Origin of the sequence: Pseudarthrobacter sp. 1G09 (assembly GCF_050038305.1) — a bacterium.
GTDB classification, from domain to species: Bacteria; Actinomycetota; Actinomycetes; order Actinomycetales; family Micrococcaceae; genus Arthrobacter; species Arthrobacter equi.
In genome coordinates this window covers 397,454-509,172 of record NZ_CP188306.1, presented here as the reverse complement: position 1 = coordinate 509,172, position 111,719 = coordinate 397,454, and the positions used below count along the sequence as shown (strand labels likewise).

General features: G+C 67.4%; 109 protein-coding genes (2 of these 109 running past the window's edge). 46 read left to right on the top strand and 63 right to left on the bottom strand.

Annotated features, from left to right (window positions below; translation table 11 throughout):
• Positions 1–807, top strand: the 3' portion of a protein-coding gene (gene disA / locus ACP3TD_RS02385) for a DNA integrity scanning diadenylate cyclase DisA (protein ID WP_015935570.1). The gene continues 270 nt to the left of window position 1, outside the view; 807 of the gene's 1,077 nt are visible here — the last part of the coding sequence; its start codon lies beyond the left edge, outside the window; its stop codon occupies positions 805–807.
• Positions 808–893: 86 nt separating this feature from the next.
• Here disA and ACP3TD_RS02380 read toward each other — a convergent pair whose 3' ends face one another.
• Complete coding sequence (locus ACP3TD_RS02380) at positions 894–1,583, bottom strand: hypothetical protein (protein ID WP_426765187.1); 690 nt, start codon at positions 1,581–1,583, stop codon at positions 894–896.
• A gap of 196 nt (positions 1,584–1,779) precedes the next feature.
• On the opposite strand from ACP3TD_RS02380, the gene ACP3TD_RS02375 reads away from it, so the two are divergent.
• The 3 genes from ACP3TD_RS02375 (at position 1,780) to ACP3TD_RS02365 (ending at position 3,782) form a co-directional block, all read left to right on the top strand.
• Positions 1,780–2,706: an A/G-specific adenine glycosylase gene (locus ACP3TD_RS02375; protein ID WP_426765186.1), complete on the top strand. Its 927-nt coding sequence runs from the start codon at positions 1,780–1,782 to the stop codon at positions 2,704–2,706.
• 50 nt (positions 2,707–2,756) lie between these two features.
• Positions 2,757–3,188: a DUF3592 domain-containing protein gene (locus ACP3TD_RS02370; RefSeq protein ID WP_426765185.1), complete on the top strand. Its 432-nt coding sequence runs from the start codon at positions 2,757–2,759 to the stop codon at positions 3,186–3,188.
• Positions 3,189–3,293: 105 nt separating this feature from the next.
• Positions 3,294–3,782: a hypothetical protein gene (locus ACP3TD_RS02365; RefSeq protein WP_426765184.1), complete on the top strand. Its 489-nt coding sequence runs from the start codon at positions 3,294–3,296 to the stop codon at positions 3,780–3,782.
• Between the two features lie 69 nt (positions 3,783–3,851).
• Here ACP3TD_RS02365 and ACP3TD_RS02360 read toward each other — a convergent pair whose 3' ends face one another.
• The 10 genes from ACP3TD_RS02360 to lysS all read right to left on the bottom strand — a co-directional run bounded on the left by ACP3TD_RS02360 (position 3,852) and on the right by lysS (position 14,970).
• Complete coding sequence (locus tag ACP3TD_RS02360) at positions 3,852–4,019, bottom strand: hypothetical protein (RefSeq protein WP_426765183.1); 168 nt, start codon at positions 4,017–4,019, stop codon at positions 3,852–3,854.
• Positions 4,020–4,149: 130 nt separating this feature from the next.
• Positions 4,150–4,842, bottom strand: coding sequence for a dihydroxyacetone kinase phosphoryl donor subunit DhaM (gene dhaM, locus ACP3TD_RS02355; protein ID WP_426765182.1), 693 nt, complete (start codon positions 4,840–4,842; stop codon positions 4,150–4,152).
• Complete coding sequence (gene dhaL, locus ACP3TD_RS02350; protein WP_426765181.1) at positions 4,839–5,471, bottom strand: dihydroxyacetone kinase subunit DhaL; 633 nt, start codon at positions 5,469–5,471, stop codon at positions 4,839–4,841. The genes dhaM and dhaL overlap by 4 nt, the downstream gene beginning before the upstream one ends.
• 2 nt (positions 5,472–5,473) lie before the next feature.
• Positions 5,474–6,475 carry a dihydroxyacetone kinase subunit DhaK gene (dhaK, locus tag ACP3TD_RS02345; RefSeq protein ID WP_426765180.1) on the bottom strand — a complete coding sequence of 334 codons (1,002 nt, stop codon included), beginning with the start codon at positions 6,473–6,475 and terminating at the stop codon, positions 5,474–5,476.
• 269 nt (positions 6,476–6,744) lie between these two features.
• The gene (locus ACP3TD_RS02340; protein WP_056082905.1) at positions 6,745–7,254 is read right to left on the bottom strand and encodes an amino-acid N-acetyltransferase; all 510 of its coding nucleotides are present in this window, start codon (positions 7,252–7,254) and stop codon (positions 6,745–6,747) included.
• Between the two features lie 160 nt (positions 7,255–7,414).
• Complete coding sequence (locus ACP3TD_RS02335; RefSeq protein ID WP_426765178.1) at positions 7,415–9,556, bottom strand: prolyl oligopeptidase family serine peptidase; 2,142 nt, start codon at positions 9,554–9,556, stop codon at positions 7,415–7,417.
• A 194-nt stretch (positions 9,557–9,750) separates the two neighbouring features.
• The gene (locus ACP3TD_RS02330) at positions 9,751–12,243 is read right to left on the bottom strand and encodes an ATP-dependent Clp protease ATP-binding subunit (RefSeq protein ID WP_426765177.1); all 2,493 of its coding nucleotides are present in this window, start codon (positions 12,241–12,243) and stop codon (positions 9,751–9,753) included.
• A 534-nt stretch (positions 12,244–12,777) separates the two neighbouring features.
• Positions 12,778–13,113: a histone-like nucleoid-structuring protein Lsr2 gene (locus tag ACP3TD_RS02325; protein ID WP_056082913.1), complete on the bottom strand. Its 336-nt coding sequence runs from the start codon at positions 13,111–13,113 to the stop codon at positions 12,778–12,780.
• A gap of 142 nt (positions 13,114–13,255) precedes the next feature.
• A complete protein-coding gene (locus ACP3TD_RS02320) occupies positions 13,256–13,429 on the bottom strand; it encodes a hypothetical protein (RefSeq protein WP_426765176.1) in 174 nt (57 codons plus the stop codon).
• A gap of 2 nt (positions 13,430–13,431) precedes the next feature.
• A complete protein-coding gene (lysS, locus tag ACP3TD_RS02315; protein ID WP_091717441.1) occupies positions 13,432–14,970 on the bottom strand; it encodes a lysine--tRNA ligase in 1,539 nt (512 codons plus the stop codon).
• A 68-nt stretch (positions 14,971–15,038) separates the two neighbouring features.
• Between lysS and ACP3TD_RS02310 the strand changes: the two genes are divergently transcribed.
• Entirely contained in the window at positions 15,039–15,893 is an 855-nt protein-coding gene (locus ACP3TD_RS02310) for an alpha/beta fold hydrolase (RefSeq protein WP_426765175.1), read from the top strand.
• A gap of 30 nt (positions 15,894–15,923) precedes the next feature.
• On the opposite strand, the gene atzF is transcribed toward ACP3TD_RS02310, so the two are convergent.
• The 5 genes from atzF to ACP3TD_RS02285 all read right to left on the bottom strand — a co-directional run bounded on the left by atzF (position 15,924) and on the right by ACP3TD_RS02285 (position 24,633).
• On the bottom strand, positions 15,924–17,771 hold the full coding sequence (gene atzF, locus ACP3TD_RS02305) for an allophanate hydrolase (protein WP_426765174.1): 1,848 nt from the start codon (positions 17,769–17,771) through the stop codon (positions 15,924–15,926).
• Positions 17,768–21,499, bottom strand: coding sequence for an urea carboxylase (gene uca, locus ACP3TD_RS02300; RefSeq protein ID WP_426767113.1), 3,732 nt, complete (start codon positions 21,497–21,499; stop codon positions 17,768–17,770). Before uca ends, atzF begins: the two co-directional genes overlap by 4 nt.
• 11 nt (positions 21,500–21,510) lie before the next feature.
• The gene (locus ACP3TD_RS02295) at positions 21,511–22,188 is read right to left on the bottom strand and encodes an urea amidolyase associated protein UAAP2 (RefSeq protein ID WP_426765173.1); all 678 of its coding nucleotides are present in this window, start codon (positions 22,186–22,188) and stop codon (positions 21,511–21,513) included.
• Entirely contained in the window at positions 22,185–23,060 is an 876-nt protein-coding gene (locus tag ACP3TD_RS02290; protein WP_426765172.1) for an urea amidolyase associated protein UAAP1, read from the bottom strand. Before ACP3TD_RS02290 ends, ACP3TD_RS02295 begins: the two co-directional genes overlap by 4 nt.
• A gap of 70 nt (positions 23,061–23,130) precedes the next feature.
• On the bottom strand, positions 23,131–24,633 hold the full coding sequence (locus ACP3TD_RS02285) for an amino acid permease (protein ID WP_142119115.1): 1,503 nt from the start codon (positions 24,631–24,633) through the stop codon (positions 23,131–23,133).
• Positions 24,634–24,862: 229 nt separating this feature from the next.
• Here ACP3TD_RS02285 and ACP3TD_RS02280 point away from each other — a divergent pair, with 229 nt between their 5' ends.
• On the top strand, positions 24,863–25,525 hold the full coding sequence (locus ACP3TD_RS02280; RefSeq protein ID WP_426765171.1) for a TetR/AcrR family transcriptional regulator: 663 nt from the start codon (positions 24,863–24,865) through the stop codon (positions 25,523–25,525).
• Positions 25,526–25,584: 59 nt separating this feature from the next.
• A complete protein-coding gene (locus tag ACP3TD_RS02275; RefSeq protein WP_426765170.1) occupies positions 25,585–26,421 on the top strand; it encodes an alpha/beta fold hydrolase in 837 nt (278 codons plus the stop codon).
• Positions 26,422–26,485: 64 nt separating this feature from the next.
• Here ACP3TD_RS02275 and ACP3TD_RS02270 read toward each other — a convergent pair whose 3' ends face one another.
• Entirely contained in the window at positions 26,486–27,964 is a 1,479-nt protein-coding gene (locus tag ACP3TD_RS02270) for a DHA2 family efflux MFS transporter permease subunit (protein WP_426765169.1), read from the bottom strand.
• A 126-nt stretch (positions 27,965–28,090) separates the two neighbouring features.
• Positions 28,091–28,657, bottom strand: a complete 567-nt coding sequence (locus ACP3TD_RS02265; RefSeq protein ID WP_426765168.1) for a type 1 glutamine amidotransferase domain-containing protein — start codon at positions 28,655–28,657, stop codon at positions 28,091–28,093.
• Positions 28,658–28,971: 314 nt separating this feature from the next.
• On the opposite strand from ACP3TD_RS02265, the gene ACP3TD_RS02260 reads away from it, so the two are divergent.
• Positions 28,972–30,717 carry a DUF222 domain-containing protein gene (locus ACP3TD_RS02260; RefSeq protein ID WP_426765167.1) on the top strand — a complete coding sequence of 582 codons (1,746 nt, stop codon included), beginning with the start codon at positions 28,972–28,974 and terminating at the stop codon, positions 30,715–30,717.
• A gap of 89 nt (positions 30,718–30,806) precedes the next feature.
• On the opposite strand, the gene ACP3TD_RS02255 is transcribed toward ACP3TD_RS02260, so the two are convergent.
• From ACP3TD_RS02255 to ACP3TD_RS02185, 15 genes are all read right to left on the bottom strand, one after another.
• Positions 30,807–31,736, bottom strand: coding sequence for a 4-phosphopantoate--beta-alanine ligase (locus ACP3TD_RS02255; protein ID WP_426765166.1), 930 nt, complete (start codon positions 31,734–31,736; stop codon positions 30,807–30,809).
• A gap of 2 nt (positions 31,737–31,738) precedes the next feature.
• On the bottom strand, positions 31,739–32,632 hold the full coding sequence (locus tag ACP3TD_RS02250) for a Rossmann-like and DUF2520 domain-containing protein (RefSeq protein ID WP_426765165.1): 894 nt from the start codon (positions 32,630–32,632) through the stop codon (positions 31,739–31,741).
• The gene (locus ACP3TD_RS02245) at positions 32,625–34,175 is read right to left on the bottom strand and encodes a PH domain-containing protein (RefSeq protein WP_426765164.1); all 1,551 of its coding nucleotides are present in this window, start codon (positions 34,173–34,175) and stop codon (positions 32,625–32,627) included. Before ACP3TD_RS02245 ends, ACP3TD_RS02250 begins: the two co-directional genes overlap by 8 nt.
• Before the next feature lie 137 nt (positions 34,176–34,312).
• Positions 34,313–34,825: a PH domain-containing protein gene (locus ACP3TD_RS02240; protein ID WP_426765163.1), complete on the bottom strand. Its 513-nt coding sequence runs from the start codon at positions 34,823–34,825 to the stop codon at positions 34,313–34,315.
• Entirely contained in the window at positions 34,806–35,354 is a 549-nt protein-coding gene (locus ACP3TD_RS02235; protein WP_426765162.1) for a DUF3180 domain-containing protein, read from the bottom strand. Before ACP3TD_RS02235 ends, ACP3TD_RS02240 begins: the two co-directional genes overlap by 20 nt.
• On the bottom strand, positions 35,351–35,896 hold the full coding sequence (gene folK / locus ACP3TD_RS02230; RefSeq protein ID WP_426765161.1) for a 2-amino-4-hydroxy-6-hydroxymethyldihydropteridine diphosphokinase: 546 nt from the start codon (positions 35,894–35,896) through the stop codon (positions 35,351–35,353). The genes ACP3TD_RS02235 and folK overlap by 4 nt, the downstream gene beginning before the upstream one ends.
• Positions 35,893–36,300: a dihydroneopterin aldolase gene (gene folB, locus ACP3TD_RS02225; protein ID WP_426765160.1), complete on the bottom strand. Its 408-nt coding sequence runs from the start codon at positions 36,298–36,300 to the stop codon at positions 35,893–35,895. Before folB ends, folK begins: the two co-directional genes overlap by 4 nt.
• Positions 36,301–36,314: 14 nt before the next feature.
• Positions 36,315–37,235: a dihydropteroate synthase gene (folP, locus tag ACP3TD_RS02220; RefSeq protein ID WP_426765159.1), complete on the bottom strand. Its 921-nt coding sequence runs from the start codon at positions 37,233–37,235 to the stop codon at positions 36,315–36,317.
• Positions 37,236–37,247: 12 nt separating this feature from the next.
• Complete coding sequence (folE, locus tag ACP3TD_RS02215) at positions 37,248–37,892, bottom strand: GTP cyclohydrolase I FolE (RefSeq protein WP_426765158.1); 645 nt, start codon at positions 37,890–37,892, stop codon at positions 37,248–37,250.
• Between the two features lie 9 nt (positions 37,893–37,901).
• The gene (ftsH, locus tag ACP3TD_RS02210; protein WP_426765157.1) at positions 37,902–39,965 is read right to left on the bottom strand and encodes an ATP-dependent zinc metalloprotease FtsH; all 2,064 of its coding nucleotides are present in this window, start codon (positions 39,963–39,965) and stop codon (positions 37,902–37,904) included.
• Between the two features lie 164 nt (positions 39,966–40,129).
• Positions 40,130–41,176 carry a LacI family DNA-binding transcriptional regulator gene (locus tag ACP3TD_RS02205; RefSeq protein WP_426765156.1) on the bottom strand — a complete coding sequence of 349 codons (1,047 nt, stop codon included), beginning with the start codon at positions 41,174–41,176 and terminating at the stop codon, positions 40,130–40,132.
• Between the two features lie 2 nt (positions 41,177–41,178).
• On the bottom strand, positions 41,179–41,550 hold the full coding sequence (locus tag ACP3TD_RS02200) for a VOC family protein (protein ID WP_426765155.1): 372 nt from the start codon (positions 41,548–41,550) through the stop codon (positions 41,179–41,181).
• A gap of 6 nt (positions 41,551–41,556) precedes the next feature.
• On the bottom strand, positions 41,557–42,108 hold the full coding sequence (hpt, locus tag ACP3TD_RS02195; RefSeq protein WP_015935538.1) for a hypoxanthine phosphoribosyltransferase: 552 nt from the start codon (positions 42,106–42,108) through the stop codon (positions 41,557–41,559).
• A gap of 30 nt (positions 42,109–42,138) precedes the next feature.
• Positions 42,139–43,194, bottom strand: a complete 1,056-nt coding sequence (gene tilS, locus ACP3TD_RS02190; protein ID WP_426767111.1) for a tRNA lysidine(34) synthetase TilS — start codon at positions 43,192–43,194, stop codon at positions 42,139–42,141.
• A 159-nt stretch (positions 43,195–43,353) separates the two neighbouring features.
• Positions 43,354–44,484, bottom strand: coding sequence for a zinc-dependent metalloprotease (locus ACP3TD_RS02185; RefSeq protein ID WP_426765154.1), 1,131 nt, complete (start codon positions 44,482–44,484; stop codon positions 43,354–43,356).
• Positions 44,485–44,714: 230 nt separating this feature from the next.
• Between ACP3TD_RS02185 and ACP3TD_RS02180 the strand changes: the two genes are divergently transcribed.
• On the top strand, positions 44,715–44,897 hold the full coding sequence (locus tag ACP3TD_RS02180) for a hypothetical protein (protein ID WP_426765153.1): 183 nt from the start codon (positions 44,715–44,717) through the stop codon (positions 44,895–44,897).
• A 1-nt stretch (position 44,898) separates the two neighbouring features.
• Here ACP3TD_RS02180 and dacB read toward each other — a convergent pair whose 3' ends face one another.
• A complete protein-coding gene (gene dacB / locus ACP3TD_RS02175) occupies positions 44,899–46,428 on the bottom strand; it encodes a D-alanyl-D-alanine carboxypeptidase/D-alanyl-D-alanine endopeptidase (RefSeq protein ID WP_426765152.1) in 1,530 nt (509 codons plus the stop codon).
• 155 nt (positions 46,429–46,583) lie between these two features.
• Between dacB and ACP3TD_RS02170 the strand changes: the two genes are divergently transcribed.
• From ACP3TD_RS02170 to ACP3TD_RS02160, 3 genes are all read left to right on the top strand, one after another.
• On the top strand, positions 46,584–47,072 hold the full coding sequence (locus ACP3TD_RS02170) for an inorganic diphosphatase (RefSeq protein ID WP_015935533.1): 489 nt from the start codon (positions 46,584–46,586) through the stop codon (positions 47,070–47,072).
• 114 nt (positions 47,073–47,186) lie between these two features.
• Positions 47,187–48,530 carry a carboxylesterase family protein gene (locus tag ACP3TD_RS02165; protein ID WP_426765150.1) on the top strand — a complete coding sequence of 448 codons (1,344 nt, stop codon included), beginning with the start codon at positions 47,187–47,189 and terminating at the stop codon, positions 48,528–48,530.
• A gap of 6 nt (positions 48,531–48,536) precedes the next feature.
• Entirely contained in the window at positions 48,537–49,304 is a 768-nt protein-coding gene (locus tag ACP3TD_RS02160) for a DUF429 domain-containing protein (protein ID WP_426765148.1), read from the top strand.
• A gap of 7 nt (positions 49,305–49,311) precedes the next feature.
• Here ACP3TD_RS02160 and ACP3TD_RS02155 read toward each other — a convergent pair whose 3' ends face one another.
• A complete protein-coding gene (locus tag ACP3TD_RS02155) occupies positions 49,312–51,786 on the bottom strand; it encodes a phosphoketolase family protein (protein WP_426765147.1) in 2,475 nt (824 codons plus the stop codon).
• Between the two features lie 177 nt (positions 51,787–51,963).
• Between ACP3TD_RS02155 and ACP3TD_RS02150 the strand changes: the two genes are divergently transcribed.
• Together ACP3TD_RS02150 and ACP3TD_RS02145 are read left to right on the top strand one after the other, a co-directional pair.
• On the top strand, positions 51,964–52,527 hold the full coding sequence (locus tag ACP3TD_RS02150) for an RDD family protein (RefSeq protein WP_426765145.1): 564 nt from the start codon (positions 51,964–51,966) through the stop codon (positions 52,525–52,527).
• A 56-nt stretch (positions 52,528–52,583) separates the two neighbouring features.
• Positions 52,584–53,183, top strand: a complete 600-nt coding sequence (locus ACP3TD_RS02145) for a hypothetical protein (RefSeq protein WP_426765144.1) — start codon at positions 52,584–52,586, stop codon at positions 53,181–53,183.
• Between the two features lie 5 nt (positions 53,184–53,188).
• Here ACP3TD_RS02145 and ACP3TD_RS02140 read toward each other — a convergent pair whose 3' ends face one another.
• The 3 genes from ACP3TD_RS02140 to ACP3TD_RS02130 all read right to left on the bottom strand — a co-directional run bounded on the left by ACP3TD_RS02140 (position 53,189) and on the right by ACP3TD_RS02130 (position 55,572).
• Positions 53,189–53,773 (bottom strand): histidine phosphatase family protein, encoded by a 585-nt coding sequence (locus tag ACP3TD_RS02140; RefSeq protein WP_426765143.1) that lies wholly within the window; start codon positions 53,771–53,773, stop codon positions 53,189–53,191.
• A gap of 152 nt (positions 53,774–53,925) precedes the next feature.
• Entirely contained in the window at positions 53,926–54,795 is an 870-nt protein-coding gene (locus ACP3TD_RS02135; RefSeq protein WP_426765142.1) for an HAD family hydrolase, read from the bottom strand.
• Positions 54,796–55,017: 222 nt separating this feature from the next.
• The gene (locus ACP3TD_RS02130) at positions 55,018–55,572 is read right to left on the bottom strand and encodes a hypothetical protein (protein ID WP_426765141.1); all 555 of its coding nucleotides are present in this window, start codon (positions 55,570–55,572) and stop codon (positions 55,018–55,020) included.
• An 875-nt stretch (positions 55,573–56,447) separates the two neighbouring features.
• Here ACP3TD_RS02130 and ACP3TD_RS02125 point away from each other — a divergent pair.
• Positions 56,448–56,984, top strand: coding sequence for a GNAT family N-acetyltransferase (locus ACP3TD_RS02125; protein ID WP_426765139.1), 537 nt, complete (start codon positions 56,448–56,450; stop codon positions 56,982–56,984).
• An 84-nt stretch (positions 56,985–57,068) separates the two neighbouring features.
• Here ACP3TD_RS02125 and ACP3TD_RS02120 read toward each other — a convergent pair whose 3' ends face one another.
• On the bottom strand, positions 57,069–58,124 hold the full coding sequence (locus ACP3TD_RS02120) for a hypothetical protein (protein ID WP_426765138.1): 1,056 nt from the start codon (positions 58,122–58,124) through the stop codon (positions 57,069–57,071).
• Positions 58,125–58,302: 178 nt separating this feature from the next.
• Positions 58,303–59,583 (bottom strand): serine--tRNA ligase, encoded by a 1,281-nt coding sequence (serS, locus tag ACP3TD_RS02115; RefSeq protein WP_426765137.1) that lies wholly within the window; start codon positions 59,581–59,583, stop codon positions 58,303–58,305.
• Positions 59,584–59,673: 90 nt separating this feature from the next.
• Between serS and ACP3TD_RS02110 the strand changes: the two genes are divergently transcribed.
• A complete protein-coding gene (locus ACP3TD_RS02110) occupies positions 59,674–60,753 on the top strand; it encodes a diacylglycerol/lipid kinase family protein (protein WP_426765136.1) in 1,080 nt (359 codons plus the stop codon).
• A gap of 28 nt (positions 60,754–60,781) precedes the next feature.
• Here the strand turns inward: ACP3TD_RS02110 and ACP3TD_RS02105 are convergent, their stop codons facing one another.
• The 3 genes from ACP3TD_RS02105 to ACP3TD_RS02095 all read right to left on the bottom strand — a co-directional run bounded on the left by ACP3TD_RS02105 (position 60,782) and on the right by ACP3TD_RS02095 (position 62,401).
• The gene (locus tag ACP3TD_RS02105; protein ID WP_426765135.1) at positions 60,782–61,000 is read right to left on the bottom strand and encodes a hypothetical protein; all 219 of its coding nucleotides are present in this window, start codon (positions 60,998–61,000) and stop codon (positions 60,782–60,784) included.
• Between the two features lie 94 nt (positions 61,001–61,094).
• Positions 61,095–62,075: a prephenate dehydratase gene (gene pheA, locus ACP3TD_RS02100; protein WP_426765134.1), complete on the bottom strand. Its 981-nt coding sequence runs from the start codon at positions 62,073–62,075 to the stop codon at positions 61,095–61,097.
• Complete coding sequence (locus tag ACP3TD_RS02095; RefSeq protein WP_426765133.1) at positions 62,075–62,401, bottom strand: rhodanese-like domain-containing protein; 327 nt, start codon at positions 62,399–62,401, stop codon at positions 62,075–62,077. Before ACP3TD_RS02095 ends, pheA begins: the two co-directional genes overlap by 1 nt.
• 111 nt (positions 62,402–62,512) lie before the next feature.
• On the opposite strand from ACP3TD_RS02095, the gene ACP3TD_RS02090 reads away from it, so the two are divergent.
• The 4 genes from ACP3TD_RS02090 to ACP3TD_RS02075 all read left to right on the top strand — a co-directional run bounded on the left by ACP3TD_RS02090 (position 62,513) and on the right by ACP3TD_RS02075 (position 65,436).
• Complete coding sequence (locus ACP3TD_RS02090; protein ID WP_426765132.1) at positions 62,513–63,922, top strand: amidase; 1,410 nt, start codon at positions 62,513–62,515, stop codon at positions 63,920–63,922.
• Between the two features lie 118 nt (positions 63,923–64,040).
• Positions 64,041–64,271 carry a hypothetical protein gene (locus ACP3TD_RS02085; protein ID WP_091717348.1) on the top strand — a complete coding sequence of 77 codons (231 nt, stop codon included), beginning with the start codon at positions 64,041–64,043 and terminating at the stop codon, positions 64,269–64,271.
• 111 nt (positions 64,272–64,382) lie between these two features.
• On the top strand, positions 64,383–64,586 hold the full coding sequence (locus tag ACP3TD_RS02080; protein ID WP_426765131.1) for a hypothetical protein: 204 nt from the start codon (positions 64,383–64,385) through the stop codon (positions 64,584–64,586).
• A gap of 409 nt (positions 64,587–64,995) precedes the next feature.
• The gene (locus tag ACP3TD_RS02075) at positions 64,996–65,436 is read left to right on the top strand and encodes a LapA family protein (protein WP_426765130.1); all 441 of its coding nucleotides are present in this window, start codon (positions 64,996–64,998) and stop codon (positions 65,434–65,436) included.
• A gap of 144 nt (positions 65,437–65,580) precedes the next feature.
• On the opposite strand, the gene ACP3TD_RS02070 is transcribed toward ACP3TD_RS02075, so the two are convergent.
• From ACP3TD_RS02070 to ACP3TD_RS02060, 3 genes are all read right to left on the bottom strand, one after another.
• Complete coding sequence (locus ACP3TD_RS02070; RefSeq protein WP_426765129.1) at positions 65,581–67,098, bottom strand: carboxyl transferase domain-containing protein; 1,518 nt, start codon at positions 67,096–67,098, stop codon at positions 65,581–65,583.
• 1 nt (position 67,099) lies between these two features.
• Positions 67,100–68,326, bottom strand: coding sequence for a CaiB/BaiF CoA transferase family protein (locus ACP3TD_RS02065; protein WP_426765128.1), 1,227 nt, complete (start codon positions 68,324–68,326; stop codon positions 67,100–67,102).
• 61 nt (positions 68,327–68,387) lie between these two features.
• A complete protein-coding gene (locus ACP3TD_RS02060) occupies positions 68,388–69,755 on the bottom strand; it encodes an SLC13 family permease (RefSeq protein WP_426765127.1) in 1,368 nt (455 codons plus the stop codon).
• Between the two features lie 136 nt (positions 69,756–69,891).
• On the opposite strand from ACP3TD_RS02060, the gene ACP3TD_RS02055 reads away from it, so the two are divergent.
• A complete protein-coding gene (locus ACP3TD_RS02055) occupies positions 69,892–70,590 on the top strand; it encodes a FadR/GntR family transcriptional regulator (RefSeq protein WP_426765126.1) in 699 nt (232 codons plus the stop codon).
• Positions 70,591–70,654: 64 nt separating this feature from the next.
• Here the strand turns inward: ACP3TD_RS02055 and ACP3TD_RS02050 are convergent, their stop codons facing one another.
• Both ACP3TD_RS02050 and ACP3TD_RS02045 read right to left on the bottom strand, forming a co-directional pair.
• A complete protein-coding gene (locus tag ACP3TD_RS02050) occupies positions 70,655–71,227 on the bottom strand; it encodes a DUF4190 domain-containing protein (protein WP_426765125.1) in 573 nt (190 codons plus the stop codon).
• 59 nt (positions 71,228–71,286) lie between these two features.
• A complete protein-coding gene (locus ACP3TD_RS02045; RefSeq protein WP_426767110.1) occupies positions 71,287–71,859 on the bottom strand; it encodes a LysE/ArgO family amino acid transporter in 573 nt (190 codons plus the stop codon).
• Between the two features lie 94 nt (positions 71,860–71,953).
• Here ACP3TD_RS02045 and ACP3TD_RS02040 point away from each other — a divergent pair, with 94 nt between their 5' ends.
• Positions 71,954–72,901 carry a LysR family transcriptional regulator ArgP gene (locus tag ACP3TD_RS02040; protein ID WP_426765124.1) on the top strand — a complete coding sequence of 316 codons (948 nt, stop codon included), beginning with the start codon at positions 71,954–71,956 and terminating at the stop codon, positions 72,899–72,901.
• Here the strand turns inward: ACP3TD_RS02040 and ACP3TD_RS02035 are convergent.
• Positions 72,861–73,805, bottom strand: coding sequence for a nuclease-related domain-containing protein (locus ACP3TD_RS02035; RefSeq protein WP_426765123.1), 945 nt, complete (start codon positions 73,803–73,805; stop codon positions 72,861–72,863). The two genes, ACP3TD_RS02040 and ACP3TD_RS02035, sit on opposite strands and share 41 nt — an antisense overlap.
• Before the next feature lie 274 nt (positions 73,806–74,079).
• On the opposite strand from ACP3TD_RS02035, the gene pgm reads away from it, so the two are divergent.
• Positions 74,080–75,741 (top strand): phosphoglucomutase (alpha-D-glucose-1,6-bisphosphate-dependent), encoded by a 1,662-nt coding sequence (gene pgm / locus ACP3TD_RS02030; protein ID WP_426765121.1) that lies wholly within the window; start codon positions 74,080–74,082, stop codon positions 75,739–75,741.
• A gap of 95 nt (positions 75,742–75,836) precedes the next feature.
• Here the strand turns inward: pgm and ACP3TD_RS02025 are convergent, their stop codons facing one another.
• Positions 75,837–76,442, bottom strand: a complete 606-nt coding sequence (locus tag ACP3TD_RS02025; RefSeq protein WP_426765120.1) for a malonic semialdehyde reductase — start codon at positions 76,440–76,442, stop codon at positions 75,837–75,839.
• 236 nt (positions 76,443–76,678) lie between these two features.
• Between ACP3TD_RS02025 and ACP3TD_RS02020 the strand changes: the two genes are divergently transcribed.
• Both ACP3TD_RS02020 and ACP3TD_RS02015 read left to right on the top strand, forming a co-directional pair.
• Positions 76,679–78,031, top strand: coding sequence for a uracil-xanthine permease family protein (locus ACP3TD_RS02020; RefSeq protein ID WP_426765119.1), 1,353 nt, complete (start codon positions 76,679–76,681; stop codon positions 78,029–78,031).
• 80 nt (positions 78,032–78,111) lie between these two features.
• Complete coding sequence (locus ACP3TD_RS02015; protein WP_426765118.1) at positions 78,112–78,588, top strand: hypothetical protein; 477 nt, start codon at positions 78,112–78,114, stop codon at positions 78,586–78,588.
• A 12-nt stretch (positions 78,589–78,600) separates the two neighbouring features.
• Here the strand turns inward: ACP3TD_RS02015 and ACP3TD_RS02010 are convergent, their stop codons facing one another.
• Positions 78,601–79,506 (bottom strand): SGNH/GDSL hydrolase family protein, encoded by a 906-nt coding sequence (locus tag ACP3TD_RS02010; protein WP_426765116.1) that lies wholly within the window; start codon positions 79,504–79,506, stop codon positions 78,601–78,603.
• Positions 79,503–80,390 carry a GAF domain-containing protein gene (locus ACP3TD_RS02005; protein WP_426765115.1) on the bottom strand — a complete coding sequence of 296 codons (888 nt, stop codon included), beginning with the start codon at positions 80,388–80,390 and terminating at the stop codon, positions 79,503–79,505. Before ACP3TD_RS02005 ends, ACP3TD_RS02010 begins: the two co-directional genes overlap by 4 nt.
• A 129-nt stretch (positions 80,391–80,519) precedes the next feature.
• On the opposite strand from ACP3TD_RS02005, the gene ACP3TD_RS02000 reads away from it, so the two are divergent.
• Positions 80,520–81,224, top strand: a complete 705-nt coding sequence (locus ACP3TD_RS02000; RefSeq protein WP_426765114.1) for a LysE family translocator — start codon at positions 80,520–80,522, stop codon at positions 81,222–81,224.
• 11 nt (positions 81,225–81,235) lie between these two features.
• Here the strand turns inward: ACP3TD_RS02000 and ACP3TD_RS01995 are convergent, their stop codons facing one another.
• A complete protein-coding gene (locus ACP3TD_RS01995; protein ID WP_426765113.1) occupies positions 81,236–83,746 on the bottom strand; it encodes a beta-glucosidase in 2,511 nt (836 codons plus the stop codon).
• Between the two features lie 90 nt (positions 83,747–83,836).
• Between ACP3TD_RS01995 and ACP3TD_RS01990 the strand changes: the two genes are divergently transcribed.
• Positions 83,837–84,424, top strand: coding sequence for a TetR/AcrR family transcriptional regulator (locus tag ACP3TD_RS01990; protein WP_426765112.1), 588 nt, complete (start codon positions 83,837–83,839; stop codon positions 84,422–84,424).
• A gap of 63 nt (positions 84,425–84,487) precedes the next feature.
• On the opposite strand, the gene ACP3TD_RS01985 is transcribed toward ACP3TD_RS01990, so the two are convergent.
• Entirely contained in the window at positions 84,488–85,708 is a 1,221-nt protein-coding gene (locus ACP3TD_RS01985; RefSeq protein WP_426765111.1) for an ROK family protein, read from the bottom strand.
• A gap of 193 nt (positions 85,709–85,901) precedes the next feature.
• Between ACP3TD_RS01985 and ACP3TD_RS01980 the strand changes: the two genes are divergently transcribed.
• The 11 genes from ACP3TD_RS01980 (at position 85,902) to ACP3TD_RS01930 (ending at position 97,204) form a co-directional block, all read left to right on the top strand.
• Positions 85,902–87,005: a Gfo/Idh/MocA family protein gene (locus ACP3TD_RS01980; protein ID WP_426765110.1), complete on the top strand. Its 1,104-nt coding sequence runs from the start codon at positions 85,902–85,904 to the stop codon at positions 87,003–87,005.
• Positions 87,002–87,829, top strand: a complete 828-nt coding sequence (locus ACP3TD_RS01975; RefSeq protein WP_426765109.1) for a hypothetical protein — start codon at positions 87,002–87,004, stop codon at positions 87,827–87,829. The genes ACP3TD_RS01980 and ACP3TD_RS01975 overlap by 4 nt, the downstream gene beginning before the upstream one ends.
• 109 nt (positions 87,830–87,938) lie before the next feature.
• Positions 87,939–89,264 carry an ABC transporter substrate-binding protein gene (locus ACP3TD_RS01970; RefSeq protein ID WP_426765108.1) on the top strand — a complete coding sequence of 442 codons (1,326 nt, stop codon included), beginning with the start codon at positions 87,939–87,941 and terminating at the stop codon, positions 89,262–89,264.
• 13 nt (positions 89,265–89,277) lie between these two features.
• Positions 89,278–90,240 (top strand): carbohydrate ABC transporter permease, encoded by a 963-nt coding sequence (locus tag ACP3TD_RS01965; protein WP_426765107.1) that lies wholly within the window; start codon positions 89,278–89,280, stop codon positions 90,238–90,240.
• Positions 90,240–91,130: a carbohydrate ABC transporter permease gene (locus ACP3TD_RS01960; protein ID WP_426765106.1), complete on the top strand. Its 891-nt coding sequence runs from the start codon at positions 90,240–90,242 to the stop codon at positions 91,128–91,130. Before ACP3TD_RS01965 ends, ACP3TD_RS01960 begins: the two co-directional genes overlap by 1 nt.
• 41 nt (positions 91,131–91,171) lie before the next feature.
• Positions 91,172–91,924, top strand: coding sequence for a sugar phosphate isomerase/epimerase family protein (locus ACP3TD_RS01955; RefSeq protein WP_426765105.1), 753 nt, complete (start codon positions 91,172–91,174; stop codon positions 91,922–91,924).
• The gene (locus ACP3TD_RS01950) at positions 91,921–93,042 is read left to right on the top strand and encodes a Gfo/Idh/MocA family protein (RefSeq protein WP_426765104.1); all 1,122 of its coding nucleotides are present in this window, start codon (positions 91,921–91,923) and stop codon (positions 93,040–93,042) included. The genes ACP3TD_RS01955 and ACP3TD_RS01950 overlap by 4 nt, the downstream gene beginning before the upstream one ends.
• A gap of 31 nt (positions 93,043–93,073) precedes the next feature.
• Positions 93,074–94,285 (top strand): Gfo/Idh/MocA family protein, encoded by a 1,212-nt coding sequence (locus tag ACP3TD_RS01945; RefSeq protein WP_426765103.1) that lies wholly within the window; start codon positions 93,074–93,076, stop codon positions 94,283–94,285.
• A gap of 2 nt (positions 94,286–94,287) precedes the next feature.
• The gene (locus tag ACP3TD_RS01940; protein ID WP_426765102.1) at positions 94,288–95,289 is read left to right on the top strand and encodes a sugar phosphate isomerase/epimerase family protein; all 1,002 of its coding nucleotides are present in this window, start codon (positions 94,288–94,290) and stop codon (positions 95,287–95,289) included.
• Between the two features lie 3 nt (positions 95,290–95,292).
• Positions 95,293–96,186 carry a TolB family protein gene (locus ACP3TD_RS01935; protein WP_426765101.1) on the top strand — a complete coding sequence of 298 codons (894 nt, stop codon included), beginning with the start codon at positions 95,293–95,295 and terminating at the stop codon, positions 96,184–96,186.
• A 4-nt stretch (positions 96,187–96,190) separates the two neighbouring features.
• Positions 96,191–97,204: a Gfo/Idh/MocA family protein gene (locus tag ACP3TD_RS01930; protein ID WP_426765100.1), complete on the top strand. Its 1,014-nt coding sequence runs from the start codon at positions 96,191–96,193 to the stop codon at positions 97,202–97,204.
• A gap of 13 nt (positions 97,205–97,217) precedes the next feature.
• On the opposite strand, the gene ACP3TD_RS01925 is transcribed toward ACP3TD_RS01930, so the two are convergent.
• The 3 genes from ACP3TD_RS01925 to ACP3TD_RS01915 form a co-directional block, all read right to left on the bottom strand.
• Positions 97,218–98,087 carry a glycosyltransferase family 2 protein gene (locus ACP3TD_RS01925; protein WP_426765099.1) on the bottom strand — a complete coding sequence of 290 codons (870 nt, stop codon included), beginning with the start codon at positions 98,085–98,087 and terminating at the stop codon, positions 97,218–97,220.
• A gap of 181 nt (positions 98,088–98,268) precedes the next feature.
• On the bottom strand, positions 98,269–98,625 hold the full coding sequence (locus ACP3TD_RS01920) for a hypothetical protein (protein ID WP_426765098.1): 357 nt from the start codon (positions 98,623–98,625) through the stop codon (positions 98,269–98,271).
• Between the two features lie 43 nt (positions 98,626–98,668).
• Positions 98,669–99,583 carry an SDR family oxidoreductase gene (locus ACP3TD_RS01915; protein ID WP_426765097.1) on the bottom strand — a complete coding sequence of 305 codons (915 nt, stop codon included), beginning with the start codon at positions 99,581–99,583 and terminating at the stop codon, positions 98,669–98,671.
• Positions 99,584–99,794: 211 nt separating this feature from the next.
• Here ACP3TD_RS01915 and ACP3TD_RS01910 point away from each other — a divergent pair, with 211 nt between their 5' ends.
• The 4 genes from ACP3TD_RS01910 to ACP3TD_RS01895 are packed head-to-tail and all read left to right on the top strand — an operon-like array spanning position 99,795 to position 102,128.
• A complete protein-coding gene (locus ACP3TD_RS01910; protein WP_426765095.1) occupies positions 99,795–100,307 on the top strand; it encodes a DUF6328 family protein in 513 nt (170 codons plus the stop codon).
• 32 nt (positions 100,308–100,339) lie between these two features.
• On the top strand, positions 100,340–101,002 hold the full coding sequence (locus tag ACP3TD_RS01905; RefSeq protein ID WP_426765094.1) for a DUF6766 family protein: 663 nt from the start codon (positions 100,340–100,342) through the stop codon (positions 101,000–101,002).
• Positions 101,003–101,043: 41 nt separating this feature from the next.
• Complete coding sequence (locus ACP3TD_RS01900) at positions 101,044–101,379, top strand: LuxR family transcriptional regulator (protein WP_426765093.1); 336 nt, start codon at positions 101,044–101,046, stop codon at positions 101,377–101,379.
• A 5-nt stretch (positions 101,380–101,384) separates the two neighbouring features.
• Positions 101,385–102,128 carry an MBL fold metallo-hydrolase gene (locus ACP3TD_RS01895; RefSeq protein ID WP_426765092.1) on the top strand — a complete coding sequence of 248 codons (744 nt, stop codon included), beginning with the start codon at positions 101,385–101,387 and terminating at the stop codon, positions 102,126–102,128.
• Between the two features lie 11 nt (positions 102,129–102,139).
• Here the strand turns inward: ACP3TD_RS01895 and ACP3TD_RS01890 are convergent, their stop codons facing one another.
• From ACP3TD_RS01890 to ACP3TD_RS01870, 5 genes are all read right to left on the bottom strand, one after another.
• Positions 102,140–103,264 (bottom strand): glycerate kinase, encoded by a 1,125-nt coding sequence (locus ACP3TD_RS01890; RefSeq protein WP_426765091.1) that lies wholly within the window; start codon positions 103,262–103,264, stop codon positions 102,140–102,142.
• An 84-nt stretch (positions 103,265–103,348) separates the two neighbouring features.
• Complete coding sequence (locus tag ACP3TD_RS01885; RefSeq protein WP_426765090.1) at positions 103,349–104,158, bottom strand: SDR family oxidoreductase; 810 nt, start codon at positions 104,156–104,158, stop codon at positions 103,349–103,351.
• A 54-nt stretch (positions 104,159–104,212) separates the two neighbouring features.
• Positions 104,213–104,665 (bottom strand): hypothetical protein, encoded by a 453-nt coding sequence (locus ACP3TD_RS01880; protein ID WP_426765089.1) that lies wholly within the window; start codon positions 104,663–104,665, stop codon positions 104,213–104,215.
• Positions 104,666–105,172: 507 nt separating this feature from the next.
• Positions 105,173–105,973 carry a class I SAM-dependent methyltransferase gene (locus ACP3TD_RS01875; RefSeq protein WP_426767109.1) on the bottom strand — a complete coding sequence of 267 codons (801 nt, stop codon included), beginning with the start codon at positions 105,971–105,973 and terminating at the stop codon, positions 105,173–105,175.
• Between the two features lie 147 nt (positions 105,974–106,120).
• Positions 106,121–106,495 carry an STAS/SEC14 domain-containing protein gene (locus ACP3TD_RS01870; RefSeq protein WP_426765088.1) on the bottom strand — a complete coding sequence of 125 codons (375 nt, stop codon included), beginning with the start codon at positions 106,493–106,495 and terminating at the stop codon, positions 106,121–106,123.
• 82 nt (positions 106,496–106,577) lie between these two features.
• On the opposite strand from ACP3TD_RS01870, the gene ACP3TD_RS01865 reads away from it, so the two are divergent.
• From ACP3TD_RS01865 to ACP3TD_RS01855, 3 genes are all read left to right on the top strand, one after another.
• Positions 106,578–108,263 carry an ATP-binding protein gene (locus tag ACP3TD_RS01865; RefSeq protein WP_426765087.1) on the top strand — a complete coding sequence of 562 codons (1,686 nt, stop codon included), beginning with the start codon at positions 106,578–106,580 and terminating at the stop codon, positions 108,261–108,263.
• Between the two features lie 20 nt (positions 108,264–108,283).
• Positions 108,284–109,825, top strand: coding sequence for a putative bifunctional diguanylate cyclase/phosphodiesterase (locus tag ACP3TD_RS01860; RefSeq protein ID WP_426765086.1), 1,542 nt, complete (start codon positions 108,284–108,286; stop codon positions 109,823–109,825).
• Positions 109,826–109,990: 165 nt separating this feature from the next.
• Positions 109,991–111,049 carry an EAL domain-containing protein gene (locus tag ACP3TD_RS01855; protein WP_426765085.1) on the top strand — a complete coding sequence of 353 codons (1,059 nt, stop codon included), beginning with the start codon at positions 109,991–109,993 and terminating at the stop codon, positions 111,047–111,049.
• Positions 111,050–111,057: 8 nt separating this feature from the next.
• Here the strand turns inward: ACP3TD_RS01855 and ACP3TD_RS01850 are convergent, their stop codons facing one another.
• On the bottom strand, positions 111,058–111,303 hold the full coding sequence (locus tag ACP3TD_RS01850) for a DUF6480 family protein (protein ID WP_426765084.1): 246 nt from the start codon (positions 111,301–111,303) through the stop codon (positions 111,058–111,060).
• 133 nt (positions 111,304–111,436) lie between these two features.
• Here ACP3TD_RS01850 and ACP3TD_RS01845 point away from each other — a divergent pair, with 133 nt between their 5' ends.
• Positions 111,437–111,719, top strand: partial view of a hypothetical protein gene (locus tag ACP3TD_RS01845; protein ID WP_426765083.1) — the 5' portion only. It continues 170 nt past the right edge of the window; the window shows 283 of its 453 coding nt (coding positions 1–283); the start codon lies at positions 111,437–111,439; the stop codon falls past the right edge of the window.

The following is a 111,719-nucleotide window of genomic DNA, read 5'->3' as shown; positions in this document are numbered from 1 at the left end:
CTGGTCCCCGACTCCAGTATCGAAACCCAGGAATCCGGAACCCGCCACCGCACCGCCGAGCGCGTGGCCATCCAGACCGGCGTTCCCGTGGTGTCCGTCAGCCAGTCCATGCAGATCATCGCCCTGTACGTCAACGGCCTGCGGCACGTTCTGGAGGGCTCCGAAAAGGTCCTGGCGCGCGCCAACCAGGCCCTGGCCACGCTGGAACGCTACCGTGCCCGGCTGGACCAGGTCACCAGCTCCCTGTCCGCCCTGGAGATCGAGGCGATGGTCACCGTCCGGGACGTGGCTGTGACGCTGCAGCGGCAGGAGATGGTCCGCCGGATCTCGGAGGAAATCTCGCAGTACGTGCTGGAACTGGGCGAAGACGGCCGCCTCCTCTCGCTCCAGCTTGATGAACTGACCGTGGGCCGCGGGCCGGGCAGCGACGTCATCATCCGCGACTACGCCGGCCCGGACGCCTCGCCCGAGGACATCGACAAGGCCGTTAGCGCCCTCCTGAACCTGGGCCCCACCGAGCTGATCGACCTCGGCAAGATTTCCGGGATTATCGGCTTCGCCGGCGGCGTGGATACGCTCGACGCCATCGTCCAGCCCCGCGGCTACCGCCTGCTTTCCGGGCTGAAGGCCGTCCCCAAGGCCGTAGCGGACCGGCTGGTGGACCACTTCGGCGGGCTGCAGTTCCTGATGGCCGCCACCATCGATGACCTGATGACCGTTGACGGCATCGGTGACCAGCGTGCACGGACTGTCCGCGAGGGCCTCAGCCGGATGGCCGAAGCCAGCCTGCTGGACCGCTTCCTCTAATTCACGCACCCCCGCCGGTACGGCCCCGAAGACCGGCCTCAAGCCGACCTGAGGGCAGGTCCGCTAAAGGCAGCTCCGCAGAGGGCCTAGTTCAGCTGGAATACAGCTTTCGGGCTGGCCTTGGAGCCGAGCTTCGCAGTGAAGATGTAGTACGCCCCGCCGGTTCCGGGCTTGGCCGCCACCGCCTGGCATCCCTCCACCGTCCGGTTCCGCTGCCACGTGAAGTTGGCTGTTTCGCTGGCACCGGGCGCCAGCGTCTTTTCCAGGTCCTCGCTGGCAGCCTGGCAGTCCTTGGACGAAAAGACCCGGTCAGCGCCACTGGTCACGAGGAACTCCATTTGCGAGGTTCCCAGGTTAACCTCGCATGCCACGGTACCGCCGTTGGTCACCTTCAGCGTGAGCCGCGGATTTTCGCCGTCGCCATAGGCCGCCTTGTCCGTGGACGCCGAGACGGTGACGAGGTTTTGGTTGCAGCCGGGGGTGGCGGACGGCGAGGGCGTCGCGGAAGTGGAGGGAGCGGCCGACGGCGGGGCCGAAGCTTCGGGGGAAGCGGCCGGCGCTGCGGTGGTGGGCATGGTGGACGAAGCCTGCTGGGAAGCTCCCCCGAGTACCCCGGAGACGGCAAAACCGGTGATCACGAAAGCGATGACCATCAGCAGCGCGCCACCAACGAACAGCCTGCGGCGCCGGTACACGGCAGCGCTGGCCTTCGGTGCACCGCCGGAGCCCGGTGCCGATGCCTTGCCGCGTGCTGGTGAACTGCCTTGCCTGACCATCCTCCTAGGCTAGGGAAAGTCCCCGGTTCTGCGGCACCACCACGCCGCCGGCAGGCCATCGCTCTGGTCACAACGCGGGCCAGGCCCGGTTTTCCGGCCCGCGAAGGGCATCCATTACAGTGTTGGCATCGATACTCAAGCCCCTCCCTTACCCGCTCCCGCCGGAACGCCGCCAACTCCCGGCGGCCCCAACCACGTGGAGTTCCTGCACCGCAGGATCACCGGCTGGTTTGCCGAAACCGCCCGCGCCCTGCCCTGGCGGGACCCCGACTGCGGCGCCTGGGGCGTGCTGGTCAGCGAGATCATGCTGCAGCAGACCCCCGTGGTGCGGGTGCTCCCTGTCTGGGAGGAATGGTTGAGACGCTGGCCCACCCCCGCAGGACTGGCGGGCGAACCAGCCGGCGCGGCTGTCCGGAACTGGGGCAGGCTGGGATACCCGCGGCGGGCCCTCCGGCTGCACGCCGCAGCAACGGCCATCGTTGAAAACCACAACGGCAGGGTCCCGGACACGTACACAGAACTGCTGGCACTGCCCGGCGTGGGCAGCTACACGGCAGCAGCTGTGGCCGCCTTCGCGTACGGACGGCGGGAAACCGTCGTCGACACCAACATCCGCCGGGTACACGCCCGGCTGGTGTCCGGCACCGCGCTTCCCGCGCCCGCGCTGACCGCTGCGGAGATGCGCCTCGCCGCCTCGCTGTTGCCGGACGACGACGCCGCCTCCGTGCGCTGGAACGCTGCGGTCATGGAGCTGGGCGCCTTGGTCTGCACTGCGCGTGCGCCGAAATGCGCCGACTGCCCGGTGATGGAATCCTGTGCGTGGCGCGCTGCCGGTGAGCCGCCGCCGTCGTACGTGCCCAAGGGCCAGGCCTGGCACGGCACCGACCGGCAGGTCCGCGGAGCCGTGATGGCCGTCCTGCGGCTGGCTGATGCGCCGGTACCCGCGGAGATGTTCCTGCAGCCGCCGGCGGACCTGGGCTTCGCCCCTGAGGGGATCGGTGTCCCGCTCGCGGCGCTGCACCGGCTCAATTCCGCGCCGGAGCAACTGGAGCGTGCCATGTCCGGGCTGCTCGCGGACGGCCTGGCGGAGATTCACGACGGCGGCTACCGGCTTCCCGCGTAAGGGCCGCCGCCGGGGTGGCATACTTTTGGGTGACTGGAACCGGGGGAACCTTGAGAATCATTCTTTACATCGTGTGGGCGCTGTTCGTTGTGGCTGCCGTCTTCGCCATGGTCCATGCCATCCGCAAGACAAGGCGCCAGGAGCAGCTGATGGCCAGCTGGCCGAAGGTGCAGGCTACCGTCACCGGCAGTGTGGCCGGCTGGACAAGCGGCGGAGGAGGCTCCAGCCGCAGCCGCCGGTTCTTTCCCACCTACCAGTTCACGGACCCGCGCGGCACCCTGTTCATGGGCAAGTCCGAGATCTCCACAGCGGCGGCGCCGGCCCCCGGGTCCCTGGTCGAGGTGGCCTACAATCCAGCCAATCCCAACGAATCACTCCAGGTTTCCTCCGCGCCCCGGACCACCCTGGGCTGCCTGGTGCCGTTCTTTGCCGTGTTCGCCATCGCCCTGTTCTGGTTCATCAGCGTCTTCCCGCTGGGCTGACCAAAGGTTTCCTTTCGGCTGTCAGAATGTGCCCGGCCATAACAATGCCGGCATCACTTCCCCGGTGGAGGCGCCTCACAGGCCCGCGGGTCCTACGCTGAAAACATGCGTAACCGGGGGCTGCTCTTGGCGCTGATGGCAGCGGCGGGACTCACCACGGGCTGCGGGCCCGGGCCAGTTGCCTGCCCGGCCATCGCCCAGGCCACGGCCGTGTCCGTGACCGTCGCGGCAGACTACGCGCCCCTCATCGGCACGCTCCACCTGAAGGCTTGCCAAAACGGCACCTGCAAGGAGGGGCCCGTTGAGCTGGCCCCCGGAAGTGCCAGCATTGACCAGGGCTGCACGCCGGACGGCGTCTGCTCCGCAACGGCCTCGCCGGACGGAACCAAGGTGGGGATGCTGATGCTGGACACGCTCACCGAATCTGCCATGACCGTCACAGCTTCCGGGACCGGCGTGGACGGCTCCGCCCTGCCGGTCCGCACGCTCGAATTCCGGCCCCGGGCGGACTATCCGTTTGGCGAACAGTGCGGCAAGTTCATCTCCGCGTCGGTGACCCTCGATGCGGCCGGCCTCAGCGATGCACTGGCCTAATAGGCCGTTTGGAATGCCTCGGGCCAGAACGGTGCAAGTTCGACCGGGCAGGCCGGAAAACAGCGCGGGCTAGAACAGTGCGGGCTGGCTGAACTGCCCGTCTGCCGGCTGGCCAAGGTCGCCCACATACTGGGGCCGCCATTCGAACCCGAGGTCCGCCAGCAGCTCTTCCACCGTGCTCTGCCCGTCCAGCACTTCGATTGCCGGGGAGTTGTCTTCGGGGTGGAGCTGTTCCATGGCATCGAGCATATTGGCAGGATCAGGCGGGGAGTTGCGGACACACCGGGCTGCCCCGATTGTGGCCAGCTGCACGCCGGTTGACGGCTCAGGGCTCAGGGCTCAGGGCTCAGGGCTCAGGGCTCAGGGCTCAGGGCTCACCGAAACCAGCCTGGACCAGGCCACCAACGTAGTTCACGGCCCGTTCCGCGTCGGCGCCCCAGGCCTCCACGTGCAGCACGGATCCCTTCCCGGCGGCCAGCGTCATCAGCGCCGTCATTGAGGCGCCGTCCACCCCGTTGACCGTGACGTCCGCTGCCAACGAGGACAGGCCGCCGGCGATTTTCGCGGCGGGCCGGGCATGCATGCCTGCCTGGTTGATCAGCTCAAAGTCACCCGTGAAATCGGGGCCCCGGCCCGTGACGGAGCCTTCCTCCACCCTCTGCCGCCCGGTGTCGTTGCCGTGGGCAGGTCCGCGTACCGCCTCGGCGGCACGCTTGACGCCCTCCACGTCTGCGCCGCCCTGGGCAGCGACGGACGCCGCCACCAGTCCTTCCACCAACGGGGCGTCGGCCAGCAGGAACTTCTCCGGGTCGTCGACGAACTCCAGCGCGGACTCCGCGGTCATCACCGCGGAACCGAGATCTGCGAGGATCACCGCGCCGTCACCGCCGGCGGCTTTGTCCAGGGCAGCCATGACCTTCTCCAGGCTGGTGCCGATCCTGCCGTCCCCGGTGCCGCCGGCTGCCAGGATCACCACGTTGGGTGCCATTTGCGCGGCAAGTTCCACGGCGCCGTCGGCAATCTTTTCGCTATGGGACACCACCACAATGCTGACTGTCATCCGGCAGCCCCAACAGCGGCCCGCAGGATCAGCGCGCTGGATACCGCGCCGGGGTCGCGGTGCCCGGCGCTGCGTTCGCCGAGGTAGCTCGCCCGGCCTTTACGTGCCACGAGCGGATCGGTGGCCACCGCCCCGGCCTCGGCAGCCTCTGCGGCGGCCATCAGGACCGCCAGGATATCGGCACTGCCGCCATCGGCAGCGGCCCGGGCAGCGTCAACTGCCGGGGTCCATGCATCAACCATGGTCTTGTCCCCGGGTTCGGCCTTGCCGCGGGCCACGATGCCGTCGCGTGCGGCAGCGAGCGCTTCTGCCCAAGCCCCGGAATCGACCTCGGCGGAGTCGCCGAGGGAGGTGGCCGCCCGGAGGAAGGCCGTGCCATAAAGGGGGCCAGCGGCGCCGCCCACCTTGGACATCAGCGTCATGGCCGTGAGCTTCATGGCTGCTCCGGGCGTCTCCGGCGTCCCCTCGCCCAGCTTGGCCACCACCGCCTGGAATCCGCGGTCCATGTTCTCGCCGTGATCAGAGTCCCCGATCGCCCGGTCCAGTTCGATCAGCTCCACGCGGTGTTCAGCCATGGCCTCGGCGCACAGGTTCAGCCACTTCACCGCCCATGCGGCATCCAGCACCATGGTCAGGCGCCCCAGCGGAGGGCGGCAGTATGCACGGGCGCATCCCACAGTTCGGTCAGCTCGTCGTCAAGCCGGAGCACGGAAATGGAGCAGCCCTGCATCTCGAGTGCAGTGATGTAGTTACCCACCAGGGACCGCTCAACGGAAGCGCCCTTGTCTTTCAGGACCTGGACGGCGCGGCGGTACACGATGTAGAGCTCGCTTTGCGGTGTCCCGCCCATGCCGTTGACGAACAAGAGCACCTTATCCCCCGAGCCGATGTTCAGGTCCGCCAGGACGGGCTCCAGCAGCCGGTCCGTGATGCCGTCCGCGTTTTCGAGCGGGATACGGTGCCTGCCCGGCTCGCCGTGGATGCCGATGCCGATTTCGATTTCGTCATCTGCGAGGTCGAAGCTGGGCTGGCCCGCGTGCGGAACGGTGCAGGCGGACAGTGCCACGCCCATGGTCCGGACGTTGGCGTTGACCCGTTCACCGATGGAGGCCACGCCGTCGAGGTCGTCACCGCGCTCCGCAGCCGCACCGGCGATCTTCTCCACCAGCACGGTGCCGCCCACACCCCTCCGGCCCGCCGTGTACAGGGAGTCCTCCACGGCAACGTCGTCGTTGACCAGGACAGTGCGGATGCTGACGCCTTCGGCTTCTGCCAGCTCGGCCGCGGTCTCGAAGTTGAGGACGTCACCGGTGTAGTTCTTGACGATATGAACCACGCCGGCGCCTGAGTTGACGGCGAGGGTGGCCGGAAGGATCTGGTCCGGCGTAGGGGAGGTGAACACCGCCCCCGGCACAGCGGCGTCGAGCATTCCCTTGCCCACGTAACCGGCGTGCAGCGGTTCATGCCCGCTGCCCCCGCCCGAAACCAGGCCTACCTTGCCGTTCACGGGCGCGTCCTTGCGCGTAATGTACATGGGATCTTCGGTGATGGTGACGAGGTCTGCGTGGGCAAGGCCGAAGCCCTGCACGGATTCCGCGACGACGGACTTGGGATCGTTGATGAGTTTCTTCATGGCGGTGCTCCTGGCTGTGCTGTGCTCCTGGAGGATGACAATCCCGACCCTACTACCGGCCGGAGGGGGTGCGGTAGGGCTCCATCCTCTGCAGACGCAGAAAAGGGACAGCCCCCAATGACTGTCCCTTTTCGTGGGCCCCCAAACCCGCCCGCCACTAGTTTATCCATCAATTCGAGTAAAAGGAAGTGCACGTCAGAATGAAATGCAATGTTTTTGGGTGGGCCTGTTTTCGGGCCGGGGAGAACCGGCGGAACCCGGCGGCCCTGTTAGAGGAACCGGATCATCCGGGTGTTGCCCAGCGTGTTCGGCTTCACCCGGGCCAGGTCGAGGAACTCCGCCACGCCTTCGTCATGGGAGCGCAGGAGCTCCGAGTAGACCACCGGATCCACGGCCGACTGGTCAGCCATGACCTCGAACCCGTGGCGCTTGAAGAAGTCCACCTCGAACGTGAGGCAGAAAACCCGGGCCACCCCAAGCGCGCGGGCCTCCTCCAGCAGCCGTTCCACCAGGACGTGCCCCACTCCCTTGCCGCGCCAGTCCCCCGACGCCGCGAGCGTGCGGACTTCGGCCAAGTCTTCCCACATGACGTGGAGCGCCCCGCAGCCGATGACCTCGCCGTCGTCGGACTCGGCGATCTTGAATTCCTGGAGGCTTTCGTAATACGCCACCGTCTCCTTCGCCATCAGGATGCGCTCCTCGGCCAGCGGCGCCACCAGTTTCTTGATGGCGGAAACGTCGCTGGTGCGGGCAGGGCGGATGTGGAAGGAGTCAGTCACAGGTTCAATCCTACGAGGCGAAGGGCTTTCGGCTCGGTGACTGCGGCATTTACCGCGTGCTCGCTCGTTCCTCGCTTAGACGCACGCTACGTAAATGCCCCAGCCCCCTTCGCATCGTTTTCATCCCCTCGGGCGATGCCCTGTGCCTGTAATGCTGAAGTTAGAGCCCGAGTTCCTCCGGCAGGTCCAGGTCCTGGCCCAGGACGTTTCTCGCGAGGAACCACTGGACTACGCGGTGCCAGACCTTGGCATGCTGCGGCTGCAGGATCCAGTGGTTCTCGTCCGGGAAGTACAGGAAGCGGTGGACGGTCTGGCCGTCCTGGTCCGCCGCGAGCTTTGACTTGGACAGGAGCTCGTACCAGAGCCGCAGGCCCTCGCCGATGGGCACCCGGTAATCCTTGTCCCCATGGATCACCAGCATGGGCGAACTGATCTTCTCGACATGCAGGTGCGGCGAGTTTTCCAGCGCCATTTCCTCGGTCATTTCCTTCAGCCAATACTGCGAGGCATCCGTGGTAGGACCGAACTGGTCCAGAGCCCACAGGCTGGCGTGGGTGACCACCGCTTTGAACCGGTCCGTGTTTCCTGCGACCCAGTTGGCCATGTAGCCGCCGAACGACCCGCCCATGGCTGCCGTCCGCGTCCCGTCAATGTCCGGCCTGTCCACTGCGGCGTCCGTGACAGCCATCAGGTCCGTGAAAGGCGCCTTGCCCCACGCGCCCCAGCCACGCTGGATGTATGCCTGGCCGTAGCCAGTGGACAGTGCCGGGTCCGGCAGCAGCACCGCGTAACCCTTGGCCGTCAGGAGCCAGGGGTTCCACCGCCACGTCCAGGCGTTCCACGAGCCCAGGGGCCCTCCGTGGATCCACAGCAGCAGCGGCGCCGGGTTGTCGGCCGATGCACCCTCCGGCAGTGCCAGGTAAGCGGGGACCCGCGACCCATCCGGCGCAGTGGCGGCGATCCGCTCCAACCTGCCCGCGTATGACGGCCGTTCAGCCGGCGCCGGCAGCCGCGTGGTTTCCCCCGTTGCCAAGTCGATCCGCACGGCTTCGGCGGGAAATTCGTAGGAGCTCCGCAGGGCGTAGGCGTACCGGCCTTCGGGAGACACAACGACGTCGGAGTAGGCGGCGGCGTCCTGGGTCACCCGGGCCACGCCCACTTCAGCCGCAGCAGCCGGAACGCTGATCCGGAAAACCGGCGACGCGCCGTCGTCGTCCGCCGTGGCCAGGATCGCGGAACCGTCCGGCAGCCAGGCGGCGGGCTTGGGCCAGCGGTCCCAATCGTGGGCGAGCGCCTGCAGGCCTGCCCCGTCCGCAGAGGCTTCGGCAGCATTTTCCGCACTGCCCGAAACGTCGAGCAGGTGCAGCTTGATTTCAGGGGCCCGCTGCGGGGTGGAATCGCTCTCGCTGACCACCACCAGGGTCTTGCCGTCCGGGCTGACCGGTCCCGGGAAGTAGCTCATGCCTTCGGTGTCGAGCAGCACTTTCAGGCTGCCGGAGGCGACATCCACTGCCACCAGCACCGAGCGGCTGTCCGCCTTGGCCAGCGGCTTGGTGTAACTGGTGTAGACCATCCGGCCGTCGGGGCTGACCACCGCGTCAGCCTCCCGGAGGCGCGGTCCGGCCTCCGGAGTGAGGTTGCGGAGCGCCAGCGGGGCCGTGGCGTCCACGGTTCCGGGCCTGCCCCCGGCTTGGTCCTCCCCCGGTTCGACGGCGAAGATCCGTGGCTGGCCGGGACCCAGATCGGCATCCCAGTAGCGCACCGGGTACTCGCTGTGCAGGATGGCTGACACCTTCTTGTCCTTGCGGGACTTGCGGCGTGCAGCGTCGTCTTCCTCATCGGCGGAGCCTGCCAGGACCTCGGCGGCCACGAAGGTTGCGTCCGCATTCCGGGCCGTCATAACCCGGCTGACGCCGCCCGGCCTGCTGAGCACCACGCGGGCCTCACCGCCATCGGCCGGAAGGAGCCACAGCGCGTTGACAGGGTCTTCCTCGGGGCTGTCCGGGTCGGGACGTGCGGACGTGAAATAGACATCGCCGTTGGCCGCGAAGGCCGCTCCCGCCTCACCCTTTGCGCTGCGGGTGATGCGTCGGGCATGCTTCTGGCCTTTCGGGTCCAGTTCCCACAGCGCCGTGGCGAACTCGGTGCCCTTGCCGTTCAGGGTGCTGACCGTGGTCACCAGACGGGTTCCGTCGGGGCTCAGGGCCAGGCCGCCCACGCGCGGGATGGACAGGAAGTGGTCAAGGTCGTGGAAGGGGGTCAGTGGTTGCTCGTCCGGGATCACCGGATTCTGATTAGCCATGCTTCCGATTCAACACGGTTTGTGCCGCCGATCACAGCCGCCACACGGCGCCGGCAGCATGCCCGGCCGCCTCCCCGCGGTTGCTTTCGGTTCCAATGGTCGGGTCCGCTCCGGCCGAGGAACACAGGGCAAAGCGAAAGCCCCGCCGCTCCTTTGCGGAGTGGCGGGGCTTTCGCTGGCGTACTTCTGACCGGTTAGACGCTCGGGGCGATTTCCGGGATGCGCGGCTTGGCGTTGCCGGCGAAGGTGAACTTCGCGTCGTCGCCTTCGCCTTCGACGTCCACTACGACGATGTCGCCGGGGTGGATCTCGCCGAACAGGATCTTCTCGGACAGCTGGTCCTCGATCTCGCGCTGGATGGTGCGGCGCAGCGGCCGGGCACCCATGGCGGGATCGTAACCGCGGGTGGCCAGGAGTACCTTGGCGGCCGTGGTCAGCTCGATGCCCATGTCCTTGTCCTTGAGCCGCTTCTCGAGGCGGGTCACGAACAGGTCCACGATTTCGATGATCTCGTCCTGCGTCAGCTGCGGGAACACCACGACGTCGTCAACACGGTTCAGGAACTCGGGGCGGAAGTGCTGCTTGAGTTCCTCCGTGACGCGGGCACGCATGCGGTTGTAGCCGGTCTGCGTGTCGGTGCCGGACTGGAAGCCGGTAGCGACGCTCTTGGAGATGTCCCGGGTACCCAGGTTGGTGGTCATGATGATCACGGTGTTCTTGAAGTCCACCACGCGGCCCTGGGAGTCGGTCAGGCGGCCGTCTTCCAGGATCTGCAGCAGCGAGTTGAAGAGGTCCGCGTGGGCCTTTTCCACTTCGTCGAACAGCACCACGGAGAACGGACGGCGCCGTACCTTCTCGGTCAGCTGGCCACCCTCTTCGTAGCCCACGTAGCCCGGAGGGGCACCAAAGAGCCGTGAAACGGTGTGCTTCTCTGAGTATTCGGACATGTCCAGGGTGATGAGGGCGTCCTCTTCCCCGAACAGGAACTCCGCGAGTGCCTTGGCCAGTTCGGTCTTGCCGACGCCGGTGGGGCCGGCGAAGATGAACGAGCCACCGGGACGCTTGGGGTCCTTGAGCCCTGCACGGGTGCGGCGGATGGCCTGGGACAGTGCCTTGATGGCCTCGTCCTGGCCCACGACGCGCTTGTGCAGTTCGTCTTCCATCTTGAGCAGGCGCGAGGACTCTTCCTCGGTCAGTTTGAAGACGGGGATGCCGGTGGAGTTCGCCAGCACCTCGGCGATGAGATCCTCATCCACCTCCGAGATGTCGTCCATGCCGCCGGACTTCCAGTGGCGTTCCTTCTCTGCGCGCTCGGAAATCATCTTCTGCTCCTTGTCGCGGAGCGAAGCGGCGCCTTCGAAGTCCTGCGCGTCGATGGCGGATTCCTTCTCCATCTTCAGCTTGGCGATGCGCTCGTCCATGGCCTTGAGCTCCGGCGGAGCGGTCATGCGGCGGATGCGCAGCCGGGCACCGGCTTCGTCGATCAGGTCGATCGCCTTGTCCGGAAGGAAGCGGTCCGAGATGTAGCGCTCGGCCAGGCTTGCAGCGGAGGCCAGGGCGCCGTCGGTGATGGTGACGCGGTGGTGTGCCTCGTAGCGGTCACGCAGGCCCTTGAGGATCTCAATGGCGTGCGCCACGGAGGGTTCCTTGACCTGGATCGGCTGGAAGCGGCGCTCCAGGGCGGCGTCCTTCTCGATGTGCTTGCGGTACTCATCCAGCGTGGTGGCACCGATGGTCTGCAGCTCGCCGCGGGCCAGCATGGGCTTCAGGATCGAGGCTGCATCGATGGCGCCTTCGGCGGCACCGGCACCCACCAGGGTGTGGATCTCATCGATGAACAGGATGATGTCGCCACGGGTGCGGATCTCCTTGAGGACCTTCTTCAGGCGCTCTTCGAAGTCACCGCGGTAGCGGGAGCCTGCCACCAGCGAACCGAGGTCCAGGGTGTAGAGCTGCTTGTCCTTGATGGTCTCCGGGACGTCGCCGCGGACGATCGCCTGGGCGAGGCCCTCGACGACGGCCGTTTTACCGACGCCGGGTTCGCCGATGAGCACCGGGTTGTTCTTGGTACGGCGGGAGAGGACCTGCATGACGCGTTCCATCTCCTGCTCGCGCCCGATGACGGGGTCCAGCTTGTTCTCGCGCGCAGCCTGGGTGAGGTTGCGGCCGAACTGGTCGAGGACCACGGAACCTGCAGGGGCGCCTTCGGGCTGGCCGCCGCCGACGCCTGCGCCGGTGGTTTCCTTGCCCTGGTAGCCGGAGAGGAGCTGGATGACCTGCTGGCGGACACGGTTGAGATCGGCGCCCAGCTTCACCAGGACCTGGGCGGCTACGCCCTCACCCTCGCGGATCAGGCCGAGCAGGATGTGCTCGGTGCCGATGTAGTTGTGGCCCAACTGGAGGGCCTCGCGCAGCGAGAGCTCCAGTACCTTCTTGGCGCGGGGGGTGAAGGGGATGTGACCGGACGGAGCCTGCTGGCCCTGGCCGATGATCTCCTGCACCTGCTCGCGAACGCCGTCGAGCGAAATGCTCAAAGACTCAAGAGCTTTGGCGGCAACGCCTTCACCTTCATGGATTAGACCCAGAAGGATGTGTTCGGTACCGATGTAATTGTGGTTCAGCATGCGTGCCTCTTCTTGGGCAAGCACAACTACGCGACGGGCACGGTCCGTAAATCGCTCAAACATTTCGCCACACTCCTAGCTACGACGTACTTTGATGCTACGTGGCCGACCCAATCTTGTGGAGCGTGTTCGCCACAGGGGAAACCCACACCCTTTTCAGGGGTTGACCCAAGGTTGGATGCGCAGCATTGACGGGTGGCCGTTCCGCGGACGTTCCGGGCTTTGCATTACGTGTTCGGCTGCGGCCCGGATAACGGCCACGTCCACTCACTGGATTATTGAACGATCATCAGTGCCGGCTGACTATAAACGGGATAAGTCCCGGCGTAGGCCCAGTTCCATGTTTGGCCCGGGTTTCGGTGTTTGCCTGGCGCCGCGAAAATCCATTCCTGGCAGCAGGGCTTCCGGACACTATTCCGCGACCGCGGTGCTGCGGATGGCCAACGCCTTTGATGGTGCAAACCAGATGAGGCTAAAAGGGAAGGGCGGCCGCCCTGAATGACAGGTGGACCATCCCAGCCGGGGCGTCGTCGCCAATAAACAAAGCCCTGCTCCCCGGCAACGGGGAACAGGGCTTAAACCAGGGTCCTGCGGCAGCTAGGAATTGGCCTTTTGGTAGGCTTCCTGGATTTCCGCCTGAATTCGGCCGCGGCTGTTAACGGTGTAGCCGTTATCCCGGGCCCACTGGCGGATTTGTGCCGAGTCGTGGCTGCGGCCACTCCCTGAAGGAGCCTTGGCCTTGGCAGCCGTGCGGCCGCCGGAGGACTTGCGTGCAGCGCCCACATAGCGCTCAAGCGAAGACCGGAGTTCGGTGGCGTTGGCCGCCGAAAGATCAATCTCGTAGTTGACCCCGTCGAGGCCAAACTTAACATTCTCGTCTGCGGATCCCCCATCCAGATCATCAACGAGGATGATGTTTACTTTCTGTGCCATTTAGAGTCTTCCTTTTGCTGGAAAGTTTCGGTGTTCAGAAAAGCAGGATGTTTCCCAATGAAAATTATCGCTCTTTTTATGCCGACGCGTCAAAGCGAAAAATGGCTACTGAGGATAACAGGGGGCAGATTGAGGGTTTTATCTATTTTCGGCCGGTATCCGGGCGGTCACCGAGGCCCGCTTGCGCATCGGCTTCGGCCTGCGCCCGGGCTTCAGCCTGGCGCTCTGATTTATCGGCATTAAATACAGCCTTCATGGCAAACCAGAACAACAGGCCTACAACAAGGGACGGAAGCAGGACTGCAACGTACTCCATGATCAGTGTCCTTCAGGCTTGAGGAGGGGGAAAAGAATGGTTTCCCGGATTCCGGCGCCGGTGAACAGCATCACCAGGCGGTCGATGCCCAGGCCGATGCCGCCCATGGGCGGGGCACCGTATTCGAGCGCGCGGAGGAAATCCTCGTCCAGCTGCATGGCTTCGTCGTCACCGGCAGCGGCGTGGCGGGACTGCTCGGTGAGCCGCTCGCGCTGGATCACGGGGTCGATCAGCTCCGAGAACGCGGTACCGCGTTCCATGCCGCCGATGATGAGGTCCCAGGCTTCGATGAGGCGTCCGTCCTCGCGGTGCGGGCGGGCCAGCGGCTGGGCGGAGGGCGGGTAGTCGTAGACGAAGGTGGGGTTCAGCAGCGTGGGCTCGACGATCTCGCCGAACAGTTCCACCACCGTCTTCTCAGCGTCCCACTTGGGGTCCACCTTCACCTCATGCTTGGCGGCAATATCGCGAAGCACCTCAAGCGAAGTGTCCGGCGTGATTTCCTGGCCAACGGCGTCGGACAACCCCGGGTAGACGGCCAGCCAGGCCCAGTCGCCGTCGAGGTTGATCTCCCCCGCCTCGGTCTGGACGGTGCGGCCGGCACCCACGGCGTCGGCTGCGTCGAGGATGATCTCCTTGATGCGCTCCGCCATGACGAACTGGTCAGCCCAGGCCTCGTAGCACTCGAGGGTGGTGAACTCGGGGCTGTGCGTGGAGTCAACGCCCTCGTTGCGGAAGACGCGGCCCATGTCGTAGACACGGTCGATGCCGCCCACCACGGCGCGCTTGAGGTAGAGCTCGGTGGCGATCCGCAGGGTCATCTTCTGGTCGAAGGCGTTCATATGCGTCTCGAAAGGCCGCGCCAGCGCGCCGCCGTGGACCAGCTGGAGGATGGGCGTCTCCACCTCGACGTACTGGTGGCGGAACAGCGTTTCGCGGATGGAACGGGTGATCGCGGCACGCGTGTACACCATTTCGCGGGCTTCGTCGCGGACCATCAGGTCCACGTAGCGCTGGCGGACGCGGGTTTCCTCGTTCAGCTCCGCGTGCAGCACGGGCAGCGGGCGGAGGGCCTTGGAGGCCATGCCCCACGATTCGGCCATGACGGAGAGCTCGCCGCGCCGGGAGGAGATGACCTCACCCTTGATGAACACGTGGTCGCCGAGGTCAACGAGGGCCTTCCAGTCGGCCAGCGCCTCCTCACCCACGTTGGCGAGGCTCAGCATGGCCTGCAGACGGGTTCCCTTGCCGTCAGTGCCGCCTTCCTGGAGGGTGGCGAAGCAGAGCTTGCCGGTGTTGCGGACGAACACCACGCGCCCGGTGACGCCCACGACGTCCCCGGTGGTTTCGTCGGCTTCCAGGTGCGCGTACTTCTCGCGGATCTCCGCCAGGGAGTGCGTGCGCTCCACACCCACGGGGTATGCTTCAGCGCCGCGCTCGAGGAGTTTGGCGCGCTTTTCCATGCGGATGCGCATCTGCTCGCTGGCGTCGAGCGGCTCGGGGGCGTTCTTGGGAGCGGGGGTGTTTTGGGAAGTCACAATCATCAAGTTTACCGGGCATTGCGAAACCGGGCTTTCAGCTGCCCCGCAGGCACGCGCCCTACGATGGGCTGGTGAAAGAACAGGTCCTTCCCACGCACGACGGCGGCCACTTGGCCTTATACAGCTACGGCACCGAGGACGCGCCCGGGGAGAAGAGGGTGGTGCTGATCGGCGGGGCCTTCCTTACCGCCCTGATCTACCGTCCGTTCTCGATCGCGCTGGCCAAGGGCCTGGGTGAGGGCTGGGCAGTTGACGTCTACGACCGCAGGGGCCGCGGCAGTTCATCACCGCAGCCACCCGGCTATTCGATGGCCACGGAGATCGAGGATGTCCGCACCGTGATGGATGCCACCGGGGCACGCAACATCCTGGGCCACAGCCTGGGCGGTTCGGTGGCACTTAACGCTGTCCAGGAATTCACCGGAACCGGATACGTCCCCGACAAGCTGGCCGTCTACGACGCCGCGGTGAACATCGACGGCAGCATCGACATCAAGTGGCTGGACGGGTTCGAGAAGGCCGTCAATGACGGCAAGGTGGGGCACGCCCTGGCCCACATGAAGAAGGCCACCAGCCCGGGATCGGCTATGGCGAGGATCCCGGAGCCGGTGCTGGCCGGGCTGATGGCTGTTCTGTCGCGGACCAAGGTCAACAGAGTCTTCCGCCAGGTCATGCCCAGCGGCGTGGGCGAACTGCGGGCCGCGTACAACGAAAAGGACCATGCCAGGGACTTCAGCGTCCTGCCCGCCGGGACGCACTTCATGGCCGGAGGGAAGAGCCCGGGCTATTACAAGGTGACGGCGCAGCGCCTGCACGCAGCGGTCCCCGGCAGCACCTTCGAGGTTTCGCCCAAATGCTTCCACGGCTCAATCCCGGCCGCCGTCAAGGAACTGGTGGCGGACATCTCGGAGTACTTCACGGCCTGAGGCAGGCCGGATGTTTCCGCAGGACCCGAGTCAGGCGCGCTCTCCCCTGCTGAACCCCGACAACGCGGCATCGCCAAGATCCTGCCAGATACTGCGCCCCTTGGGCGGGACAGACCTGTCGGAGAGCCAATCACCCCAGGCGGTAATGTCCTTGCCTTCAGCGGCCGCCACGGCATCACAGGCGAAGCCGACGGCGGAGCTACCGTCCGCGAGCTGCAGGGAGCCAAGCAGCATCGGTTCCGGCAGTGCGGAGAGGAACTTGCCCATTCCCGCCGGCGACAGCAGCCACCGTTCCCCCACCAGCTCCGCGCCGTCGTCGGACCGGTACACACCTGGCTTCGGCGGCACGGTGGTCAAGGCGACCATGCGGTACCGGGCAGCGGTCCGGACGGGACCGTCCCAGGCGGCGCCGAGATCCTCCAGCTGGGATGCCAGCGGCTGGCCCTTGCGGTGGGCGCCGACCACCACCAACGGTACGGCGGAAGCGCCCGCGGCCACAGGCCAGGGAACGGACGACGACGGCTGGCCAGCCTGCATTTCTGTCTTGGCTGCGGCGCCCTCGGCGAACAGCGCCGGCGGAGCCGGGGTCACCTCGAGGCGCCGGGCTATGTCTGCGGCAATAGCGTCGTCGAAAGTCCGGCCCACCACCGTCAGCCCGAACTGCGCCCCGTCCACTTCGCCCGCGGGCACAGCGACGGCGCAGAGATCGAAGAGGTTGCAGAAGTTCGTATACGTGCCCATGAGGGAGTTCACGCCCACCGGGTCCGCGGCCACTTCCGCCAGGGTTGGATGGAACGGAGCCGTAGGGATGAGTAGCGCGTCGAAGCCTTCCAACCCCGCCATCGCCTGCTGCTTCAACGCCTGGAGCTTTGCGGTGTCGGCCACATACTTGTGCGCGGGCACCCTGCCGGCCGCCCGGACGATGCCCTGAACTGTGGGATCGATGCCTGCGTCCCCAGCGGTGCCGCCGTGGAACGTTTCCAGGAATTCGCCCACCGCAGCGAACCTCTCGGCCACCAGCCCGCCGTCGTAGAGCAACCGGGCTGCGTCGAGGAAGGCGCTGAAGTCGATCGGCTCGGCGTCTGCTCCGGACGCCTTAAGCCGGTCAATGTGCCGCTGGAACTCGGCTGCCCACGCCCCCGGCAGGGCGGGCAGTTGTGCGGGGTAGGCAATCCGGGGCTTCTCCGGGGCTGCCAGCCGGGTGTCGGCCGGCCAGCTCCGGGATTTGCCGGCCATGACGCCCATGGCGAGCTCGGCGGTGGACAGGTGCCGGGCGAAGATGGTGACGGCGTCCCAGGATCTGCAGGCGGGAACCACACCAGCCGTTGAAACGACGTTCAGAGTTGGCTTGATGCCCACGACGCCCTGCAGTCCTGCCGGTACCCGGCCCGATCCTGCAGTATCCGTTCCGATGGCGATGTCTGCCAGGCCCAGCGCCACTGCCACCGCGGAACCGGAACTGGAACCGCCGGAAATGAACTCCGGCCGCCGGGAGTCCCGGACGGCACCGTGGGGGCTGCGGGTTCCCACCAAGCCGGTGGCGAACTGGTCCAGGTTGGTGGCGCCCAGGACCAGGGCTCCGGCGGCGCGGAGGCGGGCCACGGCTTCGGCGTCCTTTTCCGGTGTGTACGCGAACCCGGGGCAGGCCGCCGTGGTGGGGATGCCTGCGACGTCGACGTTGTTCTTGACGGCGAGCAGGAGCCCGGCCAGCGGCAGGTCCGCCCCACCGGCGACGGCTGCATCGATGGTTGCGGCTTCGGCCAGGAGATCCTCTGAACTGCGGAGGGTGATCCAGATTTCGGGCCGGTCCGCCGCTTCCAGTGCCGCGAGCGCTGCCTTTACGCGCCCGGTTGCCTTGGCGGTGCTTGCCGTGCTCATACTGCTGCCTCTTCCAGTTCCAGCTCTTCCAGCCCTGCAGGTTCGGATGTGCCAAGCACCACCACTGCCTCGCCGGCCACTACCTGGCCCCCGGCCGCCGGCAGGACGCGGAGCACCACACCGTCGCAGGGAGCCTCCAGGACCGTTTCCATCTTCATTGCCTCCAGCGATACCAGCGGCTGGCCTTTCACCACCCGGTCCCCGGCCGCCACGTCCACCTTCCAGACGCTCGCGGCGAAGGGCGCCGAGACGAGCGATCCGTCCTCCGGGACCTCCACGTCGTCCACCACGGGAGTGACGACGGCGGCGAGCGCGTCCGCGCGGTCGAACTCGCCGGCGTCGGCCCATGCTTGCCGCTCGACGGCGAAGGCGGCTCCCTGCTTTTCCCGGAACGCCTCGATGGACGCGGTGTTCTCCGCCAGGAACTTCTCGTGCTCGGCGAGCGAGAAGGTCCCGTCCTCGATCTCGACGCCCCGGCCGCGGCCGGCGGCCATGTCGGCGCGCAGGTCCAGGAGCTCTTCCGGGCTGACCGGGTACCAGGAAATCCGGTCGAAGAAGCGCAGCAGCCACGGCGACCCTGGTTCGAACGGAGCGGAATCGGCGTACCTGGACCACACCTGGGTGGTGCGGCCCACGAACTGGTAGCCGCCAGGGCCTTCCATGCCGTAAATGCACATGTACGCGCCGCCGATGCCTACCGCGTTCTCCGGAGTCCAGGTGCGGGCCGGGTTGTACTTGGTGGTAACCAGGCGGTGGCGCGGGTCCAGTGGTGTGGCCACGGGCGCGCCGAGGTACACGTCACCGAGGCCCAGGACCAGGTACTCGGCGTTGAAGACGGTGTCGAAAACCTCGTTGACGGAGTCCAGCCCGTTGATCCGGCGGATGAACTCGATGTTCCAGGGGCACCACGGGGCGTCGTCGCGGACGCCGGCCATGTAGCGTTCGATGGCCTCGCGGGTGGCGGGGTCGTCCCAGGACAGGGGAAGCCGGACTGTGCGGCTGGGAACCACCAGCTCGGAGCTGGCGGGCAAGGCCGAGTCGATCTCCTGGACCATGCCCAGCAGGCGGCCGGTGGGCAGCACTGACGGGTCAACCTTGATCTGGAGTGACCGGATGCCCGGGGTGAGGTCTACGATGCCCGGAATCCGAAGCTGCTCGAGGTGCTGGTGCAGGGCATGCACCCGCGCGCGGAGGCCAAGGTCCAGCACCATCTCGCCGTACTCGACCAGCAGGTTGTCGTCGCCGGACCGGCGGTAGGTGACAGCGGGCCGGCCGGAGCTTTCCGGCATCCGGCCCAGCACGCCGTCGTCGCCGTCTCCGCGGAACACGCGGCTGCCCGCCTGGAGAGGCAGGTGCGCCCCGGGGAGTGCCGGAAGATCACCTGACCAGCCGGCGTCACCCGGCAGCACGAGCTGACGGCCGGGTCCCAGGTCCGCGGCCGACGGCGCCTGGCTGGCCTGGACGGGAACGAACCGGACCTTGTCCCCGGGCCGGAGCTGGCCGAGCTTCCAGCGGTCGGCGGTCACCACGGTAACGGGGCAGACGAAGCCGCCAAGGCTGGGCCCGTCCGGACCGAGCAGGATGGGTGTGTCGCCCGTGAAGTCGAGCGCGCCGACGGAGTAGGCGGTGTCGTGGATGTTGGACGGATGCAGGCCCGCTTCGCCGCCGTCGGTGCGTGCCCAGCGCGGTTTTGGCCCGACGAGCCGGACACCGGTCCGGGCGGAGTTGAAGTGGACCTCGTACTGGGCGGCGTAGAGCTCTTCGATGTCTTCGCGCTGGAAAAACTCGGGGGCGCCGTGTGGCCCTTCGGTAACCGAGAGTTCCCACGTGGAGGTCAGGGCGGGACGGCTGTCCAGTGGCACTGCGGCCGTTGCCGGTTCTTCGACGTCGGACTTCACCGCGCGGAGCACGTCCCCGGCGCGGAGGACACGGCCGGCGTGTCCGCCGAACTGCCCCAGCGTGAAGGTGGAAGCGCTGCCCAGGTACTCGGGTACGTCCAGGCCTCCCTGGAAAAGGATGTAGCCGCGCAGCCCCTTGCCGGCGGCCGTGCCGGCGTCGAGTGTTGCACCGGCCGGGACCGTGACGGGAGTCCAGGCCGGCACCTCCGTGCCGTCCACGGTGACGGTAACTTCCGCGCCGGTGACGCAGACGGTGGTGGCGTGCGTGAAGACGAGGCTGGGGCCGGTCATGGTGAACTCCAGGCCGGGAGCGCCTTCCGGGTTGCCGAGGGCGGTGTTGCCCAGCCGGAACGACAGGTCGTCCATGGGGCCGCTCGGCGGGACACCGATCTGCCACAGCCCGGTCCGGCCCGGCCAGTCCTGAACGGTGCTCTGGAGGCCGGGGCGGCCTACGGTGATACGCGGCTCCGGGTCCCCCACGCTGTCCAGGGTGCTGGTGGAGTGGCCAACGCTGCGGACCGCATCCAGGCCGGTGACGGCGCGGAGCATCCCGAGGTTGGTTTCGATGCCGTCGATCCGTGTCCCTGCGAGTGCAGCGGCCAGCCGGTCAAATGCTTCGCCGCGGGTTGCCCCGGAGGTGATGACCTTACCCAGGAGGGGATCGTAGTTGGTGGACACCTCGGTGCCGGTTTCCACCCAGGCGTCCACGCGGGCTTCTGCTGCCGTGGAGTAGGCGGCGTTGGTGACGGTTCCGGCGCTGGGCTGGAAACCCCTGGCCGGGTCCTCGGCGTAAACGCGGGCTTCCACGGCGTGCCCGGCCACCGGCAATGCGTCCGGAACGCCGGCCAGGACTGCCCCGGCTTCGCTGCCGCCCTGGGCAAGGCGGAGCATCCATTCCACCAGGTCCACGCCGGTCACGGCCTCGGTGACCGGGTGTTCCACCTGGAGCCGGGCGTTGACTTCCAGGAAGGAGGCTTCCTGGCGGGCGGAATCGTAGACGAACTCGACGGTGCCGGCGGAGCGGTAGTTAAGGGAGGCGCAGAGGGCGCGGGAGCTGCGGTGCAGTTCCTCGCGGAGCTCGTCCGGCAGGTCCGGGGCGGGTGCCTCCTCGAGGACTTTCTGGTGGCGGCGCTGCAGGGAGCAGTCACGGTCGCCCAGGCTGACCACCCGGCCTTCACCGTCGCCGAAGATTTGTACCTCGACGTGCCGGGCGTTCTCCACGTAACGCTCGGCGAAAACCCCTGCGGTGCCGAAGCTGGCACTGGCCAGGCGGGCCACGCGGGGGAAGCTTTCCACGAGTTCAGCCACGGAACGGCAGACCGTCATGCCGATGCCGCCGCCCCCGCCGGTGGCCTTGAGCATCAGCGGGAAGCCGATCGTGGCGGAGGCCGCGACGGCGGCGTCCACGTCCTCAAGCAGCCCGGAACCGGCGATCATCGGCACCCCGGCCGCCCGGGCGGCGTCGCGCGCTGTGTGCTTGGTGCCGAAGATGCGCAACTGCTCGGCAGTGGGGCCCACGAACACCAGGCCGGCTGCCTCCACGGCCTCGGCGAAGGCTGCGTCCTCGGAGAGGAAACCGTAGCCGGGGTGGATGGCGCCCGCGCCGGTTTCCTTGGCGGCGGCAAGGATTGCGTCCACGCGGAGGTAGGAGTCCTTGGCAGGGGCGGGGCCCAGGAGCACGGCTTCGTCGGCGAGCCGGACGTGCTTGGCGCCGCGGTCCGCCTCCGAGAAGACGGCGACGGTCCGGAGCCCCAGCTTGCGGGCGGATTCAATGATGCGGCAGGCGATCTCACCGCGGTTGGCGATCAGGAGGGTGTCGAAGGTGTTCACGGTTTTGCTGTTCACAGTGCAGCCTCCGGCCGGGTGACGATCATGCGGACGGGCGTGGGGTTGAAGCCGTTGCACGGGTTGTTGATCTGCGGGCAGTTGGAGACGAGCACCAGCGTGCCCACCTCGGCCTTCAGCGCCACGCGTTTTCCGGGGGCGGACAGGCCGTCCACGATGCCCAGGGCGCCGTCCGGGTCCACGGGGACGTTCATGAACCAGTTGATGTTGGACACCAGGTCCCGCTTGCCCAGGCCCCAGCGGGAACCTTCGATCAGGAAGTTCTCCACGCAGGCGTGCTGTTCACGCGTGTGCTGGCCGTAGCGGAGGGTGTTGGATTCCTGGGAGCAGGCGCCGCCGATGGTGTCGTGCACGCCCACCTCGTCTGCCACGACGGTCATCAGCGGGGCGCCGGTGTCTGCGCGGAGGACGGATCCGGTGGTGAGGACGATTGACTGCTGCGCGGCGATGGTGGCCGCCGCCGAGTACCGGACGGTGGTGTCGGCCGCGGCGTAGAGCAGGCAATCCACGGCCTGGTTGCCGTCCAGGTCCACGATGGTCAGGACATCGCCGGCTGCCACCACTGCGGACCAGGGGCCGCGGGCTTCCACGAATTCATCCAGGACCACGGCGCCTGGGGCGAGCGCGGTTTCCGCGGCGTCAGGGGTGGGTTTGGCGTCGATTGCAGTGTTCATCGGGCGTTCCTAGCGGTGAAGTCGTGTTCGGTGTTGCGGAGGGCCTGCAGGTGTTCCGGGGCCAATGGTCCGGCCAGGCTGCCCGCTTCCAGTGCGGCGAGGTCCTGCGGCGCGTGCCAGGCGAGGATGTCGACGGCCGCCCCGGTGAAGTCCGCGCGCGGGTCCAGCGGGTGGGCGGTGTTGGCCAGGACCAGCACCGCGTCCATCTGGAGCAGGAGTTCGACGGCGGCACCCGGCCCGGCGCTGCCGGTGAAGGTGATGCTTCCGGCCTGGTTCACGGTGATGCCCTTGAAAAAGGAGAGCGACGGCGCCACGTCCCGGGTGTCCAGGCCGTTCTTGAGGGCGCCGAGAGTGAGCAGTTCGCGTGCCGCCGGTGATGCGCTGTGGGCGGTTCCGGCACCGTACTTGGCGGTGTTGCCGGCGAGGGTGGTGGCGCCGGTGAGGACGTCGTGCCGGGACGAAGAGTCCGCCACGATGGTTGCCATCAGCCGCCCGGCGTCGGACAGCAGCGGGTGGCCCGCGCCGGGGTATGCCTGCCAGGGGACCTTGACGGTGTCAGCCACGTTGAGGCGTTCGTGACTGGCGCCGGCGCGGTACAGGAGGGTGTGCACGCAGGCGTCACCGGCGGTGTCCGTGAGCCGGATCCGGGTGCCGCGGCCCAGGGACATGGTGGTGTAGCGGCCAAAGGCGAGGGACTCTGCCCATGCGGGGGACGCGCCGTCGGGCATTCCGGCCAGAAGGTGCGCCGGTGCGGAAGCTGCCGGCACGTGGCGCATGGTTTCGACGGTCCTGCCGTGCTGTTCCCTGGCGTGGGCGCGGGCGCCCGCTGTGGTGGCGGTGCCCGTGATTGGCGTTTCGATGGTCTGTGTCATGTCAGTCCTGTAGGTCTTTGGGGTTCTTCTGGAAGCTGTTGGGTCTGCTATTGAGTAAGGACGGCGCGTATCAGGCCTTGGCGGCCAGGTTCCGGCTCCTGACCCAGAGGCCCAGGAGCAGCACGGCGGTGACCATCAGGGGCGCTGACCACAGCAGGAGGCCGTTCTCGCCGGAGGGGTCGTACACCTCGGGCCGGGGCCATGCCAGGTTGACCACCATCACACCGCCGTAAAGGACGGCCAGGACGTTGACCGGAAGGCCCCAGCGGCCCAGGGAGAAGAGGCCTGCCGGCATGGTCTGCCCCACCCTGTCCCAGTCGCCGCGGAGCCGGTTGAGCAACTGCGGGACGGTGACCAGGAGGTAGGCGAGATAGACCATCACGATGCAGACGCTGCACAGGGTGGTGAACAGGGCGGCGTTGCCTACGTTGATGGCCAGCACTCCAACTGCAAGGGCCCCGATCACGATGGAGGGCCACATGGGCGTGCCGCGGGTGGGGTGCACGGAAGAAAGCAGGGCCGACGCCGGGAGCTTGCCGTCGCGGGCCATGGAGAAGACCAGGCGGGAACCGGCAGTCTGGATCGCCAGGGTGCAGACGAAGATGGCGATGGCCACGTCCACCAACAGGACCTTGCCCCAGAAGGTGCCCAGGACCGCTGTGAGGACGTACGGCAGGCCCTCGGTGGCGAGGCGGCCGTCGTCGAGGCTCGGGGCCGCCATCAGGGCGGTGATGATCATCAGCGCACCGCCGACGCCGGAGATGAGCAGGGCGGAGAGGATGGTCCGGGGTGCGGTGCGGCGCGGGTCCTTGGTTTCCTCGGACAGCTCGCCGGCGGAGTTGAAGCCCACCATGACGTACGCGGCCATCAGCCCGGAGACCAGGAAGGCTCCCACGGCGCCCAGGTCCGATCCCTGCAGCACGGTGGTGTCGGCAACCACGTCCGGCCCGCGCTGGGCGGCGCTGATGAGGGCCAGGATCACGGCCGCGACGCCCACGATCTCGCAGGTGACGCCCACGGAGTTGACGTGCGCCATCAGCTTCACGCCCAGGGAGTTGATGATGGTGGTGGCCACCAGGAGGACGGCGCCCAGGACCACTGCGTTGGAAGCACCGGTCACCGTGTTGAGGGCGGGGTCGCCGCCCACCACCTGGAACCCGTCCCAGAGCTGGGGCAGGACCACCTGCAGGGCGATGGCGGCTGCGGCTGCGGTGACCACCTGCGCGATTGCCATGAACCAGCCGGCGAACCAGCCCACGCCTTCCCCGCCAACGCGCCGCGCCCACTGGTACACGGCACCGGACAGGGGGTAGCGGGCTGCGAGTTCGGCGAAGTTCAGGGCCACCAGCAGCTGGCCCACTAAGACCACCGGCCAGGTCCAGAAGAACGCCGGCCCGGCGAACGAGTAGCCGAACGCGAAGAGCTGGAAGATGGTGGTGAGGATGGAAACGAACGAGAAGCCCGCGGCAAAGGAAGCGTAGCGGCCGAGCTTTCGGTGGAGGGTGGGCTGGTAGCCAAGGGACGTCAAGTCTGCATCGTCCTGGTGGACGGTGGGGAGAACGGTGGATGTCATCGGGAATCTCCGGAACTGGAAAGGGATCTTGGGGGCGAAGCCTCCCGGTACTGCAGCGCTCGGCCGAAGGCTGCTGATTACCGGTCACTTGATAGTTTTCCAGCGGGATGTCCCCAAACAGTTTCACCTCTGTAAAAGGCGGATAGACATCTTGTTTCGGGCAGATTTCCGTCCTCTCACAGTGCCCCGCGGTGATTTTCGGCGCACCCGGCAGTGCAAGAATGGGGCCGTGACTTCCGCCGGACCGGGCCGCCCCCGCCACCAGCAGCCCTCGCGGCCGGGCGCCACCGCCCGCGATGAAATCCTCGACGCCGCGGCGGAGCTGTTCACCACCCAGGGCTTCGCCAGCACCTCCACGCGGTCCATCGCGGACGCGGTGGGCATCCGGCAGTCGTCCCTGTACCACCACTTCAAGACCAAGGACGATATCCTCGAGGACCTGCTCGAGGGGACGGTGTCCGGCGGGCTGACGTTCGCACGTGCCGTGGCCGCGCTGCCCACTGATGCCCCGGAAACCGAAAGTCCGGCTGGAAGCCGCCTTCACGCCGTCGCGCTTTATGACGGCACCCAGCTGTGCAGCGCGCGGTGGAACCTTGGCGTGCTGTACCACCTGCCCGAGGTCAGGAGCGACCGCTTTGCCCGGTTCCACAACCACCGCCAGGAGCTCAGACGGTTGTACGGGGCACTGGGCGCGGGGCTGTCAGCCGGACCGGACGGCGGCGACTTCACCTTCCGGCTGGTGGAATCCCTGATCTACCTCCGCGCGGACGGCGCCGCCGGTACCGACTCCGCCATGCAGGCCGCCGACGCCGGGCTGATCCTGTGCGGGCTCGGGGACCGGCTGCCAGCCATCCGCGCGGCGAGCCAGGCCCTCATCAACCGCCTGGCCTGACCCTGCATGCCGCCGGCCGCCGGGATGCCCCACCCGGCTTGCTCGGCTAGGCTCAGATCATGACGCGTGAGAACATCAGGACCCCCGACGGCGGCACTCTGGAGCTCTTTACCACCGGCGCTGACCTTGCTTCCGGCGGCTCAGGAGTAGTGATTGTCCCGCCCTCCATGGTGACGGCCGCTGACTACACCAAGTTCGCGCAGAAACTCAGTGCGGCTCTGGGCCGGCCGGTGCACACGTTCAACCGCCGCGGCCGGGGTTCGTCCTCGCCGCAGCCGGAGGATTACACCCTGGACGTGGACATCCGCGACCTCGACGTGGTCATGAAGCACACCTCCAGCACCGACGTTTTCGGCCACAGCTTCGGCGGAGCAGTTGCCCTGCACGCGGCCCGGACGCTGCCGGTGGAACGCCTGGCCGTTTACGATCCCGCAGTATCCGTCAACCAGTCCGTCAAGGCTGATTGGATCGGCGAGTACGAGACCGCCATCGCTGCCGGCGACGACGACCGCGCCCTTGCTGTCATCCAGCGCGGGTTGGAGGCGCCGGGACCATTGTCGTCCCGCATGCCACTGTCCATGATGACTCTCGCCAACAAGCTGACCGCCGGTACGTCAGAGGGCAAGCAACAGCGGGAACTGATGCGCACCGGCGTCCGCGAAATCAAGGCCATCATCGCCGCGGACATGCCTGCCGAGCCCTTCCTGGAACTGCCTCTTGAAACGCTGATTGTTGTGGGCGAGAAGAGCCCCGCCTACTTTGGCGTGGCCTGCGGCCAGATCCACGACGTCCTGTCCGGCTCCAGCTACACCATCCTCCCCGGCTTCGGGCACGACGGCGTCATCAAGGCCCCGGACAAGCTGATCAAGGAACTCAGCGACTTCTACGCCGGCTGACCGACACAAAAAATGCCGTTGCTCCCAGTGGAAGCAACGGCTTTTTTGTTGGGCCTGCAGCTGGCTAGTGCGCCGGACCGTGGCCCGGGCCCGCGCCTTCGGTCTTGCGCATCATCGCGGAAAGTACGACGGCGGCGAGGGCTATGACGGTTGCCGTCATGAAGGCGGCGCTCATCCCGGCGACGAGTCCCGACGTCGCGCTGACCACGGAGAAGATGGACACCAGCAATGCCGTGCCGGCAGCACCGGCAACCTGCTGCGTGGTGCTCATGATCGCCGAGCCGTGCGAGTACAGGTGCGGCGGCAGCGGGTTCAGGCCCGTGGTAAACGCAGGCGTGAACAGCAGCGCCAGCCCGAAACTCAACCCCACGTGCAAGGTGACGATCCACGCAACCGCCGTGCCGGCGTCGAGCATGGAGAACTGCCACAGCGTCACCACCATCAGGATGGACCCGGTGACGGTCAGCGGCAGCGGCCCCACCTTGTCGAACAGGCGGCCAATGACGGGGCCGAGGAGGCCCATGGCCAGGCCGCCAGGGAGCAGCGCCAAGCCGGTTTCAAGGGAGCCCAGGCCGCGGACTTCCTGCAGGTACAGCGGCAGCAGGATCACGCCGCCGAACAACGCCATCATGGCCACCACCATCAGCAGGACCGAGACCGTGAACATGCGGAAGTTGAACGCGCCGAGGTCCAGCAGCGGCGCCGAGGCCTTCTGCAGGCGGACCTGGCGCATCACGAAGACCGCCAGCGCCGCGACGCCGATGACCAACGCGGCGATGGCACCTGCGCTGGGACCGGCCTGGCCGCCGTGGCCGCCGCCAATCTGGCTGAGGCCGTAAACCAGCCCACCGAAGGCCGGAACGGTCAGGAAGACGGACAGGAGATCGAGCTTGGTCTTCTCGGTTTCGCCGATATTCGTCAGGTACTTCGCACCGATCGCCAGTGCGGCCAGCGCCACCGGAAGGACGAACACGAACATGAAGCGCCAAGTAAAGTGCTCAAGGATCAGCCCGGACACGGTGGGGCCCATGGCAGGAGCGACGGAGATCGCGATACTCACGTTGCCCATCACCGCACCGCGCTTGGCCAGCGGAACCAGGGTGAGGATGGTGGTCATCAGCAGCGGCAGCATGATCGCCGTGCCGCCGGCCTGGACGATGCGTGCCAGCAGCAGGATCTCAAATCCGGGCGCGACGGCCGCCAGCGCAGTACCGCCGGCAAACAGTCCCATGGCCAGCATGAACACGGCGCGGGTGGACAGGCTCTGCAGGATGAACCCGGTGGTGGGGATCACCACGGCCATGGTGAGCATGAAGCCGGTGGACAGCCACTGCACAGTGGGGGCGTCCACCTGGAGGTCCACCATGAGGCGCTGCAGCGCCACGTTCATGATGGTTTCGTTGAGGATCACCACGAAGGTGGCCACCAGCAGGGTGCTGATGATCGTCACCGATTCGCGGGACATTTTCTCCGGCGCGGCGGGCTTGGTTCCTGCCGCCTGGGCCGGCTGGCCGTTGGCGTTCGGAGATACTTCGGTAGACATGAGTGTTCCCTCAGGGAGAGTGGTGAGTGGTGCGCGAACCTGGCCGCTGCAGATGCCAACACTCTACCGGCTGGAGTAATTCCTCCGCACGGAGTCTTTTCCCAAACCCTGAGGGAACATCAGGTGTCAGGCGGTCTGGCCTGCGTGCTGCCCTTCGGCGATTTCTTCAACCAGTTTGCTGTTGAAAGCGGGCAGGTCATCTGGGTTGCGGCTGGTCACCAGGCCCTGGTCCACCACTACTTCCTCGTCCGTCCAGTTGGCTCCGGCGTTCTTGAGGTCGGTTTCCAACGTGAAGTAGGACGTGACGTTCCGGCCGCGGATCACGCCGGCGTCAATGAGCACCCACGGCCCGTGGCAGATGGACGCCACCGGCTTGTGCTGCTCGAAGAAGCTGCGCGTGAAGATCTGCGCGTCCTTGTCCGCCCTCAGGTGGTCTGCGTTGACGACGCCACCGGGAATGACCAGCGCGTCAAAGTCCGAGGCGTTGGCTTCGGCCACGGTGAGGTCCACGTCGAATGTGTCGCCCTTGTCCGTGCCGTTGAAGCCCTGCAGCTTGCCGCTGCTGGGGGCTACGAGGGTGGGCTCGCCACCGGCGTCCTTCACTGCCTGCCACGGGCTGGTCAGCTCTACCTGCTCCACGCCGTCCGTGAGCAGGAATGCAACCTTCTTGCCTGCGATGTTGTGTTCTGACATTGTTCCTCCTCGCTTGAAGCCGGCCGCTGCGCTCCCTTGTGAGGGCACAGCGCACCGCTTCGAGAGTTGCTTGCCTGACAGATTCCAGCCTAGGAAAACCTAAAGTAATAAGCAAGCTGATGATCTTTTAGTTGTGTTGGGTGGGTGCGGCCCGTTCGGCGGCACCACTTGTAACCATGTCCGTCTTTATGGGGCGTACGACGGCGGCTGGCGGCTTCCGTCCCCTGCGTCGCGGCGCGAGCCGGGTCCGCGTTCACCCATTGAACGGACCAGGACTCTCCTGAAATGTCAGACCCTCGCGGGAGAATTCTTTTATGGGAAACGCGGCGGCTGCTCCGGCCGAGGAGACAGGAGCGGTGGAGGGTCTTCCGGCCTCCGTCGCCAGCCTCGACGCGCTGTTCCTGAAGGACGCGGAACTGGACCGGGCTGGCTCGAAGGTGTTTGGCGCGAACGCTCCACATGTGGCTGGTTCCGGCGGTGCCGATGTTGATGTGTTGGAGCGGAAGTCTGAGCTTCGGCTGCAGCGGCTAACGTTCTGGAAGCAGTTGGAAGCCCAAGTCGCTGCGGGTAAAGCCCGGGACGCCGCTGAGTTCGCCGAGTTTCAGGAGGCGATGACGCCGCCGGACGCCACAGACTCAGAGCGGGCGTTCGTGGAGATGTCCACGACGGCGGAGGTCGCCGGGGTCCTGACGCTCAGCCCGGGCGCCGCGGCAGCGTTCATCAGCCAGTCCCGGAAAGTCTGCGCGATGCCACCGGTCACGGCCGCGCTGGCGGCGGGCGCGGTGTCGTGGCGGCACGCGGTGATCGTGGCCGACGAAACCGACTGCCTCGCCCCCGAGGGTGCTGAGGCGTTGGTGGCGCATTTCTTCGACCCGGACGCCCCCAACCCGGCCTGGGGGTCCGCGCCCGGTGACCTCGTGGCGCACCTGTTCCGCCGGAAAGTCAGGACCTGGCTCGAACGCACCTACCCCGTTTCAGTCCAGGAACGGCATGCCAGGTGTGTGGCGGAGCGGCGGATGGAATACCGCCCCGACGCCGACGGGATGGCATCGATTACCCTGATCCTGCCCGCGGACACCGCCTGCGCCATCTGGAACAAGACCACAGCCACCGCCCGCGGCCTCCAAGGCCCCGGCGAGACCCGCACCCTCACCCAACTCCGCCCCGACACCGCCGCGGCGCTCCTGCTCGGCGCCCACACCGGAACCGCTGGCACAGGCCGATCCGTCGATGGCCAACAAGCCGGTGGTGTGGCTGGCGTCCAGGGGGCTCCGGGGGCCGGTGAGGCCGGCACCAGCACTGGCACCAGCACTGGCACCGGCCCCTACGCCGTTGACCTCCGCACAATCCCCGCCCCAAAAGCCACCGTCCTGGTCACCGTCCCGATCTTCACCCTGCTCGGAAACACGGACGAACCGGCAGACCTCGACGGGTACGGCCCCATCCCGGCAGCCATGGCCCGCAAACTCGTCGCCGACGGAGCCACCTCGTTCTACCGGGTCCTCGTCGACCCCCGCGACGGGGCACCGCTCGAGATCGGCCGGACCAGCTACCGCCTCACCGAAGCGATGAAACGCTGGATCAGGATGCGCGACGGACACTGCACCTTCCCCGGCTGCACCAACCCCAGCACGGACAACGACACCGACCACCTCACCGCCTGGCAACAGCACGGCACAACGGGAGTCAGCAACCTGGCACAACTCTGCCCCAGACACCACCGCCTCAAACACAACAGCGGCTGGACCCCCACCGTGGCCACCGAAACCGAACCACCCGGCTGGACCTCACCCACAGGCCGCCACTACCCAGCCCAACACCCCGACCCCCAACCACCACACTGGCCACCCCGGCTCCTCGAACCCGAACAGGACCTAGTCCTGACCGGAGACAACGTTGCGGCCGGAGACTCTGGCGAGAGCGGAGACTTTACGCCGGACGGCGACGTTGGCGGGCCTGACGGATCTGGCCTGACGGGAGAGCCTGCCGCGCCGGCAAACGCTCAGCCGGACGAACTAAGCCCACTCGAACGCGCACTCACGGCTTACCTCGCCGCCTGAATCCATGCAGCCGCCTGTGAAGTCAGGGGTGTGTGACGTCAGGGCGTGTGAACCCAGCCGCGTGTGAACTCGCGTGAACTCAGGAGCGCCTAGGAGCTCAATGGTGCGTTGTCGATCAGCCGCACAGGACCCACCTTCGCGGCAATGAGCACCAGGGCCTCGCCCCGGAAAGGGATCTCGCGGCAGTTTTCAGCCAAAGGCTCCAACGTGGCAGGGTCCACGACGTCGAAGTAGTCCAGCTTCACCAGCGGCTGCGACTCCACCATCGCCAGCGCGGACTCGAGGTCCAGCGGCTCATGGGCGTTGGCACGCTCCTCCAACAGCCGCAGGGCACGGGAAAGCACCAGTGCTGCATCACGTTCGTCGTCGGACAGGAACCGGTTTCGGCTGGACAGTGCCAAGCCCTGGGCTGAACGGACGGTGGGGACGCCCACAATGTCGACGGGGAAGTTGAGGTCGGCCACCATCCGCCGCACCAGCGCCAGCTGCTGGGCGTCCTTTTGGCCAAAATATGCGCGGTAAGCAGCCAGCCCGTTCACCGAAGACGACGCCGACGGCCCGTCACCACCCCGGCCGGCCGCCGGGATGCCATAGTGCAGCAGCTTGGCCACAACAGTTAGCGCACCGTCGAAGTGGCCCGGGCGGGAAGCGCCCTCCCACTTCTCCCCCAGTCGTCCCGACGTGACCCGCACCAGCGGCTCACCACCCGGGTAGACCTCTTCGACAGAAGGAGCGAACGCGATATCGACGCCCTGGGCGTCGAGCAGTGCAAGGTCGGCATCCAGGGTCCTCGGGTACCGGTCCAGGTCCACGGCATCGCCGAACTGCAGCGGGTTCACGAAGATGCTGGCAACCACCACGTCGTTCTGTTCGACGGCGGTCCTCGCCAAGGCGGCATGTCCCTCATGGAGGGCGCCCATGGTGGGGACCAGGCCCTGCGATGCACCCTGTTTCTCCGCCAGGAGCCGCGCACTCTCGGCGTGCAGCCCGGCCACGGTGGTGACAAGTTTGATGACCACGGTCATTCCTCCTTGGATCCGAGGGCCTGGTTCAGCCCTTCAAGCTGGTCGGCCTTCAGCAACCCGCGCGCTTTGGCCCGCCGGGCGGTGGCGCGTGCCATGGCAAGGTACGCCGCGAGGATATCGCCATGCCCGCCGCCGTCGTACTCCCGCAGGGCCTGCGCGTGCGCCTCCACGGTGCCCACATCGCCGCGGGCAACCGGTCCGGTCAGTGCAGATTCTCCGGATGCCAATGCGTTTTCCAGGGTCGCCCGCAACAGAGGGCCAAGCATGCGTTCGGGCTGCTCCACCCCCACCTCACGCAACAACTGGGAAGACTGGGCCACCAGGGTGACCAGGTGGTTGGACCCGTGCGCGAGGGCAGCGTGATAGAGGGACCGGTCAGCCTCTGCGATGGCCACCGGTTCGGCCCCCATCTCCACCACCAGCGCCTGCGCAATGGGAAGCATGGCGGCATCGGCTGTGACGCCGAACGTGCAGTCGAGCAGGCGCGTCAGGTCCAGGCTCATGCCAGTGAAAGTCATGGCCGGGTGCAGCGCCAGCGGAACGGCCCCGGCAGCGCGCACGGGATGCAGCACGCCAACCCCAAAGCGGCCTGATGTGTGGGCCACCAGCTGACCCGGCTGCCAGGCGCCGAGCTTCGCCAGCCCGTCCACCAGGCCGGGCAGGGCGTCGTCAGGCACGGCGAGGAGCACCAGTTCTGCGCGCTCCACGATGTCCTGCACTTCCAGGACGGGAACCCCGGGGAGCAGGGTTTCGGCCCGTTCACGGCTGGCCTCTGACACCGCGGAAACCCCCACGACGGCGTGCTCGGCGGCGCGCAGGGCCGCACCCAGGACGGCGCCCACCTTGCCCGCTCCAATGATTCCGACGCCGAGGCGTCCGGGCTTAGCCATGGTGGGGGCCTTCCTGTTGCTGGTGGGCTTCATTTCCGAACGGCCCGGTTTCAGCAGCCGGAGACTGAGGGTCAGCACCGGAAGGTGCAACCTGGCGGAGCCACTGTTCGGTTGTTTGCCGTTTCCGGGCCAGCCGGGCACGGGCCGACTGCTCATCGAAAAGGGCCCGAGCCTCGTCCAGCCCGGCCTGGGTCAGGCGCGGAACCACCGGACCGGCGGTGGTGTGCAGGACCAGGTCGGCCACCCGGAACCGCCGCGCCAGCGGGCCCTGGTGCAGCGCCATGGACTGGGTCCGCTGGTGCGGCACGAGCACCAGGTTCCGCCACCAACGCCCCGAACGGATGAGCAGAGCAGTATCCGTGGCGGCAAAGCCGTTGCGCCGCCACCCCAGCGGGGCCAGCAGCCGGGCGCGGCGCGGGGTGGTGACAAAACCGCCGTCGGAATCCAGCCCGGTGAGGCCCGCGCCGAAAACCTCGACAGGTCGGGACGTGCCGGGGTCGGGCAGCACCAAAGCGAGCATGTTCATCGCATCGTCGAGCTTGCCGACGGGCAGGAGGGTGGTCCGGGATGACGCTTCCCCCGCGTTCTCCACCAGCCCATAGCCGGCCACATTGACCTGCATTCGGTACCAGCCGAACGGCCGCCACAGCGGAGGCTGGCTGATCTTCAGCGCCTGGATCCGCCCCGGCGGCAGCGTCTGCGCCTGGGTATCCAGCAATCCGTAACGGAGCCGGATACCGTCCGGCGAGATGGCGGCCGTGAAGTTGTATCCCTTGTTGAACAGGTTCCAGTAGCTCGCCGCGAGGCCGAGGGCCGCGGGAATCAGGTAGAAGTAGAACGCCCGGTTGTCCGTCACGGCCGAGAGCACCACGGATGCCACACCGCCCACCACCACGAACAGGCTCTGCTCGCTCAGCAGCAGGGAACCGATAAGGCGCGACGGCGGCACGGACAGTACCGGATACTCCGGCGCCTCGGGCGCGGGGGCGCCAGGGTTTTCGGCGTCTTCGTCAATACCGGCGGCACGGGCCAGGATGGTGGCCCGCAGCTGCTGGGCGTCATCGATCTTCAGGTAAGCCAGCCGCACTGCCGATTCGCCGGCGTCGGCCACCTCGAACTTGAGCTCGGCCAGCCCGAAGATGCGGGCAAGCAGCGGCTGGACGATATCGATGGCCTGGACCCGGTCCAGCCGGGCCTGGCGCTGCTGCCGGAACAGGAAGCCTGTGTTGACGCGGACGTAACCGCCGGACACCTGGTACTTGGTGAAGTACCAGGTGAGGACAAAGCTGAGGACCGCCACCAGCAGGACGGCGCCGCCGCCGGCTACCAGCCAGGGAACCCTGCCGGCAAAGCCGTCTTCGAACATGGGCCGGCCCTGCAGTATCCGTTCAAAGATGTCGCGTCCGAAGAAGAAGCCGATGGCGGCCAGCGCCACCCAGCCGCGTACAAAGGGTGACGCCGGGTGGACACGCAACCAGCCGTCGTCGGGCGTCGCGCGCCCGGGACCCGCACTGTCCGCAGCAGCAGTCGATGGGGTGGGCACTGAGCCTGCGGTTACGGAGCCGTCTGAAACTGAGCTGGCGGGCACTGAGCCTGCAGGCTGTGAGCTGGCAGCCGCTGGGTCAGCGGATGCAGCACCGTCTTCCTGCACCCCGTGACGGGGGAACCGCCCGTCAGCGGTCACAGTCCTGCCAGCCTGGCCTCGCCGCGGGCCGCGAGCTGTTCACGGAGCCGAGCTCCCTCTGCCTCCGGCAGCCCGGGGATGTGCGCGTTGGTGCCGGGCGACGCGGTGTGCAGCTTGACCGTGCAGAGGCCGAGGCTGCGCTCAACGGGGCCTACGGCGACGTCCACGTACTGCATCCGGCCGTAGGGGACGGCCATGGTCCGCTGGAAGAAGATGCCGCTGCGGACCAGGAGGTCGTCGTCGCGCTCGGCGTAGCCGATGGCCCTGACCTGGCGCGGGATCAGCACCAGCCGCCAGAGGGCCACCATCAGCGTCACGGCCGGAACAGTGATGGCCAGCCACAGCGGCGGCCACCGCCACCACCCGAGCAGGACAAACACGAGCGGAAGGCTGAGGATTACGACGGCGGCCAGGTTGCCGAGTGCCCACTGCACCAGCCGTACGGTCACGAACTTCGGTGACACCCGGTGCCAGTCGATGCCGGGCGGGTCAATCGCCTCGGTACGCATATTCGCCTTCCCCCGCGGCTTCTCCCCGTGGTGCGCGGCCCGGCTTGCCATCCACGCCCTTCGTGTCGCCGTCCTCTGGCGGAATCTTGCAGAACCGCTCCACCACCAGGCCAACGACGATCATCACCAGGCCGCCGCCGGCCATGCCGAGCGCCAGCCAGGCGATGTCCTGGTGGCTGCGGAAGCTCCAGATCCGCAGCTGGTCCAGGAAGATCCCCACGTGCCAGCCGAGCAGCACCGTTCCGGCGTAGGCACAGGCCTGGGCCAGGATGAGCGTGCGGGCGGCGAGCAGCGGATCCAGTGCTGTCTTCTTTGCGGTGCTGTTGGGCTTGATGCTGTTCCGCCAGCGCAGGACGCGGATGCCCAGGACCAGGGTGATGGCCACGATCACGCCCATGGTGGCCAGCGCGGTGGCCGGCAGCACCGGAGTGGCCATGCCGTAACGGCTGGTGATCACGGTTCCGGCCCAACCGGCCACGGTCAGGATGACGCCTATCAGCAGCAGCCGCAGCAGGTTGATGGGCTTCAACGGTCCGTCACCGCCCCGGCGGTCGGCATCCCGTCAAAGTCGCCAAAACCATCGAACGGGGCAAGGTCTCCGAAGTCCTCCGCCCGTGCCGCGAGGGCACTGATGCGCTCCCCCTCAAGGGTGGCGGCGGGGTCGATCAGGGACCACGGGTACAGCACGAACGCCCGGCTGGCGGCGCGCGGGTGCGGCAGGGTCAGCACGGGGTCGTCGCTGCGCACGTCGCCGTAGGTGATGATGTCGACGTCGAGCGTCCGGGGCCCCCAGCGCACCTCGCGGACCCGGTGGTGCTTGTTCTCCACCACTTGGCAATGCTCCAGCAGCTCATGGGGAGTCAGGCTGGTTTCAACGGTGAGGACCATGTTCAGGAAGTCAGGTTGCCCCGGCGGGCCGCCCACGGCTTTGGTCTGGATGATCGGCGACACCGCAAGGAGGCGGACCTCCGGCGGGTCAACGAGGTCAGCCACGGCACTGGACAGGGTGTCGTTGCGTTCGCCGAGGTTGCTCCCCAGCGCCAGGACCGCCTTGGTGTAAACCGCGTTCACGGGGTGCCCCCGGAAACTGGTTCCACCGGGCGGCCCGAAGCAACGGAGAGCCGTTTTCGGTGCACGGACACTGCCACGTCCCCAAAAGGCACCTCGATGGGCGCCTGGGGTTTGTGCACGGTGATGTCCACGGCCTGGAGGCCGAACTCGGACAGCAGGCCGTCTGCGATCCGGACCGCCAGCGCCTCTATAAGGTTCAGCGGCTCCCCGGAAATCCAGTCAGTAATACGCTGCGCCACCTCACCGTAGTGGGCGGTGTCGCTGACGTCGTCGGACGCCGCAGCGGCGGCGAAGTCGAGATACAGGACGGCGTCCACAACAAATGGCTGGCCCTCGCGGCGCTCAAAATCAAACACACCATGATGGCCGACGGCCGTCACACCGGTCAGCGTAATCCTGTCCATGGGTCCCCCGGCGCTTACGGTGCTTTGGGTACTGCCGCCATGCGCGCGGCGACCTTGACGGCGTCAAGGCTGGCTCCGACGTCGTGCACCCGGACGGCCCAGGCGCCGCGGGCGGCGCTGATGGCCGTAATGGCCGCCGTGGCTCCGTCACGTTCTTCCGGGGCTGCGGATTTGCCGGCAACCGTCAGGAGGGTGCCGAGGAAGCGTTTGCGGGAGGCGGCAACCAGGACGCGGTGGCCCAGGGCCTCCAGCTGCTCCAGGTTTTGCAGCAACTCCCAGTTCTGGGCGTCGTTCTTCGCAAAGCCCAGGCCGGGGTCGACGATGATCTGCTCAGCGCTGACGCCGGCGGCATACAGCTTGTCCCGCACTCCGGCCAGTTCTGCCACCACTTCGGCGGCCACGTCCGTGTACTCCGCAAGGGAGTTCATGGTGCGGGCATCGCCGCGGCGGTGGGTGAGGATGTACGGAGCCTTGGACGAGGCCACGAGTTCAGCCATTTCGGGCTCGATGGTCAGCCCGGAAACGTCGTTGATGATGGCGGCGCCGGCCTTCAGGGCAGCGGCGGCGGTGACGGCGTGGGTGGTGTCGATGCTGACCAGGGCACCAGCCTTGACCAGTGCTTCGATGACGGGGAGTACACGCTTTTGTTCCTCGTCCGGGGAGACGTCCTCAGCGCCGGGACGGGTCGATTCCCCGCCGACGTCGATGATGTCCGCGCCGGCGTAAAACATGCGCAGGCCCGCGGCGATGGCAGTGTCCGCCGTGGCGTGCCTGCCGCCGTCGCTGAACGAATCAGGGGTGACATTGAGGATGCCCATGACCAGGGTGCGGTCTGTGGGCAGGTCCTCGAAGCGCGCGGCCGGGCGCGGTTTGCGCAGGATGGGCAGCGGCGAGGTTGCGGGCCCGGTTCCCGGGGCTGCAGCTAGTGAGTCCATAGTCTTGTGTGGTTACCTTCCGAGGATGAGGCTCATGGCCTCGGCACGGGTGGCCGGGTCATGAAGCTGCCCGCGGACCGCACTGGTGACGGTCTTTGCTCCGGGCTTGCGGATACCGCGCATTGACATGCACATGTGCTCGCATTCGACAACGACGATGGCCCCCCGCGGCTTGAGGTGGAGGACCAGCGCTTCGACAATCTCCGTGGTGAGCCGCTCCTGAACCTGGGGGCGGCGGGCGTAGATGTCCACGAGCCGGGCCAGCTTGCTCAGCCCGGTGACCTTCCCGTCATGGGAGGGAATGTAGCCGACATGGGCCACACCGTGGAACGGCACCAGGTGGTGCTCGCAGGTGGAGTAGAAGGGGATGTCCTTCACCAGGACCAATTCTTCATGGTCCAGCTCGAACGTGGTGGACAGTACGTCCGCGGGGTCGTGGTGCAGTCCCGCAAAAACCTCGGCGTACGCCTTCGCCACCCGCTTGGGGGTGTCGATGAGGCCGCCACGTTCCGGGTCCTCGCCGATGGCCAGGAGGATTTCGCGGACAGCCGCTTCAATCCTTGGCCGGTCCACCTTGTGGTGTGAGGCATGGGTGGAGCCGTCCTCCGCCGGGTAGGCGGCGGAGGCGGAAACGGCGTCGTCGTCGAAGGAAGTCACAGGGAAAGCTTAGCCGCGAAGGGTGTCCGGCCCCGATTCGGGGACGCCTCCCTGAAACGGTGCGTCTTCCGGAACGCCCTGCGGATGCGGGGGCTGGGCGTCCAGCGGCTCCTCCAGGCGGGCCCGCTTGGCTTCCTCCTGGGCCTCGCGTTCTGCCCGCTCCTGGTGGGATTCCACGGGGCCTGCGGCCTGGACCGGACGGGATTCCTTGGACAGCCACACCTCGCGGAAATCGCGCTTGCGGATGTCACGGAATATGTCGGCGATTTCGGCCTGGTTAAGGGTTTCGCGCTCCAGCAGCTCAAGGGCGAGGCTGTCCAGGACGTCGCGGTTCTCGGTGAGGATGGCGTACGCCTCGTCGTGTGCCTGGTCGATCAGGCGGCGCACTTCCTCGTCCACCACGTAGGCGATCTGGTCGGAGTAGTTGCGCTCGTGCCCGGCGTCGCGGCCCAGGAACGGCTCGCCGCCGCCCTGGCCCAGGCGCACGGCACCCACGCGTTCGCTCATGCCGTACTCGGTGACCATCTTGCGGGCGGTGCCGGTGGCCTTCTCGATGTCGTTCGAGGCGCCGGTGGACGGATCGTGAAACACGATCTCCTCGGCCACCCGGCCGCCCATGGCGTACGCCATCTGGTCCAGAAGCTCGTTGCGGGTGACGGAGTACTTGTCGTTGTCCGGAACCACCATGGTGTAGCCCAGGGCACGGCCGCGGGGAAGGATGGTGATCTTGGTGACCGGGGCCGAGTTCCGCAGGGCAGCCGCCACCAGGGCGTGGCCGCCTTCGTGGTAGGCGGTGATCTTGCGTTCGTGTTCCTTCATGACCCGGCTGCGCTTCTGCGGACCGGCCATCACGCGGTCGATTGCCTCGTCCAGGGCGCGGTCGTCAATGAGGTTGGCGTTGGAGCGCGCGGTCAGCAGGGCCGCCTCGTTAAGCACGTTGGCGAGATCCGCGCCGGTGTAGCCGGGGGTCTTCTTGGCAACAGCCTTAAGGTCGACGCCGGGAGCCATCGGCTTGCCCTTGGCATGCACCTGCAGGATCTGGTCGCGGCCGATCATGTCCGGCGCATCCACGCCGATCTGGCGGTCGAAACGGCCCGGCCGCAGCAGTGCGGGGTCCAGGACGTCCGGCCGGTTGGTGGCCGCGATCAGGATGACGTTGGTCTTGACGTCGAAGCCGTCCATCTCTACCAGCAGCTGGTTGAGGGTTTGCTCGCGTTCGTCATTGCCGCCGCCGATGCCGGCACCGCGGTGGCGGCCGACGGCGTCGATCTCGTCCACGAAGATGATGGCCGGAGAGTTGGCCTTGGCCTGTTCGAAGAGGTCACGGACACGGGACGCACCGACACCCACGAACATTTCCACGAAGTCCGAGCCGGAGATCGAGAAGAAGGGGACGCCTGCTTCACCGGCAACCGCGCGGGCCAGCAGGGTCTTACCGGTACCGGGAGGGCCGTACAGCAGCACGCCCTTGGGGATTTTGGCGCCGACAGCCTGGAACTTGGCCGGCTCCTGCAGGAATTCCTTGATCTCCTGGAGCTCTTCCACGGCTTCGTCCGAACCGGCAACGTCCGCGAAGGTCACCTGCGGCATGTCCTTGCTGACCATCTTGGCCTTGGACTTGCCGAACTGCATGATCTTGGAGCCGCCGCCCTGCATGCGGGTCATGAGGAACCAGAAGAGGGCGCCCAGCAGGATGACCGGGATGAGGAGGGACAGCAGGCCGGAGAACCAGTTGCTCTCGATGGGCTGGTCCGTGTAGCCCTGCGCCGGCTTGGAATCGGTGACAGCCTTGACCACGTCCGTGGCGCGGGCATCGACGAAGAAGAACTGGACGCTCTTGCCCTTATTCTGGCCGTCGACCTCCAGGTCATCCTTCAGCGTCAGGTCAACGCGGTTCTCACCGTCGAAGATCTTGGCCTGCTCCACGTTGCTGCCGGCAAGCAGTTCCAGGCCCTTATCGGTGTCGATCCGCGACGCACCGCCGGGGGCCAGCGTTGCAAAGGCCACCAGGAGCAGACCGACAACAACGACGATCCAGATGCCCGGGCCCTTGAAGAAATTCTTAGCTTTCATCTGTTCGGGGGCTGGCCCCGTCCCTTCCGGTAGTGCTGCACGGCGTGTACTTTGCGCGCGTGATGGTGCTGCGTCAGCTTCTAGCTATACACCGTCCGGAGTACATCACGCATGATGAAAAGCAAAAGTTCCCTGTGGGCGTAGCGGACATCGTTGCAGGCGGGCTAGGGGTTCCGGGGTGCGGCGACGGACGCGCGGGTGACCAGCGGACACTCCAGCACGGTGGTCCCGGCGCCGGCGGAAGAACCGTCCCCTGCTCCTTCGAGCGAGTCGATGAGGTGGTTGGCGGCCCAGGCACCCATTCCGTAGTGGGGCAGCGCCACGGTGGTCAGCCCGGGAAAGAGGCTGCCGGCCACCAGTTCCTGGTCGTCGAAGCCGACGACGGAGAGGTCGCCGGGGATGCTGAGGCCCAGTTCCGCTGCTGCCCGGTAGGCCCCCATGGCCATCTGGTCGTTGTAGCAGAACAGGCCAGACGGCGGGTGTCCGCTCCGCAGGATCCTCGCCGCTGCCTCGTACCCGCCCGCAGCGTCCGACGACGACGCCTCCACCGGTGCCAGGCCGCCGTCGAGCCCTGCCGCGGTGAGCGTGTCGCGGAAACCGCGGAGCCGCTCCGAGGTGGATGGCACGTCCTGGACGTTGTTGATGAAGCCGATGCGGGTGTGCCCGGCGTCCAGCAGTGCGCGGACGGCGGTGCGGGCGCCGCCGTATTCGTCCGGGACTACTGAGGGAAAGAGCCCGTCAGCGGTGACGGCATCCACCAGGACGGTTGGCACCTTGCCGAGGTTGGCCGGCGCGTCCAGGACCCGGTGGTACATGGTGGCGTAGAGGATGCCATCCACCTGCCGTTCCAGCACGGCCTCCACGTCGCCTTCCCGCGATGCGGCCCCGGCAGTGGCGGCGGTGTTGATAAGCATGAGGGTGTAGCCGCGGGCGCGGGCAGCGTCATCGGCACCCAGGATGATCCGGCCGGCATGCGGCGTGGTGGCCACATCCTCGCTGACCAGCCCCAGCACGCCGGTGCGGCGGTTGCGGAGCGCCTGCGCCACCCGGTTGGGTTCGTAGCCCAGCTGCTCCGCGGCCGCCTTCACCTTTTTGCGGGTTTCGGGGCTGATCCGCGCATACGTGACGTCGTTCAGGACGTGCGACACCGTGGTTGCCGACACCCCTGCGGCCACCGCGACATCCTTGATGCCAATATTCGACCTTGCCAAAATCAGACGTGCTGGTCCAGGTAGACGGGGTTGCCGTCGGGGTCAATCAGGATGGCACTCGCGGGCCCGGTGGTCTTCGCGTCGGCCTCGGCGGCGAACGGGACGCCCTGCGCCTGCAGCTCCTTCTGGAGCTCCCGCACGTCCGTGAAGGGTTCCGTCGGCTTGGCGTCCTGGTCCCAGCCCGGGTTGAAGATCAGCACGTTCTTCTCGAGCATGCCCTTGAACAGCCCGATGTTCGTGTCCCCGTTCTTCATGATGACCCAGTTCTGGTCCGGGTCACCGGCATACTGTGTGAACCCGAGCTTCCGGTAGAAGTCCATGGAAGCTGCGAGGTCCTGCACGGCGAGGCCTACCGAGAAACCGCCGAGCTGCATGGTGGCCTACTCGTAGACGTGCGGGGCCAGGGTGCCCACGAAGTCCAGGTTGCGGTACTTCTCGGCGTAGTCCAGGCCGTAGCCCACCACGAACTCGTTGGGGATGTCGTAGCCCACGTACTTGACGTCGATCTGGACCTTGGCGGCGGTGGGCTTGCGGAAGGCGGTGCAGATTTCCACGGACGCCGTCCCGCGGGATTCCAGGTTGGTCTTCAGCCAGGACAGCGTGAGGCCGGAATCGATGATGTCCTCGACGATCAGCACGTCCTTGCCCATGAGGTCCGTGTCCAGGTCCTTCAGGATGCGCACCACGCCGGAGGACTGGGTGCCGGAGCCGTAGGAGGACACCGCCATCCAGTCCATCGAGACGTGGCTGTGCAGGGCACGCGCCAGGTCCGCCATAACCATGACCGCGCCCTTGAGGACGCCCACGATGAGCAGTTCGCGGCCTTCGTAGTCCTTGTCGATCTGGGCAGCGAGTTCGGTGATGCGCTGCTGGATCTGTTCCTTGGTGTAGAGAACGTGCTTGAGGTCTGCCTGGACGTCGTTTGAATCCACCAATGGCTCCTGTGTAGATGCGGGGTGCGACTAATGTGTGGCCGGTTTTAGCGGCCGGAATACTAGCTTCCCACAGCGCGCGGGTTCACGGGGACCGGTCCCGGGGCGGTCTGCGGTCCCGGGACCTTCGAGTTCGGCCAGCGACAACCGGTAGGCGGCTACCCCGCCGGGTAGCTGCACCGGGCCCGCCGACCCCTGCCGCCGCAGCAGTGCTTCCGCCGCCACGAGGCGCCGATAGCCGGGTTGCTGGCCGCCGACGTCGGCCGCGGCCTTGGCGATCACGCGGAACCGGATGGCCGGGGCGAGGCCGCGCAGGGCGTCTTCAGGAAGGCTTGCTTCGGCGCCATTCCACTCCACCAGGGACGCGTAGGTGCTTTCCGCCACATCCTCGAGGTAGTCGGCGTCCAGTTGCAGGATGGAAGCGGTGCGCGCCAGGGATTCCGCGACGCCGGGGCCGAGCTTCTCCTCCAGGTGCGGGAGGACTTCCACCCGGGTCCGGGAACGGGCGAACGCGGGATCCGTGTTGGTGGGATCGTGCCAGGGGTCCAGCTCTTCCACCTCGCAGATCTCCTCCGTGTCGGCCCGGCGGAGCCCCAGGAAGGGACGGAGCAGCACGGCGCTTCCGTCCCCTGCACGGGCGGGACGCATGCCGGCGAGTGAACGGGTTCCGGAGCCGCGGGCCAGGCCCAGCAGCACCTGCTCGGCCTGGTCATCCAGGGTGTGCCCCAACAGGATGGCGCCGGCACCCTGGTCCGCCGCTGCCGCTTCGAGCGCTGCGTGGCGGGCCTCGCGGGCGGCGGCCTCGGGGCCCATGCCGGCGCCTGCCACTGTCACGGTGTGGACATCTACCGGGGCGAGGCCCAGTTCCCGAAGGGCACTGGCGGTGTCAGCTGCCACGCGCCCGGAGCCTTGCTGCAGCTGGTGGTCCACCACTACGGCGCCGACGGTGACGGGATGGCCGTCAATGCTGCCGCGGCGTGCGAAGTAGGCGGCGACGGCGGCCAGCGCCATCGAGTCCGGCCCGCCGCTGCAGGCCACCAGGACATGCGCCGGATAGCCGGCCTGCGCCAAGGCGTCGCCCAGCATCTTGCGCGCGGTGCCGACGACGGGCGCCAACCGGCCGGGCCGGCGTCGTCCGCTGCGCTGTGCCGCGGAATCCTGCGGCGTGGAATCCTGCCGGGCGGGCCCGGAGAGCTGGGGCCCGGAAGGCTGTGGTTCGGAATGTGTGGGGGGAAGGTCAGGCAATTACAGGCCCATCCGCTCAAGCCACAGCTTGGCGTCGTGGATCTCCGGTTCGGTGGGCAGGTGGTCGGCCGACTCCCAGACCCGGTTGAAGCCCTCCATGCCGGCCACGCCAACCACTGCGCGGACAAAGCGGGCACCGTCGGAGTACTGCCGCATTTTGGCATCCAGACCCAGCAGGCTGCGGATGAACTTCTCCACCACGCCACGGTCCTTGCCGCGGTCGTTGAACCGCTGCCGGATGGTCTTAACGGAGGGAACAATGCTGGCGTCCACGGCGTCCATCACCACGTTGGCGTGGCCTTCGAGCAGGCTCATCACGGCCGTGAGGTGCGAGATGGCGGCTTTCTCCTCCGGATCCTGCAGCAGGTCCAGGATGGCGCCGCGGCCCGGGGTGTTTCCGGTGGCGGAGCGGTCCTTCAGTGAGCGCGCAGCCGCCGAGGCCCGGTCCATCAGGGAATCGACGTTGCCCAGCAGGTGTCCGCTGAGGTTATCGATCTGGTCCAGCATGTGGTGACGCAGCCACGGTGCGGCGGCGAACTGGACCCGGTGGGTTTGTTCGTGCAGGCAGACCCACAGCCGGAAGTCCTCGGGCGCCACGTTGAGTTCGCGCTCCACGGAGACGATGTTGGGGGCCACCAGCAGGAGCCGCCCGGCGGCCGGGGCGGAGGAGTTTTCGGCCAGCGCCGCAAACGGATCGTACTGTCCAAGGACCTTGCTGGACAGGAACGCCAGGACGGCGCCCAGCTGGCTGCCGGTGATGGCGCCGCTGACACTGGCCGCGGAAGGGCTTAGCGACCCGCGACGGTTGTCCAGCATCTTCTGCATGGCCGGCTTCAGCATCACCGCGAAGGACTGCGTGTTTGCCTTGGCCCACGATGCCCGGTCCACCACCAGCACCGAGGAATCACGGAGGTCCCGGGCAGCTTCCAGCCCGGTGATCTCATGGACGTGCGGAACGGAGGCGTCGGCGAGCCTGCGGAGGCTGTCCACGGCTTCGTTGATGGCTGCCGGCTTCAGATCCGGCCCGGCAGGAGCCAGCCGCGCCGCAGTGGAAGCCGCCAGGTCCCAGTTGATCAGGGAAGCGGCATCAGCAGATGAGATGGGGGCGGACTGGGCTGCAGTGGACTCCATAGGTCCCATCAGAACACAGCGGGCCGGGGATCGTCCTTAAGTTCGCTCACCGGCGAAGCGAAGGGACCGGCGGGCCGCCACTCTCACAGCCGGAGCACAGGAGGGCAACAGGCCAGGCCTAAGCTGCGGCGGCATCGTGGTGCCTGCACCGCAACAGCGGCCCTTCCCCGCAGAAGCGGCCCTGGCCAGCACCGTTCGCCAGGACCGCCCAAACCCCTCAGGAGGACACCATGATCCCGTACCGTCCCATCGCTCCCCTGACCGCCGGCCCGAAGAAGGGCTGGAAGGCCGTGGTTGCCGCCGTCCTGGTGGCAGCACTCCTGGGGACCACTGCGCCCATGGCGGTGGCCGCGGAACCCGTGACCTCGGCTGGCGCTGCATACAGCGTTACAGATACCAGGGGAGCGCGATGACCTACCGGCAGCCGCACCCTGCGAGCGCCGTTGCCGCCCGGTCCAGCGCCACCTTGTTGCCCGCGGCGCCGGGTGTCAGGCCGTTGCCGATGAAGGAGAACACCAGGAGCCGGCCGTCCGCGTCAACGACGTAGCCGCTGAGCGCGAGGACGGTGTTGAGTGTTCCGGTCTTGGCCCGGACCAGCCCCGCACCCTGGATGGTGGACCCGTCGCCGTACCGGGAATCAAGGGTGCCGGTGAGGCCGGCCACCGGGAAGCCGTCCAGGGCGGCCCGGAGCCTGGCATCGGTGCCGGTGGTGATGGCCCGGACCACCTCAGCGAATTGGCCGGCCGAGACCTGGTTGCCCATCGCCAGGCCGCACACGTCCACCAGCGTCAGGGGGCCCGCCGCAATACCCGCCTGGGCCAGTTGGCTGCTGACAGCCGCCGTGGCGCCGTCGTTGCTGCCCGGACCGCCGTCCGCAAGGGACGCCATCCGCCCCATGACCTCGGCCAGGTAGTTGTCTGATTCCTGCAGCAGCAGGTCCACCTGGTCCCCCACGGTGGCTGACTGCACCTCGGCCAGGACGTCGGGCCGTTCGGTTCCGGCAGCCGGGGCAGCCGGGCCCGCTGCCGGTGAACGGTCGACGCCGGCCGCCACTGTCAGTCCCGCGGCGGCACCTGCGGCGCGGAGCCGGGACGCGAATTCCTCTGCGGCGGACTGCGCGGCGTCCTGCGGGCGCGGACCCGTGGTCACGGCGGGGTCGTAGCGCGCCGAGTTCATGGCCAGCGGATACACCGGCGCCACTTCGCCGGCGGCGACGTCGCCCTCCTGCCAGGCGGGGTTCAGGGCCGGGCCGGTAAACAGGGAATCGTCCAGCAGGACCTTGATTTCCCCCGTTGCACCATTGGCCTGCAGCGATGCCACTGTCCGGGCCGCAAGGGTAGTGAGGCCTGCCCTTCCCATCACCTCGCCCGGCTTCGATTCACCGGGTCCGAGCAGGACGTCGCCGCCGCCCACCAGCACCACCTGGTTGGCGGACGGCCCCTCCACCACCCGCGTGGCGAACGTATGGTCCGGGCCCAGGGTGCGCAGGGCGGCCACGGAGGTCAGCAGCTTCATGTTCGACGCCGGCACCCGGCTGTCGGCGCCGCCCCGTTCGAAGAGGACCTGGCCCGTCAGTGCATCCTGCACGATGCCCGTAAAAGTACCGCCGCCGTCGGTTTTCAACAGCGGGTCCACCCGCGCCGACAGAACGGCGGGGTCCGGGACCGGGGCGGTGGATTGCAGCGGAGCCAGTCCCTGCGGGGATGCCAGAGCTGAGGGTTCGCGCTGCCAGGGCGGGGCCTCGGGCGCAGGCGGGGGAGCTTCGGGGCCAAGGAATCCGGGGGCGACGAGTGCTGCCGCCGGAAGGGCAAGGACCAGCAGGAGTGCCGCGAGCAGGAGGAGGTGCCACGGTTTTCCGGGGCCGACGGACCTGCCCGGAAGGCCCAGCGCCGCGGCCTTCAGCGCACGGCGGTGCCACGCTTCCGCGCTGGTGGTTTTGGTCATGCCGGTGCCGGTCCTCAAGTCCTGAAATTTCCCCACAAGTTCCTGATTCCAGGGCCTCTCGCTATATCCTCAATAATAGTCGGCGGCACTGACACTCCTTTTTGTGGACCGTCAAGTGTGCCGCGCACCCCCTGTAATCGCTGAGGAGCATTCCCATGAAGCACGATGTAACCATCGAGATCCCCAAGGGATCGCGCGTCAAGTACGAAGTCGACCACGAGACCGGCCGCGTCCGCCTGGACCGCGTCCTCTTCACCTCCATGCAGTACCCCACGCACTACGGTTTCTTCGAGAACACCCTGGGCGAAGACGGCGATCCGCTGGACGCATTGGTGCTCCTGCAGGACTTCGACCTGCACCCCGGCGTCATCGTTGAATCCCGCCCCATCGGCGTCTTCAACATGACCGACGACGGCGGCGGAGACGCCAAGGTCCTCTGCGTTCCTGTCGACGCGCGCTTCGACCACATCCAGGAAGTCAGCGACGTCAGCGAATTCCTGATCAAGGAAATCGAGCACTTCTTCACCCGTTACAAGGACCTGGAGCCGGGCAAGTGGGTCAAGGCCGAGGGCTGGGGCGACCGCGCCGCCGCCGAGGCCGAGCTGGAAGCCTCCATCAAGCGTTACGTCCCCACCGGACACTAGTCCCCAGGCTGGGCGTGCCCCAGCAACTGCCTTAGGGTCCGACGGCGGGTGGCCGGCTTTACGAAGCCGGCCACCCGCCGTCGTTGTCCCAGGATGGTGTGGCAAGGTGGGGCTGTGAATTCCGAGCCAGCCGTGACGTCCGAGCTTCTGTTCCATCCGCCGTGCGGGCCCGTCAGCGGCTGGCGGGACGGCGACGTACTCCGCGCCACGGGCATCCCCTACGCCACGGCGGCCCGATTCCAGCCCCCTGCTGCTGCGCCGGACTGGACCGAAACCTTTTCTGCAACCTCCCTGGCGCCGGCGTGCCCGCAGGGACCCGTCCCGTTCCTCGACGACGTCCTGGGCACCCGGTACGGCGAACTTCCCGGCAGCGAAGACTGCCAGAACCTGTCCATCACCATGCCCGGCGATTTGAAGCCCGGCGAAGAGCTGCCCGTGATGGTCTGGATCCACGGCGGCTCCTACACCACCGGGTCAGGCGACCTCGCCATCTTCGACCCCGCCCGGCTTGTGGCCGAGAACCGCGTGATCGTGGTGTCGGTGACCTACCGGCTGGGTTTATTCGGCTTCCTGGCCACCCGCTCCGGCCGGCCGGCGAACCTGGGCCTGCTGGACCAGCTGGAGGCGTTCCGCTGGGTGCAGCGGAACATTGCGGCGTTTGGCGGCGATCCGGGCTGCGTCACGGCGTTCGGCCAGTCTGCCGGCGGGGATGCCATTGCCCACCTGATGGCCACCCCCGACGCGCCGTCGCTGTTCCGGCGTGCCATCATCCAGAGCGCGCCGCTGGGGATTTCCCGCGGCCGGGCACGGATGAACCACGCCATGGGGATCGCGGCGGAATCGGTAACGGAGGAGACCCCGGCCATGGAAGTGGTGGACCGGGAGGCACAGGTGGCGCAGGTGTCGCGGAAGTTCGGGATGCTGGCCGCCATGCCGTTCGGAACCCAGTACGGCCATGCCCCACTGCCGGAGGAGAAGGACATCGCCGCCGCGTGGGACCGGTCTGCGCCGGGCATCGACATCCTGATTGGCCACACCTCGGAGGAAGCGCGGCTTTTCCTCCCCCGGAGTCCCTTCCTGATGCGCCTGCTCAAGGTACCGGCAGTGGGGGCCGCCGCAGTGCGCGCCGTCGACTGGGTGGTCACCGAAACCGTCTACGGGTGGGCGTCGCGGAAGTTTGCACGCCGCCACAAGCGCGCAGGAGGACGGGCACACCGTTACCTGCTGAGCTGGCATGCGCCGGATAACCTCTTCGGCGCAGCCCACACCATCGACCTGCCGCTGCTCCTGGGCAACCGGGGGACCTGGGACGGCGTGGGGCTGATCGCCGGCGCTCCGTGGGAAACGGTAGACATGACCGGCCGGCTGGTCCGGGCCTTGTGGGCCGGCTTCGCCCGCGGGGATGACCTGGGCGAGGCCGGCGCTGTTGACGATGCGCTGCACTATCGGAGGGTCTGAGGCCGGATGAGGACCCTCGGCGTGGACCTGGCGGCAGCCACCAAAAAGACCGCGGTTGCCGTCATCGAATGGGACCTGGATTCCCAGGGCCAAGGCCGCGCCACGCTCGCCCATCTGGCCCTGGACGTGGATGACCAGGCGATTGTGGACCTGTTCGGCACCAGTGACATGACCGGCGTCGACTGCCCTGTCGGCTGGCCGGACGCGCTGATCCCGTTCCTCACCGGGCACCTGGCCAACGTTGCGGCGCCAGTGCTCGAACACGACGGCATCGCCGGGCGGCGCCTCCTCGCCTACCGGGACACAGACCGTTTCTGCACCGCCCAGACGGGCCTGATTCCGCTGAGCGTTTCGGCGGACAGGCTGGCTCATCCTGCCATGCGCTGCGCCGTGATCCAGGCGAAGATCGCTTCCCTGCATGGCCCCCAGTCCCGGGATGGCTCCGGCCGGCTGGCCGAGGTGTATCCGGCGGCCTCGCTCAAGATCTGGGGCCTCAACGGCCGCGGCTACAAGGGCCGCGGCACCACGGAAACCGAACGGCTCGGCGTGCTCCTTGAAGCCCTCCGTGAGCAGGCGCCGTGGCTGGACCTGGCCGGGCACGGGGCCCAACTGGCGGCCTCGGACGACCTGTTCGACGCCGTCGTCGCCTCGCTGACCGCCCGGGCCGTGGCCCGCCGTCGTACGCTCCTCCCCGATCAGGCGCACGCCCAGGCCGCCCGCAGCGAGGGCTGGATCCACCTGCCCTCGTGCGGGCTCAGCGACCTCCAGGACTGACAAAAAGTCAGCTGCCCAGCTTCCAGTTCCGGATCTCCTCCGGGTCCTCGCCGTGGGTGCGGGTGTGCCCGCGGGCGCTGTCGCGGCGGTCCTGCAGCTCCTGCCGCAGGAGTGAGTACTTCCCGGCCAGGCCGGGCACCCGGTCCATGGCGTCGATGGCCAGCGTGAAGCGGTCGATCCCGTTGAGCATGGCCATGTCGAACGGGGTGGTGGTGGTTCCCTCCTCCTGGTAGCCGTGCACGTGCAGGCCCGCATGGTTGGTGCGCTTGTACGCCAGGCGGTGGATCAGCGCGGGGTAGCCGTGATACGCGAAAATGATGGGCTTGTCCGTGGTGAAGATGCCGTCGAAGTCCCTGCCGGGCAACCCGTGCGGGTGTTCGCTCTCATCCTGCAGGCGCATCAGGTCCACCACGTTCACCACCCTGACCTTCAGCCGCGGGATCGCATTGCGCAGGAGTTCGGCGGCGGCCACGGTCTCCACAGTGGGAACGTCGCCCGCGCAGGCCAGCACGACGTCGGGCTCCTCGCCGGCCACCTCCGAGCCTGCGAACGTCCAGATTCCCAGGCCGCGGCGGCAGTGGTTGGCGGCGTCCGCCGGGCCCAGCCAGGTGGGCGAGGGCTGCTTTCCGCTCACCACCACGTTCACGCAGTCCGTGGACGCCAGGCAGTGCTCCATGACGGACAACAGGGTGTTGGCGTCCGGCGGCAGGTACACCCGGATGATTTCCGCCTTCTTGTTCACCGCATGGTCAATAAACCCCGGGTCCTGGTGCGAGAAACCGTTGTGGTCCTGCTGCCAGACGTGCGAGGACAGCAGGTAGTTCAGCGAGGGCACAGGCTGGCGCCACGGCAACCTCCGGTGCACCTTCAGCCACTTGGCGTGCTGGTTGAACATGGAATCGACAATGTGGATGAAAGCCTCGTAGCAGTTGAAAACGCCGTGCCTGCCGGTGAGGAGGTAGCCTTCCAACCAGCCCTGGCACAGGTGCTCGCTGAGGACCTCCATCACGCGTCCCGAGCGCGCGAGGTGCTCGTCCGCGTCGTCAATCCGGTACTGCCACACCTTGTCGGTGACCTCGTAGACGTTCTGCAGCCGGTTCGACGCGGTTTCGTCCGGCCCGAACAGGCGGAAGTTCTCCATGTTCTGCGCGATCACGTCCCGCATCCACGAGCCCAGCGTGATCATGGGGCTCACACGGTCCGTTCCCGCTGCTTCCACCTCGACGGCGTAGTCCCGGTAGGCGGGCAGCTTCAGGGCGCGCCGCAGCACTCCGCCGTTGGCATGCGGGGTGGCACTCATCCGGAAGTCCCCGGTGGGCGCTGCCTCGGCGACGTCCGCACGGAGCCGCCCGTCGCCGTCGAACAGTTCTTCCGGACGGTAGGACTGCAGCCACTCCTCCAGCTGCTTGAGGTGTTCGCCGTTGGTGCGGACCTCGGACAGCGGGACCTGGTGGGCCCGCCATGTTCCTTCCACCTGCAGCCCGTCCACTGTCCGCGGACCGGTCCAGCCCTTCGGCGAGCGCAGCACGATCATGGGCCAGCGGTGTCCGGGGTGTTCCCCGGAGGTGTCGTCCCCGGCCCCGTTGGGGGTGTTTTCGGCGTTGCGGTGTTCGGCCTGGATGGCGCGGATGTCGGCGAGGCATTGGTCAAGGACGCCGGCGAAGTCCTGGTGCGCCTGCACGGTGTTGCCCGGGTCCTGCACCGTGACGAAGTACGGTTCGTGGCCGTAACCGCGCAGCAGCTGCTCCAGCTGTTCCTGGGGCATGCGGGCGAGCACCGTGGGGTTGGCGATCTTGTAGCCGTTGAGGTGCAGGATGGGCAACACGGCGCCGTCCGCCGTCGGATCCAGGAAGTTGTGCGAGTGCCAGCTGGCCGCCAGCGGCCCGGTTTCGGCCTCGCCGTCGCCGATCACGACCGCGGTCACCAGCTGGGGGTTGTCCAGCACCGAGCCGTAGGCGTGGGCCAGCGAATAGCCGAGTTCGCCGCCCTCGCTGATGGACCCCGGGCTCTCCGGCGCCGCGTGGCTGGGGATGCCGCCCGGGTAGGAAAACTGGCGGAAGAGTTCCGCCAGCCCGGCTTCGTCATTGCCCACGTGGCCGTAGATCTCCGAATACGTTCCCTCCAGCCAGGCATTGGCCACGACGGCGGGGCCGCCATGGCCGGGACCGGCAATGAAGAGCATCTCCGCAGCGTCGCGGCGGATGACGCGGTTCAGGTGGGCGTACACAAAGTTGAGCCCGGGCGTGGTGCCCCAGTGGCCCAACAGGCGGGACTTGGTGTCTTCCGGGCTCAGGGGCCGGCGCAGCAGCGGGTTGGAGCGCAGGTAGATCTGGCCGACGGAGAGGTAGTTGGCGGCACGCCACCAGCGGTCCACGAGCTCGAGTTCCTGGCGGCCCAGGGTGCCCTGTGCAGCGGTTGCTTGTTCGGTTGCCTGCCCTGCGTTGCCGTTTCCTTTGACTTCATTCCCAGTGCTGCCGGTCATAACCATCCTCACCTCAGGGTTCGCGCCGTGCCCGGCCGTGCCTCCATCGCAACATTTCAGCGGCGCAGGCACAACCACCAGGCACTGTCCACATGGGCGGCCCTACCCGTGGGCGGTGCAACCTAAGCACGATAGATTGGTGATGTTTCGGGCAAGTCGAACTTTGGGGGAACGGACGTGACCGACGTACACGGCACGGCAGCAACGCAGTCACGCGCGGAGGCAGCCCTGTGGAAAAGCGCCCGCCAGCGGGTCAAGACCTTGCGGAACGGGACGCGCATGGTCGATTCCACCATTTGGCGGACCGTCAAAGCTTGGGCCGTGGATTTCGGCATCGTAATGGTTCTTGCGATCGCGGCGGCCGTCCTGGCAGGAACTTCGGGAAGCGGGAATGCGGGCAAGGCCGCCGGCGCTGCTGCCGCCACCTGGCTCATCGCACCCTGGCTGTACGGGTTCTGCTGTGCGGGTGGACGGTCCTTGGGCTCGCTGGCCTCGCAGACGGAAGTGGTCCGGATCAGTACGGGCGAAGCGCCGGGATTCTGGCGGGCCGGGTGGGTCATGTTCGCGAGGACCGTCCTGTTCACCGTGATGATCCTTGTGCTGATCATCAGCACCGCGGAGGGCTCTTCACCCTCAGGTGCTGAACCGAAGGGACGGCACCTCACCGTCGACCGGAGGTTTCCGAAACTTCCGGCCGGAGCTCCGGAAGTCCCGCCCTACGACCGGTCCATAGCCGCTTGACCAGCCGTAATACTCCCCCTCGCACATTTCCTACTTACCGGTAGTGTGTACCCAGAATGTTCACGCTGACAATCAACCAGACGGACAGCCGGCGCGACGGTGACCGGGTGCCGCAGTTACTCAAGGACCTGCGGCACATTCCCGCGCGCCTGGACTTTGACCGCTCGGTCGAGGACGAAGTCCAAGGGATCGTTGAATGCCCTGAACAGGCGGTAGAGGCTGCGCTTGTCGCCCTCCGCAGCGGCCAGTGGTACGTGGGGATCGGCGTCGGGCCGGTCAATGAGCCGCTGCCAAACCAGATCAAAGATGCTTCCGGCCATGGCCTGGTGTATGCACGCCGGGCGGTGGACCGGCTGCGGAACAGCAAGGAGCGCGTTCCGGTGGCCGTCGAAGGGCCACTTGCGGACATTGCGCACGACGCCGAGGCGGTCCTCCGCCTGCTGGGCCACATCGTGCGGGACCGGTCGGGCGCGGAATGGCGGGTGCTTGACCTGCTGACCCCAGGTGTCCGCGGCCAGCAAAAGGCGGTGGCACAGGAGCTGGGCATCACCACCCAGGCGGTCAGCAAAGCCGTGGCCCGCGCACAGTGGAACGAGGAACACGCGGCCAGGCCGGCTGCTGCACGGCTGCTGGCGCTGATCCTCGAGGTGAGGTAGCGGCGCTACTTGGCTGTGGCAGCCATGACGGGCTCGCCGTTGAAGTATTCGAGCTGCCACCCATCGATGGCGTGGTGGTGCGCCAGGTTCAGTGCGGCGTTGTCCACGCTGGGCAGGGTTTCGCCGATGGCACGGCTGAGGCTGACGCGCAGGAGCGTGCCGTGGGTGACCACCAGGAGCCGCTGGCCGCTGAACTCCTCGGCGAGCGCTTCCAGGGCCGCGAGGCCGCGGCTCGCAGCTTCGTCCTCGCTTTCGGCCCCCTTAAAGCCGCCCGGAATCCGCAGCGCCTCCAGTTCGGGTCCGGCCTGCATGCCCTCGGCGGGCCCGAAGCTGCGCTCGGTCAGCTCCGGAACGCGCCGGGACACCTTAAGGCCCAGGCCTTCGGCGATGAGGTCAGCTGTTTCCGCGGCACGGCTCAGCGGTGAAGAGACGATCGCATCCCATTCGTACGGCGAAAGGACGGCGGCGGCGTCACGCGCCTGGCCCCGGCCCACCTCGTTCAGCGGAATGTCGGTGGACCCCTGCAGCCGGCGCTCGGCATTCCAGTCGGTCTGGCCGTGGCGGACGAGGGCAAACGTCGTAAGGGTCATGCCTTCCATTCTGCCTTGTACGCGGCTGGGTTACGGAACCGTGCCGGGGAATGGTAAGCCTGCACTCCGCGGGTACGACGGCGGAACGCTGGCCCACCGCCCGCTGTCAGCTGAGCGCTAGGACCAGATAGGGGACGGCGGCGAGCGGCTGCCTAGAGGAGGCTGCGCAGCACGTGCGCTGCGCCGTCGTCGTGCACGGAGTGCGTGACCTCGTCCGCAATGGCGATGACCTCTTCCGGGGCCTGGCCCATGGCCACTCCCCTGCCGGCCCAGCCGAGCATCTCGATATCATTCCTGCCATCGCCCACAGCCACCGTGCGGCTCGGATCAATGCCGAGCTGGAGGCGGAGGTTTTCCAGGGCGCTGGCCTTGGTAACTCCGGCGGCGGCGATGTCCAGCCACGCCGTCCAACCAACCGAGTACGTGACGCCGGCGAGGCCGATGTGCTCGATAGCCTCGTTGAACTCCTCGGGGGTGTTCTCGGTGCTGAACACCACCACGCGCACGGCCGTGGCCTCGAGCATGGTCTGGAAGTCGACGCCGATGGCTTCGACCCCAAAGCTGGCATCCTGGAACCGCTCGGTGGAGAGGAAGTTGCCGTCCGCGTCCTCGAGCGCGTACTTGGCTGAGGGGAGCCGCTCGCGGAGTGCCCGGAGGGCGGGTGCGGGATCGAAGGTGGCCTTGTGGATAATTTCGTAGCCGCCGTCGAGTTCGGGGTGCAGCCGCAGCGTCACGCCGCCGTTGCAGCACACCGCGTAGCCGCGCTCCACGCCGATCTTTTCAATAATGGGCAGCGTGGCGTTGAGGGACCGTCCGGTGGCGATCATCACCTCATGGCCGGCCTCCACAACGGCCTGCGCGGATTCCCGGACGGCCGGGGACATGTGGCCGTCGTGGTCCACCAGGGTGCCGTCCACGTCCAAGGCAACCATGAGTTGCCGGCCGTTGAGGGCGCTGTTGTTGGGTTCTGTGTTTCGCCGGTCATCGTTGCCGGCGACTGAGGTTTCAGTCAGGGTTGTCATTGTTCCAGTGAAACAGACACCCCCAAACGCCGCTAGGACGCGCGCCACAGGTTTGTTGAACAGCCGGTAAATACTCACAGGTTGCCCACGCTGTGAATGTTTACCCTGGGGCCGGCAGTCCGGGCTCGAATCCTGAGCTTGTTCGCAGATCCTGGCCTCGAGGGCTCTGACCCGCGAACAAGCTTAGGAATGGCGAGCCCGCTGGCCGGAGGTCCTGGTCAGTCAGCTGGATTGAGACGATCTGGAGGGCGCCACCGCACCTGACGGCGATGCGACCGGCCGGGGCGCGCTTGTTGCGGGAGGCACAGGCACGTCAGCCCAGGACGTATTGGCAGTCCTGGTTGATGGGCGGATCACGGCAGCCGTGCCTGCCGGCTGCCGGGCCGGCGGTGGGGATGCGGCGGCGGCGGGCTCAGTGACCTTCAGCCGGTAATGGAACATCATGCCGTCCTCGTTCTCGCGGCTCCCTGGGAGGCCGGCGACGGTCATCGAGGGGCCGGCCACGGCTTCGGCCCAGGCGTGGGCTTCGTCCCAAAAGACTTCCTGGGGCCAGCGCGGATAGTCGAGCAGCATGGCCACGGACAATGTCAGCTGCGGCGGCCCGTGTCCGGCGCAGGTGCCGAACCCCAGGATGTCCACCGACGAGCCTTCGGTGAGGAGCGACGGGTGCCGGGGCATCGTTGTCACGGCGCTTTCGAGCCCGTCGGCGTAGACGTCCCGATGAGCAAGGGAGCAGAACCGGGCACGGAAGGCGGCCAGGTCTGCTCCGCAGAGCATGCTGATCCTATGGGTGAGAGTGGCTGGCACACGGTCTCCTGTGGTGGCTGGGTGTTGAGGCTGCTGTTTGTGGTCCGGACAGGTGGCGCCACGGCACCTGGGCCATGCCGGTCAAGGTCCCGGGCGCTACTGCCGTAGGTTCCGGCGTGCGTGGTTCTGGGGTACCGGCTTTCGAAGTGACGGCTGTTGCTGTGCGTGGCAGTGGTGCGCCCGCTGCTGCCGTCCGGCGTGCAAGGCGGACTCCTTCGAGGTGGCCGAACATCCGGCGCGTGCCGGCGTCGCTCCTGATCCAGATCACGCCGGAATCGGCCGTTTTGGCGTCCACTGTTCCGTGGAGCGTGAACCCGTCAGGCAGGTGGACGTCAACCAGGTGCCCTGTGTCGAAACCGCGCCAGTCCTGGCCCTGATCAGCGGCGCCCCCGTGGCCACGGGCTGCCTTGCCCCCGGAGGATCTGCGCGGTTTGGCGGAGGAACCCCGCCGCCGTCGCGATCCCTGCCGCGCGTTCGCATCGGCACTGGGCCCGGCCGCATCCTTGCAGTGTTCGTCGCCAGCAGTTGCTCCGCCGGCCACTTCTTTGAGTGCCGCCGGCGCCGGCGGCCCCGGGTTTGCGTCCATTGGTTTCCCCCTGTTGATGCCTGTGCCACCACACAACCACCGGGGTGGGGGCATCACAACACTGGCCGCAATGCGCCGTCGCGCAAGGCAAAACATGTCCCCGTGTTGCCCTAAGTGGCTGCCGGAGACGCCCTGTTTCCCGCCGGTGGGAGGCGGCCTTACCCCACCGATAGCCTGTCGGTTCAAGGACCGGCCCAGCGCGGGTTGGAAGCACCGGATGACGAGGCAGGCCGAACCCCACGGCGAAAGGGCAGGAACGTTGACAGTCCCCACACAAGCATTGGAGACCGCCGTGATCCGCGCGGCCCGGAAATCCGAATATGAGGCAGTCGGTGAGCTGACCTTCCGTGGTTTTGGGCACCACCTTCCGGGAGCCAAGCAGCCCGACGCCGAGCGGCTGGACCTGCTGGTGGACGCCAAGGCCAGGGCGGCGGCGGGCGAGCTGCTGGTAGCCGAGGACACCACTACCGGCGAACTGCTGGGCACCCTGACGATGCTGCAGCACGGTTCGGCCCTGGCGCGCCAGGCCGAGCCGGGCGAAGCGGAAGTCCGGCTGCTGGCCGTGCTGCCGGAAGCACGGCGACGGGGACTCGGGTGGCTGCTGCTGGACCGGGCATCGGAAATCGCCGTGGCACAGGGCGCAGAGCGGATCGTCCTCGACACCGGCGTGGACAACCGCGGGTCCCAGAACCTTTATGAACGGTACGGCTACGTGCGCCGTCCCGACCGCGAGAGGCCCCGGCCCGCGCCCAAGGTCCAGCTCGCCGTCTTCACCCTGGACCTCGCAACCGGCTGACCACTGCACCCGGCCGCACATGGTGCCGCTTGCAACCAGCGCGCCGTCGAGCCGATACCTAAGCTTCTTCGGAGAACCGCGCCTTCACGGCTCTGACCGGCGAACAAGCCTCTGACCAACAGCCGCCGGCATGCCCACACCCGGGCGGAGTCCTGCGGCCAGCAGCTTCCGCCGGAGTTTGGTGGGATCCACCAGGTCGGCCCACCGCCAGCGGACGAAGCCGTGGCCCAGCGCTCGGATCCGGTCCTCGCGGAGCTTCTCCCGGTAGACCACTTCTTCAGCAGTGACCGCGCCCCGCTGCGCGGCCTCGACGTATTTGGCCTTGCCGTCGAACTCCCCCACCACGCCCTGCCGCGGCCACCAGAAGTCGCTCCTCCCAATGAAACCCGCACCGTCACTGAATACTTGCTGCAGCACGGGCTGCTCAAACCCGAGGAACTCAAACACGGCCCGGCTGTAGGACTCTCCGACGGACTCGGGCAGCGGGCTCGCAAGGGCAGCCACCCGTTCTGCGCGGCGCCTGCCAGCCGCCGAAGGAAGCTCTGCGATGCCGGCCGCAATTCCCGGCACGGACAGCAGGGTGGCTTCGGGGCCAAGGATCCCCGCCCCTCGAAGCGTGCGGGCAGCGCCGTCGGCAACCACCAGGGCCTGGTCCAGTTCCGCGGAGCCCAGGACATCCACCGTGGTCCGGATCAAACCCGAACACACGAATTCCCCTGGCCGGACCGGCTCCGCCACGGCTCCGAGCCGGTACCGGAGGGGGTAGGAACGGGTCCGCCGGACTTCCTCTGCCGCGCTGCTTTCGCCCAGGACCAGGAGCGTGGAGGTCCGGGTTCCGCTGCGGCTGGGAAGGGTCGTGGCCAGCTCAACGCAGGCCGGCGTCCCCAGCGCGGGCAACCCACTGGCGACGGCCGCCGTTTGCCCGCACAGGACCGCACCTTTGACGGACCTGGCCACGGCCGTCGTCGTCCATGCGAAGCGTTCGGAAGGGCGTGCCCGCAGCCAGTCCTCAGTGGACACGTAAAAGCCGCGCCGGATCCGGACCAGCTGGCCCGCGCGGAAGGCACGGTGCAGGGTGTCGGTGGTGGCGCCGGTGCGCAGGACGGCAGCGGTATCGATCAGTCCGGGCGGGATTTCCATCCCCACAGAATGCAGGTCAAACAGCCCGAGCGGCAGGCAGCGAAACCCTTATGTGGACAGCCGCCGGATCGCCTCCAAGGTGTCCTAAACCTGTTCGCGGGTCAGAACCGTAAAAGTTCGGATCCGCGAACAAGCCCAGGAAAGCAGCCCGGGACGAGGCAACCGGGAGAAGCGTTACCTACAGGACCGGAAGGACCTCAAGGCCGCCCAGGTACTTCTGCAGGGCCTTCGGCACGTTGACCGAACCGTCGGCGTTCTGGTGGTGCTCCAGCAGCGCAACAATCCAGCGGGTGGTGGCCAGGGTGCCGTTCAGCGTGGCTACGGCGCGGGTTCCCTTGGCGACACCCTCGGCGTTGACCGCACGCTCGCGGATGTTCAGGCGGCGGGCCTGGAACGTGGTGCAGTTCGAGGTGGAGGTCAGTTCGCGGTAGGCGCCCTGGGTGGGGACCCAGGCTTCGCAGTCGTACTTGCGTGCCGCGGAGTTGCCGAGGTCGCCGGCCGCGGTGTCGATGACCCGGTAGGGCAGCTCGCACTTGGCCAGCATTTCCTCTTCCCAGGCCAGCAGCCGCTGGTGCTCGGCGGCTGCCTCTTCAACAGTGGTGTAGATGAACATCTCCACCTTGTTGAACTGGTGCACGCGGATGATGCCGCGGGTGTCCTTGCCGTGCGATCCGGCTTCGCGGCGGTAGCACGAGCTCTGCCCGGCGTAACGGATGGGGCCGGCGGAGAAGTCCAGGATTTCGTCCGCGTGGTACCCGGCCAGGGCCACCTCCGAGGTGCCCACCAGGTAAAGGTCGTCTTCGGCGAGACGGTAGATCTCGGCGTCGTGCTTCACGTCGAAACCGGTGCCCTGCATGGTCTCAGGGCGCACCAGCGTGGGCGTGATCATGGGGATGAAGCCGGCCTCGATGGCCTGCTCCATGGCCATCTGCAGCAGCGCCATCTCCAGCCGGGCACCGACGCCGCGGAGGAAGTAGAAGCGTGAACCGGAAACTTTGGCACCGCGTTCCATGTCGATGGCGCCGATCAGCTCGCCGATCTCCAGGTGGTCCTTGGGCTCGAAGTCCGGGAATTCGCGCGGGGTGCCGACGGTCTTGACCACTACGTAGTCGTCCTCGCCGCCTTCGGGAACACCGTCCTCAACAAGGTTGGGGACGGTGCGCAGCAGTTCTTCCTGCTTGGTCTGCGCGGCGTCAGCCTCGGCGGACGCGGCCTTGACCGAGTTGGCCAGTTCCTTGACCTCGGCCAGCAGTGCCTGCTTTTCCTCGCCCTTGGCCTGCGCCACCTTCTTGCCGAACGCGTTTTGCTCGGCCCGGAGGTTTTCGAAGCGGATCAGCGCGGCACGGCGGGCGGAGTCCGCGGAGATGATCGCGTCCACCACTGATTCGTCCGCGCCGCGGGCGCGCTGGCTGGCACGGAACTTGTCCGGGTTTTCGCTGAGGTCTTTTACGTCGATCACCTCACAAGGGTATCCAATACAGCGCACGACGGCGGGCGGCCGGGGCGGCCGGGTCCGGCGCGCCTTCCGCCGGGCTACTGTGGAACCACCATGAGCGACTGGATTCTCTACCTGCTGACAGCGGTGGCCCTTGCCTTTGCCATCTCCAGCTGGTGGGGCGTCCGCAGGCTGAAGGCCCTGCACATGCGCAGCGCCGTGGCCGGCGAAACCTATGACCCCGGCCTGGAAAAGCAGCGGGTGGCGGTGATCATCAACCCCATCAAGGCCCGCGCGGCCGAGGCAAGGGCGGCCATCCAGCGGGCCTGCCTCACCGCCGGCTGGGATGAGCCGGCCATTTACGAGACCACGGCCGAGGACCCCGGTTTCACCCAGGTGCAGGCGGCACTGGCCACCAAGCCCGACGTCGTCCTGGTGGGCGGCGGCGACGGCACGGTCCGGGTGGTGGCTGAAGCACTGGCGCACACGGATGTGGCCATGGGGCTGATTCCGCTGGGGACGGGCAACCTGCTGGCACGGAACGTGGATGTGGACGTCACGGACCTGCACGGTTGCGTCCAGACCGCGCTCTTCGGCCGGCAGCGCTCCATCGACACGGCCCGGATGGCCATCGAAAATTCCCGCACGGGTACCTATTCGGAGCACGTTTTCCTGGTTATTGCCGGGATCGGCATGGATGCAGAGGTCCTCGCGGATACCAACGACGGCCTGAAAAAAGCGGTGGGCTGGCTCGCCTACACCGAGTCCGGCATGCGGCACCTGCCGGGCCGGCGCAAAAAGGTGTCCATCTCCCTGGACGGCAGCCCGGAACAGGTCCGGAACATCCGCAGCGTGCTCTTCGCCAACTGCGGCCTGGTGCCGGGCGGCATCGACTTCATTCCGCAGGCCATGATCGATGACGGCATGCTGGACGTGGTGGTGATGAGCCCCCGCAGCGCGCTCGGCTGGCTGCTGATGTACGGCAAAATCATGTTCAAGCACAGCGGAAAGCTGCCGATCATGACCGTGTACCGGTCCGGCAGGATCGTCATCAAGTGCCCGGAACCGATGCCCACGCAGCTGGACGGCGACACGTCAGGTGAGGCCACCAAGCTCACGGTTCAGGTGCAGCCGGCGTCCCTGCTGGTGCGGGTCCGGGGGATCTCCGGGCCCGACGGCGGGGCTGCCGCTTAGCGGATCAGCCGCCGGGGCGGGGCAGGACTCAGTGGTGGTCCGGCTTGGGTTCCTTGGCGGCGTCGGAGGCGCCCCTCGCGCGGGCACGTTCCTCTGACTGCTCGCGGATCATAGCCTGTTCCTCTTCGAAGCGCAGGCGGTCGGCGCGGTCGGCGTCATCGCCATCCCAGTCCTGGTTGTCGGCGGAGGGCTTGGGGTTGACGATCATCCCCTGGCCATCGTTCTCGGTGCTGCTGCCGGCTGACATGACCCGCTCCCTTCGTTAGGGGCCACTCTTCATGTGGATCAGGCAAGCATACGCACAGTGCACAACCCGGGGAAGTACCCCGGGTGGCATTTACCTACGCTGTGGGCGAAGGCCTGGAACCGCTTTCCACCTGCAATGATTCCGTGTCCAGTATGGATTCCACCCAGTTCCGGGACGCCGCGAAGGCCCGGTCCGAGGTGTGCGCCTGAACCTCGATGGGCTGCCGGTCAGCCCGCGGGTATGAGCCGAGGAAGCGGGTTGCGGGGCTGATGCGGTGGAGCCCGGCCAGCGCGTCAGCCATCCTTGCGTCGCCCACATGCCCGTCGGCGTCGATGCTGAAGAAGTAGTGGCCCAGGTATTGGCCGGTGGGCCTGGATTCGATCCGGCTCAGGTTCACGCCGCGGTTGGCGAACTGGTCCAGGATTTCCATCAGGGCGCCCGGACGGTCCTCAGGCAGCGGGACCGCCACCGTGGTCTTGTCTGCGCCCGTGCGTTCCGGAAGCTTTCCGGGACGGCTCACCAGTACGAAGCGGGTGACTGCGCCCGGGTTGTCGCCAATGTTCTCGGCCAGCACCGGGAGGCCGGGCTGCTCCTGGGCAACCAGGGGCGCGCAGATGGCGGCGTCGTAGTGGCAGTCAGGTTCCAGCAGGCCCAGTGCGGCAGCAGCCGTCGAGGATCCGGGGACGTATTCCGCACCTGGAATATGCCGCTCCATCCAGAGGCGGCACTGCGCCCACGCGTGGCCATGCGTGGAGATCCGGCGGACGTCGCCGAGGCGGGTGCCGGGACGTGCCACCAGAACGAAGCTGATGGGCACCAGCACTTCCCGGACAATCCGCAGTTCCTGGCCGCCGGCGATCGCGTCAAGGGTGGCGGTGACTCCGCCCTCCACGGAATTCTCGATGGGCACCATGGCAGCATCGGCGGAGCCTTGCCGGACGGCATCCAGGGCGGCGTTCACGTTGGAGGCCGGCACCCTGACGGCGTCCCCGGCACCCGGCACCTGCATCAGCGCCGCTTCGGTGAACGTTCCTTCGGGGCCGAGGAACGAATAGGTGGGCACAGGGCCGGGCACTAAAGCACCATCGGCTTAAGCCCGTTGTCGGAGACCAGGGGCTTGCCCGACTCCAGCCACTGGTCCATGCCTCCCGAGACGTTAATCGCCGTATAGCCCTGCCCGGTCAGCCACTGCGCGGCACGGAACGAGCGGCCGCCGGTGCGGCAAATGACGTAGACGTCAGCGTCCGGGTCGAGCTCTTCGAGCCGGGCCGGAATCTGGTCCAGGGGGATGTGGAGGGCACCTTCTGCGTGGCCCGCAACCCATTCGTAGTCTTCACGGACGTCCAGGATGACGGCGTCATCAGGAACATCGTTGACGGGTACGGAATCGAAGTCGCTCATGGGGAATCCCTTCGTGGCAGATCGAAAGTCAGCTTCAAGCCTAGTGCTTACACCCGGCCGAAGGGCCTGCGGCGGGGCACGTTACGCTTCTAGGAGACCCCAGGAGGACCAGTGACCGAAGAGCTCCACAGCCTCTCCGCCGTCGAGTTGCGGGACGCCCTGCGCGGCGGCCAGGTCTCAGCCGTGGATGCTGCGGAACATTTCCTGGCCCGGATTGGGCAGCGCAATCCGCTGCTGGGAGCCTTCATCACCGTGACAGCGGAGCAGGCCATCGAACAGGCACGTGCCGCGGACGCCCGCCACGCCCGCTCCCGCACCGCGCAACTGCCTCTGCTTCACGGGATGCCGCTGGCCTTCAAAGACCTGACCGATGTTGCCGGCGTGGTGACCACCCACGGCAGCGCCGCCCTGGACCACAAGCCCGCACCCGCGGATGCGCCCCTCGTGGCGCACCTCCGGGAAGCCGGCGTCATCTCCCTGGGCAAGACGCAGGTGCCCGAATTCGGCCTGACGGCCTACTCCGAAAACCGCGTTGCACCGCCGTCGCGCAATCCGCATGCCCCCAGCAGGAGCTCGGGCGGCTCCTCCGGGGGCAGCGCTGCCGCCGTGGCCGCAGGCCTGCTGCCCTTCGCACCCGGGACGGACGGCGGCGGTTCCGTTCGCATCCCGGCGGCGGCCTGCGGGCTGGTGGGCCTGAAGCCCGGCCGCGGCGCCGTGCCCAGCGGGGAAAGCCAGGGCGATCCCGCCCGGCTGGTGGTGGCAGGACCGCTGGCCAGGACCGCCGCCGACGCCGCCCTGATGATGGACGCGCTGGTTCCGGATGCCGGCTGCCTGGCTGCCCTGGAGCGGGAGCCGCGGAAGCTCCGCATCGGCGTCACGCTGGACAGCCCGTGGTCGGCGACGTTCCCCTTCACGCCTGATCAGGAAGCCCTGGACGCCCTGACGGCGGGCGAGCGGCTCCTGGAACACGCGGGGCATACGCTCGGTGAAGCGGCGATCCGCTACGACAACAGGTACCCCGATGCATTCACCACGGCCTGGACCGCCGGGGTAGGCAGCGCCCGCATCAGCCCGCACCGGGAAGCGCTCCTCGCGCCGCTGACCCGCACCTTCCGTCGCCGGGCACAGCAGCGGAGCCCCGCCAAGCTGTCCGAGGCCCTGGCCTTCCTGCGGCAGTTCCAGCACGACACCGTGGCGCAGTACGCCGAATGGGACCTCATGCTGATGCCTGCCCTGGCACAGACGCCCCGGCCAGTGGGCTGGTTTACCGGAACGGGCCACGGCGGTGAGCGCTGGCCGTCGGCGCAGTGGCCGGGGGACGCCGACGGCGACTACCGGAAGCAGTGCGAATTCGCTCCCTGGTCCTCCATGGTCAACGTGTGCGGACTGCCGGCCATCAGCCTCCCGGTCCACTGGACAGAAGGTACCCCGGGCCAGGGGCTGCCGATGGGAATCCAGCTGGTGGGGCCCCTGGGCTCGGAACAGCTGTTGCTGCAGGTGGGGCATCAGCTGGGCCTGTAACGGTGCCCGTCCTGTTGATCTGGTCCTAACGCTCCCTTAACCCGCACGTAACCCGGCGGGAGCAGACTGGAAAGGCGTCACGTCCATCCAGCCACCGCTCGACGGGGAGTTGCCCACTATGAACGCCGAATACCCCACCACCACGGACGCCGGCATTTCCGGGCAAGTGGACGAAACGCGGCCAGACCTGAGCAACGCCAACGTCCGTGAGGACCTGGCGCTTACCGGCCGCTGCGCCCTGGTCCATCTGCCCTCCGGCAGGACCTGCCTCCTGCCCCTCCGCCACCCGGGGCCGTGCGATTTCCATGGGCCCGCCGAGGCTGCGGACGTGGTCTCCGCCAGCCAGTAGCCTCCCCCTCCGCAGTGTCGCCGCCCGGGCCGGGATCCGTTCCGTCCGGGTGTCGACTCCCGGGCTTTTCGGGAGGACGATTAAAGCGCAGTCACTGGAAGGAGGTCTGTGATGTGCTACGGATACAACAAGGATTTCGGGCGGAGCGACAGGAAGGAAACCAGCCGCAAGCCTGAAGCCAAGCAGGAAACCCCGGTAGGAACTCCGGAACCGCGGGTCAAGGCACAGGACTACACGTTCTGGGCTTTCCCGAGTTGGCGCAGGTCGCCAACACCCCACACCCCGTCCGCAGAGCGGAGCGAGGAGCGGGTCTGACGCCGCAGCATCCGGGACGGGCCTCCGCGGCCCGTCCCGTCCCGCCCCGCTGGAGCGGGATAGGTACTCCTTGTGGCAACGCCTGCCTTAGGGACGGGGCGAGAAAAGCCCGGGAGTTAGGGGCAAGATCCCATGTGCGGACGCATGCTCCCGCGCTCCGGCAGATGGGTTCCACAGGGGAAAATCGCGGTATGCGCGCAGCCTACGTCCACGGGGCTCGCGGACGGCGCCGGCCGGCACGACGTGCGGTGGACTGTGCTGGCGGATGAAGCGGGTGAATTGACGGCAGCGGAACGCATCCACGCTGAACGCCTTTGCCGGCACCTGAAGCGATATCTGTTGTGCTGCGCCGAACCCCGCGGCTAGGGTGGGGTGATAAGCATGCTTATCATCAGGAAAGGGGATGAACATGAGCGCCGGACAGACCACGCCAGAATCCAACGGACGGCAGGAGCCAGGGCCCGGAACATCCTCCTCCGGCCCCGCAGGCGGTGCCGACAGCACAGCCCCCTACAGCAATGCACCCTCGTACTCCCCGGATACACCCGCAGCAGGCACCGCCACCGTGCCAACCAGCGGCCCGGCCCAGCGCCAGGTCACCCGGACCGGTGTCATCTGGGCGGCCGTGGTGGCCGCACTGGTGCTGCTGATCCTGCTGATCATCTTCATCCTGCAGAACCAGGAGCAGGTGCTGGTGAAGTTCCTGGGCCTGGAGGGATCCGTCCCGCTGGGCATGGCGCTCTTCATCGCCAGTGTGACCGGCGGGGTTTTGGTGGCGGCGGCCGGCGGCGCCCGGATCCTGCAGCTCCGGGCCAGCGCACACCGGGCACGGGTTCGGCAGCGCCGCTAAAGCAGCAGCGCCAGTAGAGCCGCGGCCGGCACCGAATCGCCGGTAGGGCATCCAACTGAGGCAGCCCAACAAAAGGCGACCAGCACCCAAGCAGTACCGAAAAAGCGGCGGGCACCGTACGGTGCCCGCCGCCGCCGTCAGGGCTTAGCTGCCGAGGTTCCGGAATTTCCTTGCCCGCGACGCCACCAGTTGGGACACAGGCACCGCGGCAACGGACGCGAGCTCGTACTCAATGGCGTGCGCCATCCGTGCGCAGAATTCCCGCGGTTCGAGGGACGCGTCGTGGCGCTCGTCCACAATGTGGTCCACTAGCCCGTTGGCATACAGCGACGCCACGTTGACGCCCTGCGCCTGGGCCATCGCGGGGGCGAAATCCGTGGTGCGGTGGACAATCGCGCTGGCGCCCTCGGGCGGCAGCGGCGACAGCCAGCTGTGTTGCGCCGCGATGGTCCGGTCCGCCGGCAGCAGGGCCAGCGCCCCTCCCCCGGCGCCCTGGCCCAGCAGTACCGAGACCGACGGCGATTCGAGCCCGATCAGTTCGTGCAGCGAGCGGGCGATTTCCCCGGCCAGACCGCCTTCCTCCGCTTCCTGTGAGAGGGCCGCTCCGGCAGTGTCGATAACCGTGAGCAGCGGCAGCCGCAGTTCCTCTGCCAGCTTGGCGCCGCGCCTCGCCTCGCGCAGCGAACCGGGCCCCATCCCGGCGGCATTCTTCCGGAGCGGACGGGCGTGGCCCAGCACGATGCAGGACTGCGTGCCGAACCGGGCCAGGGCCAGCAGCAGCCCGGGATCCTTTTCGCCCTGCCCGGTGCCGTTGAGCGGGAGGGCGTCGCTGGCACCGTATTTGAGGAGCTGGCGGAGATCGGGCCGGCGCGGCTGCCGGGAAATCTCGATGGAGGTCCAGGCGTCCACCTCGGCGGGCCGGACGGCCAGCGTGGCCGGGGCCTCAGGCCAGGCAGCGGAGCCTGAAGCGCGGCGGGGCATCAGGATGTCCAGCGCCCGGCCCACCAGTTCGGCGAGCTTGCCGGGTTCCACCACGCCGTCGATCAGGCCCTTGCCGAACAGGTTCTCGGCCACCTGGACGTTCTCCGGGAAGGCTTCACCGTGCAGCGCCTCGTAGACCCGCGGGCCCAGGAACCCCAGCAGGGAGCCCGGCTCAGCCACGTTGATGTGGCCCAGGGATCCCCAGGAGGCCATGACGCCGCCGGTGGTGGGGTGGCGCAGGTAGACCAGGTACGGCAGGCCTGCCTGCCGGTGGGCCCGGACGGCCGCGGTGATCTTGACCATGGACAGGAACGCCAGGGTGCCTTCCTGCATGCGGGTACCGCCCGAGGCGGTGCCGGCCAGCAGCGGCAGGCCCTCGGCCGTGGCGCGCTCCACAGCAGCCACAATCCGTTCGGCAGCGGCGTGGCCGATCGAGCCCGCCAGGAAGGAAAATTCGCTCACGATCAGCGCCACCCGGCGGCCGCGGATCAGTCCGGCGCCGGTCAGCACTGATTCGTCGGTGCCGCTGCGTGCCCGCGCCCTGGCGAGGTCGGCGGCGTATTCCCCGCTCAGGGCCGGCTGCTGCGGTTCGGCATCCCAGGACGTGAACGAACCGTCGTCCACCACGGCGTCCAGCAGTTCGGCGGCGCTGAGGTGGCGCACCTTTTCCGACGTCGGCATGCTATTCCGCCCCGGCCGGCGCGTCCGCGGCAGCGACGGGAACCAGCCCCAGCCACTCCCTGATGGATCCGCCGTCGGCGTCCAGGAGCGGCGGCGCAGCGTGGTCCGTCACGGTCGTCTCCGCGGCGTCGCCCTGGGCGAAGAACCGCAGCGGCGGACCGGGCAGGCTGACCGTGCCAAGCAGGGGGTGTTCCACATCCACCACCAGGCCCTGCGAGGCCACCTGCTCCCAGGCGTACACCTCGTCCAGCGAGCGGACCTTCCCTGCCGGGATCCCGGCGTCGTTCAGCTTCTCCAGCAGTTCCACCGCGCCGTACTGGGCGAAGGCGCGTTCGACGGCGTCAATCACCTCCTGGCGGTTCCGCACCCTGTCGGCGTTGCTGGCAAAGCCTGGCGCGGCGGCGTCCAGGCCGAAGGCGGCGGCGAAGGAGGCCCACAGCTTCTCGCTGCCCACGCTGATCTGGACGCTGCCGTCCTTGCAGCTGAACAGGCCGTAGGGCGCGATGGACGGGTGGTGGTTGCCCTGTGCCTGCGGGACTTCGCCGGCCACGGTGGCGCGGGTGCCCTGGAAGGCGTGGACCCCAATAAGGGAGGCGAGCAGCGAAGTGCGGACCACCTTGCCCTGGCCGGTGCGTTCGCGTTCAACCAGCGCGGCCAGCACGCCGGCGGCGCCGTTCATGCCGGCCAGCAGGTCGGCGATCGGCACGCCTACGCGCTGCGGATCGTCCGGGCCCGACCCCGTGAGGGACATCAGCCCCGCCTCGCCCTGAAGGATCTGGTCGTAGCCGCTGCGCTGGGATTCGGGGCCGTCATGGCCGAAGCCTGTTATGGAGAGGATCACCAGCCGCGGGTTGAGCTCGTGCATGGCGGCGGTGGAGAAGCCCAGCCGGTCCATGACGCCGGGCCGGAAGTTCTCGATCACCGCGTCCGCCCGTTCCAGCAGCCCGCGGAGCACTGCCTGCCCGTCACTGCTCTTCAGGTCCAGGCTGATGGATTCCTTGTTCCGGTTGCAGGACATGAAGTAGGTGGACTGCAGGTCATCCTCGGGGCCCACGAAGGGCGGTCCCCAGCCGCGGGTGTCATCGCCGGTTCCGGGGTTCTCCACTTTGATGACGCGTGCGCCGAGGTCGGCGAGCATCATGCCGGCGTGCGGGCCGGCCAAGGCACGGCTCAGGTCGACGACGGTGTGCCCGGCCAGGGGGCCTTGCTGACGGTCAGCTGCATTCATGTGCTGGTTCCTTTACTGAAGTGCGTGGCGCGGAGCGCTGGCGGGGTGGATGATGTGGCGGCTACAGCCAGCCCGGGACTACCAGCGCCAGCCAGGCGAGGACCGGCCCGGCACCGATGACGATGCCGCTGTAGCCCAGGATCTGCTTGTAGAACTTGTCCTTGTCCACGCCCTCGGGCGCATTGGCCAGGACCAGGGCGCCGTTGGTGGAGAAGGGCGAGACGTCCACGATGGTGGCGGCCACGGCCAGTGCGCAGATGACGCCGACCGCGCCGATTTCGCCGGTGGACAGGAAGGGCACGGCGAGCGGGATGAGCGCGGCGAGGATGGCGGTGGAGGACGCGAAGGCCGACACGATGGCGCCGATGAAGCAAATGAGGAGCGCTGCCACCAGGGGCATGCCCATGCCGGCCACGCCGTTGGAGACGAATTCGATGGTGCCTGCTTCTTCGAGCACCCCAACGAAGGTCAGCATGCCGCAGATCAGCAGCACGGTGGACCAGCTGATCTTGTTGATGGCACCCTTCTGGGCCGCGGGCGAGACGAGGGCCAGGACGATGGCGATGGTGATGGACACGAACCCGACGTCCATCTTGAAGCCCAGGGCGACGACGGCGAGCACCACCAGGCCGGCGATGGTCACCAGCTGCGGGATCCGTTGGGAGCGTTCCCTGGTGGCGGCAACGCCGTCGCCTGCGGGGTCGCGGGGGCCGTACATGCCGGAGCCAAAGCCCTTGAAGGCAACGTCCGTGCCGGCCTTGGCGCCCACGCTGACGGACATCCGCGCTTCGGCAGCCTGCTCCACGAAGTGCCCCACGCGGGAGGACAGCAGCGCCCGGCCACCCAGGACGGCGAAGAGCACCACGGCGATGACGACGTTGAAGATCAGGCTGCTCAGGAACAGCGCCGTGGGGCTGAAGGCGAGGTCCGTCTTGGCGATAATGCCGTTGACGGTGACGCCATAGACCGCGATGGGCGAGAACCCGCCGGCCTGGGCGCCGTGGATCACCATCATGCCCATCAGCAGCGGGCTGATCTTGTACTTGCCGGCAAAGCTGAGGGCGATGGGGGCAATAATCGCGACGGCGGCCGGCGACAGCGCGCCAACAGCGGTGATAACCGCGGTGATGGCAAACATGACCCAGGGAATGAGGGCAACGCGGCTGCCCACCAACCTGACGGCGCCGCGGACCAGGAGGTCGATGGTGCCGTTGTTCTGCGCAATGGCGAACAGGTAGGTGACGCCGACAATCGTCAGGAAGAGGCCACCGGGGAAGTTGGCCAGGATCTCATTCGTGGACATGCCCAGCACCAGGGCGCCCAGCAGGAAAGCGCCCACGAAGGCGAGGGCACCCATATTGAGGGGCAGAACGGTGGCTAACAGGAACATCGCCGCCAGGATGATGATCGATAGAACAGGAGCGGACATCGTTGGTCCTCCATTGGGGAAAGAAAAAGTGTGACGTGAGTTACTGGCCCACTGGACTAGCCTCTTAGACAGTGAGTCTATCTGTCAATAGCAGCGCACTGTATTCTTAGGGGACCGACGATGTAGCGAGGGCTTTGTGGAGAAGACAGCACGGCTGGGACTGGAACGGGTTTCGCGGCCAAGGCTTTACGAGCAGCTGGTGGAGCAGATCCTTGCCTACATCGAATCGGCGCAGCTGAAGCCCGGCGACCTTCTGCCGGCAGAGCGCGACCTTGCCGAACGGCTGGGGGTTTCGCGCGCCACCCTGGCCCAGGCACTCGTGGCCTTGGAAGTGCTGGGCGTCATCGATGTGCAGCACGGTACAGGAGCGGTGCTCGCCCGGCGGCCCAGCGTGGCGTCCGTGATCAAGGGCCTCCGCGAACACCGGAGCCGGCTCCCGGAAATCGTCGAGGCGCGGAGCACGCTGGAAGGAAAACTGGCCGCGCTGGCCGCTGCGAGGCGCACGGACGAGGACCTGAAGGCGATCGATCACGCCCTCGACGTCATGGCCACGGAAATCAGCGACGGCGACCGCGGTACCCATGGCGATGAGCTCTTCCACGAAGCGATCACCGCAGCAGCGCATTCCTCGGTGCTGGCACAGCTCATGGCGTTCATCGCCGAGATGATTTTGGAAACACGGATGGAATCCCTCGGCCAGCCCGGCCGGCCGGAACAGTCACTGGCCTCACACCGGCGGATTGCCGACGCCATCCGGGACCAGGACGCGGAGGCCGCCGCGGAGGCGATGCTGGCGCACATCGAGCTGGTGTCCGACGTCGAACTCCTCCGCTGACCCCTCCCCCATCCGCGGCTAAACGTCAGATGCCCCATCAGATGGGGCAGCCGGGGCGGGCCGGTCAGTACCCGTAACTCGAGGACGAGTATGACGCCAGCCCGATGATGAGCAGCAGCCAGAAGCCGCCGTACCCCAGCAGGCAGAGGTAGCCCAGGACCAGGCCGGTGATGGACATGCCCTTGCCCGCAGGTTCGCGCTTGAGGGCCATGTGGCCGGTGATGATGGCGGCAAGCTGCGGGAGCATCAGCCATCCCATGATCACGGACGCGATGCCGCACACCATGCTGGCGATGCTGAGGGTCTTGGGCTCGGCCTGCATGCCGTAGTACGCCGGCTGTCCGTACGGGGCCTGCTGCCCGTACGGGCTCGGCTGGGCGTAGGGGCTGGCGCCGCCATACTGGTTGCCGTACTGGTCATTGCCATACTGCGGGCCGCCGTACTGGTTGCTGCCGTACTGCGCGGAAAGGCCCGGGTACAGCGGCGGCGGGGAAATGTCGGAGCCCGGCGCGGTGGTTCCGTGCGGCGGTACGAACGGCGGCGGTTCATACCCCGACGGCGGCGCGGGCGGAGTGCCGTCGCTGCCGGACGGGTTGTGCCACTGGGAGTCAGGGCGCTGGGAAGGCTGGTCAGTCATGGTTTTCCCCCTGGAATGTTGCTTCCAGCCTATCGCCTGCGGCGGCTTTCCGGGCGCCGTCAGTGCAGGACCAGCTTGACGGCCAGGCCAAGCATGACGATGCCGATTCCAAGGTCAAGGAACCGCCAGGTGCGTGGGTTGCCGAGCACCCCGGACAGGGCTCTGGCCCCGTACCCCAGCGCGGAGAACCACGCGATGCTGCCGGCAACGGCGCCGCCGGCGAAGACCCACCGGAGGTCCGGGCCCTGCTGGTTGGCCAGGCTGCCCAGGAGCACTACCGTGTCGAGGTAGACGTGCGGGTTCAGGAAGGTCAGTGCCACCGTACTGGCCACCACCGATCCCTTGGACCGGGGCGTGCCCTGCGCAAGGGCGGACGGCTTTAGCGCCGAGATGAAGGAGCGCACCGCGAACCAGGCGAGGTAGGCAGCCCCGCCCCACCGAAGAACTTCGAGGGCCTCGGGAAAGCGGGTCACCAGCGCGCCGATTCCGGCGGTCCCTCCCAGGATCAGGGCAGCATCACCTGCCATGCACACGGCAACCACCGCGCCGATGTGCTCGCGGCGGACGCCCTGGCGGAGCACGAAGGCATTCTGGGCACCGATGGCCACGATCAGCGCCAGCCCCGTCAGCATCCCGGTGATTCCTGTCATCAACATGCATTCGACGGTACGGACCGCAGCATCTGAAGACAAACGATAGATTCTAGGCGTCCATTAGAATTTCTTCATGAATTTCGAGCATCTCCGCGCACTGATGGCCGTCATTGATGAAGGCACCTTCGAGGCCGCGGCCGATCTCCTCCGCGTCACCCCGTCCGCCGTCAGCCAGCGCATCAAGGCGCTGGAGGCTTCCACCGGCCAGGTCCTGGTGCGCCGGCAGGTCCCGTGCGTTCCCACCGACGCCGGGGCCGTGCTACTCCGGATGGCCCGCCAGGTGCAGGTCCTCGAGGCCGAAGCGTCAACCGCACTGGGCACCGCCGCAGCCTCCCGCGCCACCCTGCCGGTGGCCATCAATGCGGATTCGCTGGCCACGTGGTTCGTGCCTGTCCTCGCCGTGGCCGCCAAGTGGCAGGACACCACCCTGGACCTTCATGTCGAGGACCAGGGTTTCAGCAGCCAGCTCCTGCGCCAGGGTGACGTCATGGGTGCCGTCACCTCCGATCCCGTCCCCGTCAGCGGTTGCCGGGTGGAGTTGCTGGGCCACATGCGCTACGTCCCGGTGGCCGCGGCCGCCCTGCGTCAACGGTTCACCAGGGGCAACACGGTGGACTGGGCCCGGATGCCGGTCCTGAAATTCAATGCCAAGGACAACCTGCAGCGCGGGATGCTGGCGGCGAAAGGCGTCGGGCAGGTTCCGCCCACCCACACCGTTCCGTCGTCGGAAGGGTTCCTCGCGTCCATCAAAGCCGGCCTGGGTTGGGGCATGCTCCCCGAACTGCAGCTCGGAAACGAGCTGGCCGACGGCGCGCTGGTCCTCCTCGGGAAGAACGCCCACGAGGATGTGCCGCTTTACTGGCAGTCCTGGTCTTTGGACTCGGAGCGGCTCCGCCGGATGGGCGAGGCGGTCCACGACGCCGGCCGTGGCAAGCTGCGCACAGCCGCGCCGGAGAACGGCGGCAGCGCCGGCAGCAAACTCAGCGCGTCCAGAACGGCAGGACGTAGACCGCAAAAATGACGAAGGCCGCCAGGAGGGCGAGCCGGCCTGCGCTGGTGCCGCCCCGCGCCTGCGGCTTGCCGTTTCGGTTCCGGCCGGCAGCGGTTCGTGCCGCTCCGCCGGCGCCTGCCGACGGGATGGCACGCCCGGCGGGATGCCGGGAAACACTGCCGCTCCGGCTCCGGTCAGGACCTGCAGCCCGGGGTTTGTCCGCGCCGCGACGGTCCGCGCCGGGAACGCCCGTCCGCGGACCGGCGTTTCCTGGACCGCCCGGCGGGAGGCCGCCCGCAGGCCGCACCACGGTTCCCGGCCGGACATTCCGGAACGCCGTGATGCCGGGCTCCTGCTCGTGGGTAAGTTCCTCCCCCAGTTGGGCGTAAAGTCCCACGATTGCTTGGTGGTCCAGCACCGGCGGCAGCGCCTCGATGGCACCCACCACGCGCTGGCTGCCCGCGACGGCGACATCGGAGTTCGTCACGCCAAAGAGGTCAGGCTGGGCGGCCATGCAGATCAGCGGCCGGACCAGCCGGCGGTGCGGCGGCGCCAGCACGGAGGCGACGGCGGCACACTGCGCCAGTGCGCCTTCCACTGCCTGGGTGCGCGCATACCGGCCCTGCCAGAGCACTCCCGATGCCACCCGCACCTCACCGGTCCAGTTTTTGGAGTCGACCACCACCACGCCGCCGGGCCCCACCAGGACGTGGTCCAGGTTGGCCTTGGGCCGGCCGGGCCAGTGCACGTCGTGCAGCACGTACCAACCATGCGGGACCAGTTCGCTAAGCTTGTCCGCCACGACGCGTTCGCCCACAGCCCCCGCATCCCACGCCTTCGTGGAGCGCTCGGCCGCATCCAGCCGGCGTTTGAGCCTGGCTACCCGCTCAGCGGCCAGCCTGGACTGTTCGGCTGCCCCGTCTCCTGCCCCCATGGTGCGTCCCTGCTTCCGTGCCGGACGGGCGAAAAGCGGCGGGCCGCCGTCGTCCCCTGCTGTGGTTGTTCGAGCCGGGAGACTGTGGATAGCCTTCCGGATTTTTCGAAAGTAACAGCGCGCGCAGGGGCCGGTATATAGGTACTTTTCGGGGCATGTACTCAGGTTGGCTACTTGGTTAACGGCTCGTTTTCGATGACGTGCCGCCGTCACAGGGGCCGGGAAAGTGGGCCTGCCGTTTTGACTCCGGCAAGGTTCTGGCATGCTAGGTCCCATGGCTAGCCGCGCGGGTACAGTTGCCCAACCCCAGGACCTTGTTGACATTACAGCGCTCCTCGACGCGTACTACGACATCTCGCCGGACCTGGGTGACCCAGGCCAGCGCGTGGTGTTCGGCACGTCGGGTCACCGCGGATCGAGCCTGAAGGCCTCGTTCAATGAAAAGCACATCGTGGCCATCACCCAGGCCATCGTCGAATACCGGGCGGCGCAGGGCGTCACCGGCCCCCTGTTCCTTGCCAAGGACACTCACGCCCTGAGCGAACCGGCCCAGAACTCGGCCCTCGAGGTTCTTGCCGCCAACGGCGTCCAGGTCCTGATCGACGCCCGGCACGGCTTCACACCCACCCCGGCACTGAGCCACGCGATCCTCACCTACAACCGGAACGCCGGTGCCGGCGCCCCGCAGGCCGACGGCATCGTGGTGACCCCCAGCCACAACCCCCCGGGCGACGGCGGCTTCAAGTACAACCCGCCGCACGGCGGCCCGGCGGACTCGGACGCCACCGGCTGGATCGCCAACCGGGCCAACGAACTGCTCGAAAACGGCCTGCGCGGCGTCAAGCGCATCCCGCTGGCCGACGCCCAGGCAGCGGACACCACTGGCAAGTTCGATTTTCTCTCCAGCTACGTGGACGACCTTCCGTCCGTCCTGAACCTGGACGCCATCCGCGACGCCGGAGTCCGGATCGGTGCCGACCCCATGGGCGGCGCCTCCGTGGATTACTGGGGTGAGATCGCCGAGCGCCACCATCTGAATCTCACCGTGGTGAACCCCACCGTGGACCCGCAGTGGGCCTTCATGACCCTGGACTGGGATGAGAAGATCCGCATGGACTGCTCATCGCCGTCGGCCATGGCCTCGCTGATCCAGCGGATGACCGTTGGCGCGGACGGGTCCACCGCCTACGACATCGCCACGGGCAACGACGCGGATGCTGACCGGCACGGCATCGTGACGCCGGACGGTGGCCTGATGAACCCGAACCATTACCTCGCCGTGGCCATCGACTACCTGTACCGCAACCGCAGCGGCTGGAACCCGGCCTCGGTGGTGGGCAAGACCCTGGTGTCCTCCTCCATCATTGACCGCGTGGCGGAAAGCCTGGGCCGCAAGCTGGTTGAGGTTCCCGTGGGCTTCAAGTGGTTCGTCCCCGGGCTGCTCTCCGGCGACGGGGCTTTCGGCGGCGAGGAATCCGCCGGCGCGTCCTTCAACAAGCTGGACGGCAGCGTCTGGACCACGGACAAGGACGGCATCCTGCTGGCCCTGCTCGCATCCGAGATCACCGCCGTTACCGGCAAGTCCCCGTCGCAGCTGTACAAGGGCCTCACGGACCAGTTCGGCGCACCTGTCTACGCCCGGATCGACGCCGCCGCCACGCGTGAGCAGAAGTCGGCACTCGGCAGGCTCTCGCCGTCGGACGTCACCGCTACGGAATTGGCAGGCGAGGCGATCACCGCCAAGCTCACCGAAGCCCCCGGCAACGGCGCCTCCATTGGCGGCCTGAAGGTGGTCACGGAGAACGCCTGGTTCGCGGCCCGCCCGTCCGGCACCGAGGATGTCTACAAGATCTACGCCGAGTCCTTCAAGGGCGAAGAACACCTGAAGCAGGTCCAGGCCGAAGCCAAGGCCCTGGTGGATAGCGTCATCGCCTGACCCGACGCCCCATCACATCCCGCTGGCAAAACCCGAACGCCCCATCACGAAAGTGATGGGGCGTTCGGCTTGAGGACGCAGGAGGTGGTGGGGCGTTAGACGGTGCGGACGGCCTCGTCGTAGGAGAACTTGGGCTTGGGGGCGCCCCAGGCTTCCTCAGCGGGCTGGCCGATGTTGACCACCAGGAAGCTCTTCTGGTCGCCGGCCGGGAAGAAGGCGGCGTCGATCGCGGCGAAGTCGGCGCCGGTCATGGGGCCCGCGGCGAAGCCGAGCGAGCGGACGGCAAGGATGAAGTAGCCGGCCTGCAGGTGGGCGTTGTTGTTGCCGGTGCTGGCGGCCAGGGCGGGATCGGCGTCGTACATGGCTTTGGGGGCGTTGTAGCCGGGGAGGAAGCTGTCCCACTTGCCGGCCCAGTCCGTCTCGTAGCTGAGGATGGCCACCAGCGGAGCAGAAGCGGTCTTGGCCTGGTTGCCGCGGGAAAGGGTGTCCACCAGGGTGGCGCGGGCCTCGTCCGAGCGGACGTAGGTGACGCGCAGCGGCTGGGAGTTGAACGCAGTGGGCCCGAACTTGGTCAGTTCATAGATGGCCTGGGCCTGCTCCTCGGTGACTTCACCGGTGAAGGAGTTGGCGGTGCGGGCCTGGGCGAAGATGGCGTCAACGGCTGCCGAATCGATAACCGCTTCTTCATGGGCAATGGTCATTCGCGTACCTTTCGCTGCGGCTCCCCCGCCTGCCGGGGTGGGCCTCTGGTTGCTTTCCATAGTTGCAACTTCAAGTGCTTGCCGCCTCTTCCCGTGACGGCAGGTGACGTTGGACACAGCAGATCCCCGGCGCCTCCAGGCAGCTACGGGCGGCAGACTCCCCGCAGGGCTGGCGGTATTCTGGAGCGAGTTGATCTTCGCCCCCTCGCGGCACCCCCTGAAAGGCATTCCTTCCCATGAGCATGCTCGGAATCAAATGGAAGCTGCACGGCACCGGAAAATCCATCAAGCCGGGCCAGGTGGTGGCCCCGGATGAACGGTTGGCGTGGCCGCTGACCATCGGCGTGGGCATGCAGCACGTGGTGGCCATGTTCGGCGCCACGTTCCTGGTGCCCATCATCACCGGGATGCCGCCGGCCACCACCCTGTTCTTCTCCGGCATCGGTACGCTCCTGTTCCTGGTGGTCACCAAGGGCCGCGTGCCCAGCTACCTCGGCTCAAGCTTTGCGTTCATTGCACCCATCACCGCGTCGCAGGCGCAGTTCGGCATTCCGGGCGCCCTTGGCGGCGTGGTGCTGGCCGGGGCCACCCTCGCCCTGGTGGGCGCTGTGGTGCAAAAGTTCGGCGCCGGGTGGATCAACCGGCTGATGCCGCCCATCGTTACGGGTGCCATCGTGGCGCTGATCGGCCTGAACCTTGCGCCCGCCGCGAAGCAGAACTTCGACGCCGCCCCCATCACCGCCGTCATCACGCTGGCCACGATCATCCTGGTCAGCGTGCTGTTCCGCGGGATCCTGGGCCGGTTGAGCATTCTGGTGGGCGTGGTGGTGGGCTACCTGGTGGCCATGCTCCGCGGCGAGGTCAGCTACGAGAAGATGGACGCCGCCGCATGGGTGGGCCTGCCGCACTTCCAGACCCCCGAGTTCCACATCGGCGTCCTGGGCCTGTTCGTCCCCGTGGTGCTGGTGTTGGTTGCGGAGAACATCGGCCACGTGAAGTCCGTTGCCGCCATGACCGGGCAGAACCTCGACGGCGTGTCCGGGCGCGCTCTGATGGCCGACGGCGCCGCAACGGTGCTGGCGGGCTTCGGCGGCGGATCCGGCACCACCACGTATGCCGAGAACATCGGCGTCATGGCCGCCACCAAGGTCTATTCGACGGCGGCCTACTGGGTGGCGGGCATGTTCGCCATCCTGCTCAGCTTCTCCCCGAAGTTCGGCGAGCTCATCGCCACCGTCCCGCCGGGAGTACTGGGCGGGGCAGCCACCATGCTGTACGGCATGATCGGCATCCTGGGCGTAAAGATCTGGGTGCAGAACAAGGTGAACTTCTCCAACCCCGTCAACCTGACCACGGCAGCCGTCGCGTTGATCATCGGCATCGCCGACTACACCTGGACCATTGGGGACCTGAAGTTTACCGGCATCGCCCTGGGCTCCGCCGCTGCATTGGTGATCTACCACGGCATGCGGGCCATCGCGAAGGCCCGCGGAACCGTGGCCGAGCCCGAAACCGAGCAGGGCGGGCTGCCGCCGGCGGTCAAGTCGGCGCTGAACGCAGCGACCAAGCGCGGCCCCAAGAAGCGCTGACGCCGTTCCCCCGTTCAGGTAGCCGTTCCCGGCATCCCGTGTAGGGTGAAAGGACGTCAAGCACTACGTCTGGGGGATCAATGCTTGAGAGTTTCATGCGCCTGCCGAAATCACCACCGCCGGCAAATCACCGCCACGTCCAGCAGGGGGATCTGCCGTCCGGCCAGATCTACACCCTGGATCCGGTACCCAAGTCCCGGCTGGCAGGATGCGTCCTCGCGGTCCTCCTCAGCGGCTGGATGCTGGCAGTGCCAATTGCCCTGATTGACCGGCTCAAGGACGCTCCCGGGCCCGGAACCGCCGTCCTGACCGCGGGCATCATCGCCTTCGCCCTGGTCACCGCGGGCCTCGGCGGTTTCCGCTTCTTCAACGCCAGGGACGTCCGAAGGCGGCTGTCCGGCGCCCTTATCGCCGCCCTCACGGCAACCGTCGTCGCAGCAGCCGCCTCAGCATTCCTGCCCGAATACGGCCTGCTGCTGGCTGTTCCCGGCCTGGTGGCGGGAGTGCCGGCACTCATCGCGTTGATCCGGGACGCACGCCGGCCCCCTGCCCGCTAGGGCTACCGCAAGCTAGGCGGCCTGCCCCTGCGGCGCCGGGCCGCCCGACATGCCGTGGTTCAGGCCCGCCACGGGATGGCCGGGCGGGAACGGTCCCGGCCGGCCCAGCCCGAAGATGGGCCCGGGCAGCGGGCGCTTGGCGGTCAGCGATTCGTCCTCAGGATGCAGGATCCGCCGCAGGATCCAGGGGACGAAGTACTGCCGCGCCCACACCAGGTCCTCTGCCCGCGCGCGCTTCCAGCCCTGGTCCGGGAGAGGTTTGGGCTGGAAGGGCTCCAGCGTGTGCGGGACGCCCAATGCGTTGAGCGTGGCCACGGCAACCGCGTGGTGGCCCAGCGGGGAAAGGTGCAGCCGGTCCGGGTCCCACATGGAAGCGTGCTGGAGTTCGGGCAGGCACCAGAGATCCACCATGACGCAGTGGTGCCTGGCACCGATGGTGTGGATGTTCTCGTTGTAGACAGCCACCTTGCCGCGGATAGTACTGAAAACGGGCGTGTTGCCCCAGTCCGGCCCGGCATAGAGGAGGACGGTGGCGCCGGTGGCGGACAGCACCCCGACGGCGGCGTCCAGCTTTTCGGCCAGTCTGTCCGGGTTGCCGCGCTTGAAGAGGATGTCGTTCCCGCCGCCCGACATGGCGATCAGGTCAGGTTTCAGGGCAAGCGCGGGTGCCAGCTGACGGTCCAGGATCTGCCGCAGCAGCAGTCCCCGGACGGCCAGGTTGGCGTAGGCGAAGTCCGGCTGCCCGTCGCTGAGTTCCTCCGCCGCCCGGTCCGCCCAGCCGCGCAAACCGCCCAGGCTGCGTGGTTCGGGATCGCCGATGCCTTCGGTGTAGGAGTCCCCCAGAGCGACGAAACGGTGCCAGGGATGCAGCACCTGGCCCCCGCCGGTCCTGTTCAGTCCACGATCGTCGGTGATCATGCCGTTCTCCTTCCCGCGGTTGGACGCGGGCGCTGCTTCCTTGCAGCGCCCGCCCTAGGGGCGCCTTGTGAGGCGTGCCCCAGCTCGGCCGCCGGCGCAGGCGGGAAGCCCGTGACGCCGTCGTACGTCTCCGGCGCAGGTGCCGCCGGCGCCGGACCGGGACGTCCCATCCCGGCGTTGGGCGCGACGACGTTGAGCGCCGCGTCCCGGAGGTCCAGTTCGTGGTGGACCGCCTGGGTCTGCAGGAACCTCAGCGCGCCCTCGCGGCTCAGCCCGTACTCGTTCATGAGGCTGCGGACGGCCAGGTCCACCAGCACCAGCGAGCTTTGCACGACGGCGATGCCCGCCGTGGCTTCGGCACGTTCACCGACGCGCACCACCACGCGCAGCGCCCGGGCCACCTGGTGGACGTACGTGCGGCAGCGGACAAGGTCGTCGCTGGTGAAGGTATGCGCGGCGGCCGCGTAAAGGTTGATGGCGGCACTCGCCCCGCCTTCGGAGGCGATGGGCGCGGACAGCAGGGACTGCACGCCGTGCGCCGCGGCGGCACTGGAGTATCCGGGCCAGCGCCAGTCCCGGCTGAGGTCGGAGAGAAGGACGAACTCGCCGGTCCGCATGGCTTCCATGACGGGCCCGTCCGCGAACGAACACTGCTCGCGGTCCGCCTCGCGCGCCTGCTCGGTGCTCGCCGCGAGGGTGTGGGATTTTCCCAGCCGGAAGAGGGTGGCCGCCCAGCCAATGCCGCGCTGTTCACCCTTGACGTCATGCATGAACTCATGGGTGACTTCCCAGAGATAGTTCTCGACGTCCTTGCTGTCGAAAACGGGCTCCGGGGGCGATGGAAGCGGTCCCCAGCCAACCTGCCCCGAGGGTTCAGCGGCCATATTCCACGCCTAGGGTTGAAAAGCTGCGGCCCACTGCAAAACCTCCTCTAAGAATACGACCCGAAAGCCGTAGTGGGAGGTTCGGACCGCAGGTTTAGGGGAACCCGCAGCCACCCCTATCCTTACCTGGTGACCATCACCCAGGCTGTGCTTTCCTTCGCCGTGGTTGCCGGGCTGCTGACGCTGGTTCCGGGCATTGACACGGCGCTGGTGCTCCGTTCATCCCTCACCAGGTCCCGGGCCTACGCGTTCTCCACGGCCGTGGGCATCAGCACCGGAGCGATGGCATGGGGCATCGCCGCCGCCGTGGGGGTATCCGCCCTGCTCGCCGCCTCACACTTCGCCTATCAGGCCCTCACGCTGGCCGGCGCGGCGTACATGGTGTGGCTTGGTGCGTCCCTGCTCTGGAAGAGCCGGAAGGCGGGACCGGCCGCCGCTGCGGCCTCCATGAGGGCCGGCACGGGCGGACCTGCGGGCGGGACCTGGGACGGCAAAGCCGCCGGCGCTGCGAAGGGCAACGCCAGCGGCCGGCAGCTCGTCACGGGCTGGCTCACCGGTACCGGCACCAACCTGCTCAACCCCAAAGTGGGGGTCTTCTACATCGCCACCATCCCGCAGTTCATCCCGCAGGGCAGTTCCCCGCTGCTGATGGGCGTCCTGCTGGCGGGCGTCCACTGCGTCCTGACCATGGTGTGGTTCGCCGGGCTGATCTTCGGCGCCGGTTACGCGTCCAAGTGGCTCAACGGCCCCCGCAGCGTCCGGGTGATCGACCGGATCACCGGAACCGTCCTGGTGGGTTTCGGGCTCAAGCTCGCGCTCGAACCGCGGCACTGACGGGGCGTTTCCTAGCGCACGTCGATGTCCAGCGCCTGAAAGTCGTCCGCCGAATGCCGGCCAACCAGGATCCGGAACGTTCCCGGCTCAACCTGCCAGCCGCCGTCGTAATGGGCGAAGGCGCGCGCAGGAATCCTGACCTCAACGCTGTCCGTCCCGCCGGCGGCCAGATGCGTTCCGGCATAGCCGGCGAGCCAGCGCACGGGCCGCTCCACCGCTGACTCCGGGCGTTCGAGGTATACCTGCACCACCTCGCGGCCGGCCCGCGTGCCGGTGTTGCGGACCGGGACGTGCACCACCACGTCCTTGCCGGCGGGAACCGCCTGGGAGGCGTGCGGCGTGCAGAGTTCGAAGGTGGTGTAGCCCAGCCCGTAGCCGAACGGCAGCGCCGGGGCAGCGCCGCCGGCGGCCTGCTGCTTCAGCCAGGCCCGGTAGCCCACATGAATGCCCTCGGAATAGACCACCTTGCCGTCCACGGGGACGGTGTCCAGCACCGGGACGTCCGCCAGGGCTGCCGGCCAGGTGGTGGGCAGCCGGCCGCCCGGTTCCTCGGCACCGAGCAGGATGTCCGCGATGGCACGGCCGAATTCCTGTCCCCCGAACCAGCCCAGCAGCACCGCATCCACCCGGTCCAGCCACGGCATGAGCACCGGCGAGCCGGAGTTCACCACCACCACGGTGCGCGGATTCGCCGCGGCCACCGCTTCGACCAGCCGGTTCTGGTGGCCGGGAAGGTCGAGGTCCTTACGGTCAAAGCCTTCGGACTCGATGGCGGCGCTGGTGCCCACCACCACTACTGCAACGTCCGCCGCCCTTGCTGCCTCCGCCGCGGCGTCGATCTCAGCCTGCGGGTCCGCCACCACGGTTTCCTCACCGAGCAGGATGGCGGTGAACGGGATGGCCTGCTCCGCGGGCAGTTCGAAGAGTGCCTCGATCCGGACGCGCTCACCTGCCTCGGTTTCGATGGCGTGGACGGTCTTGGGCGGATCGAAGAGTGCCGCGCCGAGGACGTCGGTATCGTCCTCGATGTCCCCGCTGAACACCTCATCACCGCGGAGTGAGAGGCTGATCCTGCCCACGGTACCCACGCCAAGGTGGTGCGTGCCGGCGGAGGGTGCCGTCCAGTCTGTTTCCATCCGGATGGCGGCAGAGCCCGCGGGGATGCCGATCCCGAACCAGATCAGGTGGGATGCCAGCCGGTCCTCGCCGGAAAGTTCCGTGCCGTCAGCTGACAGGAACGTGACGCGCAGGCCGGGGACGTTGGACACCGGGTTATGGAGGGAGGTCCGCGGGAAGGCCTGCAGGCCCTCGGCCACCTTCGCGCCGCGGTGGTAGGAGACGGCGACGCCGGCGGGCAGGGCCTCGCGGAGGCCGTCCAGCGGCGAGATGGTCTGCTTGGGCATGACGGTGGCGCTGCCGCCGCCCTGGGTCCGGGCTTCCTCTGCGTTGTGGCCGCTCACGGCCACGCTGGCCAGTGCTGCCGGGTCCAAGGGCAGCAGGCCGCCCCGGTTCCGGACCAGGACAGCGCCACGGACGGCCACTTCGCGGGCGACGGCGGCGTCGTTGAGGGGTGCCGGCAGTTCCGTGACGGCGGGGCTGACGCCGTCGAGCGAACCTACGCGGGCGGCCAGTCGGAGGATGCGGACCACTTTGTCCAGGATGGCGGTGCGGCTGACGCGGCCGTCCTCGACGGCGGCAAGCAACTTGGGTCCCCAGTGACCCACGGGTCCCGGCATTTCCAGGTCCTGGTGGGCGTTGGTGGCGTCAACGGAGCGGACTCCTGTCCAGTCGGACACCACGACGCCGTCGAAGCCCCACTCGGTGGACAGCGGGGTCTCGAGGAGGTCGTTTTCGCTGGCGGTGGTGCCGTTGATGGAGTTGTAGGAGCTCATCACCAGCCAGGCCCGGGCCTCGGTCACGGCGTCCTCGAAGGCTGCCAGGTAGAGCTCCCGCAGGGGCCGCACGTCCACCACGGAGTCGGCGGTGAAGCGGTCGGTTTCGGCTTCGTTCGCGAGGTAGTGCTTGGGGGTGGCCCCGACTCCCATGGACTGCACACCGGCCACGTATCCGGCAGCGATGGTGGCCGTCAGCCGGGGGTCCTCGCTCATGCATTCAAAGTGCCTGCCGCCCAGCGGGGAGCGGTGCAGGTTGATGGTGGGGCCAAGCACTGCGTGGACGCCTTTGCGCCGGGCTTCCTGGCCCAGGACCTGGCCGTAGCGGCGGGCCAGGCTGACGCTCCAGGTGGCGGACAGGGCGGACGACGACGGCAGCGAGACCGAGTCGTGCCGCTCATCGAAGTCCTCGCCGCGGACGCCGGCGGGGCCATCCGACATCACTACGCGGGACAGCCCTATGGCGGGAAGGGCGTGAGTTGACCAGACGTCCGCGCCGGTGAGCAGCTGGACCTGCTGCTCCAGGGTGAGGCTTTCCGCGAGGTCCCTGATCCGGGCTTCGGCATCCGGGGAGCCGGCAGCTGGAACGGCGGCTTGAACGGTGGCGGCGGCGGGCAAAGTGGGGTTCACAGGGGCTCCTTCGGGTAGTGGAAAGATCGTAGCGGTAAAAACCGAGTATGACTAGGCTTTCGCTGGGCGGAGTGAAATACACTGGCTTCCGTGACCCCGAACAAGCCGCGCGGACCGTACGCCAAGGGAGCGGAACGCCGCGAACAGATCATCCAGACCGCAACCGACGTCTTCGCCACCGACGGCTTTGAGGGCACCGCGCTCAAGCGGGTGGCAGAGCTGGTGGGCGTCAAAGAGGCCACCCTGTTCCACTACTTCAGCGGAAAGCAGGAACTGCTGACCGCAGTCCTGGCTGAGCGGGACAGGCGCGGGCTTGCAGACACCCCGGCGAAGGAGTCCGGGCTGGCACTGATGGCCCCGATTGCCGCCAGGAACCGGACACAGCCGGGGCTCACCACGCTCTACGCGGTGGCCTCCGCGACGGCCAGCAACCCCGGGCATGATTCCCACGGCTACTTCCAGGAGAGGTTCGCCGCCGTGGTCCGCTCCCTGGAGGACGACATCCTGGAACGGCAGGCGGCCGGCGGGGTCAGGTCCGATGTTTCCGCCACGGATCTGGCCAGGCTGGTGGTGGCGGTATCCGACGGGCTGCAACTGCAGTGGCTCTATGACAAGGACGTGGACATGGCGGACGGGCTCGCCACCTTCATCGACGTCCTCCTCAAGCCGCCCGGCTGATCTTTTTCGGCGGGCCGGGCGGCCACCCAGTGATCCATCGGGCCGGGCGGTCCAGCCTCCGGCCTAACCGGCGATGGCGTTGCCGGCGAGGGTGGCTTCGATGACTGCGGGGGAAAGCACGTGCTGGGTGACCATCTGGCTGGCCCCCAGGATCGCCGCCTGGCCGCCAGCCATGGAAATGCCGATGCGCAGGTGCGTGGTGGCCAGCGGCAGCGACCGCCTGTACACCACTTCGCGGATACCGGCCACGAGGTGTTCGCCGGCCTCCCCCACGCTCCCGCCGATCACGATCATGGACGGATTCAGCAGGTTGACCACGGTGGCCAGTACGTCCCCGACGTCCCGGCCGGCCTGGCGAAGCGCCTGGATGGCCTGCAGGTTCCCTTCGGCCACCAGCCGCAGGACGTCGCCGCCCGTTTTGGCTTCCAGCCCGTGGGACCGGAGCTGGTGCGCGACGGCGGGACCTGACGCGAGCGCCTCCAGGCACCCGTAGTTGCCGCAGCGGCACAGCACGTCGTCGCCGCGTGGGACGCGGACGTGGCCAAGGTCGCCGGCGGTACCGTTGGCGCCGCGCTGCAGCTCGCCGCTGCTGATGATACCGGCCCCGATTCCCGTGGCCACCTTGATGAAGAGGAAGTTCTCGTGTTCGGGCCAGTGCGCGGTGCGTTCGCCGAGCGCCATGATGTTCACGTCGTTATCCACCAGCACGGGAACCGGCAGCTGCCGCTGGACGTACGGAACGACGTCGAACCCGTCCCAGCCGGGCATGATGGGCGGCTTGACGGGGCGGCCGGTGTCATGTTCAACCGGGCCCGGCAGTCCGATGCCGACGCCGGCGAGGTCGCCCAACTCTCGTCCCGATTCGGCCAGGAGTTCCTTGCCGGCGGCGATCACGCGGCCCAGGACAACAGCCGGGCCGTCCGCTACCTCCTGCGCAAACCGGCGTTCGCCGAGGATGCTGCCGCCCAGGTCGGTGACGGCAACAATCACGTGGGTGGCGCCGACGTCGACCGCCAGCACCACGCGGGCCTCGGGCTTAAAGGCAAAGCGCGACGGCGGCCTGCCGCCACTCGAATTCGCCTCGCCGGCCGGGCCCACAAGCCCGGAGCCGATGAGTGCGTCAATGCGTGACGCCACGGTGGACCTGGCAAGCCCGGTGGTAAGGGCCAGCTCGGCACGGGTGCGCGCCTGGCCGTCGCGAAGAAGCTGGAAAAGGTCACCAGCGCGCGAAAGGTTGCCGGCGTCGGCATCCCTTGCAGGCAATTTTCCTGAGGCTGGAGTCATGTACAAGTCATAACACGGCCACTTGACACTGTCACGAATGCAGAAGATTGATTTGTCGCAAACAACTTTTGCTTGACTCTCGTCAGAAGTCGTCCTAGGTTGTGACGAGGAGCACATCATCCCCGCCGATACAGCAGATCGACGGCATCGATCAGCCTCCGAACCCGAGTCCGCCTACAAAGAGGTAACCGACTTGCCAAGCCAGACAACGCCCGCCGAAACACCCCTGGGGGTAGGCATCCTGGGCGCCGGTCCTGTCACCCAGGCCATCCACCTTCCCGCCCTCGCCCGGCTCCGCGACATCCTCGAAGTACGCCACATCATGGATGTAGATGAGGCTGTGGCCACATCCGTCGCCACGCGCGTCGGTGCCGCCTCCAGCACCAGCATGGACGCCTTGCTCGGGGACGACGCCGTGGACATCGTTGCCATCTGCAGCCCGCACCAGTTCCACGCAGACCAAGTCATCGCCGCCTGCCGCGCCGGCAAGAAAGCCGTCCTGTGCGAAAAGCCGTTCGCCATGAACGCCGAAGAGGCCGCCCGCATCTCCGAGGTCAGCGCCGAAACGGGTGTTCCCATCGTGGTGGGTGCCATGCACACCTTCGATCCGGGCTGGCTCGCAGCAGAAGGGCACTGGGATGACCTGCCGGAGACGGCACACACCATCCGCTCCTCCATCGTGCTTCCGCCCAACGCCCGCTTCGAAGACTTCGCCACGGAGATTGTGTCGCGCCCCGCCGCCGGCACAACGGACTACTCAGACATCGACGTCATCAAATCCATGATGCAGGGCGGGATCATGGGGCTCGCCATCCACGACCTCCCCCTGGTCCGCCGGTTCACCCCGGACTTCAACGACATCCGGGTGCTGCAGGCCCGTCACGTCCAGCCCTTCGGCTACGCCATCTCACTGCGCACTCCCACGCGCACCATCGAACTGCGTGCCGCCATGAACAGCACCTGGCAGCCTGAGTGGAGCTTCGAGGCCATTGCCGACCACAGCGCTCTGCGTATCGATTTCACTCCCTCCTACGTTCAGGCGGGTTCCGCCACCGCCACTTTCAGCCGGGGCACCGAATCCACCACCCTCGGCCCCTACAGCCACAACGGCTACGAAGGCGAGTGGCGCGAACTGGCAGAACTGGCGCGCGGAACCAAACAGCCGCCGTCCGCGCAGACCCTGATTGATGACCTCACCTTCGCCCTGGCCATCGCGGACGCCACCGTGAACAGTGTCTCCGCAGACCATGCCAGCCACCCTGCCGGAATTGCCGCAACCGCAGGAGCGTCAGCATGAGCGCCACCTACTCCGTTACGGCAACCCCCGGCGCCGAGGAAGCCGGCGCAGTCGCCCTGGCGATGGCGTCACTGCCGGCAACCTTCGGCCCGGCGGCAGGCGCTGCCGCCACCCCTGACGTCGCCGCCATCGACGGCGGACCGGGCTGGACCGCCGAGGCCCTGCACGCCATCGAAGCCGGTAGCCGCGGCGTCCTGGTGGTCAACCCCGTCCCCGAGGACACCTCCCAGCTGTCCGCTGCCGCCGAAGCCGCGGGCACCGCCGTCGTCCTCGACCTGCGCTGGGCCTCCAACCCGGCGCTGGTCTCGCCGGACGGCGGCCCGGACGCCCGGGAGGCATTCCGGAGCGCGCTGGGCACGGCGGCCATGCTGGACAGTGTCGCCACGGCGGCACCCGGCACGGACCCGCAGCGGCTCCTCGGAGAGCACCTCGCCGCACTCTTGGAAGTGACCGGAACGCTCCACGCCGTGTCCCTGCTTCAGAGCGGGGCCACCGGTTACACGTTCAGCGGACGGCTCGCCAACGGCGCCCCGATGTCCGCCCACGGCGTGCTGACCGCGGCCCGTCCCGCCGGCGTCGACATTCGGCTGTACACGGCCGACGGCGGCGTCAGCGTCCGGCTGCCCGAGCCGGCTGCTGCCTGGCCCGCCGAAGTCCGGATCACCGGGCCGCACGGCGGACTTTTGCTGCCCACCCTGTATGAATCAGCCCACCGGACTGCGTGGCGCCGCCTCAAGGAACACCTCACAGCCGGCACCCGGCCGGACGACCTCACCCGGTTCGCCCGGCTGACCGACCTCTACGCAACCTTCGCTGACACGTAACAAGCCCTTTCAATACGCAACCAACCAGCAGTCCAGTCCCACCTCCACTCTCAACGATGAGCAGGACCGCACCACAACGCAGCGCGCGGCGGTCCCGAAAGGACACACCATGAACGCAAACACCCACCAGAACCGTTCCTTCTCCCGCCGCGGCTTCCTGGGCCTGACAGCAGCGGCCGCATCCGTTCCCCTGCTGGCGGCCTGCGGCGGAGGATCGGCAAGCCAGGGCGGCGGAGGAGGCGCCGCGGGAACCATCAAATTCTGGGACATGCCGTGGGCCACGCCCGCGTACAACGACGCCGCCAAGGGCATTGCAGAAGGCTTCTCCGGGGCGAACGGCGGCAAGGCGTCCTACCAGATCATCCAGTGGGCCAACTTCTACCAGACCTTCTCCTCCGCCATTGCCTCCAAGACGGGCCCGGCAGTGTCCACCGGCGGCGGCTTCCAGGCGTTCCAGTTCGAGCAGCAGGGCCAGATTGCCTACGCAGACAAGGTCATCGACAAGCTCAAGTCCAATGGCCAATTCGACGATTTTCTTCCGGGCGTGCTGGACCCGTTCAAGTCAGACAAGGGCTACGTGGCGGTCCCGTGGCAGCTGGACATGCGCGTCTTCTGGTACCGCAAGTCCCTGTTCGAGAAGGCCAACGTTGCCCTGCCCACGGACTGGCCGTCCCTGCTGGAAGCGGGCAAGGCACTGAAGAAGGTGGGCGCCTTCGGCTTCACCACCGGTGCAGGCGCAGGCAACAACTACGCCAACCACTCCATGATCATGATGATGGTCAACAACGGCGGCGGCGTCTGGAACAAGGACGGCGAGCTGGACCTGATGAATGACCGCAACGTCGAGGCCATGGAGTTCGTCCTGGAACTGGTGTCCAACGGCATCATCGACCCGGCCGCCGTCAGCTACACCACGGACAACATGTCAGCACAGTGGAAGGACGGCAAGGCCGGCTACGGTCTCTTCCAGGTCAACGTCCCGCAGCGCGTAGGCGATACCTCCGGCGACCTGCTCGTGGCGGATCCCATCACCGGACCGCACGGCGACAAGGCCACCCTCGTGTTCCCGAACAACATCATGATGTACACCAACACCCCGTCGCAGGACGCCTCCGAGGAATTCCTGGTCTACTACCTGGGCCAGCTCAAGCAGCTCTGGCAGAAGAAGCTCATGTCCGCCCTCCCGGTCTTCAAGTCCATCACCGAGATGCCCGAATTCGCCGACGATCCCAACAACGTCAAGATCGTCAAGGACTGGCAGCCGATCGCGAAGACCTTCGCCTCGCAGGGCAACACCCTGAACGCCAACCTCGCAGCGCTCGACGGCGGGCAGGCACTGAACCAGTTCAGCCAGACCATCATCACCGGCAAGTCAGACGCCAAGTCCGCACTTCAGGCCTTCCAGTCCGGCCTCGAGTCCGTCCTGAAGAAGTAGGACAGGGCCCGTCATGTCCAGTACCACCGCACAGTCCGGCCTGGCCCGGGCCCGCCGGGGAGTCGCCCCCGGCGGGTCCGGGACGCTTCCCGGGAAACGCAAGAGCAAGCTCTCCGCACAGGCCACCAGGACGTTCTTCTGGCTCCTGCTCCCGTCCGTCGTCCTGCTCGTCCTCATCCACGGCTACCCGCTGGTTTACGCGGCCGTCCAGGCCACCCATGACGGGAACCTGCTGCAGACCGGAAACTTCATCGGCGGGGAAAACTTCGCCACCGTCCTGACCTCGCCGGCCTTCTGGAAAGCAGCCCAGTTCACCCTCTGGTTCACCATCGTGGGTGTCTTTGGCTCCTGGCTGGTGGGGCTGGGCCTGGCGCTGCTCCTGCGCACCAAGATTCCCGCCGGCAACACGTTCAAGGTCCTCCTGCTCCTGCCTTGGGTGGTGCCCATCGTGGTCTCCTCCACGGCCTGGAACTGGCTGGTGGCCACCCCGGACAGCCTTATCCCCTCCATGTTCCGCAACCTCGGACTGGGCACCCCGCTGTTCCTGGCCGATCCCACCCTTGCCTCCATCACGGTGATGGTGTTCAAGGTCTGGGTGTCTTTCCCCTTCATGATGATGATGACCTCCGCAGCGCTGGCCTCGGTGGATGAAACCGTCTACGAGGCAGCCAGCATGGACGGTGCCAGCCGCTGGCAGCAGTTCACCCAGATCACCCTGCCGCTGATCGCCCGGTCCACGTACATCAGCTGGATCCTGATGACCATCTTCTGCGTCAACGACTTCCCCACCATTTACCTGCTCACCGGCGGCGGACCCGTCAGCGCCACCACCTCGTTGGTGGTCCTGGCCTACCGCACCGTCTTCCAGGACTTCGCTACCGGCCCCGGTGTGGCCATCGCCTTCCTCATGACCATGACCCTGGTGGTCATCTCCGTCATCCTGTACCGCCAGATCCGAAAGTCGAGCGTCGAATAATGAGTGCAGTCCTCCACGCCCACCCGGAATCCGGCCCCGCACTCGGAATCGAGGAGGGCAAACCACGCAGGGTGCTGTCCGAAGCCGGCATGCGCGGCCGTTGGTGGCGGTTCGTCCTGATCCTCGCCATCACCGCCGTTGTGCTGGTTCCCATCCTGGTCACCGTGATCCTGGCCTTCACCCCCGGACCGAACAGCACCGCCACCGGCCTGACCTTCGAGAACCTCAGCAACGTCTTCTCCAAGACCCTCGCCGCCACCTGGCTCAAGAACAGCCTCATCACCACACTGGCAACCGTGCTGGTGTCCGTGGCGGTGGCCGCCCCGGCCGGCTATGTCCTGTCCCGCGGCCGTTCCAAGGCAGTCTCCGGCTACTCGCTGCTCCTGTTCGTCATGCAGTCCCTGCCCATCATCACCTCCGTGGTGCCGCTGTTCATCCTGTTCGCAGGGATGGGCCTGGTGGACAACCTCATGGGCCTGACCATCATTTACGTGGGCTCCACCATGACCGTTGCCACCTGGATGATGGCCGCCTACTTCGACTCCATCCCCATCAGCCTGGAAGAGGCGTCCTGGATCGACGGCTGCTCAGTCTTCGGCTCCTTCACCAAGGTGGTGCTGCGCAACTCCCTCCCGGGCGTGCTCTCCACCGCGATCTTCGCCTTCCTCCTGGCCTGGAACGACTACCTGGTAGCCATCGTGTTCCTGCGCTCCAACGAAATCTTCACCCTTCCCATGGGCGTGCAGTCCTTCTTCCAGCAGAACGCCACGGACTGGACGTCCGTGATGGCCCTTGCCGTGGTCATGATGCTCCCGCCCGTCATCGTCTTCGCCACCCTGAACAAGTACTTCAGCGTCGGCGGCATCGGCGGATCCCTCGCCGGCCGCTAACCTGCCCAACAACGTCGCCAACCATCCCTGATAGGAAACCCATGTCTTATTCACTCCAGCTCTACACCCTGCGCAACGCCATCGCGGAGGACCTGCCCGGCACCATCAAGAAGGTTGCGGAGATCGGCTTCACCCAGGTTGAGCCCTACAACTTCGTCGCTACGGCCAAGGAACTCGGTGCCGCGCTGAAGGAGAACGGCCTCACCGCACCCTCTGGCCATGCGCCGCTGCTGTCCCAGGACCAGGACGAGATCTTCACGGCGGCGAAGGAACTGGGCATCAGCACCGTCATCGATCCCTTCCTGCCCGCCGAGCACTGGCAGGACGCCGAAACCATCCAGTCCACTGCAGCCAAGCTCAACGCGGCAGCGAAGAAGGGTGCCAAGTACGGCATCACCGTGGGGTACCACAACCACGCCTGGGAACTGCAGTCCAGCATTGAGGGACGCACCGCGCTGGAGTACTTCGAGTCCCTGCTGGACCCTGAGCTGGTACTGGAGGTCGACACCTACTGGGTGGCCGTGGGCGGCCAGGACCCCGTGGATATCCTCACCAAGCTCGGAGACCGGGTGAAGTTCATCCACATCAAGGACGGCAACCTGACCATGGACACCAAGGCCCAGCAGCCCGCCGGACAGGGCAAGGTCCCCGTCCTGGACGTGATCGCTGCCGCAAAGTCGCTCGACGTTGGCGTAGTGGAATTCGATGACTACTCCGGCGACATCTTCGACGGCATCACCCAGAGCCTGGCCTTCCTCAACAACAACACCGCCACCGAAGGAGCCAAAGCATGAGTTTCGCACCCTCCACCCGCAAGGGACCGGTTGGCGTTGCAGTTATCGGCGCGGGCAACATCTCCAAGCAGTACCTGGACAACCTGACGGTCTTCCCGGACCTGCAGGTCCTGGTGGTCGCCGACCTCTTCGAAAACGCCGCCGAGGCCCGCGCCAAGGAATACGGCATCCCTGAATGGGGTGGGCCGGAAAAGGCACTGAACCACCCCGACGTCGAAATCATCGTCAACCTCACCATCCCCGCGGCCCACGTGGAGGTGGCCACCGCAGCGGTGAACGCCGGCAAGCACGTCTGGACCGAGAAGCCCTTCTCCCTGGACCGCGAATCCGGACTTGGCCTGCTCAAGGCTGCCGACGCCGCGGGTATCCGGCTCGGCACTGCACCCGACACGTTCCTGGGCGCCGGGATCCAGACCGCGCTGCGGCTCATCCAGCGCGGTGACATCGGCACGCCGCTGACCGCCATGACCACCTTCCAGACCCCCGGCCCGGAATCCTGGCACCCGAACCCCGCGTTCCTCTTCCAGCATGGCGCCGGCCCCCTGTTCGACATGGGACCGTACTACCTCACCACCCTGGTCCAGGCCTTCGGCTCCATCCGCAAGGTGGCCGCCGTCGGGTCCAAGGCCAAGGAGGTCCGCGTCATCGGTTCCGGGCCCAAGGCCGGCGAGGAATTTACCGTGGAGGTCCCCACCCACGTCTCCGCGATGGCCCAGTTCGAATCCGGCGCCTCCTCGCACAGCGTCTTCTCCTTCGAATCCCCCCGCGCCCGGATGGGGTTCGTGGAAATCACCGGCACGGAAGCCACCATCTCCCTGCCGGACCCCAACTACTTCACCGGCGACATCCGGCTGTGGCGCGCCGGTGACGAAGACTGGACCACCATCCCCGCCACCGGCCCTGCCAACGGCCGCGGCATGGGTGCCTTGGACATGGCCCGCGCCATCCGCGCCGGCTTGCCGCACCGCGCCACCGGCGACCTCGCCTACCACGTGCTGGACAGTATGGTCTCGATCTCCGAATCCATCGACTCCGGAACCTTCGTGAACGTCGAAAGCTCGGCTCCGGTTTCCCCAGCCCTCCCCGAGGACTGGGCCCCGGAAACCGCAACTCTCTAGCTCAGCCAGCAGGAAGCAGCAGGAACACGCCATGACCACTCCCGCACACCCAACCGCAACCCCGGCTCCCCCATCCCTCGGTGTGGCCGCCATCGGCTATGCCTTCATGGGGAAAGCCCATTCGAATGCGTGGCGGAACGTGGCCAGTTTCTTCAACGTCCCGGCCTTCGAGCAGAAGGTGCTCGTGGGCCGGGACGCCACCGCCGTGGCCGAGGCCGCCACCAAGTACGGCTGGGCCGAGTCCGCCACCGATTGGCGTGAAGTCATCGACCGGGACGACATCCATATCATCGACATCTGCGCACCCGGCTGGATGCATGCTGAGATCGCCATCGCGGCACTCGAAGCCGGCAAGCACGTGCTGGTCGAAAAACCACTCGCCAACACCCTCGCCGAAGCCGAACTCATGACCGCAGCCGCCGCCAAGGCACGCGCCCGGGGCGTCCAGTCCATGATCGGGTTCAACTACCGCCGCGTCCCCGCCCTTGCCCTGGCCCGCGAACTCATCACCGAAGGCCGGCTCGGCACGGTCCGGCAGGTCCGCGCAGCCTACCTCCAGGACTGGCTGGCCGACGACCAATCGCCCATGACCTGGCGGCTCCGCAAGGAAACCGCCGGCTCCGGAGCGCTGGGCGACATCGCCTCCCACGCCATCGACCAGGTCCTCTACCTCCTGGGCGACCAGGTCACGGAGGTCACCGGCCGGCTCCACACATTCGTTCCGCAGCGCCCCGGCGGCAGTGCCGCTGGGGAGGGGCTGGAGGATGTCACGGTCGACGACGCCGCCTGGGCCACGCTGTCCCTCGCCTCCGGGGCCATCGCCTCAGTGGAGGTCTCCAGGGTGGCAACGGGCCAGAAGAACAGCCTCAAGCTCGAGATCTACGGCGACAAAGGCACCATCATGTTCGACCTCGAAAACCTCAACGAACTCGGGTTCCTGGACGCCACCGCGCCAGTACGGGAGCAGGGGTTCCGCCGCATCCTGGTCAACGAACCCGAGCACCCCTACCTCGAAGCGTGGTGGCCGCAGGGCCATATCATCGGCTGGGAACATACCTTCACCCACCAGGTCCGGGACTTCCTCACCGCCATCCAGGACCAAACCCCGCCCTCGCCGTCGTTCGAGGAAGGACTGAACGTGCAGTACATCCTCAACGCCGTGGAGGAATCCGCCGCCGCGAAGAGCGCCCTGATCCAACTGCCGGGCACCTCCCCGGAGACCAGCCCCACCGAAGGAGCCTGACCATGCCCCGCCCGTTTACCCTGTTCACCGGCCAGTGGGCCGACCTCCCCCTCGAGGAAGTGGCCAAACTTGCCTCCGGCTGGGGCTACGACGGCCTCGAAATCGCCGTTTCCGGAGACCACCTGGACGCCTGGCGCGTGGACGAACCAGGCTACGTCGAGTCCAAGCTCGAACTCCTGGACAAGTACAACCTCAAGGTCTGGGCCATCTCCAACCACCTCAAGGGCCAGGCCGTCTGCGATGACCCCATCGACTTCCGCCACGAAGCCATCGTCGGCTCGCGCGTCTGGGGCGACGGGGAGCCCGAAGGCGTCCGGCAACGCGCCGCCGAGGAACTCAAGCACACCGCCCGATTGGCACGCGCACTCGGCGTGGACACCGTCGTCGGATTCACCGGCTCCTCCATCTGGCAATACGTCGCCATGTTCCCGCCCGTCCCGGAAAAAGTCATCGACGCCGGCTACCAGGACTTCGCCGACCGCTGGAACCCCATCCTGGACGTCTTCGACGACAACGGCGTCCGCTTCGCCCACGAAGCCCACCCCAGTGAGATCGCCTACGACTACTGGACCACCGTCCGCACCCTCGAAGCGATCGGCCACCGCGAAGCGTTCGGCCTGAACTGGGACCCCTCACACATGATGTGGCAGGGCATCGACCCCGTGTCCTTCATCTGGGACTTCAAGGACCGGATCTACCACGTGGACTGCAAAGACACCAAGATCCGCCAGACCGGCCGCAACACCGTCCTGGGCTCCCACCTCGCCTGGGGCGACCCCCGCCGCGGCTGGGACTTCGTCTCCGCCGGCCGGGGCGATGTCCCCTGGGAAGCGTCCTTTCGGGCCCTGGCCGCCATCGGCTACAACGGACCCATCAGCGTCGAATGGGAAGACGCCGGCATGGACCGCCTGCACGGCGCCCCCGAAGCCCTCGCGGCTCTGAAGAAGTACGACTTCCCCGCCTCCCAAACCAGCTTCGACGCCGCCTTCAGCAGCAAGGACTAGCCTGTGTCCGACGCGATCCGCACCCTCCGGCCCGGCCAGCGCTGTGAGGTGTGGGTCGCGTCGGTTTCCGGGCAGGCCAGCCTGCTTTTCAGCTCCGACACGATCCTGCTGGAAGCGGCCAACTGGGCCCTGGACGGCACAGCCCTTGTCCTGAACGGAAACGGGAAGTTGTGGAGGCTGGACACTGAAGAACGGGCGCTGGGGGAAATACCGCTCTCCGGAATTCCGGACCTCAACAACGATCACGTCCTGGCACCTGATGGCAATGACATCTTCGTCTCAGCCAACGACGGTCACATCTACCGCGCTGCGTTGGACGGTGGCCCAGCCACCAGGATCACCGAAGACGACGGCACTTTCCACTTCCTGCACGGCGTCAGCCCCGACGGCACGGAGCTCGCCTACGTTGGTATCGAGTCGGGCGACTTCAAGCGGCCGGGCAAGCTGATGACCATGGCGTCCGACGGCGGTGCTGCCGCCCGGGTCGATGTTGGTTCCGGCCATTGCGACGGTCCTGAATACTCGCCTGACGGGACGTGGCTGTACGTGAATACGGAGTCCTTCAGCACAGTTCCCGGCCATGCCCAGCTTGCCCGCGTCCGGGCTGACGGCAGCGAATTTGAGCAACTCCTGCACAGCACCACTGTCGACTGGTTCCCGCACCTTTCCCCGGACGGCCGCTTCGCCACGTACCTCCGGTTCCCCGCCGGAACCGAAGGCCACCCCGCTGACCTGCCGGTCGACGTCGTCCTCGTTTCCACCGATGACTGGACAACTCCCCTGTTCACATGCCCGCTGTTGGGCGGCCAAGGTACGCTCAACGTCAACAGTTGGTCGCCGGACTCCGACCACTTTGCCTTTGTGGCCTATCCGCTTTCCGAATCACCAAAGGACTGACTTCGTGACCTTGAACAACGGCACTTCCGACGGCACCATCCGCTGGGGCATCCTGGGCACCGGATTCATCGCCGGACTGCAGGTCCCGGACCTGCAGGAGAACGGCTTCACCGTCCAGGCCGTGGGCTCCCGCACGGAGGAGTCCAGCAAGGCGTTCGCCGACCAGCACGGGATTCCCACCGCATACGGAAGCTACGAAGACCTGGTGGCCGATCCGGACGTGGACGTTGTCTACGTCGCCACTCCGCACCCGTTCCACCACGCCAATGCCCTGCTGGCGCTCAACGCCGGCAAGCATGTGCTGGTTGAGAAGGCCTTCACCATCAACGCCCGCGAGGCGCAGGAGATTGTGGACCTGGCAGCGGCCAAGGGCCTCGTGGCACTGGAGGCCATGTGGACGAGGTTCCTTCCCCATATGGCCCGGATCCGCGAGATCGTCGGCCAGGGAACCATCGGCGAAGTCCGCAAGGTGCTGGCGAGCCACAACCAGGATCTGCCCAAGGATCCTGCCCACCGGCTGAACGATCCCGCGCTCGGTGGCGGAGCGCTGCTGGATTTGGGGATCTATCCCATTTCCTTTGCATTCGACATCCTGGGCGCGCCGCAGCGGATCCTGGCCAGCGCGTCAAAGACCGTCACCGGAGTAGACCGCCAGACGTCGGCGATCTTCGAATACGCAGGCGGGGCGCAGGCGATCATTGACTGCGAACTGGACGCCGCGAGCGCCAACCGGGCCCTGGTGATCGGAACGGAAGGCTGGATCGACATCGAGTCCACCTGGTACAACCCTGTTCCGTTTACGGTGTTCGACGCCGCGGGGAACGTGGTGGAACGGTTTGAGCAGCCGGTCAACAGCCGCGGGATGCAGTACCAGGCCGCTGAGCTGGAGCGTCTGGTGGGCACCGGTGCCACAGCCGGGAGCCTTCTTCCGCCCACCGAGACCGTGTCCGTCATGGCTGCCATGGATGAGATCCGCCGCCAGATCGGGCTGGAGTACGACGCCGACACCCGGCCCTGACAGCCCGCCGCCCTTACGCCGGGCCGCGGTTGAGCAAGACCTCGTAGGCCTCCACCCGTCGGTCCGGGACCGTGGTGGGCGACTCCAGGTGGACCGCGCCCGAAGGCAGGATGCCCGCGCCGCCGTACCGTTCCATGACCTGCCACTGGGCCAGCACGTCCTCGCCGGCGTGCCCGGCGGGAAGTCGGGTCCAGAAGCTGAACCCGCCTGCACTGTTGAGCGCCTCCCTGCGGTAGAGGACACAGCCGCCCAGCCACGCCACCCGGTAGGGCAGCCATTGCCCTTGCTGGAGCTCCAGGTCCGCGCTGAGGTGGCTGAGGTTGGCGGCGCTGTGGAGGGGCCACCGGTCAAATCCTGGATTTCCGGGGCGGATCGTCTCGGCACTCACGGGTCCTTCCCATGCCTCGAAGACTGCAGTCTGCTCGGGCCTCCGGTCATTGAGGAAGGACAGGCCCTGCGGAGCCATGCCCACAAACCCGCAGCCGAGCTCGTCCAAGGCCCGGCTCAGCTGCTGGAGCGCTCCCGGTTCAAGCCACACGTCGTCATCGAGGAACAGGCACTGGTCGGCGGTTGCCTGGTCCAGCATGAACTGCCGGTGTTCGGCCAGCCCGCGGCGGGGCAGATGGCGCAGCAGCCTGACGCGTCGTCCCTGCGCCTCCAGTACCCGCACCATGGCGGCGGCTGCCGGGTGCTCCCACCCGGGATCTCCGGCGGCCTGGTCGCTGATCACCACGGCAAACGCCGGGTCGGCCTGTCCGGCAAGTCCTGACAGGGTGACAGCGAGTTCCGCCGGCCGGTCACATGTGGGCACCAGCACTTCCACCGTCACTGGTTCGGGAAGGTCCGCCTGCCGGGCCCACGCCTCTGACGATCTCCTGCTCACGGTCCATCTCCTCTGCGCTGTTGGCAGGGCTCGGAAGCCTGCCTGTGCCTGGCCGTTTCCGTCTGTCCCGTACCCAACCTGAGCGCCGGGTATGCCCGGCGGTGTTCCCGGGAAGGCAAAGGCCCCTGCTGCAGCTCCCTCAGGAAACAGCGGCAGAGGCCCGTGCACCGAAGCGGTGCTGCTAGCCGGCGTTGAACTCTTCGCCGTCGTCGTCCTTCGGCGACTTTTCCTGCGGAAGGTCGTTGCCGCTGCCGTCCGGGACGCCTGCTGCTTCCTGGCCCGGTTCCGAAGAGGTGGGCGCGGACCCCTTGGAGTCGTCGTTGTTCTCGTCGATTTCGGCGGCGCTGGAGGGCAGGTCGACGTCGCGAGCCACCTGCTCCTCTCCCCCGGACTGCGGCTCGTTGGTGGCCGCGCCCTGGCCGCCCTGCGAACCCTGCGTGGCCTGCTGGTCCTGGCCGCCCATTTCCTGCTCAGCGGTGGGAGTGCCGTAGCCGCCCGGGTCGGTCTCGGGTGCAGCGTGCTGGTTGTCCTGCGTCATGGTTCCTCCTGTTTGCGTTGCGGTTGATTCGGTGTGAAGCGGGCTAGAGGCCCTTGCCCCCGGTCACGGGGAGTACTGCCCCGGAAATATAGGAGCCGTCCTCGGAGGCGAGCAGCACGTAGGCGGCTGCCAGTTCGGCGGGTTGGCCGGCGCGCTCCAAGGGTGTGTCCTGGCCGAAGGACGGCAGCTTGTCCGGCCATTCGGTGGCCGGAATAAGCGGAGTCCAGATGGGGCCGGGCGCAACGGCGTTGACCCGGATCCCCTTGGGCCCCAGTTCCTGGGCCAGTGCCTTGGTGAAGGCCACCTGGGCTGCCTTGGTCATGGCGTAGTCGATCAGGCCCGGCGACGGGTTGAAAGCCTGGATCGATGCCGTGGTGATGATGGAAGCGCCTGCCTTCAGGTGCGGAACGGCTGCCCGCGCCGTCCAGAGCAAAGAGTACAGGTTGGTCTTGAAGACCCTGTCGAATTCTTCGGTGGGCAGCGACTCGAGGCTGTCCCGGTTCTTTTGGTAGGCCGCGTTCAGCACCACCACATCCAGGCGGCCAAAGTCGCTGGCGGCCTCGTCCGCGATCCGGGTGCTGAATTCCTCCTCGCGCCCGTCGCCGGGGAACAGCAGCGCGCGGCGCCCCGCCTTGCGGATCCATTCCGCGGTGTCCTGGGCGTCGTCCTCCTCTTCCGGGAGGTAGGAAATGGCGACGTCGGCCCCCTCGCGGGCGAAGGCAATGGCCACGGCCTTGCCGATTCCGGAGTCGCCGCCGGTGATCAGGGCTGCCTTGCCTTCGAGCTTTCCGTTGCCCTCATAGGACGCTTCGCCATGGTCCGGCTTGGGATCCATGGGCGCGGTCAGGCCGGGCTGTTTCTGTTCCTGTTCAGGGAACGGCCGCGAATGGTAGCCGCCCCGCGGGTCCTTGGGCTGGTCTGTCTGCTTGCCTGTGTCCTGCTTGTCTGTGCCGCTCATAGTCCGCCTACTCAGTTGTCGGTTTCCGAAGAGCTTCGCCGGTATACCGGCTCTTCGAAGCTATCCCCCACGAAGGAACCAAGTCCACCGCTCAGAACCAATAATCAGTAAACTTATCAAATACTGGTGTTGGCGCAACGTTGCCTTGTTTCTGGGTAGGTGAAGAGTTAGGAAGGAAACAGGGGGCTGGCCGGGATTGGAGGACGCAGCAATGTCAGAGGTGGAGGATTACACCGGCAGGACCGGGCGGAATGAAACCCGCGAGGAACAGCTGGACCGCAACTGGGCCGAGCTGCTGCAGGAACTGCGGGTGCTGCAGACAGGTGTGCAGATCCTCGCCGGTTTCCTGCTGACGCTCCCCTTCCAGTCACGGTTCGAGGACCTGGATGATTTCCAGGTCACCCTGTACCTCGCGAATGTGGTCGTCGCCGCCCTTACCACGGCCTTTATCCTCCTCCCCGTCAGCGTCCACCGCCGGCTGTTCCGCAAGCGGCTGAAGGAGACGCTGGTCTCCAGCGCGGACTCCATCACCAAGATCGCGCTTAGCGGGATCGCCCTCCTCAGCGCCGGAACCGCCGCGCTGGTCTTCGACGTCACCGCGGGACGACAGGCCGGCCTGACCGCCGGAGGGGCCCTGATGGCGGTAATGGTGGTGCTGCTGGTCTATGTCCCCATTCATCTCAACCGGAAGGCCGACGCCGGCAAACTCGACCGGAAGCTGTAAGCGACCGGAAGCTCTAGGGAACGGAGTAGGAAATGCGCAAATGGGCTAAGGAGCACGGGCTGTTCGTGGCAAATTTGGCCCTCTTCCTGGTGTTCTTCGGAGGCATGATCCTTTCAGGGGCTGCCTCCTACAGTGAAGACCAGCAGGCCCATGGGGAGCCGGCCGTCACCGTGGTCCAGTTCCTGGGCAGCGGAGAATTCCTGGAGGCCACGTTCGAAAACTGGGAGTCAGAGTTCCTGCAGATGGCCATGTACGTGGTGCTGACCATTTTCCTGTTCCAAAAGGGTTCGTCGGAGTCGAAACCCATGGACAAGAAAGCGCCGCAGGATGAAGACCCCCGCCACGCTGCCATCAGGAAGGCAACGCCCTGGCCGGTGAAACGCGGTGGGATGGCACTCGGGTTCTATAAGCACTCGCTGTCCATCCTCCTGTTCGCGCTGTTCCTGGCTTCCTTCACCATGCATGGCGTGGGCGGCGCGGAGGCGTACAGCGAGGACCAGCAAAGCCATGGCCAGCCAGCCGTGACCTTCCTGCAGTACCTGGGCACCAGCCGCTTCTGGTTCGAGTCGTTCCAGAACTGGCAAAGCGAATTCCTGGCCGTCGCCGTCCTGGTGGGTGCCTCCGTCTACCTGCGGGAAAAGGGCTCCCCGGAGTCAAAGCCCGTAGCTGAACCGCATTACGAGACCGGAGCCTGAGCTCTACGACGCCTTGAACCTGACCACTACGAGAGGAACACATGAGAACCGCACTGAAATCAGTCCTGCTCGCCCTGCTTCTCCTGGCCGCTCCCGCGCTCTCAGCCGGCGCGGCCTCGGCCACCCCGGCGCCAACTGCCGATACTGTGGCGGTTGGATTCAGCGCCGGAGCCGCCGCGCCAGCAGGAAACACCCCTACCCCGTCGCCAGGTGACACGTCGTCCACGGGCCCGGCCAACCCGGGGACCGGCGAATCGACGCAGAGCGAATCCGAGCGCGTGAACTATGCGCCCTGGGTTATCGGCGGCATCGTGGTGGTGGTATTGATCGCGGTGCTGATCTGGAGCCGGCGCCGCAACAAGCCTTTCATCGGCTGATTCCCGTGATAACCCGCAACGTTGCCGATGGCATCCATCTGATCAGCCATGCACACGTCAACTGCTACGTAGTGGAGGACGATGACGGGATTACCCTCGTGGACGCAGGGCTTCCCAGCATGTGGCCCATGCTGCAGGAACTCCTCGACGCGTGCGGCCGCCGCCCGGACCAGGTCCGGGCACTGGTGCTCACTCACGGCCACTTCGACCACGTCGGGTTTGCACTGCGCGCCCGCCGGGAGTGGCGCGTGCCGGTACTGGTTCACGGCGGGGACGCCCGTCTCGCCGCGCACCCCTACCGGTACAAGCCCCAGCGCAACCGTTTCCTGTATCCGCTGGGCCACCCGCGGTCCGTGCCGCTGCTGGGGCGGATGGCGGCCGCGGGGGCGCTGAATGTGAAAGGCGTCCCGGACACCAGCCCGCTGCATACCGACGCACCGCTGCAGGTCCCGGGCCGGCCCACGGCTATCCACACACCGGGCCACACCGACGGCCATTGCATCCTGCATTTCCCGGACCGCGATGCTGTCCTTGCCGGAGACGCCATAGTCACGCTCGATCCATACACCGGCAAGAGCGGCCCGCAGATCGTGGCTTCCGCCGCCACGAAGGACACGGCCCAGGCCTTGGCGTCACTGAAAGCGCTAGCCGGCACCGGCGCCACGACGGTCCTGACCGGGCATGGTGACCCGTGGACGTGTGGGGTGAAGGCCGCTGTGACCCATGCACTGCAGGTGGGTGCCCACTGAAAACGTGGGGACTAAGCCCCTTCGAGGACCTGGCTGGTTGCCCAGGTGAGGTACTTGCCGGCGTTGGCGACGGCGTCTTCAGGGCTTGAGGCAACATCCAGCAACTGGGCTGCGGCCACCACGCCGTGCCCGGTGAGGTCCTCAAGGCTCACCAGGATCCGCCCGGCCACCACGATGACGGGGATGCCACGTTCGCGGGCAGCATCCGCGAGTGCGATGGGCGCCTTGCCGGTCAGCGACTGGGAATCCATGGACCCTTCGCCCGTGATCACCAGGTCGGCGCCGTCCAGCTCGCCTGCCAGGCCGGTGAGCCCGGCCACCAGCGCGAAGCCGCCTTCCAGCGTGGCGCCGGTGAAGGCGAGGAACGACGCCGGGAAGCCGCCGGCTGCGCCTGCGCCGGGGACGTTCACGTCCCGGCCTGTCGCCTCCCGCAGGACGGACGCCCAGTTGCGGAGCCCGGCGTCGAGCAGTTCAACAGCATCATCGTCCGCACCCTTTTGGGGCGAGAAGACGTGCGCGGCGCCGGTGGGCCCGTACAGCGGGTTGCGGACATCAACGGCGATGCGGAAGGTGGTGGCGGACAGCCTTGGATCGAGGCCGCTGGCGTCAAGCGACACGACGTCGGCCAGCGAGCCGCCACCGAGCGGCACCACGTTGCCGGCGGAGTCGAGCGGTTTGAGGCCCAGCGCACGCAGGGCGCCGCTGCCACCGTCGCTCATGGCCGAACCGCCCAGGCCGAGCACAATCTCGGTGGCGCCTGCCTCGAGCGCCGCCGCGATGAGCTGGCCGCAGCCGTAGCTGTGGGCACGGAGCGCGTTCTCCGGCGTCGGTGCCATCTCCGCCAGGCCGGAGGCCTGTGCCGTCTCGATCACCGCGGTGACCTTGCCGGCGTCGTCCTTGCGGATGGCCCACGCGGCACCCAGCGGAGCGAGGATGGGACCCACCACGGCGTTGAGCCGCTCCTCATAGCCTGCCGCGACGGCCGCCTCCAGGGTTCCCTCGCCACCGTCGGCGATGGGGAACTGGGTAGCCACGGCGTCCGGATACACGCGCAGGGCGCCCTCGGCGATTGCCGCGGCAGCCTCAGCCGCAGTGAGTGAACCCTTGAACTTGTCCGGAGCGATCAAAATGCGCATGCGCCCATCATGCCAGCCCCACGCTGGAAAGCGCTTGCCCGATCCGTTATACGGACAGCGCCTGCACTCTCACCGCGGGTAAGCTCAGCCCTGCCGCCAGTCGTGGCCGGTCAGATGGGAACCCGCCTGGGGCCCCATCTGCAGCATGCCGCCATCCACAGTCCAGGAGGCGCCGTTGACATAGCTGGCAGCAGGCGAGGCGAGGAAGGCGAGGACCGCGGCAACCTCGCGGGCATGTCCGGGCCGGCCCAACGGAACACCCGGCCGGTCCTTCGACGCCGGATCCTCATTTTCCTGGCCTGTCATGGGGGTGGCAATCTCGCCGGGAGCCACGGAGTTGGCGGTGATGCCATACTCAGCGAGCTCGAGCGCCAGGGTCTTCATCAGGCCGCCCAGCCCGTGCTTGGAGGCGTCGTATGCGGAGGCGCCGACGCGCGGCTGGAATTCGTGCACGCTGGTGACGGCGATGAGGCGGCCACCCCTGCCGGCGCTGACCATGCGCCGGGCGGCCGCCTGCAGGCACACGAATGCGCCGTTGAGGTTGGTGTCCAGCGTCCGCATCCAGGTGTCAACGTCCAGGTCAAGGAACTTGGTGCCGTCACCGGCGCCGGCGTTGTTCACGAAGACATCCACCCCGCCAAGCCCGTCAGCCAGTTCATTGATGGCCGCCGCGGCGCCCTGGAAGTCCGTGGTGTCGAGCTGCCGGACCACGGCCTTTCGGCCCAGGGCACGGACCTCGTCGGCCGTGCCCTCGGCGCCGGCTTTGTCCGAGTGCCAGGTGACGCCGATGTCCAGCCCTGCCTGGGCCAGGGCAACCGCAGTGGCCTTGCCGATTCCGGAATCTGATCCGGTGACAATGGCGGTGGCGGGCGTAAACCTGGTGGTGTCCTGCATTCGGCAGCCTTTCGTTGAGGGGTTGGCGGACCTGCCCGGTGGGCGGGCGGGCTGTCAGGCGGGCCGGCGCAGTTCCTGCGGCGTGTAACCTTCGTCGGAGCTGCCGCCCGCGGCGTCGGAGACGTCCGCCGTGTCGGCGTCGTCCCGGGTGTCCGGAACGGCCATCAGGGGAACGGCAAAGGTGACCACGGGGCGCGCTCCGGCGTCGTCAGCGGAGCGGATGGTCAGGCTCCTGGTGCCGGGCGGCACGGAGGGCGTGAAGACCTGGAGGTTCCGTGACCCCAGCGTGGCGGAGTCGCGGAGCGTGTACTCGGTTCCGAAGTGGTCCTGGAGGATGATGTGGGGCTGCGGGCCGCCGTCGGCAGCCATCTGGATGGTGACCACCAGGCCGGTGGCCCAGATCTCGACGGACAGGACGGTGAACGCCGTGGCGTCGGTGATGTGCCGGCCGTACGTGGGCGGCAGGAGCATCCCGCGAAGGGTGCCGGAGGGAATTATTTCTCGCATTGTGTTTTTCCTGTAGGTCTTGCGTCCACTGCCGCCGGACCGGCCCGGAATGGTATCCCGGTGCCGCCAGTGCAGGGATGCGGGTGCGGCTTGGGCACCTCCCGGGCCGGGTTTTCCATCCGGGGAGTGGTTGCCTTTCGCTGCGCGGTTCCTGGTTGATGAAGGGTGGAACTGCCGTTTCGGGGGACTGGAAAGCCCCGTTAGGCAGGGGTGGCGAAACCTCGCGATTCCGCCGTTGAAATCAATCCGGAGCGCTCCTGGCAGCCGCCACGGCATACTGTCCGGTATCTCCGCCACCTGTGGCGCATCGCGTTCCCCCTGCCATACGTTGGCCGCCCTTTCCGTGGGCCTCAACAGCCCCAGCTGAGTGATAAGTCTACTTACCATCAAGCATCCGGTGGCTGTCCGCTGTCAAGGGGATGGTGGGGTTTTGGCGGGAACCCACAACGCCGTCGGCACGCCCAGCGCTGTCATGCCCGCGCGCACAGGGCTACCAGGAGAGACCTGTCAGTGGTGTATTCCCCCGGGGCGTTGCGGGGTCTCACCGGAGGTGCGCCGCGGGCGCAGGGCGGCCACATAGCCAGGCACCCGGCTTTGGCCTTCGACGCCGGTAACGGGGTTGGTTTCGATGGCGGCGGAGCCCTCCTCCAGCAGCTCCCAAGACACGGGCGGGAGGGCCCGCGAGCGCTCCTTCGGGCCGAAGTGGCCGGGCATCGGCAGGCCGCGGATGGCACGCTCCAGCGGGGCGGGGATGTTGCGCTGCGTGGCGCCCAGATGGGTCACGTACTCCACGGGGTTGCCCTGGAAATTGGTTTCCGCCAGGAACACCGTCCCCCGGTCCCCTGCCAGGACCCGGAGGTTGTCGGCCAGTGCCGCCTGGTCCGCCGGCGCCAGGACGTGCAGCACGCCGCGGACAAAGACGTTGGCCGGCCCGTCCACCAGGCCGGCACCGGCCCCCGGCGCCGTCATATCGCGGACCTCGAAGCGGACGTTGCCCGGGTTGCCCGGCTCCGCTGCGGCGCGGGCGGCGGCATGTGCCGAGATGTCCACGCCGATGGCCTGGGGAAAATGTGCGGCGAGGGCACGGGTGAAGCTGCCGTGGCCGCACCCCACATCCACCACCGGCAGTCCTGGGTCAAGGTGGCGGAGGATGAGGTCCCGGTAGCCAAGGAATTCATGGTCGCTTCCGGCGTCCCAGAGCACCTCGCCACCCGGCCCGGTTGTTGTGATTCCCGCCCAGTAGCGGTCCCAGGCGAGCGGCCTGTCCTTGGGTGCGGAGCGGGACAGCCGGATGAGCCGGGGAAGCATCAGGTACTTCCGCCAGCCGGTCTTCACGGGTTTTGCGGGGTTAGGCACGCCCCAAATATATGTCCTGAAGCCACTACAGCCGACGGGACGTGCAGTGTCTGCGCGGCCGCGTGCCGGGGCGGACGCCGCATGGGGCCGCGGTATGGGTCAGGCGTCGCGCGCCAGCCAGGCCATCGCTTCGGTCCGGGACGTGAAGAACCGCGTGGGGCACGGCAGCCTGCTGACGCCCAAGGCGAAGTTGGCCATGACCTTGTCCACGGGCGATGAGCCCAGGAGCGCAATCCGGGACGCCTGGCACGGCCGGCCGAATACGGCCCGTGCGCCGCGGCTGACCTTCTCGGTGGTGGCCATGTCCACCAGCATGGGACGACGGGTGGGCCCGCACATCTCGTTGACCCGATCCATGGCGCTCTGCGCATCGGCTTCGCTGATCGATGCGCCGCGCGGCCACCGGAGCTGGAGGATCCCGCCCTCATCGAGGCTGAGGTCCCCTTTGACGTGCTCGGCCGGCTGGTGCGTCACTTTGTCTTCCCCCGCGATCTTTCTGGAGCCCCACGCCCCTCGTCCCCCTACAATGTACTCAACTGGGAGGGAAGGGGTGGTTGTGGCGTCTGACACGCCTGAGGTTTCGAGCGCGCCCCGCACCGTCGTCGTAGCGGATCCCGATGCCGGGAGGCTGGCTCAGAACACTTCGGCCCTCCGCAGCGCCGGCTACGTAGCGCACGCCGCGGGCGATGCTGCAAGCCTGGCCGGACTGCTGGCGGATGGCGCGCCGGCGGCAATCATCACGGACGCCACGCTGCTGCTCGGCCTGGAGACCGAGGCGCCCCTGCTGGTCATGGTGGACCTGGACGATCCCCGGCAAACATCCGTGCGCCCGCCTGGCATCCACGACTGCATCACCAAGCCAACCTCGCCGCGGGAGTTGGTGCACCGCACCACGGCCCTGATCGACCAGGTGGCCCGCCGCCGGGCGTCGCGGGAGGACGCCGAGGCCCTCCGCGAGCAGCTCAGGTTGGTTTCGGCCGCCGTACGGGCCACCAACGATCCCCAGGAAATTGCGCGCTGCGTGGTCGAAGGGTTTGGCCGGACCTTCAAGGCGGACCACGTTCGGCTGCAAACTTTCGAGGACAGCCGCGTTCCGCGCATCACCGCCGCGTGGGATAGCGACGGGCTGGAGCCATTGTCCGACGACGACCTGCCGGACGAGGATTCCGCGCGGCGGACCGCGGACCTGCTGTGGGCCGGGGCGGAGACGCTGTCGACGGATGCCGGGGAGGCGGACGACGCCGAGCCCGCCCGGACCCGCCCCGACGGCGCGCCGGCGGCGGACGGTGAGGCCCCGGCGTCGGGCATCTCCAACGCAGCATCAACGCTGGCGGTACCCATGGGCGAGGGAAGCTCCTCACTGGGCATCATTTGGATTGCCTCGCTGGACAAACCGCGGAAATGGTCGCGCGCCGAGCTCGGGCTGATCCAGCACGTGGCGGGCAACGCGGCCCACGGCCTGATCCAGAGCCACCTGATCAGCAGCCAGCAGCAGGTGGTGAAGCAACTGCAGCAGCTGGACAAGGCGAAGACAGACTTCCTGGCCACCGTAAACCACGAACTCCGGACCCCCCTGACGTCCATCATGGCCTATCTGGACATGATCCAGGAGAGCACCGAACAGCCCGGCTCGGCCGAGATCCATCAGATGCTGGACATCGTGGTCCGCAACACCGAGCGGCTGCGCACCCTCATCGAGGACATGCTCAGCGTCTCCCGCAACGGCCTTGACGACACCCTGATGCACCTCACCCCGGTCCGCCTCGGCCAGACCCTGGACCTGGTGGCCTCCGCGCTGCGGCCACTGGCGAAACTGCAGAACGTAACCATCGCGATGGATCCGGTTCCGGAGGACCCGGAGATCCTGGCCGACGAAATCCAGTTGCAGCAGGTCTTCACCAACCTGGTCTCCAACGCCATCAAGTTCACCCCCAGCGGCGGACGCATTGAGGTGGGCAGCGAATCCCACGCAGCTCCGGACGGCAGCCGCTGGGCCACTGTCCGGGTTGCCGATAACGGCATCGGCATCTCCAGTGACGAGGTCGACCATGTGTTCACCCGGTTCTACCGGGCGTCCAATGCCATGTCCGGCGCCATCCCGGGGACGGGACTGGGCCTGGCCATCACCAAGGACATCGTGGCCCGCCATGGTGGGACGATTGATGTGGCCTCCACTCTGGGCGCGGGGACCACTGTCACGGTCAGCCTCCCCCTCGGTGCAGACCGGACCCGGTCCAACTGAGCGGGGAAAGGATGAATCCGATGTTCGCGGATAACGATCCCCGGCTCACCCAACTGCTCGACCACATAGTCCGGATCGCATCGGGTGACCTTGGCTCACGGGTTGAGGTGTCCCCTGCCCGCGATGAGCTGGATGCGATCATCATGGGCACCAACCTGCTGGCCGAAGACCTCCAGATCAGCTACGAGGAACTGGAGCAGCGCGTGCAGGTCCGCACCCGGATGCTGCACGAGGCACACCTCAAAATGCAGAAGATGGCCATGCAGGACCCGCTGACCGGGCTTGCCAACCGGTCCGCGCTGATCGATGCGCTCCGGGCCGCCCTGGATGCGGACACGGCATCAGGGGAGGGGCCGGTGATCCTCCTGATGGACCTGGACGCCTTTAAGTCCATCAACGACACCATGGGGCACACGGTAGGGGACCAGGTGCTCATCACCGTGGGCCAGCGGGTACGGAACGCCGTGCGGGCCACGGACGTGGTGGCGCGGCTGGGCGGGGATGAGTTTGCCATCGTCATGCCCGCCGTCGCCCCGGACCAGGCGGCCATTGTGGGGCACCGGATCCTGGCGGCGCTGAGCGAGCCCATCGAACTGCCCGGCAAGAGCGTGCGCTGCGGGGCCAGCATCGGGTTAAGCGTCGGCTCGCCGGGGCAGACCCCGGAAGAGATGCTGATGGAAGCCGACGTGGCCATGTACGCCTCCAAGGCCGAAGGGCAAAACCGCCTGCACCGGTTCGAGCCCGGGCTGCTGCTGGTCCGCAGGCTCCGGAGCCAGCTGGTGGAAGACCTGCGGACGGCCATCAGGAACGATGGCCTCATGCTGTACTACCAGCCGGTGGTGGATCTGGTGTCCCGCCGGTTTGAGGGCGTGGAAGCCCTGGTCCGCTGGAACCACCCCGCCCGGGGGTTTATTATGCCGGACGAGTTCATTCCGCTGGCCGAAGAAGCCGGCCTGATTTCGGAGCTGGGCAACTGGGTCCTCCGGACCGCCGTGCAGCAGCTGCGCGCCTGGATCGACGATTCACTGGTAGACGGCGGCTTCTCGGTCCGGATCAACATTTCCGCTACGGACCTCCAAAGCCTGCAGTTCATCGAGGACGTCAGGAACGTCCTCCGGGAAACGGGTGTCAAGCCTGAACAGGTGGTCCTCGAACTGACGGAAGTGGCCATCGTCAAGGGCAACGAGCTGGACCGCTACTCCCTGGCCGGGCTCCGCGGGCTTGGGGTGGGAATCGAGATTGATGATTTCGGCACAGGCTATTCGTCCATCAGCTACCTCCGGCGCCTGCCTGTGGACCGGGTCAAGGTGGACCGGTCGCTGATTTCCGGCTTGGGGACAGATCCCAGCCAGCCGGCACTGGTGGCGGCCGTCCTCCAGCTGGTCCGCGCCTGCGGCCTGGAGGCCGTGTGGGAAGGCGTTGAAACGGCGGAGCAGGCGGATATCCTGCGGGAACTGGGCTGCCTGAGCGCGCAGGGCTACTACTTCAGCAGGCCCGTTCCGGCGGACGACATCCCTGCATTGCTCGCTGACCAGCAGGAAAGCGCTCACCGGCAGCCGTAAAAGTACTGCCCTTTTCACTCCGCCCGATATACGATCATCGTGCGGGGGACGGTTTTCCGGCACCGCGGAAAACCGCCATTGTCAGCACCAAACGTTAAAGGCGTTTCAGATATTGAACATTAATGGGCCAATGGGTCATTACTTCGTCGACTGGGGGCGTAGCTAATGTCGGTTCGTGTACAAGCGTGGGGAATCATCGCCACGGTCCTGGCGGACACTGATCCGTCCGGAGCCGCCGTCCGCCAGCGCCTCAGCAACAGCCTCGACGAGAATCCCGGCGTGCCCGAGCGGGCGCTGCTGGAGTACCTGCTCGAGACCCGGCGCAGCGACGCCAACACCGAAGAGACGCTCGAGAGCGCGCGGCAGATGCGTTTAGCGCCGAACTCCATGCCGCCGAAGTTCGCGGAGCAGCTGGACGCCATCCGCAGCGCGTCCCGCATCAGCGCGCTCCTGGAAAACCAGATGCTGATGACCGCGTTCCAGCCCATCTACGGGCTGGCGGACAAGAGCGTGGTGGGAGTGGAGGCGCTCTCCCGGTTCGTCAGCGATGACGGCGCCGCCGCGGAACTCTGGTTCGCAGAGGCAGCCGCCGTCGGCCTCGGCGCAAACCTTGAGTTCTCGGCACTGGGTTCGGCTGCCGCGGCGGCCAGGGACCTGCCGGCGGGCCTGTATGTCTCCCTCAACATTTCGCCGACGTCCTGCCTGGACCCGCGGCTGCCGGAACTGTTCGCGCACATCGACCTGCCCATCGACCGGGTGGTCCTCGAACTGACCGAGACCATCCCGGATGAGGAGTATGCGCAGTTCATCGCCGCCATTAACCCGCTCCGGGACAAGGGCCTGCGGATCGCGATTGACGACACGCACTCCGGCGCCGGGGCGCTGAGCCGCATGGTGCACCTGCGGCCGGACTTCCTCAAGGTTGGCCGGGACGTCTTCGGCAACGTGGACAACGACGGCCTCCAGCGGGCGCTGACCACCTGCCTGGTGGACTTCACGGACCAGATCGGCACCACCTTGGTGGCGGAGGGCATCGAGACCGTGGGCGAGCTGAAGGTCCTGACGGAACTGGGCATCGACGCCGGGCAGGGGTACCTGCTGGGCCGGCCTTCCGTCCGCCCAAAGGACTGGGCGTCCTGGAACACCCGGCAGGACGCTGATGGCCTCAACCGCCAGCTGGCAGAGCCCGCCGGGCGCAGTCCGCAGGAGAACGAGTCCGCCTAGGCCACTGCCTACTCGGAGTGGCCCTGGTCCCTGCTCATCTGGCCTTCAGCCGGCGGAGTCTCCCCCGGCGGCACTCCCCCGCCGGGCTCCAGTCCGGTGATATTGCCTTCGGCCGGGTCCGGGTTGGGCGAGTCCCCCGCTTCCGCGCTGCGCTGCTTCTCCAGGTCCTCCTGGGCCGCGCCGACGTTGTCGGCACTGTCCTTGCCCGGCTTGTCCGGGTTGGCGGGGTCATTCTCCGGATGGTAGGTGCTCACGGTCCTTCGTCCTTCCGTTCGGGCTGCGGTCCGATGCCCCAGCTCTGGACTAATTGTAAGCATGCTGATAATTCTGGAGGGTAGGGCCGGCCGGCCAGTGGGCGTCCGGCACACGAAGGCAGAAGGAGCAGTCATGGGCATCGGCGACAGCATCGGCAAGGCAGCAGAGAACGCCATGGAGGATCTGGCCGGAACATCCGACCCCACGGAGAAAATGGGCATCCCTGACCCCGCGGACCCCAATGATGACGTGGAGGTCCATTCCTCCCTGAGCGAGGGGTCCAACGCCATGGAAGCGGAAAAGCAGAAGGCGCCCGGCCTGAAGACAGGCGCCGCACCCGGCCCGGTGTCCAGCAGCCCGCTCGGCGGGGATTCCGGGGACACGGACCGCGATGGGTCCGGCCATGGCGCCACGG

Coding starts and splice junctions, on each gene's coding strand:
- ACP3TD_RS02045 (WP_426767110.1), bottom strand. CDS start 71,859: ATGCTGACGGGGCTGGCGCTGATCGTGGCCATCGGTGCCCAGAATGCC.
- ACP3TD_RS02160 (WP_426765148.1), top strand. CDS start 48,537: ATGAGGACCCTCGGCGTGGACCTGGCGGCAGCCACCAAAAAGACCGCG.
- ACP3TD_RS02285 (WP_142119115.1), bottom strand. CDS start 24,633: ATGACATCCACCGTTCTCCCCACCGTCCACCAGGACGATGCAGACTTG.
- ACP3TD_RS01855 (WP_426765085.1), top strand. CDS start 109,991: ATGTCGGTTCGTGTACAAGCGTGGGGAATCATCGCCACGGTCCTGGCG.
- ACP3TD_RS01950 (WP_426765104.1), top strand. CDS start 91,921: ATGAGTTTCGCACCCTCCACCCGCAAGGGACCGGTTGGCGTTGCAGTT.
- ACP3TD_RS02170 (WP_015935533.1), top strand. CDS start 46,584: ATGAAGCACGATGTAACCATCGAGATCCCCAAGGGATCGCGCGTCAAG.
- pgm (WP_426765121.1), top strand. CDS start 74,080: ATGGCTAGCCGCGCGGGTACAGTTGCCCAACCCCAGGACCTTGTTGAC.
- ACP3TD_RS02080 (WP_426765131.1), top strand. CDS start 64,383: ATGTGCTACGGATACAACAAGGATTTCGGGCGGAGCGACAGGAAGGAA.
- ACP3TD_RS01885 (WP_426765090.1), bottom strand. CDS start 104,158: ATGCAGGACACCACCAGGTTTACGCCCGCCACCGCCATTGTCACCGGA.
- tilS (WP_426767111.1), bottom strand. CDS start 43,194: ATGCTGGGCGACGCCTTGGCGCAGGCCGGCTATCCGGCGCATGTCCTG.
- ACP3TD_RS01900 (WP_426765093.1), top strand. CDS start 101,044: ATGAGAACCGCACTGAAATCAGTCCTGCTCGCCCTGCTTCTCCTGGCC.
- ACP3TD_RS02200 (WP_426765155.1), bottom strand. CDS start 41,550: ATGCAGCTCGGCGGTTTCTCGGTAGGCCTCGCCGTGCAGGACCTCGCA.
- ACP3TD_RS02335 (WP_426765178.1), bottom strand. CDS start 9,556: ATGGCTAATCAGAATCCGGTGATCCCGGACGAGCAACCACTGACCCCC.
- lysS (WP_091717441.1), bottom strand. CDS start 14,970: ATGATTGTGACTTCCCAAAACACCCCCGCTCCCAAGAACGCCCCCGAG.
- folB (WP_426765160.1), bottom strand. CDS start 36,300: ATGGACAGGATTACGCTGACCGGTGTGACGGCCGTCGGCCATCATGGT.
- ACP3TD_RS02110 (WP_426765136.1), top strand. CDS start 59,674: ATGAGCGACTGGATTCTCTACCTGCTGACAGCGGTGGCCCTTGCCTTT.
- ACP3TD_RS02085 (WP_091717348.1), top strand. CDS start 64,041: ATGAACGCCGAATACCCCACCACCACGGACGCCGGCATTTCCGGGCAA.
- ACP3TD_RS02295 (WP_426765173.1), bottom strand. CDS start 22,188: ATGAACACTGCAATCGACGCCAAACCCACCCCTGACGCCGCGGAAACC.
- ACP3TD_RS01985 (WP_426765111.1), bottom strand. CDS start 85,708: ATGACTCCAGCCTCAGGAAAATTGCCTGCAAGGGATGCCGACGCCGGC.
- ACP3TD_RS02135 (WP_426765142.1), bottom strand. CDS start 54,795: ATGACAACCCTGACTGAAACCTCAGTCGCCGGCAACGATGACCGGCGA.
- ACP3TD_RS02380 (WP_426765187.1), bottom strand. CDS start 1,583: ATGGTCAGGCAAGGCAGTTCACCAGCACGCGGCAAGGCATCGGCACCG.
- ACP3TD_RS02035 (WP_426765123.1), bottom strand. CDS start 73,805: ATGGGGGCAGGAGACGGGGCAGCCGAACAGTCCAGGCTGGCCGCTGAG.
- ACP3TD_RS01910 (WP_426765095.1), top strand. CDS start 99,795: ATGTCAGAGGTGGAGGATTACACCGGCAGGACCGGGCGGAATGAAACC.
- ACP3TD_RS02260 (WP_426765167.1), top strand. CDS start 28,972: ATGGGAAACGCGGCGGCTGCTCCGGCCGAGGAGACAGGAGCGGTGGAG.
- folP (WP_426765159.1), bottom strand. CDS start 37,235: ATGGACTCACTAGCTGCAGCCCCGGGAACCGGGCCCGCAACCTCGCCG.
- ACP3TD_RS02270 (WP_426765169.1), bottom strand. CDS start 27,964: ATGTCTACCGAAGTATCTCCGAACGCCAACGGCCAGCCGGCCCAGGCG.
- ACP3TD_RS02020 (WP_426765119.1), top strand. CDS start 76,679: ATGAGCATGCTCGGAATCAAATGGAAGCTGCACGGCACCGGAAAATCC.
- ACP3TD_RS02330 (WP_426765177.1), bottom strand. CDS start 12,243: ATGTTTGAGCGATTTACGGACCGTGCCCGTCGCGTAGTTGTGCTTGCC.
- ACP3TD_RS01945 (WP_426765103.1), top strand. CDS start 93,074: ATGACCACTCCCGCACACCCAACCGCAACCCCGGCTCCCCCATCCCTC.
- ACP3TD_RS02360 (WP_426765183.1), bottom strand. CDS start 4,019: ATGGAACAGCTCCACCCCGAAGACAACTCCCCGGCAATCGAAGTGCTG.
- ACP3TD_RS02185 (WP_426765154.1), bottom strand. CDS start 44,484: ATGGAGTCCACTGCAGCCCAGTCCGCCCCCATCTCATCTGCTGATGCC.
- ACP3TD_RS01880 (WP_426765089.1), bottom strand. CDS start 104,665: ATGCGAGAAATAATTCCCTCCGGCACCCTTCGCGGGATGCTCCTGCCG.
- ACP3TD_RS02095 (WP_426765133.1), bottom strand. CDS start 62,401: ATGAGCGACTTCGATTCCGTACCCGTCAACGATGTTCCTGATGACGCC.
- ACP3TD_RS01905 (WP_426765094.1), top strand. CDS start 100,340: ATGCGCAAATGGGCTAAGGAGCACGGGCTGTTCGTGGCAAATTTGGCC.
- ACP3TD_RS02040 (WP_426765124.1), top strand. CDS start 71,954: ATGAATTTCGAGCATCTCCGCGCACTGATGGCCGTCATTGATGAAGGC.
- ACP3TD_RS02130 (WP_426765141.1), bottom strand. CDS start 55,572: ATGCTCTGCGGAGCAGACCTGGCCGCCTTCCGTGCCCGGTTCTGCTCC.
- ACP3TD_RS01920 (WP_426765098.1), bottom strand. CDS start 98,625: ATGACGCAGGACAACCAGCACGCTGCACCCGAGACCGACCCGGGCGGC.
- ACP3TD_RS02075 (WP_426765130.1), top strand. CDS start 64,996: ATGAGCGCCGGACAGACCACGCCAGAATCCAACGGACGGCAGGAGCCA.
- ACP3TD_RS01960 (WP_426765106.1), top strand. CDS start 90,240: ATGAGTGCAGTCCTCCACGCCCACCCGGAATCCGGCCCCGCACTCGGA.
- ACP3TD_RS02060 (WP_426765127.1), bottom strand. CDS start 69,755: ATGTCCGCTCCTGTTCTATCGATCATCATCCTGGCGGCGATGTTCCTG.
- ACP3TD_RS01955 (WP_426765105.1), top strand. CDS start 91,172: ATGTCTTATTCACTCCAGCTCTACACCCTGCGCAACGCCATCGCGGAG.
- dacB (WP_426765152.1), bottom strand. CDS start 46,428: ATGACCAAAACCACCAGCGCGGAAGCGTGGCACCGCCGTGCGCTGAAG.
- atzF (WP_426765174.1), bottom strand. CDS start 17,771: ATGAGCACGGCAAGCACCGCCAAGGCAACCGGGCGCGTAAAGGCAGCG.
- ACP3TD_RS02155 (WP_426765147.1), bottom strand. CDS start 51,786: ATGACCGGCAGCACTGGGAATGAAGTCAAAGGAAACGGCAACGCAGGG.
- ACP3TD_RS01860 (WP_426765086.1), top strand. CDS start 108,284: ATGTTCGCGGATAACGATCCCCGGCTCACCCAACTGCTCGACCACATA.
- ACP3TD_RS02240 (WP_426765163.1), bottom strand. CDS start 34,825: ATGCGTACCGAGGCGATTGACCCGCCCGGCATCGACTGGCACCGGGTG.
- ACP3TD_RS02005 (WP_426765115.1), bottom strand. CDS start 80,390: ATGGCCGCTGAACCCTCGGGGCAGGTTGGCTGGGGACCGCTTCCATCG.
- ACP3TD_RS02025 (WP_426765120.1), bottom strand. CDS start 76,442: ATGACCATTGCCCATGAAGAAGCGGTTATCGATTCGGCAGCCGTTGAC.
- dhaL (WP_426765181.1), bottom strand. CDS start 5,471: ATGGTGCTGGATGCCGCATGGGCGGTGAAGTGGCTGAACCTGTGCGCC.
- ftsH (WP_426765157.1), bottom strand. CDS start 39,965: ATGAAAGCTAAGAATTTCTTCAAGGGCCCGGGCATCTGGATCGTCGTT.
- ACP3TD_RS02325 (WP_056082913.1), bottom strand. CDS start 13,113: ATGGCACAGAAAGTAAACATCATCCTCGTTGATGATCTGGATGGGGGA.
- ACP3TD_RS02265 (WP_426765168.1), bottom strand. CDS start 28,657: ATGTCAGAACACAACATCGCAGGCAAGAAGGTTGCATTCCTGCTCACG.
- ACP3TD_RS02050 (WP_426765125.1), bottom strand. CDS start 71,227: ATGACTGACCAGCCTTCCCAGCGCCCTGACTCCCAGTGGCACAACCCG.
- ACP3TD_RS01875 (WP_426767109.1), bottom strand. CDS start 105,973: ATGCTTCCCCGGCTCATCCGGCTGTCCCGCTCCGCACCCAAGGACAGG.
- ACP3TD_RS02010 (WP_426765116.1), bottom strand. CDS start 79,506: ATGATCACCGACGATCGTGGACTGAACAGGACCGGCGGGGGCCAGGTG.
- ACP3TD_RS01890 (WP_426765091.1), bottom strand. CDS start 103,264: ATGCGCATTTTGATCGCTCCGGACAAGTTCAAGGGTTCACTCACTGCG.
- ACP3TD_RS01940 (WP_426765102.1), top strand. CDS start 94,288: ATGCCCCGCCCGTTTACCCTGTTCACCGGCCAGTGGGCCGACCTCCCC.
- ACP3TD_RS02320 (WP_426765176.1), bottom strand. CDS start 13,429: ATGGAGTACGTTGCAGTCCTGCTTCCGTCCCTTGTTGTAGGCCTGTTG.
- ACP3TD_RS01915 (WP_426765097.1), bottom strand. CDS start 99,583: ATGAGCGGCACAGACAAGCAGGACACAGGCAAGCAGACAGACCAGCCC.
- dhaK (WP_426765180.1), bottom strand. CDS start 6,475: ATGAAGAAACTCATCAACGATCCCAAGTCCGTCGTCGCGGAATCCGTG.
- ACP3TD_RS02140 (WP_426765143.1), bottom strand. CDS start 53,773: ATGACCCTTACGACGTTTGCCCTCGTCCGCCACGGCCAGACCGACTGG.
- ACP3TD_RS02365 (WP_426765184.1), top strand. CDS start 3,294: ATGCGTAACCGGGGGCTGCTCTTGGCGCTGATGGCAGCGGCGGGACTC.
- ACP3TD_RS02250 (WP_426765165.1), bottom strand. CDS start 32,632: ATGGCTAAGCCCGGACGCCTCGGCGTCGGAATCATTGGAGCGGGCAAG.
- dhaM (WP_426765182.1), bottom strand. CDS start 4,842: ATGACAGTCAGCATTGTGGTGGTGTCCCATAGCGAAAAGATTGCCGAC.
- ACP3TD_RS02065 (WP_426765128.1), bottom strand. CDS start 68,326: ATGAATGCAGCTGACCGTCAGCAAGGCCCCCTGGCCGGGCACACCGTC.
- ACP3TD_RS01970 (WP_426765108.1), top strand. CDS start 87,939: ATGAACGCAAACACCCACCAGAACCGTTCCTTCTCCCGCCGCGGCTTC.
- ACP3TD_RS01965 (WP_426765107.1), top strand. CDS start 89,278: ATGTCCAGTACCACCGCACAGTCCGGCCTGGCCCGGGCCCGCCGGGGA.
- ACP3TD_RS02180 (WP_426765153.1), top strand. CDS start 44,715: ATGATCCCGTACCGTCCCATCGCTCCCCTGACCGCCGGCCCGAAGAAG.
- ACP3TD_RS01975 (WP_426765109.1), top strand. CDS start 87,002: ATGAGCGCCACCTACTCCGTTACGGCAACCCCCGGCGCCGAGGAAGCC.
- ACP3TD_RS02015 (WP_426765118.1), top strand. CDS start 78,112: ATGCTTGAGAGTTTCATGCGCCTGCCGAAATCACCACCGCCGGCAAAT.
- ACP3TD_RS02105 (WP_426765135.1), bottom strand. CDS start 61,000: ATGTCAGCCGGCAGCAGCACCGAGAACGATGGCCAGGGGATGATCGTC.
- ACP3TD_RS02290 (WP_426765172.1), bottom strand. CDS start 23,060: ATGACACAGACCATCGAAACGCCAATCACGGGCACCGCCACCACAGCG.
- ACP3TD_RS02275 (WP_426765170.1), top strand. CDS start 25,585: ATGACGCGTGAGAACATCAGGACCCCCGACGGCGGCACTCTGGAGCTC.
- ACP3TD_RS02070 (WP_426765129.1), bottom strand. CDS start 67,098: ATGCCGACGTCGGAAAAGGTGCGCCACCTCAGCGCCGCCGAACTGCTG.
- ACP3TD_RS02145 (WP_426765144.1), top strand. CDS start 52,584: ATGTTCACGCTGACAATCAACCAGACGGACAGCCGGCGCGACGGTGAC.
- ACP3TD_RS02120 (WP_426765138.1), bottom strand. CDS start 58,124: ATGGAAATCCCGCCCGGACTGATCGATACCGCTGCCGTCCTGCGCACC.